The organism is Streptomyces tardus (genome assembly GCF_018101125.2).
GTDB lineage: Bacteria > Actinomycetota > Actinomycetes > Streptomycetales > Streptomycetaceae > Streptomyces > Streptomyces tardus.
The window spans coordinates 1,818,785-1,900,825 of sequence record NZ_JAELVF020000001.1 but is presented as its reverse complement, the minus strand read 5'-3'; the positions used below and the strand labels follow the sequence as shown (position 1 = coordinate 1,900,825).

The window sequence follows — 82,041 nt, the reverse complement described above, 5'->3', positions numbered from 1 at the left end:
GGACCGCGGGGGTTGCGCGGCCCACAGGGCGCCGGTTGGCGGGGACGGGCGGTGGTGGCGGTTCTCGCGAGTGTCACCGCCATGGGGCTGCTGGTGGCGTCCGGACCGCGAGCCGCGCTGGTGGAGACCGCCGAGGCGACCGCGGCACGGGCGCGTCCCGCCCACGGCGGCGGCACGGTGGCGACGGTCGGCAAACTCGTCACCGAGCTGGGGGACGGGCAGTACGGCGCCTGCTCCGGCGCGATAGTGGACTCGCCCAGCGGCAGTGTGGTGGCGACGGCGGCCCACTGCGTCACCGCACCGGACAGCCCGCGGGAACCGGTACGGGCCTGGTTCGCGCCCGAGTACGACCGGGTCGGACCCCAGCAGGCGCTCGACGAGGGGTGGCGGGTGCTGGCCTTCCACACCCCGTCGGGTTGGGACGCCGAGCGGACGCTCGCCGAGATACTCCCGTACGACTACGCGTTCGTGACGGTCGAGAAGCGCGACGGCCGCAGCATCAGGGACACCTACGGGGCGAACACGCTGGACTTCGAGCCGATCGGCCGGGAGGGCGAGGTCGTGCCGCTGGGCTACCCGGTCAACCCGTCGAACGGCCGTCCTCCGCTGGCCAGTTGTGCCGGCGAGGTGGAGGTGCTGACCGAGGCGACCGCGCACACCGCCAACGTCGGCGGCCTGCTGCTCACCGGTTGCGACGAGCTGACGCAGGGCGCGAGCGGCGGCCCCTGGCTGCGCGATCTGGACTCCGAGCGGGGAACGGGGAGGCTGGTCGGGGTGATGTCCGTCGGCAGCGGCGACGGAGAGGTGCTGGCCCGGCCGTTCCCCGAGCGGCAGGGCCGGAAGCTGCTGGACCGTGCGGACGCCGCCGCTCGCTGAGCCCGCAGGGGCGCGCTCACCTCGCACGCCTCCGCCGCCTTCACCGAGTCGGCGGCCATCGGGCTTCTGCGGCCATCGGGCCCGAGTCCATCGGACCCGAGTCCATCGGACCCGCGGAGACCGAGCCGGCGGCCACCTAGCCGGGGTCGACGGAGCCGTGCTCCACGGGCCGGTGCCTCGGAGTCGTGTCCACGGAGTCGTGTCCACCGGGACGGCTTGCGCAAGCGCTGAAAGATATCCACCGGCTGTGGACGGCGAACCGGCCGCCTCGCAGCGCGAGTTCGCCCCGCCCGGCCCGCGGGCCAGGCCAGTCCGGGCAAGCCCAGTCCGTGCCCGGTCAGCCCGATCCCGGCCCGTGCCCCGGCCCGTGGGTTAGGCGGAGTTCATCCCGTCGGCGGCAGGAAGGTCACCTGCGGTGCGCCCGTCCGCGGATGTACGCCGATCTCGCTGTCGCCCTCGTCCACCTCTCCCGGCAGCGCGGAGAGTTCGAGGTCGCCCTCGGCCGCGCGCACCAGCTGTTCGATCGCGGTGCCGCTGCCCAGCTCCGGCCGGGCTCCGCCGCTGCGGTCGTCGTCTTCGTGTCTTCCTGCGTCATCCGGGTTTCTCCTCCGTCGGGTCGGCGACCGGACGCGGGAGTGCCGCCCGTCGCCGACTGCGGTGCGGTCAGCGGGAGTTGCTCGACCGACCGGTCGTTCCTCGGTGCGGTGAAGGGACGACGGGCGCCTCACCCGCGGCGCCCGTCGTGGCTGCGGGCACTACGCGACGCGCGCGGGGAGGTTCTCCTCCAACTGCTCTATGTGGGCGGCGAAGTCGGCGTCCGGCAGTGGGAGGTCGAACTCCTCCTCGAAGGTGACCGCGTCCGGGACGTAGTCGAGCAGGGCGTTGACCAGTGCGGTGGTGGTGGGGTGGTCGCGGCACAGGGCGCTGAGCACGCGCAGGGTGCCGTCGCAGTCGTTGACCGCTTCCCGGAGCAGATCGGTCGAGGCGGTCTGGCGGGCCCAGAAGCGTGCCTCGACCGTCTCACCCATCGACAGGTGGTGGAGGCGGAGGCAGTACGTGGCGATCCAGTCGCCCGCGCCGGCTGCGAACTGCCACCAGAACTGGGCGCTGTCGCGGCCCGCGAGGTGCAGTACGCAGCCGAGCACCCGTGCGCCGTCCGGTTCCAGGAGGCGCTGGGCGAGGAAGCACTGCAACTCGTGCGGTGCGCCGTCGCGACCGACGACGACCCGGCACAGGGCGCGCAGGCCCTCGGCGGCCTGGGCGCCCCCGCCTCCGGCCAACGCGGCGGAGATGTCCCGGAGTTGGGCGTCCGCCGAGCGCTCGTCCGGCGGTTGCGGGGTGCCGTCCCGACCGCGGTCGGGGGCCATCAGCTCCTCGAAGTCCAGGGTGCCGTTCAGGATCCGGTCGGCGACCCGGGCGGCCACGCGCAGCTCCGCGGTGTCCGTCTCCGTCGCCGAGTAGGGCTGTCGGCGCAGCCGGGCGTCGGCGAGGGCGCGCTCCACGCAGTCAGTCCGCGAGACCATCGGTCACACCTTCCTGCTGCAGGGCGCGGGCCAGGTTCTTCTTGGCGTAGCGGGCCGTCGAGCGGACTCCCGCCTCGCTGATGCCGAGGATGTCGGCGGTCTCGGAGACGGAGTGGCCCAGGCAGTAACGGTGCACGATGACGTCGTGCTGGCGCTCGGGGAGCGAGCGGATGGCCGCGTAGGTGGCGAGGCTGTCCTCCAGCTGCCCCAGAGGATCGGTCGCTCGGTGCAGTGCCACGGTCTCGAAGGCGGCCGTGTCGATGAGCCCTCGGCGGCGTCGGCCGGCCCGGCCGGCGTCGATGGTGCGGTGCTTGACGACCGTCCAGGCGTAGGCGGCGGGCTTCTCGTGGCGGAGCACGAGGGGCCAGTTCTCGGCGAGTTCGACGAAGGCCTGGTCGACCGCCTCCTCGGCGTCCGACCGGTTGCCCAGCTTGTACTCGGCCCAGCGCACGTAGGCGGGCCGTTGCATCTGGTGGAACGCCCGGAAGTCCAGGGGCAGCAGGGCGGGCAGTGTCGCCCGCGCGGTCCGCCCGCCGCTCGGCGGGATCTCCTCGGTCACAGCTCCGCCTCCCGTGTCGTTCGCGTGTGCCACAGGTGCACCGGCTCCCGCCGGCCGTCGCCGATGCACACACGCGCGGCGATCACGATCAGCAGTGCGTCGTGAGCGTGGTCGATGTTCACTGGACCGGTGGGCCCCTTCGCTGTCGGCGGGGGCGCCCGTGACCGCCCCGGAGGGCTTCGTTGCCCTCGTGCTGAGTACAGCGTGCGCCGGGGCGCGAACGTGCATTCGTGGGCGGGAATATCGTACGAAGCTACAACTACCGTACACCCGCGGCCAGTTGGCGGCACATTCTGACCGGTCGGCGAGGGGCGTACGCCGTGGTGCGGGTTGCCCGCGGCGCTGTTCGGCGGCAATGGCCGGGCGGATATACCCGGTACTGACCGGAGTTCGCGAGCCCTGCGCGAAGTATTGACACTGATTTTGCCTGCTTCTAGGTTCAGACCAAGTTCACTTCTGAGAGCGCTCTCAGAACCCCACGAACCCCCCGTCCAACGGACGTTCCCTCTCCCCACAGCCACGAGGTGCGACACGTGAGACCACAACCGCCCGGCACGCCCAGCAGCGACGGTCCGGCACGCCAGAGCTCCCGACGGGCCCGTCCCGCGCGACGCGTCGCGCTGATGGTGACCGCCGCCGCGACGGCCGTCGCAGGCGTCAGCCTCCTTCCGGGCTCGGCGAACGCAGCCGCCGAGGTACCGGTCGGACAGGGCAGCTACTCCGACACCCGGCCCGAGGGCACCAAGGGGCCCGAGGACAGCGCGGGCAACCCGCTCAAGCCGCAGCTCACCGAGCGCGTCGCCGACCAGCCCGTGCCCACCAACGACTGGTGGTCCTCGCTGGTGTTCAAGCGCGACCCCGAGGTGCCGCACTCGCAGCCGATGTACGCGCACCCGGCCACCTACCAGGCGGTCTCCGGCGGTCTGGAGGTCGGCCACCCGACCGAGGCCGCGATCGTCGGCGAGGGCCGCCAGTACGAGTACGCGCACAAGGCCGACCTGACTCTCGGAGTCGCCGGCCTGAACTCGCCCGACACCAAGGCCGACGGCTGGTCGGACTGGACCGTCACCCCGTACTGGGCGGACGACAGCCGCACCTTCCGCGCCACCATCGGCCACGGCAGCCCGTACGTGTACGCGCAGGCCGAGGGCGGGGCGGCGGAGATCGAGACCGCCTCCACCCCCGAGGTGTTCACCGAGGACGGCAACGTGCTCGGCGTGACCATCGGCGGCAACAGCTACGGCCTCTTCGCGCCGAGCGGTGTGAACTGGAACGTCTCCGGCAGCACCATCAGCGCCGATCTGGGCGACAAGGACTACTACTCCGTAGCCCTCCTCCCGAACGCCGACGCGCTGGAGGACTTCCGCAAGTACGCCTTCAGCTTCGTCACCGGCTCCGAGGTGGACTGGGACTACGACGCTCCCGGCGGCAAGATGAAGGCCACCTACAAGGTGGAGACCGAAGCCCGAGAGGGCGAGGAGACCGGCACCATCCAGGCGCTCTACCGCCACCAGTGGATGCACACGGACGACACGCTCACCGACTACGAGTACGTCTCCCCGCGCGGCACGATGAAGGTGCACGAGGGCGGGTCCTTCAGCACCACGCAGGACGTCACCGGCGTACTGCCGACGATGCCGAAGAGCGACGGCGTGGACAACGCCAAGCTCGTCGAGCACATCAAGGAGGTCGCCGACTCCGACGACCCCTTCAACGGCGCCGAGGACACCTACTGGACCGGCAAGGCCCTCGGAAAGCTGGGCCAGTTGGTCGGCATCGCCGACCAGGCCGGCGAGACCGAGTCGCGCGACAAGATGCTCGCCGCGATGAAGGAGCGGCTGGAGGAGTGGTTCACCGCAGGTGGCGCCGCCGAGTTCTCCTACGACTCGGACTGGAAGACCCTCACCGGCTACCCCGCCTCCTACGGCAGTGACGCCGAGCTGAACGACCACCACTTCCACTACTCGTACTACGTGATGGCTGCGGCCGTCGTCGCCCAGTACGACTCCTCGTGGGCCGAGGACTCGGCGTGGGGCGGGATGGTCAAGGAGCTGATCGGCGACGCCGCCAGCCCCGAGCGCGACGACTCCAAGTACCCGTTCCTGCGCGGCTTCGACGTGTACGCGGGCCACAGCTGGGCCGCCGGCCACCAGGGCTTCGCGGCGGGCAACAACCAGGAGTCCTCCTCCGAGTCGATCAACATGAGCGCGGGCCTGATCCTCTTCGGTTCCGCCACCGGCGACACCGAGCTGCGCGACCTCGGCGTGTACCTGCTGACCACCGAGGCCGAGTCGATCCGTCAGTACTGGTTCGACGGCGACCAGGAGGTCTTCCCGGAGAACTACGAGCACGAGACTCTCGGCATGGTCTGGGGCAGCGGCGGCGCGTACAGCACCTGGTGGACCGCCAACCCGGAGGAGATCCACGGCATCAACGTCCTCCCGGTGACCGGCGGTTCGCTGCACCTGGCTGCCAACCCCGACGCGATCAAGCGCAACATCGCCGAGATGGAGCGCGAGAACGGCGGCCCGGCCGAGGAGTGGCGCGACATCCTCTGGAGCTTCCAGGCACTCGGCGACCCCGCCGCGGCCAAGGAGCTGTACGACGCCGACGGCGGTGCGTACGAGCCCGAGGAGGGCATGTCGCGGGCCCAGACGTACCACTGGATCTACACCCTCGCGTCGACCGGCGCCCCGGACACCTCCGTCACGGCGGACAGCCCGACGGCGGCGGCGTTCAACAACGGTGGCACCAAGACGTACACCGCGCACAACTACGGTGACTCCGAGTCGACCGTCACCTTCTCGGACGGCAAGAAGCTCACCGTTCCGGCCAACTCCTCGGCCACCGAGGGGGGTTGAGAACCACCGCCGCACGGCGGGACGCCCCGTACGCACAGCGGGGAGCCCCTCGCCGCACGGCGGGCAAGCCCCCCGCACCCACTCCTGACGGTGGGTGCGGGGGGCTTCTCCGTGCGCGGGGCCGCGCCGTACGTGCCGTGGGCCCGTACGGCGGGGCTGTCAGCCGTGCAGCAGGACCGGGAGGGCGGCCAGGTCGTTCTGGGTGAGGACCGGCATGTTGCGGATCTCCTCCGTCGGCACCGCGAGCCGCAGCGCCGGGAAGCGCTCGTACAGGGCCGGGAGGGCGATCGCCGCCTCCAGCCGGGAGAGCGCGGCGCCCGGGCAGATGTGGGGGCCGTGACCGAAGGAGATGTGCCGGATCGGCGTCGGGCGACGGACGTTGAAGGTGTCGGCGTCCTCGCCGAAGTGGTTCCGGTCGCGGCCCACCGCGCTGTAGGACATCACCACGCCCTCGCCCCTGGCGATGGTTCCGGCCGGCTCGCCGTCGCGGCCGGGGACCTCGATGTCCTCGACGGCGAAGCGCATCAGCAGATGGGTGGAGGGTGGCTGCCAGCGCAGCGTCTCCTCGATGACGGTGTCCCAGGAGACCTGGCCTGCCAGTACGGCGTCCCGCTGCTCCGGGTGGTCGGAGAGCGCCCGTACGGCGTGCAGGATCAGCGAGATCGTGGTCTCGTGCCCGGCCGCGACCATCGCCTTGAGGTTGCCGACGACCTCCTCCTCGGTCAGCGGCTCCCCGCCCTCGTCGGCGAGGATCAGCGCACTGGTGAGGTCGTCGGACGGGTCCGCGGTCTTCTCGCGCACCATCCCGGTGAAGATGTCGTCCAACTCCGCGATTACCGCCAGCCGTTCGGCCTGAGGGGTGACGGTGGAGAAGAACGCCCTGTAGAGCACGTGCAGGCGCGGGTGCAGCGCCGGATCGACGCCCATCAGATGGCTGACCACCGACATCGGCAGCGGCAGCGCGAAGTGCGTCTTGAGGTCGACAGGGCCGCCGTCCGCGCCCTGTTCGGCGACGTCGTCCAGCAGCCGGTGGGTGATCTCCTCGATGACGGGGCGCAGCAGCTCCAGCCGGCGGGGAGTGATCGCCTGCGCGGTCTTGGTGCGCAGCCTGCGGTGCTCGGCGCCGTCCACGGTGAACATGGAGCGGTCGACGTCGACCATGCCGATCAGCGGCCACTGGTCGCCGACGACGCCCTCGCGGTACAGCGTCCACTCGTTGATGTCCTTGACCAGCCGGGTGTCGGTGAGCAGCCGCCGGGCCTGGGCGTGGTCGGTGATGGTCCAGGCCGGGACGCCGAGCAGCTCGATCCGGGCCAGCGGTCCCGCCTCGCGCAGCAACACGGTCTCCTCGTGCAGCCGCTCGACCATCGGGTCGATCGCCAGGGGGCACCCCGCGCTGCCCACCGGGTCGGCGGAGGGCGCGCCGGTCACCGGGCAGGCGCCCTCACGGGTCTGGGCTACGGGCTGGCTGCGCATCATCTGCCTCCGACTGCTGGGGTGGGCGAGAACTGGACGGGTAGTACGTTCAGACCCCGCAGGAACGGGGACGGCCGCCTGGTCAGCGTCTGCGGGGCGACGGCCAGATCGATGTCGGGGAGCCGGTCGAGCAGCACCTCGATGCCGGTCCTGGCGATGAGCTCGGCCATCTCCCGCGCGGGGAACGGGCACTGGAACTCCCCGTGGCTGAACGCGAAGTGGGCGAAGTTGCCGCTGCGCAGCCCGTCGTGGCTGGTGGCGGTCACCGCGTGGGTCTCCGGGTCCGAGTTGGCGCCCTGGAGCCCGAGCAGCAGCATGTCGCCGGCGCCGATGTGCTGTCCGGCGAGCCAGGCGTCGCGGGCGGCCCAGCGGCCGGCGAGGATCTGGGTGGGGGTGTCCTCCCACAGAACCTCGTTCATCGCCTCGTGCACGCTGTTCCGGCCGCCGGTGAGGGAAGCGGCGAAACGGTCGTCGGTGAGCATCAGGCGTACGGAGTTGCCGACCCAGTCCGCGGTGGTGAGGTAGCCCGCGGCGGTGATCGCCATCAGGTCGAGGCGGTACTCCTCGTCGGTGAAGTGCGCGGGGTGGTCGATCATGTACGAGGCGACGTCGGCGCCGGGGAACTCCCGCTTGGACGCCACGAGTTTGTTGATCAGACCGCCGAAGTGCTGGTGGGCGACGATCGCGTCGTCACCGCCGTCGGCGAGCGCGCCCATGTCCTTGATCAGCGCGGGCCCGTCGGTGTCGGGGAAGCCGAGGACGCGGGCGAGCACGAGGATCGGCAGGGGCTTGGCGAAGGCGGAGATGATCTCCGCCTGCCCGGTCGAGCAGAAGCGGTCGATCAGGCCGTCGGCCAGCTGCTCCGAGTGCCTGCGGACCTCCATCAGGCTGATGCGCTCCATCGCCGCCTGCACCATGTCCAGGTGGCGCTGGTGCTCCTCGCCGACGGTGTAGTAGATCGACGGCTGGCGGTTGCCGATCATCGGCAGCAGCGGCCAGTCCTCGGGCAGGTTCGGCCACTGGTTCCAGAGCCCGGGGTCGCGCGGGAAGAGCGCGGGATCGCCGGTGACCTGGTACATCTCGCGGTAGCCGATGACCAGCCAGGCGGGCACCTCGCCGGGCAGCAACACCGGTACCACCGGCCCGTGTTCACGCCGGATGTCCCGGTACATCGCGCCGGGGTCGGTGTGGAAGCGGGGGCCGAGGAGCGGCACCGCAGGCACCGCCGCCCGGACGCGGCGGCGGTCCGCCCGCAGCCGGCTCGCACCGCGGCGCTCCCGCGCCGGGTCGCGCCCGCTCCCCGCGCGGCAACCCGTACGGGCCGTACGGGCGGTAACGGCTGTACGGCCCGTACGGGTTGCCGCGCGGGGAGCGGGCGCGACCCGGCGCGGGAGCGCCGCGGTGCGAGCCGGCTGCGGGCGGACCGCCGCCGCGTCCGGGCGGCGCCGGGAGGCGGTGCGGCGCAGGGGGTGGGTGCGCGGTCATTCCTCGTGCCTCGCGGGTGTTCCATCGCCGGGCTCGCCAGGATGGTCACTGGATGTGGACGGTTGTTGTCGGTGAGTGGGCAAATTCGTGCACAGCCTAGGACGTTGGCGATGAGGAAGTTGCACTTTGTGGGCAGATTCGCACAACAAAAGGCCGGGCAGAGCGGGTTGATACGGCATCAAACGGTCGCCCTGTGCAGGTCCTGGCGATCTTCGGGCGGGTGCCGTGTGCGTCATGGCGGCGGGCTCGCGTTGGTGATAGGAACACGGGAATTCCGCACCCCGGGCCGCGGCGCGGTACCGAGCCGGCAGCGCGCGTCCGCTGCCGGAGTCCGGCGGGAGGTGAGGAGAGCGCGCATGTCCGCACCCGACGAGGCCTCCGCCCAACCGACCGCCGCCGCGGATGCCGCCGAGCCGGTGGTGCGCGGGCTGACGCCGTACGCCGAGAACCTCTACCGGGAGCTGCTGCACGCCCCCCACCCCGCGCACACCGACCGCGTCGCGCCCCCGAACGTCCCCTCGGTGCACGGAGAGGGCCGCTCGGCGGGTCAACGGCGGGACGCGGTGGCCGAGTTGGCCGAGCTCGGACTGGTACGGCTCGACGAGCACGGCACGCCCCGGCCGCTGCCGCCCCGTCTCGCGCTCGAAAGCTGGGCCGCACAAAGGGAGTTGGAGGCGGTGCGCGCCAGGGAGAGCGCCGATCTGCTCGCCCAGCTCTACAGCGCGCACACCGGTGCGGGCGCCCGTTACGCGGAGGTGCTGGAGGACGTCGACGAGGTCGTCCGGGTCTTCGCCCACATGCAGGACCAGGCTCGCGGGCTGATCCGCGGCTTCGACCGCGGCTCGGTGCTGGCGCCCGAGGAAATAGGCCCCAACCCTTGGCAGTTGGCCTGTATGCAGCGCGGGGTCCGCTACCACGTCGTCTACGAGTCCGACTTCCTCCAGACCGACGTGGGGCTGCGTTCGCTCCAGGTGGCGGTGAAGGCGGGGGAGGTGGCGCGGGTCTTTCCCGGAGTGCCGATGAAGCTGGCGATCGCCGACGACGACCGGGCGCTGATCTCCGTACCGCGCCCGGAGAGCGGCGACATCATGGCGCTCCTGGTGCACTCCTCGATGCTGCTGGACGCGCTCATCGACCTCTTCGAGGCGTTCTGGCGGCTCGCGGTGCCGATCAGCGCCTCGGTGGGCCGCAGCGGAGGGACGGTCGGCACCGAGCCGACGCCCACCACCCAGCGGTTGCTGGCGCTGCTGAGCGCCGGATCGACCGACGAGGCGATCGCCAGGGAGCTGGAGATCAGCGAACGCACCGTGCACCGGCGGGTGCGGCGGCTCCAGGAACTGCTGGGCGCCCGTACGCGTTTCCAGCTCGGAGTGCAGGCCGCCCGCCGCGGCTGGCTGTAGCGCGGCCTGCCCCGCTCCCGGGCTGCCCGCCCGTCCGGGCGCTGGTCCGGGCCGTCCGTCGTCCGTCCGGGTCGTGCTTCCGCGGCGTCGCCCGCCTCGGCAGGGCCCGGTGCCCCGTGCGGCTGCCCGTAGTGTGGCGGGGCCGTCTCGCCCCGGGGCGGCGCCCCGGGCCACGCGGGCCCGGGTGTGCCGGACGCGGCGGATGCACAGGACATGCACCCAGAGCCACAGTCGGACCCGGCGGTACGCACCCAAGGTGACGTCGGAGTGTCAGATACCAGTCATGGCGAGATTCTGACAACGGCCGGGTCTTCACCCCGGGTGCCCCCGCCGGTCAAGGTGACGCAACGCCTTCGAAAGCGTGTCGCGGCGCTTCGAGGGTGGAGCAACCTGCGTCACACGGCCCGACCCAGCCCCGCCTCCCCGCGGATTTTCATCAGGCTGGCCGGGTCCGGCCACGGCTCCCCCACCGGGCTCACGCCCGAGCCGTGGACAGACCGGGCCTGGCCGACGACGTCGGCCTCCGGGACCGCACGCGGTCCTGGGGGCCGACGTTGTCGCATCGGGCCCCCGTCCGTGCGCAGTGGAGGCTCGGCGCTCAGCTGTAGGGGTACAGCAGGCCACGCTCGTACGCCTTGACCAGTCGGCGTGGTACGAGAGGTGCGCGCAGGCGTCGAGGGCGACCCGTACGAGGTCGGCTGTGGCCGCCTTCCACTGCGCACGGCTCCGCCGTCGCCCGCCCCACCGCCGCGGGACCGCCCCACCGTCGCGGGACCGCCGCACCGCCGCGGGACCGCCGCACCGCTCGGGACGCCCGGTCTTCCCCGGCCGCGAGAGACGGGTTAGGTTTGCCTTGCTTTCTCGGCGGGTGGCCTTCCCGCCGTTGGCCAGCGGTCGGTCGAAGGAGTGTCGGGTGGCACGGGTTCCCAGGTTCTTCGCCAGTCTGAGCGAGCGGCGCGGCTTCTCCGCCACGGTGACCGCGGTGGAGCACCCCTCGCCGGGGCTGCTCCGAATCGCCTTCGAGGGGCCGGAGTTGAGGACGCGGCCGTTCGCGCCGTGCGATGTCACCGCGTTCCGCATCAGCTCCAACGACTTCCGGCACTACACCCCCGAGCGGGTCGACGCCGGGGCCGGCCGGGCGACGATCCTCTTCCATCGCCATCCGCTGTCCGCCGCGCCCGGACTGGTCTTCGTCGAGGGGCTGGAGGTCGGCAGCGAGGTGGTCCTGTGCGGCATGGCCTCCGCGCGCAACTTCCGCTGGACCTCGCCGGATTCGGCGCTTGCCATGGGCGACTCCACGACGCTCGGGCTGATGGTCGGGCTCACCGACCGGGCGCGTGCCGAGGGTCGTGCGCTGCGGGTCGCCGTCGAGGTCGAGGCGGGGGACCTCGCGTATGTGCGCGGCCTGCTGCCGGACGCGGTGGTGGTCGAGGAGACCGCCGAGCCGGGCGAGGCGCTCGACAAGTGGCTGGCCCGGAGCGCGCCGGAGATACGGAAGTCGGGGCCGAGCGCGGTCTACCTCGCCGGGCACGGCGGATCGGTGCAGCGGCAGCGCGCGGTGCTGCGGGAATCGGTCGGCCTGGACCGGCGGACCATCCACACCCAGCCCTACTGGGCCACGGGGAAGGTCGGACTCTGACCGGCGTGCCGTGCCGAGGGCGCTCGGCGGTGGTACGCCGTGAACCCCGACGGGCTGCGCGAGATCGACGCGTGGCTCGACCGGTTCCGCGGCCTGTGGGAGACGGCGCTCTCCTCGCTGGAGGCTGAGATCGAGCCGGGACGTCACTCCCACGACGAGCACAGGAGGCCACCGCGATGACCCTTGCCCAAGAGATCGACTCCGTGATCCGTACGGTGTCGTCGAGCGGCGCCGGACACTCGGTGCAAGCTCTCGAAGACCTTCCGCGCCCACCCGGCCGACCTCTGGGAGGCGCTCCACGCGCGCGTCCCCCGCGCCACCGCCGCGCCACCACCGGAAACTCGTCGCGAGCCCGGACCGCGCCCCGTGTTCGCAGGCCGAGCACCCGGCGCGCATCCGGCCCGGTCGGGCGCCGTACGGCGAGGTGTTGCGGACGCTGTACAGCCGGCGTGCGGCTCTCCGCCGGCGGCTCCGCGGAGGGCGGCGGAGCCCTTGCGCGCACGGTGCCGGGCCCGCTCTGCCAGTACCATCGGGAGGGTACCTGCGCGGGCGGATGTCGCCGCGCCGAGCGGGCTCGGGTCGCCGGATTGCGGCGGACCCCCTTCCACTGCGGTTTCCCGTGAGGATCTGACGCGTGAACTCTCTAGCCCTCGGGCCCGAATGGCTCGATCCGGAGTATCTGATCCAGACCTTCGGTCTGATCGGGATCCTTCTGATCGTGTTCGCGGAATCGGGCCTGCTGGTCGGCTTCTTCCTGCCCGGTGACTCGCTGCTGTTCACCACGGGCCTGCTGGTCACCACCGGCCAGTATCTGACCCAACCGCTGTGGCTGGTCTGCCTGTTGATCGTCGTCTTCGCCATCGCGGGCGACCAGGTCGGCTACATGTTCGGCCGCAAGGTCGGGCCGCCGCTGTTCCGACGGCCGGACTCCCGCTTCTTCAAGCAGGAGAACCTCGCCAAGGCCCACGAGTTCTTCGAGAAGCACGGCCCCAAGTCGATCGTGCTGGCCCGCTTCGTGCCGATCGTGCGCACCTTCACGCCGATCATCGCCGGCGTGAGCCAGATGACCTACCGCACCTTCGTCCTCTTCAACGTGCTCGGCGGCATACTGTGGGGCGCCGGCGTGACCCTGCTGGGGGCCTGGCTCGGCCAGTTCGACCTGGTGCGCGACCACATCGAGAAGGTCCTCATCGGCATCGTGCTGCTCTCGGTGATGCCGATCGTGATCGAGGTCCTGCGCAGCCGACGGAAGAAGCCCGCTCCGGAGCCGGAGCTCTCCCCGGAGCCCTGAGCACGCGCAGCCGGTCGGACGACCGCCACCGTGCCAAGAAGTGACGGCCGCCTCTCCTTCGAGAGGCGGCCGTCTTTTCGTCCGTGCCGCGGGCGCCGTGCCGGGGCGTTCGTGCTGCGGTCCGTGCTGGGCCAGTGCTGCCGTCCGTGCCGCGGGTGGGAGGCGCGCGTTCGCTCCGCCGTCGAGCGCCGTGCGCCGGGTGCGCCGCGGTGTACGGCCGTCCCGCGCCCTACTTGACCCGTACGGTCAGCTCCCGCACGCCGTTGGCGATGAAGGACTCCACCTTCTCCAGGTCGTCGGAGCCGTCGGGCACCGCCAGCTCCATGTCCGGGAACCGCTCGAAGAGCGCGGGCAGGGCGAGCCGCGCCTCCATCCGCGCCAGCGGAGCGCCCAGGCAGTGGTGGACGCCGTAGCCGAAGGACAGGTGCTCGGGAGTCGGGCGGGTGATGTCGAAGCGGTCCGCCTGCTCACCGTGCTGGGCCGGGTCGTGGGCCGCGGCGCCGTACGTCGTCAGTATCGCCTCGCCGGCGCGGATGGTCGGGCCGTCGGGAACCTCTATGTCCTCGACCGCGAACCGCAGCGGGAGGTTGGTGATGCTGGGCGCGTAGCGCAGCGTCTCCTCGATGACGTCGTCCCAGCCGCGCTTGCCGGAGCGGACCAGTTCGAGCTGGTCGGGGTGGAGGAGAAGGTTGTGCACCGCGTTGCCGATGAGGTTGACCGTGGTCTCGTGGCCCGCGGCGATGATCAGCAGCAGGGTGTCGATCAGCTCCCGCTCGGTGAGCTGCGAACCCTCCTCGTCCCGGCCGCTGACGAGCAGGCTCGTCAGGTCGTCAGCCGGCTCCCGCCGCTTGAGCTCCGCCAGACCGCCGAAGACGACGGCGACCTCCTGGTGCATCTCTGCGGCTTCCTCGGGGGTGACCGTGGTGCTCATTATCCGCCCGACGAGGTGCGCGAACCGAGGCCTGTCCTCCAGCGGTATGCCGAACAGCTCGCATATGACGCCCATCGGCAGCGGGTGGGCGTACATCGCCCGAAGGTCGACGACGGCCTCTTCGGGGTCCGTCCGGCTCGCCCGCTCGTCGATCGCGTCCAGCAACTCCTGGGTGATCCGCTCCACCCGCGGCTGCATGCCCGCTGTGCGGCGGGCGGTGAACGCCGGGGATATCAGCTTGCGCAGCCGGCGGTGGTCGGTCCCGTACGCGGTGAACATGTTCTGCACGCCGACCCAGTTGACCAGCCAGCTGTCGTGGTACTGGCCCTCGCGCCAGGCGGGCCAGTGCTGCGAGGGGTCCTTGGAGACCCGGTCGTCGGTGAGCAGCGACTTCAGCAGCTCGTGCCGGGTTATGTACCAGACGGGTATCCCGCCGGGGAGCTCGACCCGAACCGCGGGGCCCTGTTCTCGCAGCCGCGCGGCCTCGCCGAGGACGTCGGACCCTGCCGGGTCCATCGCCACCGGACCGGATGCCGAACCGCCGGCTACGCCGGTCCCGCTGTGGCTGGGCTGGTCGCGTGTCTCCGGGTGCGTGATGAGCTGGTCCATGGAGTGACTCCTGCCTGGTCGGGTGTGAGAGGTGTGAAGCTCGCCGGAAGATGCGCGAGCGCACGGTGGAACGGACCTGCGCGCCATTCCAACTCGGCACGCGGGACGGTCAGTTGGATGTCACACAGCTGATTGGCCAACCGTTCGATCGCGGTGACGGCGATCAGCAGGGCGGGTTGTTTGACCGGGCAGGCGTGCGGACCGGCCGACCACGCCAGATGGGAGCCGCCGTCGCTCGGCGCCGCTCCGGTGCGCATACCGGCCGGCTCGTGCGGACCGCCGAGCGCCGCGGCGCCGGGCAGTCCGGTGCCGGTCTGCGGCTCGGTGTTGGCGGCGGCGTACGACACCAGGACGAGTTGGTTGGCATGGATCCAGGTGCCGTGGAAGCGGACGTTGTGGCGGGGGTAGTGCGCGGAGTAGTTCGCCATCGGCGGCTCGTTGCGGAGCACGTCGTTGACGGCGTCCCTCGGAGTGAGCGCCCCGCCGGACAGGGTGCTGTAGTAGTCCGGGTTGGAGAGCATGCGCGAGAGCGCGTTGGAGGTGAGGTTGGTCGTCGGCTCGTGGCCCGCGGCCATGGTGAGCACGATCTGGTGTATGACCTCCTCCAGGCTCAGCCCGGCCGGGTGGTCCATGAACCAGCTCGTCAGGTCCGGCCCGCGCTTCTCGCTCTTGAGGGTCACCAGTTCGAGCACGTACTGCTCGAACTCCGCTCCCGCGGCGATGGCTTCGTCGGGTTCGGTGGCCTCCATCATCCCGGCGATCGTCCTTATCAGCTGCGGGCTGTGGTGGTCGGGCATCCCGAAGAGCGCGTTGAAGAGCACCAGCGGCAGCGGGCGGGCGTACTCGGTGACCAGGTCGACCGTGCCGCGCTCGGCGAAGTTCCGCAGCAGCATGTCGGACGCCTCGATGGTGCGCCGGCGCAGATCGTGCGGCTCGATGAGCGAAAAGCTGTCGGTGATCACCGAGCGCAGCCGGGCGTGCTCCGCGCCGTCGTTGAACAGCACGTTCGGCCGGTACTGGAGCATCGGCAGGATCGGAGAGTCCTTCGGGACGGTCTCCTGCCAGACGCTCGGGTTCTTCGACCAGGTGTCGGTGTCCCGCAGCAGGTCCAGCGCCGCCTGGTAGCTCAGCACGAGGAAGGCCGGCAGCCCCGGCGCGATTTCCACCTTCGCGACCGGGCCGCCCTGGCGGAGCTTGGCGTAGACGGCGTGCGGGTCGGCGGCGAAGTCCGGCCCGTAGAGCGGTACGGGTTCGAGGGCGTGGTAGCTCATATGGCGCTGTCCATGGCGGAGTTGGTGAGCAGATGGGAGACGAGCGCGATCAACGCGTCGATGCCGGAACGCGGGTCCCGGGCGTCGCAGGCGATCAACGGGGTGTCGGGCGCCAGGTCGAGGTGGTCGCGCAGGACGAGCGGCTCGTAGTTGGGCGCGTCGTCGAAGGTGTTGACGGCTATGGCGTACGGCAGGCCGGCTTCCTCGATCATGTCGATGACCTCGAAGGAGTCGCCGAGACGCCGGGTGTCGACCAGCACGAGCGCACCGAGCGCGCCACGGGAGATGTCCTCCCACAGCGGCTTGAAGCGCCGCTGCCCGGGGGTGCCGAAGAGGTAGAGCACCAGGTCGTGCGGGAGCGTACGGCGGCCGAAGTCGATGGCGACCGTGGTGGTGTCCTTGTCGCGCACGCCCTCGAGGTCGTCCACAGCCGCACCGGCCTGCGTCATCGTCTCCTCGGTGTGCAGCGGGGTGGTCTCCGACAGCGCACCGATGAGCGTGGTCTTGCCCACCCCGAACGGCCCCGCGACCAGGACCTTCACCAAGGTCTGCGCGGCGCTGTCCAGGTACGTGGCGTTAACGGATGGCGCGGAGTCCATCGAGCACCCTTTCTAGGAACTTCTGGTCGTGCTGTTCGGCCAGCGGAATCGGGGCGCGCGCGTTGAGGAACCCGGTGTCCACGAGGTCGGCGACCAGCACCCGCACGACACTCACCGGCAGCTTGAGGTACGCCGCTGCTTCGGCGAGCGACAGCGCTCCTCCCCTGACCAGCACGGCCAGTTGGCGTTCGGCCGGCGGAAGTCGGTCCGGCAGCCGGGAGGAGGCCGCGCTCAGGAGCGTCAGCCGGTCCAGGGTGTTGCGACTGGGCTGGGCCCGGCCGCCGGTGGCCATGTAGGCCGGGACCAGCCTGCGGCCCTCCCGGCCGCTCATGCGTCGGAGCCGATGTCCCGGGGCTCGGAATGCATGACCTTCCTGCCCAATGTGGCTACCTGGATCTGCATGTGATGTGCGACGACTCCCATGTCGACCTTCCGATCGGCGAAGACCGCGAGCACGCTGTTCTGGCCCGCGGGCACGGCGAATACGAATCCCGAGTCGGTGTCCACGACGACCTGTTGGAGCTTGACCGCGTCGTTGCCGGAGAACGCGGCGGCGACCGCGCGCCCCGCGCCCTGGAGCGCCGACATCATGGCCGACGCGCCCTCACCGGCTTCCCGCGTCAGGTCGGGCGAGGCGCCCTGAACCATGCCGTCCGAGGACAGCACCACCGCGTGCACGACCCCGGGCAGTACCAGGAGGGGCTCCAGCACCCAGGACATGTCCTTGGTCATCGGAGTCCTCACGGAGACAGGGCGCTTGTGGGCTGTCATTCGTCAGCTCCCTTCCTGCGGTTCGTCGGAGTGCGCGGCGGCGCGGCCTGACTCGGTGCCGGCCTGGAACGCACTCCAGACCGACTGGGTGTCCTCGGGCGAGGTGTGCGGCTCGGGGTCGGCGAGGGGCTCGGGGGAGCGCCACGCCTCACCCGGCTGCGGTTCGGCCTGCGGCCGACGCCTGCGTCTGCGCGGCAGGCCCTCGACGCCGCCGGTCGGCGGGGCGTCCGAGACGGGCGCGTCCTCCGGCGACGTCATGGGGTGGGGCACCTGGGACCGGGGTGTCGCGAGCGGGAGCTCCGCGGCGGGCGGCCCGTCGGGCGCCGACCCCGGTATCGAGCCGGGCCGGGGGCCGTCGGCGGTCGGAGCCGCCGGGGTGGCCGGTGACCGGTCGGAGATGTCCTGCCACACGTCCCGCTCCGGAAGGGGGTAGGACTCCCGCTCGGGCGCGGAGTACGACTCCGGCTCGGGCAGGGGGTACGACTCCGGCTCGGGGGCGGTGCGGTGCGGTGCGGTGCGGTGCGGTGCCGTCCGCGGCGGAGGGCTCCGGCGCGGAGACGGGCGGTTCGGGGTTGGAATCGGGCTCCCGCTCCCAGAGGTCGGCGGCGGGCAACCGGTCGGGGAACGCGGTCGGTTCGGGCGTGCCCGCGGGCGGCGTGTGGGCCTGGGGGACGGCCGCCTCGCTCGCGTACGGGTGCGGCTCGTGGGTGACCGCGGGTGCCTGCGGAGCCATGGCGGACATCGGCCGCTCGGTCTCGTTCAGCAGGGTCAGCAGGTGACCGGGGATCAGGACCACGGCTCGTACGCCGCCGTACGGCGCGGGCTTGTCCACCGAGACGGTGAAGCCGTACTGGCGGACCAGCCGGCCGATGGTGGCGAAGCCGGAGCGCGGCGGGTCGCCGAGCTCGGAGAGGCGCAGTTCGTCCCGGCCGGCCAGCATCCGCGCGGCGAACTCCAGCTCGTCGGCGTGCATTCCGACACCGGCGTCGTCGACGACGATGACCGCGCCGGATTCGGCCTGGTGCAGGCTGACGTCCACGGCGAGAGTGCCGTGCGAGTGGTGCACCGCGTTGGCCAGCAGCTCGGAGACGGTGATCGCGACCGGCTCCACCGCACGTGCCACCACCGCGACGGGGGCGTCGAGCTGGCTGGTCACCTGGACGCGGTGGTAGCCGCGCACCCGCGACTGGGCGCCGACGACCACGTCACCGAGGTGCGAGTCGACCCGGGTGAGGCCGGGCGAGGCGCCGCAGAGCACACCGGTGGCCTGGATGCGGCGCAGGTTCTGCTCGTTGAGCAGATCGAGCTCCAGCAGGTCCTGGGCCAGATCGGGCGTGTCGTACCGGTGCTGCATCGACTCGATCTTGGACTGCAGCTGGTAGCTCTGCGCCTGCACCACGGTCGTGGCACCGCGCATGACGGACTGCGCAGCCTCGTCCACCCGCTCGCGCTCGGACGCGACGGCCTTCTTCAGCTGCTCCAGGGCGGAGGCGTGGAGACTCTCGACCTCGGTGCCCGCGAACGGCTGGTTCTTCAGGCCCGGCACCGAGACGTGCTGGTGCGCGAGATGAGTGAGGAGCGCGGGCATCCGCTCGGAGATCAGATGCTGCGTCTCCTCCAGCAGCGCCGTGCGCCCGGAGTTTATGTGGTGTGCTTCAGTCCTGGCCGCGTCCCGCTCGTGGAGCGCCGTGTCTCGCTCGCTCAGCAGAGCTTGGTGGGCGGCGCGGGCGTTGTCGCGGTCAGTTCTCAGCGCGGCGTTCTTCCGCCGCGATCCAATCAGCAGCAGGACGACGCACAGGGCGATGAGCGCCATGCCCGCTGCTGCGAACTCCGGTATCGCATCCGGTAGTTCAGGCATCTAACGAATCCTCGGGATGGGGGAGGGGCGGGCGGCAGACCGCAACCCTAGCTACGTACGTCGGACCTCGATACGTGTGATGACGTAGTCGTCCTGTGATCTGTGCCGCTCTCAGCACGCACTGTGACTACGCGTCAAACGGTCACGGTGCCACAACAACTGGCCCACTCGCTACTGTAGTTACCAACGAGCTGGAGCGAGTTCGTACCCACGCGCGCCCCCCTTGGGCACCCTCACTACCGTCGGGGCGCTGTGTTCCGGCCAATGTTGGCTGTCAGGCCGCTTGACGCCGGATGAACAGACTCGTTCCGGTATCTGGTTGTCCCGCCCGGCCGCGCTCCGTACCGTCGAGGGTGCCAGCAGATCAACCCTGGAGAGTGGTGTCCTCGTGGGTGGAAGGCGAACCGTGACACGGCGCCGCGCGGCTTTCGGTGCGGCGATGGCCGCGCTGGTGCTCACCATGGGTGGCTGCGGCAGCACCGATGGTGAGGGCGGCGACGGGGGCGGGGGCGCGGGCGGCGCCGCCGGAGGCTCGCTGCCCACGGGCCCGCTGGAGCGCGACGAGGCGGCGGAGAACGGACCGCTGGAGCGCGACGAGGCGGCGGAGAACGGACCGCTGGAGGTGCGCACCGAGGAGCTGAGTGCCGAGGACGTCGACGGCTTCGGCGGCGGGACGCTCTACTACCCGGCGCGCGGGGGCAGTTACGCCGTCGTGGCGGCGGCGCCCGGTCTGGGCGCCGACGAGTCGATGGTCGCCTGGTACGGCGAGGTGCTCGCCTCCCACGGATTCGTCACGCTCACCATGAACACCGACACCGTCAACGACAGCCCGGACCAGCGCGGCGCCCAGATCCTGGACGCGCTCGACCACATCGTCGAGGACAGCGTGGCCGCGGACCGGGTCGACGGCCGGCGTCTGGGAGTGCTCGGACACTCGATGGGCGGCGGCGGCGCGCTCGCCGCGGCGCACGAACGGACCGCGATCCGGGCGGCGGTCGCACTCACCCCCTACTACGAGGGCGAGATCGACGACTGGTCCCGGGTCGGCGCCGCCGGTCTGGTGATTGGCGGCGAGGGCGACGAGATCGCCCCGGTCTCCGACCACGCCGAACCGCTCCACGACGGACTCGACGGCGCCCGCGAGCGCGCCTATCTCGTTCTGCGCGGCGATCACTTCGTCACCAACACGCCCAGTCGGATCGTCACCGAACAGGTCGTCGGCTGGATGCAGCGCTTCCTCTCGCAGCCGCCGGCCGGCGGTGGGGAGGGCGACCACCGCGGTGCGCTCTGCCCGGCGCCCGAGCACGACGACGAGGAAGTGGTCGAGTCGCGCGACAGCTGCCCGCACAGCGGAGCCGGCGACGACTGACCGCTGTTCAGTAAACGGACAGTCAAGTGCCCAGCGTTCGACGTTGGTTCGCGCGCCGGGGCGTGTGCTGCGCTACGCGCGTTACACACCATGAAAGTTACGCGTGTTGACCGCGGAACGTCGCAGGTCAGCGAAGTCGCCACTGGACTGGATCATAGGTCCCGCCGAGCGCTCTTCACATCGTCCCTACCGGCCGGTTTAGTGATGGCGTGTCTATGTCAAAGATAGGCACGAACGGCACCGCCGCGCTCCATGCCACGCATCGCGGCAATGCACCCCCACCACGCGCCGCCGCACCACGTCCCCACCGTCATACAGCGCCAGGAGGTAGCCCATGTCCACTTCGAGCCCGCGCAGACGTCTCACCCCCCGCGCAGCCCGCACCCTCGCCGCCACGGGTGCGCTCGGTGCCTCCATGGCACTGCTGCTCGGCACCGCGAGCGCCGCACAGGCGAACCCCGCCGACACGATCAAGCCCGGCGAGGCGTACATGGGCGCCGGTACCGCCCAGGAGAACGAGGGCCTCAAGAGCCGTACGATCGGCCCCGCCGACACCAGCGGTGTCCAGGGCATCGACGTCTCGCACTACCAGGGCGCCATCAACTGGGGCCAGGTCAAGGGCGCCGGCATCGACTTCGTCTGGATGAAGGCCACCGAGGGCACGACCTTCAAGGACTCGCGCTTCAACACCAACTACCCGGCGGCGCACTCGGCCGGACTGATCCGCGGCGCGTACCACTTCGCCCGGCCCAACTCCTCCTCGGGCGCGGCCCAGGCGAACTTCTTCGTCGACAACGGCGGCGCCTGGTCGCGCGACAACCAGACCCTGCCCGGCGTCCTGGACATCGAGAACAACCCCAGCGGCGCCATGTGCTACGGCCTGTCCACCTCGCAGATGCGCACCTGGATCAACGACTTCTACAACCGCTACAAGGAGCGCACCACCCGTGACGTCGTGATCTACACGACCGCCAACTGGTGGAACACCTGCACCGGCAGCTGGACCGGTATGGCGAGCAAGGCCCCGCTGTGGGTCGCCCACTGGACCACCGGAAGCCCGACCATCCCGGCCGGCTTCCCGACCTGGACCGCCTGGCAGTACACCGACTCCGGTCGGGTCGCGGGCGTGAGCGGCAACGTCGACCGCAACAAGTTCAACGGCTCCCGCGACCGTCTGGTGGCGCTGGCCAACAACACCTGATCCCGAACCGGGACTTCGCCCCGGGGGCGGGGCAACACGCGGCACACCACCGCGCGTTGTCCCGCCCCCGGGGACGTTCCCCGGCCGGGAAGCCGCGGCTGCACTGTTGTGCCCCGCCGCTGCCCGCCGCTGCCCGCCGCTGCCCGCCACGCACTCCGGCGCCGACGCGGCCGTACGGGCGTCCGCGCGCTGGTTCAGAAGTCCTGCGCGCTGTCGGCGGTGCCCGGCCGTCCGCCGCGCAGCCGTTGCAGATGGAGCTGGCGGGAGAGCCGCAGCAGCGGTCGGATCAGCAGCTCGACACTGCCGGCCAGAAAGCACCAGGTGCCCGCGGTGACGGTGTCCGAGCCGAAGAACAGCAGGCTGCCGATGATGAACCAGACGGCGATCAGCACGTCGTTGGCGATGCTGGCCACCGCGTAGCGCTGCGCGATCACCAGTTCCTCGCGGCCGATGTGCACCACCAGGGGCCCGCTCGTGTGCCCCGTGCGCCGTGCGGCGTTCGGGTCCGCGTTCCCGCCCGCGCCCCCGCCCGCCGGGTGTGCGTCGTCGGAGCCGTTGGTCATCGGGTGCCTCCTGACCGCTGTCGGCCTCCGCGCGGCGGCGTGCCGCGCCGGTTGCTGCCCGTCGGGCGCGCGGCTGCCGCCGGGCGTGGGTCAGCGGTGTTCGGGGTTGTCGCGGTCGGGTGCGCGGCCCGCGTCCCAGGTGTCGCGACGGTTTCCGTAGGTCGGTACGCCGCCGGCGTCGCGCAGCAGTGCGGCGAGGTGCAGCAGGTTGTACGTCATGAAGCTGGTGTTGCGCCGGGTGAAGTCGTTCTCGGGTCCGCCCGAGCCCGGGTCCAGGTACGACGGGCCGGGTCCGGCCTCGCCGATCCAGCCGGCGTCCGCCTGCGGCGGGACGGTGTAGCCCAGGTGCTGGAGGCTGTAGAGCACGTTCATCGCGCAGTGCTTGATGCCGTCCTCGTTGCCGGTGATCAGACAGCCGCCGACCCGTCCGTAGAAGATCGACTGGCCGTGCTCGTTCAGCTCGCCGGAGCAGCCGTACAGCCGCTCGATGAAGCGCTTCATCACCGAGCTGTTGTCGCCCAGCCAGATCGGGCCGCACAGCACCAGCACGTTCGCGTCGAGCACTCGAGGGAAGAGCGAGGGCCACTCGTCGCTGCGCGCGCCGTGCTCGGTCATGTCCGGCCACACCCCGGTGGCGATGTCGTGGTCGACCGCCCGTACCACCTCCACCGACACCCCGTGCCGGCGCATGATGTCCGCGCTCAGATCGATCAGACCGCCGGTGTTGCTGACCTCGGGGGAGCGCTTCAGGGTCGCGTTCACGAACATCGCCCGCAGCCCGTCGAACCGCACCGCCGCCCCGGTCTCCTCGTTCTCCGCCACGATCCCGGCCTCCACGACTCGGATTCCACTCTCCTCACCCACCCTGCGACCCGCCCCCGCTCGACCCTCCCCGTCCCCGTTCGTCGACCGCCACATCGGGCAGATGCTGTTCGACGGGTTGACCGGTGAGGCTGGGGTTCGACGAGGGAGAGGTGCCGTGCCGTGAGCGGACAGGACTGGGTCAGCAGCTCGACGCTGTACGTGGGGCCGGGCGGTGGTGACGTCTGGGCCGCCGAGGCGGGTTCGCGGGGCGGTCGCGGCACTCAGCACATCGTCCGTGCCGGGGAGGTGACGGCGCCGGATGCGGTGGCGTCGATGCTGGCAGTCGAGCCCGGTGCGTCGGTCGTGGTTCGGCGGAGGTTGATGTACCTCGACGAGGTGCCCTGCGAACTGACCGACAGCCACTACCCCTTGGCGATCGCCGCGGGCACTCCGCTGTCGGAGCCGGCAAAGATCCGCGGTGGCGCCAACGCGCTGTTGGCGAAGCTCGGACATGTCGGGGCCCGGGTCCGCGAGGACGTGTGCGCGTCCGCGGCCGATGCCGCCGAGCGCGAGGCGCTGGCGCTGCCGGGCGACGCGGTGGTGCTCCGGCTGGCGCGCACGACGTACGACGGCGACGGCCGCGCCGTCCAGGCGGACCTCATCACGATGCCGGCCGAAGGACGACGGCTCCGCCACGAGTTGGAGACCCGGTGACCGGGACGGGCCGAGGGGCGGACGGGGTCGACGGGCGAGCGCTCCACTCGCGCATCGCGGCGGATCTGCGGTCCGAGATCCTGTCCGGCCAACTCCCCGCCGGAGGCCGAGTCCCTTCGACCGTCCGACTCAGGGAGCGATTCGACGCCTCGAACGCGACGGTGCAGAAGGCGCTCCAACTGCTGGAGAACGAGGGCCTGTTGGTTGGACGGGCCGGTTCTTCGGTCACGGTTCGCGAGCACCGGCAGCGTGCCGTGCGGCCGGCCGACTGCATGGCTCCCGCTTCTCCCGGAGAGCCGTACCGCTGGACGAGCGAGGCCGCGAAGAGCGGAGTCAGGGGTGCCAGCCGGCTGCTGGCCGTGGGGGAAGTGTCGCCGCCTGCCGACGTTGCCGCCGTGCTGGGCCTGCCCGAGGGTGAACTCGTCGTGGAAAGGGTGCAGTTGCTGACGCTCGATGACGAGCCGGCCGAGCTGGTGCGTTCGTACTGTCCGCTTGCCGTCGCGTCCGGCACCGCGCTGACCGCACGGCGGAGGATCGAGGGCGGAACTCCGACGCTGCTCGCCGAACTCGGCCACCCACCGCTTCTCTGCGTCGACCGGGTGTCAGCGCGCACTCCCACGCAGGAGCAGTACGGTCTGCTCCAACTCACGGGCGAGACACCGGTGTTGCACACGCTGCGAGTCGTGCTGACACACGGAGACCGACCGGTCGAGGCCACGACGATGGTGAAGTCGGGCCACCTGTACGAGCTGCGGTACGAATTCGGCCAGGACTGACCCCGCCTCCGCCCCGACCGAGCACCGCAGTCGGGCAACCGATACGGGCCGACGGCCCTCCCCGGGGACCGCCTCCGACCCGGCCGACCCGGCCGGCGGTGGGGTGCGCGCGCGTACGGCGGGCGTGGGCGGATGGCGGTCAGGTGCGGTGGGGGCCGGGGGCGTCGTCGTCCCCGCCGTCGCCGGGGCCGGTGTCCTCCTCGCCCGGTGGGCGGCGGTAGCGGAGCAGCCGGTGCACGCCGAAGACGAGCAGGCCGGAGAAGGCGAGCATCACGACACCGAGCGCGCAGATCAGCAGCAGCCGCGAGCCGACCGACAGATCGCCGCCGCCGGCGAACTGGAAGCTGCCGAGGGCGAAGGTGACGGCGGTGATGATCAGCGTGACCATGCCGAGCAGCCCGAACGTCGCGGAGTCCAGTCTCGCCTCCACCGCCCGGTACTTGCGGTCCAGCCGCTCCAGCCGGGCGAGCTGCCGTGCGTCCTCGGCCGCTCGGGTGCGCGCCTCCAGGATGCGTTCGCGCAGACCGAGGTACTGCTCCTGCAACTGCTGGTGGCTGCCGCGCGAACCCGTGGCGGGCAGCAGCGCCAGTGCGAGGTCGGCCGCCTGGAGCGCCTCGTCGAACTCCCCGCACAGCCGCAGTCCGTGGGCGAGACGGTAGACGAAGATGTGGTGCTCGGGGTGGTCCGTCGCGGCCTCCTGGGCGCGGTCGCGCAACAGCGGGCCCTGGCCTTCGAAGGGCGCCGCGGCGGCGAGGGCGCCCAGACACAGGTCGACCGTGTGCGTGGTGCGGTGCGGCGAGTACCAGGCGTGGTCCAGCAGGTCCGCCGCGTGCTCGGCGGTCACCCGCCGGCTGCCGTACGCCGCGAACGCCCGCAGCGCGGTGAAGAGCGGGCCGGTGCGGCGGCTGCCGGCCGCCTGCGCGAGCAGTGAGGACTCCAGGAACTCGCGCAGTTCCTCGAAGCGGAAGTTCGCCCGCAGCTTGCCCGCCTGGTACAGCGTCGCGAAGCAGCTGATGTCGCGCGAACCCAGAAGCTCGGCGGTCGCCTCGGAGATCTCGGTCGGCGACTCGACCGAGTCGCGGGTGATGAAGGCGTAGCCCAGCGCCCACTTCTCCTCGATCTCCACCCGGAAGGGGAGGCCGGAGGCGTCGCTCTCCTCGGCGTGCTCGTACAGCCAGCGCGCGCACTCCGCGGCGGTGCGCACCGACGGCAGCTCCAGGAACCGCAGCCGCCAGTAGCGGTCCGCGCAGATCAGGAACGGGTCGGTGGCGAAGTCCGCCGAGGTCAGCCGGAACGGCGGCGGAGTCCCGGCAGCCTTCAGCGAGTGCGCCACCTCCTCGCACACCCGGTCGAGCTCGCGGGAGTCCTGCGAGTCGATCCGGCTGAGCCGCGCGGTGAGTGAATTCCCCTCCATACGTTCGTACTTACCATGCATCGGCCGAGGTCGGAGGGGTTTTCGCGAAGGTTCCGGCGAAGCGTGCGGGACTCGTGCGGGACTCGTACGGCTCTTCGCGGCGACCGCTAGTGTCGTGACCCATGCGGGTCGACGTGCTCACGGCGGTGGAGGACTCCCGCGCGGAGCATCTGCCCGCCGCGTGGGCGTCGCTGCGCGCCCAGACCCACCGCGACTGGCACTGGCTCGTCCAGGTCGACGGCCCCGGCCACCGGGAGGTGCAGGCCGCGCTGGCCGACTGCGGTGCCGCCCGCGACCGCCGGGTCCGCATCGCCGCCCATCGCACCCGTGTCGGCCCCGCCACCACCCGCAACCTCGCACTGGGACGCTCCAGCGCCTCCGTCATCCAGAACCTCGACGGCGACGACGAGTTGGAGCCCACCGCGCTCTCGCTGCTCTCCCGGGCACTCACCTCGCACCCGGACTCCGGTTACGCGGCCGGCCACGCGCGGGACCTGCTGCCCGGCGGTGAACTGCGCGTCCACGAACTGCCGTTGCGCAGCGGCCGGCTGGCCCGCGGCGTCCTGCTGGACAACTGGTCGACGGCGCCGGGCAGTTACCGGCTCCCGCTGCATCCGGCGGGGGTGATGTGGCGGCGTGCACTGCTGATGGAGCTGGGCGGCTGGTCCGCGATGGAGGGCATGGAGGACACCGGAACCCTGATGGCCGCCTCCGCCGTGGCCACCGGCGTACTGGTCGACGCCCCGACGCTCCGATACCGCAGACATCCCGGCCAGTCCTCCCGGGGGAAGACGAATTTCGCTGGGGGGGGGGGTACAGATTTCGCTGATCAGACAGCGTGCGTCGCATCTGCTCACCCAGCCGGGCTGGAACGCGCCCCCGCCGCCCCGGAGTTGAGCGCTCATCGCGGCGTACCGCTGTGGCGGGGCTGTCGCGGAGTCGGCGCGGGACCCCGCGGAGGCGTCACGGGGCCGGCGCGGGGCCGGCGCGGAGCCGGCACGGATGAGGGTGAATGCCGGACGGCCCCGGTGCCGACCTCTTGGGTTCAAGGGGTCGGTGCCGGGGCCGCCGGGTGGTGCGGGCCTGTCGGCCCCACCGATCAGTCAGTCGACTCGGTTGGCTCAGTCGAAGGGCTGAAGGGTGATGTACGCCTTCTGCGGGTCGCCGTCGTGGACGAGCGACTCGTGGTTGGCGACATCGTCGAACGCGAAGGCGTAGGCCTTGCCGTCCTCCATCGCCTCGTGGACGAGCTTGGCGTACTCGTTGGTGACCTCGTCCTTGTAGAACTCGTCGGGGCTCGAGTCCGGCTGGTCGGAGTTGGTCAGCAGGGTGGTGCGGTGGAAGCCGGCGCACAGGGTGCGGGAGAGCGGACCACGCACCTCGTCGTTCGGGGCGTCCAGCTGCTTGTGGCAGCCGAAGATGCTGTCCGAGTCGGGCTTCTCGAAGCTGGTCACGACCTCGCCGGAGCCGTCGGTGAAGTCCATCTTGTCACCGTTGACCTTGCCGAAGTACTTGGTGTCCGGCTCGTGCCCGAACGGGGTGACCGTGAGGGTGTCGCTCTTGTACTTCTCCCAGACGCGGTCGACGTAGTCGGACATCGTGTCTTCGGGGATGTCGCCGATGCCGATGCCGTGGCCGGGGGAGAGGGCGCGCAGCGGAGTGCCGTCCTCACGCTTCTTGACCAGGCCGCCCCAACCCTCGACGGACTCCAGCTTGTTGAAGAACTCCTTGTACGCACCGGCCTTGAGCACGCCGGTGGTCTGGCTCGAACCGTCCGAGCCGTCGACGCCGACCGAGTAGGGCGCGGAGAACATGTCGACCTGGGTGCTGTTGATCCACAGGCCGGAGTCGTTGAGCGTGTACTCGGTCCAGTTGAACAGGGTGTTCGCGTTCGGGTCGTCCGGGTTCTGCACGGCGGGCTGGACGAGGCCGCCCTCGGCGAGCTTGAAGGTGAGCTTCTCGCCGTAGGAGTAGTACACCCGGCCGGAGAACTTCGGCAGCTGGAAGTCCATGGACTCGCCGGCGGCCGGGCCCTCGAAGGAGGCGTCGGGTGCCTCGGTGGGCGGGTTGCCGCCGCCGGGCCATGCGGTGAAGTTGCCATCGGCGTCGGCGTAGCCCTGCTCGCCGGTCGCCAGGTTGGTACCGATTGTGTAGATGTAGATCTGCTCGTCGGTGCCCGAGTCGTTCTTGAACGTCAGCGGGATGGTGTCGGCCGCAGCGGCCTCCGCAGTGGTGCTCGTGTCGAACGCGGTGAATCCGGCGCCGACTACGGCCGCAGCGGCCAGTGTCGCGAGCAGCTTCTTCTTGGCACGCACGCAGTTCCTCCTCGTGGGGCGGGTCTGTATGTGGGGGGCACGCGAGGGTGTCGAGCGCCGTGTGTGCACAACAGGCCTCAGGGCCGCCGGAGTTGGGGATCCGGAGGGGGCCCGGAGAGCACTCCCTTGTGAGAGCGCTCTCAGAATCACGCCCACCCCCAGCCCCGTCAACCCATGGGACGCCGATTACTCACAACTCTTGAAAGGTGGACGGTGGTTGGCCGTCCCGACCCCGTTCTCACCAGGGACGACGACAGAAGGGGTGCATTGGCCGTGATGTGCCGAATTTCCGCCTCTCCGGAGAGTGTCATCCGTCCACCGGCTCCGCGTCCCCCACTGTTCGACGCTGCGCCTGTGCGCGTTCGTTGCGCGCTCTTCCCTTCAAGCGGCGAACCAATCGGCGGCGATCTCGTTCACTCGGTGAACGCAGGGTGAGCACACTGCACGCTCCGTTCAACCGATGAACGCGCCCGTTCGCCGCTCTCGTCCCCACGGCCCCCTCGCGCAGCCCCGCCCCCGTACGGCCGTACCGGCGGACGGCGTCGACCCCCGCCGGTACGGGGAGCGTTGCCCGGCCCGCTCGGGGTGCGCACCCGTGCCCGTACGGCGGTGGGCGCGCCCCGCGCGGGGCGCGCGGGGAACTCGCCGCGCGCACCGGCCCGCGGAGTAGCGTCGGAGCATGTACGCGATCACGATTACCGAACCCGGCGGCCCCGAGGCGCTCGTCTGGTCCGAGGTGCCCGATCCCGAACTCCGCGAGGGCGAGGTGCTGGTCGACGTGGCCGCCAGCGCCGTCAACCGCGCCGACCTGCTGCAACGCCAGGGTTTCTACGACCCGCAGCCCGGCACTTCCCCCTATCCGGGACTGGAGTGCTCCGGGACAGTGGCCGAAGTGGGGCCCGGCGTCACCGGCTGGGCCGTCGGCGACGAGGTGTGCGCGCTGCTGAGCGGCGGTGGCTACGCCGAGCGGGTCGCCGTGCCCGCCGGCCAACTGCTCCCCGTACCGGCCGGAGTTGACCTGGTGACCGCCGCGGGGCTGCCCGAGGTGGTGGCCACCGTCTGGTCCAACGTCTTCATGGTCGCCCACCTCCGGCCGGGCGAGACACTGCTCGTGCACGGCGGGTCGAGCGGTATCGGCACCATGGCGATCCAGCTGGCGAAGGCGGTCGGCGCCACCGTCGCGGTGACCGCGGGGAGCGCCGCGAAGCTTGCCCGCTGCGCGGAGTTGGGCGCGGACATCACCATCAACCACCGTGAGCAGGACTTCGTCGAGGAGCTGCGCGGCGCGACCGACGGCAGGGGCGCGGACGTCATCCTCGACATCATCGGCGCCAAGTACCTGGAACGGAACATCGAAGCCCTCGCAGTCAACGGCCGGCTGGCGATCATCGGCCTCATGGGCGGTGCGAAGGGCGAGCTGAACCTCGGTGCGCTGCTGCGCAAGCGCGGCGCGATCACCGCCACCACGCTCCGCGCCCGGCCGCTCGCCGAGAAGGCCGCGATCATCGCCGCCGTGCGCGAGCACGTGTGGCCGCTGGTGGACAGTGGACGCGTCGTGCCGGTGGTCGACCGGCTGCTGCCGATGGCGGAGGCGGCGGAGGCGCACCGGGCCCTGGAGACCGGCGACCACATCGGCAAGGTGCTGCTCAGCCGCTGACCCGGCACGGGCGCACGGTGCGGCGGTTTCCCCGTACCGGGCCGGGGCCGGTACGGCTCGCGGGCCTCGCGGCGCCTGCGGGTCCCGTGGCCGACCGCGGGTCCCGCAGGCACTCGCCGCTAACTCCCGCCGCCCGGACGCCCGTTACGGCGTCCGGGCGCGCTCGTTCACTGAAGTGTCGGGCTCGGTGTCCGAGATGCCGGAAGTCGCCGGTCGTGTGACGCTCGTAACAGAGCCGACGCTCCGCGCAGCGTCCAGCGAGGTTGCGAGCTGTTCCGCGTGCCGCGTGCGACGCGGCGAGGCGGGCGGGAGGAATGGTTGCGGTGAAGGCGTACGCGGTCGGACTGGTTGCCGGAGCGATGGTGCTGGTGGCGGGCTCCGCCGCGCAGGCCGCGTCGCCCGGCCCGCCGCCAAGCGCCCCCTCTTCCTCCCGGGCCCCGGACGCCGGTGACGGCGCGTTCTTCCCCGTCCCGGACTTCCCGTTCGCGGTACCGCCCGGCCTGACCCCGCCGCCCGTCGACCCGGTGCCGGACGGCGAGACGTACGAGCAGGGCGAGCCGCTCCCCGGCACCGGCGGCACCGGCACCCCGACGCCGCCGCCCTCCTCCGGCGACGAGCCGCAGACGACCGGCGCGACCCCGGAGCCGTCCGAGCTCCGCCCCCGCTCCGGGCAGCCGGAGGACGCGGGCAACGGACCGCCGCAGGGCGCACTGAACGTGCCCGAGGCGCCGAGCACGGCAGGAGCACCGTCCGTCGCCGAGGGCCCGGACGACGGCGCGGAGGACACCCGCGCGGAAGAGAGCCTGGCGATGCGCGGCGGCGAACCGCTGCTGCCCGTGCTGCCCCTGGGCGCCGGTCTCGCCTCGCTGGGGCTCGGCCTGGCCGCGCTCGGCTACCGCCTGCGCCGCAACGCCTGACCGCCACCCGGTACGCCACGTCCTGCCCCCGGTACGCCTGCGCAGCCACGTACGAGGCCTGTCCGGCACCCGGTGACGCCCGTCCGCCACCCGGTGCGTCTGCCCGGCATCCGCGACGTGCGACCGATGCCTGACGGGCCCCGGCGCGCGCGTGCCCATGGGTCCGGGCGGCGCCGCCTTCGGCGCCGGCCCCTGCTGCGGGACCATCCGGGAACAGCCGTGGACGCCAAGGTGCAGAATGGGGGTATGACACAGCCGATGCATGAACGGTCGCAGGAGAACCCCCAGGTCCTGGTGGTCGGCCCGGACGGAATGGCTCTCGGCAGCGCCTCCGCCGGGAGCGAGGGCTCCGAGGAGGACGAGCCCCGTGAGGTGCCCGTGACGGAGATGGTCGAGCAGCCCGCGAAGGTCATGCGAATCGGCAGCATGATCAAGCAGTTGCTGGACGAGGTGAAGGCCGCGCCGCTGGACGAGGCGAGCCGGGCGAGGCTGAAGGAGATCCACGCCAGCTCGGTCAAGGAGCTCGAGGACGGACTCGCGCCGGAGCTGATCGGCGAGCTGGAGCGCATCTCGCTGCCGTTCACCGACGAGGTCGTGCCCAGCGAGTCCGAACTGCGCATCGCGCAGGCGCAGTTGGTGGGCTGGCTGGAGGGGCTTTTCCACGGCATCCAGACGACGCTGTTCGCTCAGCAGATGGCGGCCCGCACCCAGCTGGAGCAGATGCGCCGCGCACTGCCGCCGGGCGCGGCCGAGGGCCACGAGGGCGTCGACGGCGTCGAGGGCCCGGTGCGTTCCGGCCCGTACCTCTGACCCGACCCGGCCCGGGTCGACGCGCAGCTCGGTCGGCATCGCGGGGCCGGCCCCGGCCCGACGCATGAGCGGACCCGCGCCACCGGGGGAGCGCGCCGGCCTTCGACAACGCCGACCCACGGCGACCCACGCCGACAATGCAGACCCACAGACTCACGCCGACAACGCCGTACGGGCGGCCCGCAGCAGGATCGCTGCGGGCCGCCCGTACGGCGTCTGTCGTGCGTCGCCACCGGACGCGGATGCGGGTCAGGTCCAGGTGATGAGCCGCTTCGGGTGCTCCAGAACCGCCGCGACGTCCGCGAGCACCCGGGAGCCCAACTCCCCGTCCACCAGCCGGTGGTCGAAGGAGAGCGCCAGGGTGGTGACCTTGCGGGGCTTGACCTCTCCCTTGTGCACCCAGGGCTGGTCCTTGATCGCGCCGAAGGCGAGGATCGCGGACTCCCCGGGGTTGAGGATCGGTGTGCCGGTGTCGACGCCGAAGACGCCGACGTTGGTGATGGTCACCGTCCCGGCCTGCATGTCCGCCGGGGAGGTCTTGCCCTCGCGGGCGGTGGAGACCAGGTCGCTCAGGGCGGTGGACAGCTCCGGCAGCGTCTTGGTGTGCGCGTCCTTGATGTTCGGCACGATCAGACCGCGCGGGGTGGCCGCTGCGATGCCCAGGTTGACGTAGTCCTTGTAGACGATCTCCTGGTTGGCCTCGTCCCAGGACGCGTTGACGTCGGGGTTGCGGCGGATGGCGACCAGCAGGGCCTTGGCGACCAGCAGCAGCGGGTTCACCCGCAGCCCGGCCATCTCCGGATCCTCCTTGAGTCGCTTGACCAGCTTCATCGTCCGCGTCACGTCGATCGTGACGAACTCCGTCACGTGCGGCGCGGTGAAGGCGCTGCCGACCATCGCGGCGGCGGTCGCCTTCCGTACGCCCTTGACCGGCACCCGGCGCTCCCGGATCGCGGTGAGCGACTGCGGCTCGACCGCCGGCGCCTGCGAGGCCGCCGTCCGGGACGAACCCTGCTCGGCTGGCTGCGGTGCGGCCGGCGGCTGCGCGGTCGGCTGCCCCGCGGAGGCGGCGGCGTGCACGTCGTCGCGGGTGACGACGCCGTCGGGGCCGGTCGGCACGATCAGCGCCAGATCCACGCCCAGGTCCTTCGCGAGCTTGCGCACCGGCGGCTTGGCCAACGGCCTGCCCCCGTCGCGCTGTTCGCCGCCCTGTGCGGGCACCGAGGGCTGCGCGGCGGGCGGGTGGCCGGTGCCGTTGAGCTCGCCCTGCACGGCCTGCTGGGCGGCTCGCGCCGAGGCTTCGGCCGGCTCGGCGGGTGCTGGGGGTGCGGCTGCTGCCGCGCTCGCGGGCTGCTTGCGCGGACGGCGCTTGGTGGACGACGCCGCGACGCCGTAGCCGACCAGCACCGGTTCGCGCTTGGCGGGCTGTGCCTCCTCGTCGCCGTCATCGGCGGGCTCTGCCGCCGGTGCGTCCGCCGGCGCCTGGGGGGCAGCGGCGGGACCGGCGCCGGGGTCGGTGTCGACGGTGATGATCGCCGTACCGACGTCGACGGTGGTGCCCTCGCCGAAGTGCAGATCGCTGACCGTGCCGTTGAACGGGATGGGCAGCTCCACGGCGGCCTTGGCCGTCTCGACCTCGCAGACGACCTGGCCGTCGGTCACCGTGTCGCCGGGCTTGACCAGCCAGGACAGGATCTCCGCCTCGGTCAGGCCCTCGCCCACGTCCGGCATCTTGAACTCGCGGAAGCGCTGGGCGTTTCCGGTCGGTGTACTCGTCACGCTCACGACTCTCCTCAGCCCTCTCAGTACGCCAGCGCGCGGTCGACGGAGTCGAGTACGCGGTCGAGGCCGGGCAGATACTCTTCCTCGAGCCTGGCGGGCGGATACGGGGCGTGGAAGCCGCCGACGCGCAGCACCGGTGCCTCCAGGTGGTAGAAGCAGCGCTCGGTGATCCGGGCGGCGATCTCGGCTCCGCTGCCGAAGAAGACCGGCGCCTCGTGGACCACGACCAGCCGCCGGGTCTTCTCCACCGACTGCTGGATGGTGTCGAAGTCGATCGGCGACATCGAGCGCAGGTCGACGACCTCCAGCGACTTGCCCTCCTCCTCGGCCGCCTGCGCGGCCTCCAGGCAGGTCTTCACCATCGGACCGTAGGCGGCCAGCGTGAGGTCGGTGCCGGTGCGGGCGATCTTGGCCCGGTGCAGCGGCGACGGGATGGCGGAGGTGTCGACCTCGGCCTTGTCCCAGTAGCGGCGCTTGGGCTCGAAGTAGATCACCGGGTCGTTGGACTCGATGGCCTGCTGCATCATCCAGTAGGCGTCGGAGGAGTTCGAGGGCGAGACGACCTTCAACCCCGCGACGTGGGTGAACAGCGCCTCCGGGGACTCGCTGTGGTGCTCCACCGCGCCGATGCCGCCGCCGTAGGGGATGCGGATGACGACGGGCAGCTTCACCTTGCCGAGCGCACGGGCGTGCATCTTGGCGAGCTGGGTGACGATCTGGTCGTACGCGGGGAAGACGAAGCCGTCGAACTGGATCTCCACGACCGGCCGGTAGCCGCGCAGCGCGAGCCCGATCGCCGTACCGACGATGCCGGACTCGGCGAGCGGGGTGTCGATGACCCGGTCCTCGCCGAAGTCTTTCTGGAGCCCGTCGGTGACGCGGAAGACGCCGCCGAGCTTGCCGACGTCCTCGCCCATGACCAGGACCTTGGAATCGGTCTCCATGGCCTTGCGCAGGGACTCGTTGATCGCCTTGGCGAGCGGGAGTTTGGTGATGGTGTCGGCAGCCATGGTCAGTTGACCTCCTGGTGTGCGGAGTCCTCGAAGGAAGCCATGTACGCGGCGAACTGGGCGCGCTCCTCGTCCACGAGGGCGTGACCGTCGGCGTAGATGTTCTCGAAGATGGCCATGGTGTCGGGGTCGGGCATGGTGCGGATCTTCTCCCGCACGGAGAGGCCGAGCTGCTCGCTCTCCTCCTCCAGCGCGGCGAAGAACGCCTCGTCGGCCAGACCCTCGCTCTCCAGGTAGCGACGGACCCGCAGGATCGGGTCCTTGCTCTCCCAGGAGGCGCGCTCGTCGTCGGCGCGGTAGCGGGTCGGGTCGTCGGAGGTGGTGTGCGCGCCCATCCGGTAGGTGAACGCCTCGACGAGCATCGGGCCCTGGCCGGAGCGCGCGTGCGCGAGCGCCGCGCGGGTGACCGCGAGGCAGGCCAGCACGTCGTTGCCGTCGACCCGTACGCCGGGGAATCCGAAGCCCTGGGCGCGCTGGTAGATCGGCACCCGGGACTGCTTCTCGGTGGGCTCGGAGATCGCCCACTGGTTGTTCTGGCAGAAGAAGACGACGGGGGCGTTGTAGACCGCGGAGAAGGTGAACGCCTCCGCCACGTCGCCCTGGCTGGAGGCCCCGTCGCCGAAGTAGGCGATGACGGCCGCGTCGGCGCCGTCCTTGGCCACGCCCATCGCGTAGCCGGTGGCGTGCAGCGCCTGGGAGCCGATGACGATCGTGTACAGCTGGAAGTTGTTGGTGTTCGGGTCCCAGCCGCCGTTGTTCACGCCGCGGAACATGCCGAGCAGGTTGGCCGGGTCGACGCCGCGGCACCAGGCGACGCCGTGCTCGCGGTAGGTGGGGAAGACGTAGTCGTCCTCGCGCAGCGCGCGGCCGGAGCCGATCTGGGCGGCCTCCTGGCCCAGCAGCGAGGCCCACAGGCCCAGTTCGCCCTGGCGCTGGAGGCTGGTGGCCTCCGCGTCGAAGCGCCTGGTCAGGACCATGTCCCGGTACAGGCCGCGCAGTTCCTCGGCGCTGAGGTCGATCTCGTACTCGGGGTGGGTCAGGCGCTCGCCCTCGGGCGTCAGCAGCTGTACGAGCTGCGGCTCGTCCTGCCGGTGGGGCGCCGTCGCCGCGGCGTTGCGGGCCGCCGTCTTCCTGGCGGGTGCCTTCGCGCTCTTGGTGGCGCTCTTCGACACGGGCTTGGCTGGCGTCTTGCCTGCCGTCTTGCCTGCGGTCTTGGCCGCGCTCCTGGCGGGCGACTTCTTCGCCGGCGACTTGCTCGCGGCTGCCGTCGTCGCGGTCTTGGCTGACGTGCGCTTACCGCTGCTGCGACGCGCTTCGTCGCGCGCGGCAGTGCTTTCCACGGTCACGAGTGCTCCTCCGTCGGTCCGGCCCCCGGGGTCTCCGGTTGAGCCAGTGCGGCTCGCCCGGTACCGCCACGGCGCACGGGGTGGGTGCGGCGCGAAGCGTGCCGAGCGTGACAGGTGTCCATTCACCACGGCCCGCCCCAGGCACGTTACCCAGTTTCTCCCGCGGCTGTTTACGCCTTTGACCTGCGACTTTTCTTGGAAATCCAACTAGTTTTCCGCCCTTGTCGCAGCGGCCGGGAATACCACTGGTCACAGCCTTGCAAGCCCTGTGGACTAACGCACGTTAACCTGCGCCCCCGGACGACGGGAAGAGCAGAACACGGGTCAGTATGTGAGACGGAAACCGGACCAATCGCCGCAAATGACCTGAGAGCGCGATCATTTGTCGCCCTTCGCGATCAACTGAGCACCCGCAGTTGCCAAGAAATGAGCGCGCCGCGCTCACCCGGAGGAGCGACCCGCAGCAGCAGAGCCCGGCCCCCGACAGCACGCACTGTCGGGGGCCGGGCTCTGCCGGGCAGGTCGAGCGGGTGGGGCCGGAGCTACGGCCCGGAGGCGCCCACGTCGGCGCCCTGATCGGCGCCCTGGTCCGTACCCTGGTCGGTCCCCTGGTCCGTGCCCTGGTCGGTGCCTTCGTCGGTGCCGCCGTCCGCGTCGCCGTTCTGACCCTCGGTGGGGCTGCCGTCGGTGCCCTCGATGGTGCCGCCGCCGACCGGCTCGGTGGGGGAGTCGCTGGGCGTCGGGTCCCCGGTCGTCTCGGGGTCGCTGGGGGAGAAGCTGGGCGACTCGGGCGGCTTGGGCTGCCAGGTGTCCGGGTCCTCCGGAGTCTCCTCCTCGGTGGGCTCCGGGTCCTCGGGCGGCTCCTCCGAAGTCTGCGACGGCGTCGGCGACTTGCTGGGCTCGCCGCCGCCTCCGCTACCGCCGTCGCCCGTGTTGTTCATGGCGAAGAAGACGCCGGCCGCGATGGCGAGCACCGCGAAGAAGGCGATCAGCGCGTACTTGGTGCCACCGCCGCGACCGCCGCCGGCGCGCGTGGAGCCCTCGTACCCGCCGTCGTCGCGGTCGGGGCGGCCGATCAGCATCGGGGGCTGCGCGGTGGTCGGCGCGTCTCCGGGTGCCACGGCCGGGCTGCCCATCGCGGGGGTGCCGCCGGCGTGCACCGGGCCGGTGTTCCACAGGCCGCCGGTGTGGCCGCCCTGCTCCTGGAGCTGGCGCAGCGCGTACTGGGTGAGCCCGCGCATCTCCTCGGCCGACTGGAACCGGTCGTCCGGCTCCTTGGCCAGTGAACGCATCACCAGCCCGTCCAGCTCCGGCGGCACGTCCTCCATCAGCTGCGAGGGCGGGACCGGGTCGTCCTGCACGTGCTGGTACACCACCGACAGCGGGGTCTCGCCGACGAACGGCGGGCGCTGGGTGAGCAGTTCGTAGAGCAGGCAGCCGGTGGCGTAGAGGTCGGAGCGCGCGTCCACCGTCTTGCCGAGCGCCTGCTCGGGCGAGAGGTACTGCGGAGTGCCCATGACCATGCCGGTCTGGGTCATCGTCTGGGACGCGCCGTGCAGCGCACGGGCGATGCCGAAGTCCATCACCTTGACCGCGCCGGTCTCGGTGATGATGACGTTCGCCGGCTTGATGTCCCGGTGCACGATGCCGTGCTGGTGGCTGTAGGCCAGTGCTTCCAGCACGCCGGAGACGATGATCAACGCCTGGTCGGCGGGCGGGGATTCGGCGGTGAGCAGCAGGTCCCTGATGGTCCCGCCCTCGACCAGCTCCATCACGATGTACGGCACGGTCTGGCCGGCCGCCGTGTCCTCGCCGGAGTCGTAGACCGCCACCACAGCGTGGTGGTTGAGCCCGGCGACCGACTGTGCCTCGCGGGTGAAGCGGGCCTTGGAGACCGGGTCCTCGGCGAGTTCGGAGCGCAGCAGCTTCACCGCGACCGTACGGCCGAGACGCACGTCCTCGGCGGCGAAGACCTCGGCCATGCCACCGCGGCCGAGGCGTCTGGTCAGGCGGTAACGGCCGTCCCCCACAACCCCGTTGTTGCCCCAGCTTCCAGTGTGTCCCGTGGCACCGCCGTCCGGCTCGTCGGGCCCGTCGGGCCCCGAAGCGGAGTGTGTCTGTGCCATCAGTCCTCGCCGAGGTTGGAACCCGCGGGACGCGGGCGAGCGTGTGGGGGGGAGTAACGGGTCATCCAACCCGCTTCCGGTGAGGACTGGCAAGTTCGGTCCACGGCTTGGCAGGACCGAGGCTGCCGGCTCTGTCGGCCCCGCGACGTACCATGCGCGTGCGGCAGGTCACGGAACCGGTGCGCGGCTTGACTCGTCAGACCCCTCGGGCAGACTGGGGGCCTTGGGTATACCGATCAACAGCAACCGTACATGCGCAGAGCACGGTCCGTAGGGGGCTGCGGCGCCGAGGGGGAAGCAGTCAAGATGAGCGACGTCGGCGGTCAGCCAGCCAACTTCGAGGGGCGCAGTGTCGGCGGCGGCCGCTATCAGCTGGGAAGGCTGCTGGGGGCCGGAGGCATGGCCTCCGTCCACCTCGGGCACGACAACGTGCTGGATCGCCAGGTCGCGGTCAAGACCCTGCACAGCGAGCTGGGCCGGGAGGCGGCGTTCCGCGAGCGGTTCCGTCGCGAGGCGCAGTCCGTCGCCAAGCTCACCCACACCAACATCGCGGCCGTCTTCGACTCCGGCGAGGACGAGATCGACGGCGCGATGGTGCCGTTCATCGTCATGGAGTACGTCGACGGCCCGCCGCTGCGCAGCCGGCTCGACGAGGATGTCGCCCAGTTCGGCGCGATGCCGACCGACAGCGCGCTGAAGGTCACCTCGGACGTGCTGGCGGCGCTGGACACCAGCCACGAGATGGGCCTGGTCCACCGGGACATCAAGCCGGGCAACGTGATGCTGAACCGCCGCAACGTGGTGAAGGTCATGGACTTCGGCATCGCCCGTGCCATGCAGTCCGGCGTGACCTCGATGACGCAGACCGGCATGGTCGTCGGCACCCCGCAGTACCTCTCGCCCGAGCAGGCGCTCGGCCGCGGCGTGGACGCCCGCTCCGACCTCTACACGGTCGGCATCATGCTCTTCGAACTCCTCACCGGGCGGCTGCCGTTCGACGCGGACTCGCCGCTGGCGATCGCGTACGCGCACGTCCAGGAGGAGCCGGTCGCGCCCTCGACCATCAACGCCTCGATCCCGCCCGCCGTGGACGCCCTGGTCGGCCGCGCCCTGCGCAAGAACCCCAACGAGCGCTTCCCGAGCGCCGAGGCGATGCAGCAGGAAGTCGACCGCATCCGGCACTCCGGCGCCGCCTCCGGCCTCACGCCGACGATCATCGGCACCGGCCCGGCCCAGAGCGGTGCGGGCATCGCCCAGTCGGTCTTCCCGCCCGTCGGCTCGGCCACGACCCCGCCGAGCAGCACCCCGCCGCCCGGCGGTTACGCGACCCCCTCGCCCTACGGCCAGCAGGGTTACGGCACGCCGCCGCCCGGCACCGCGCCGATGGGCCAGGTCGCCTCCTACTCCGGCAGCCAGCCCGCCTACAACCAGAACAACGGCGGCACCAAGAACCTGGGCATGATCGTCGCCGCCGCGGTGACGGCGATCGTCGTGGTGGCCGCGGTCGGCATCATCATCGCGCTCAACCGCGGCGGCGACGGCGACAGCGCGGGCACCGGCGGCGGCGACAACGGCGGCTCCAGCGCGTCGGCCGGTGTCGACCCGGGCACGGACCCCGACACCGACACCGGCGCCGACCCCGACACCGGTGCCAACGGCGACGACGAGGACGACGACCCCACCGGGAAGTTCAAGGAGGGCGACAAGACTCGGACCATCGAGTCGGAGAAGTGCACCGACGCCCGCCCCTACTTCTCGGACCGCGACAAGGAAGACCCGCGGCCGACCATGCCGGACTTCGAGATCAAGCACATCGACTCGGTGAAGGCGTGCATCGAGGCGGCGGGCTGGAAGCTTGACACCGACTACTCCGAGATGGACGAGAACACCTACGGCAAGGGCACCGTGATGTCCCAGTCGCCGCGGAAGAACGGTCCGTACGACCCGAAGACCGAGATCAAGATCACCATCTCCACGGGCAAGCCCAGCAGCTGACCCGCGAACGCCGCGACACTGCGCGCCCGGAGGCCACCCGGCCTCCGGGCGCGCAGTCGTTGCGGGGTCGTTGCGCAGCCGCTGCGGGGCGGGTTGGTCGATGGGGCACCCGGGGCGGCGGTGGGTGCGGGACACCGGCTGCGGGACTGTGCGCGGGTGTGCGGGCGCGCGGGTGTGGTCCGGGCCGGGTGGGCTCGGCCGGGCCGCTCGTCGCGGGCGCGGCGCCGCCGCGCGGGCCCTGATGGCCTGCCGTCCGGATGCTGGAAGCGGCGGTGGGTGTATGGGTCTTGTATCTAAGGTGTGTGCATGCCTTCCGCCGTCTCCGACACCTCTGCCGTGCCCGCGTCCGTGAGCCCTCCCGCACCCTCCTCCGGTCGCGGCACCGACTCCCGAGGTCGCGGCGCCGGGGGCGCCTCCGAGGCGTCCGGCGCCGCCCGTGCCGACGGCGCCGCCCGTCCGGCGCGCCCCCAGCCCGCCGCGGAGCGGGTCTACGCACACGTCAAGCAGGCGGTGCTGGAACGCCGTTACGCGGGTGGGGAGTTGCTGACCGAGGGCGAGCTCGCCGAGGCCGTCGGAGTCTCCCGCACCCCGGTCCGGGAGGCGCTGCTGCGGCTCGAGGCAGAGGGCCTGCTGAGGCTCTACCCGAAGAAGGGCGCGCTCGTACTGCCGGTCTCCGCCCGGGAGATCGCCGACGTGTTGGAGACCCGGATGCTGGTCGAGGTGCACGCGGCCCGCACGGCCGTACCGCTGGCGCCGAGCGTGCTGGCGGAGCTGGAGGAGCTGCTGGAGCGGCAGCGGCGGCTCGCCGAGGAGGGCGACCTGGCCGAAGTGGCGGTCACCGACCGGTGCTTCCACGCGACCCTGGTGCGCGCCACCGGCAACGAGATCCTGGCCCGTCTCTACGACCAGCTGCGCGACCGGCAGTTGCGGATGGGGGTGGCCGTGATGCACGCCCACCCCGAACGCATCGCCAAGAACATCGCCGAGCACACCGAGATCCTGCGGGCGCTCAGGGACAGCGACACCGAGGCCGCGGTCGCGGCCGTGCAGGGCCATGTCGGCTCCGTGGAGCGGCTGCTGCGGGACGAGGACGTGCGATGAGCCGCAAGGACCCGGTGCGCCAGGAGCTGCGGCTGCCCGGCGACCCGCCCGGCGGCGCACGGGCGGTCCGGGTCTGGGGTCTGGGCGTCGCGGTCTACTTCGTCGCGATCACCTACCGCACCAGCCTGGGCGTGGCCGGTATCGAGGCCGCCGAGCGGTTCGAGATCAACGCCTCGGCGCTCTCCACCTTCTCCATCCTCCAACTGCTCGTCTACGCGGGCATGCAGATACCCGTCGGCCTGCTCGTCGACCGGTGGGGGACGAAGAAGACGCTGGCGGTCGGCGTGGTGCTGTTCACCGTCGGCCAGTTCGGCTTCGCGCTCGCCGACTCCTACGCGGTGGCGCTCGCCTCGCGCGCGCTGCTCGGCTGCGGCGACGCGATGACGTTCATCAGCGTGCTGCGGCTCGGCTCCCGCTGGTTCCCGGCCAGGCGGGGCCCGTTGGTGGCGCAGATCGCCGCGCTCTTCGGCATGGCCGGCAACCTCGTGACCACGCTCGTGCTCGCCAGAACGCTGAGCGCGGTCGGCTGGACCCCGACCTTCGCGGGCAGCGCGCTCGCCGGGGTCCTGATGCTGGTGCTGGTGCTGCTCTTCCTCAAGGACCACCCGCCGGGCTGCGCACCGCCGCCGGTGACGTACGGCGGCGGCTACGTGCGTCGGCAGATCAGCTCCGCCTGGCGGGAGCCGGGCACCCGGCTGGGCATGTGGGTGCACTTCACCACGCAGTTCCCGGGGATGGTCTTCCTGCTGCTGTGGGGGCTGCCGTTCCTGGTCGAGGCGCAGGGCCGGACCATGGCCGAGGCCGGCACCCTGCTGACGCTGATCGTGCTCTCCAACATGGGCATCGGCCTGGTCTTCGGCCAGGCCATCGCCCGCCGCCAGGAGGCCCGTACGCCCATCGTGCTCGGTGTGATCGGCAGTACGGCGCTGCTGTGGGCCGCGGTGCTGGCCTGGCCGGGGCAGGCGCCGACCTGGCTGCTGGTGACGCTCTGCCTGGTGCTGGGGGCCTGCGGGCCCGCGTCCCTGGTCGGCTTCGACTACTCCAGGCCCGCGAACCCGGCCGACCGCCAGGGCACCGCCTCCGGCATCGTCAACATGGGCGGCTTCATCGCCTCCATGACGACGCTGCTCGCCGTCGGCGCGCTGCTCGACCTGACCGGGGACAACTTCCGGATCGCCTTCGCCTCGGTCTTCGTGCTCCAGGCGCTGGGGCTGAGCCAGATACTGCGGCTGCGGCGCAGCGCGCGGCTGCGCGAGCGCGAACGGCTGGTCGCCAGCCGGGTGACGGCCGTGCACGTACCGGCGTGAGCGGCGCCGGTACGGGGCGTCGGCCGCGGCGAACGACGGCCGCGGGCCGCTCCGGGCGCGGGCGGTGCGACGGCCGGCGCGTGAGCGGCCCGGGGGAGCCGGCCGGCACGGGGCCTCTGGCCGCGGCCCGACGGGCTGGGCAGCGACAGCCGGCGGGCGTTCGGGGTTACGGGGTGACGGCGAAGTTGGCGAGGATCGCCCTCGCCAGTTCCTCGTCGCCCTCGATCTTGACCCGGTCCCGTACCGCTTCCGGCTTCACCCGGCCGCAGGCGAGCCGCAGATAGGTCTCCCAGTCCAGCGTGAAGGTGACCGCGGGGCCGAGCGAGGGACTGCTGTTCACCGAGGCGTTCCCCTCGGCGTCGACCCGGACGGTGCGCATGAACTCCAGCGGACCGTGCACGTCGAAGACGACCGCGCAGTTGTTGGGCGCACCCGCCCGCTTGGCGACGACCTTGGGCAGCCCGTGGACCAGGATGTCGCGGGCGATGTACGCGGCGGCCGAGTCCATGTTGCCCGGGTTGCGCAGCGCGCGGCGCATGTCCTGCTCGTGCACCCACACGTCGAAGGCGCGCAGCCGCAGCAGCGTCTCCAGGGTGATCTCGCCGCCGCCGGGCAGCACCGACCGCACCTTGGCGTCGGGCGTGCGCTTCTCGTTGCGCAGCTGGCGGTTGCGGCGGATGACGGTGTACTCCAGCTCGCTGGTCATCTCGGCGGCGGTGTGGTGCCGCCGCACGTCGACCTGGACCTCCATGTGGCGGGTCGACTCGTCCGTCACGTGGTAGATGTCGCGCGGCAGGGTGTGGATCGGGCGCGGGTCGCCCAGCAGCTCGGTCTCGACGCCGATGATGTGCGACAGCACGTCGCGCACGGACCAACCCGGGCATTCGGTACGGCGGTTCCATTCGCTGTGCGCGAGCGGTTGGACGAGCTCGGCTATCGCGTCGATGGAGTGAGTCCAGGCGTCAACGTACGGTTGAAGACTCGGATGCTCGGTCACGGGGCCCCTCATGACTGCGGTACGGATCATTCGTTCGCGGTGTGGGTGCTCTCAAGTTAGTCTGCGGTCGGGCACCCGGAAGTGCTTTTGCGTGACGATCGTAGGACGTATTCCTACGAGGCGTTCGCCCCCCTTCGACCATGGACGGTGGTACCGTGCGCGCCTCCCTCCTCCAGATCGCCGTGAAGCCGGATGAATCGGTCAATTCGCGGCGGTTGCGGGCTGTTTCGCTGGTGGAAGAACAGTCCGAATCCGACCTTGTCGTCCTTCCGGAGCTCTGGCCGGTGGGTGCCTTCGCCTTCGATCGCTTCGACGAGGCGGCCGAATCGGCGGTCGACGGGCCGACCGCCGAACTGTTGGGGGCGGCTGCCGAGCGGGCCGGGGTCTGGCTGCACGCGGGCTCCGTGGTGGAGCGGGACGCGGACGGCACGCTCTACAACACCTCTCTCGTTTTCAGCCCCGCCGGTGAGTCGGTCGGCCGCTACCGCAAGATTCACCGGTTCGGGTTCGACCGCGGCGAGGCCGCGCTGATGGGCGCCGGTGCCGAGCCGGTCACCGTCGACACCGGTCGGGCGGTGCTGGGCCTCGCGACCTGTTACGACCTGCGCTTCCCCGAGCTGTTCCGGTCCCTGACCGACGCGGGCGCCCAGATCCTGGTCGTGCCCGCCGGCTGGCCCGCCAAGCGCGCGGCCCACTGGGACCTGCTGCTGCGCGCCCGCGCGGTGGAGAATCAGGCGTACGTCCTGGGCTGCGGCACGGCCGGCAGCAACGGCGGCGCCCCGCAGGCCGGTCGCAGCGCGATCATCGACCCCTGGGGCGAAACCCTCGCTGCCGCCGAGGAGTTGGACGGCGACGGCGACGGCGCGGCTGACAGTGGTGGCCGGACCGGCGCGGACGGCCGGACCGGCGTGGACGGTCGGACCGGCGGCGGTGTCGGTGGAGGGGCGCGCGAGCAGGTCGTGACGGCCGAGCTGGATCTCGCCGCGCTGGCCCGTACCCGCGAGGAGTTCCCCGCGCTCAAGGACCGCGTACTGCGCTGACGCGCCCCCGCGCGCGTCCGACGGAGAACGCCCCCCGACTGTCGCGCACCTCTTCCGTATTTCTCCCGTCCGCGCCTTCTCCTGGCCTCGCGCAATTCCTTGAAATCCGTATCGACTACCCCGTCCGGCGCCGTGTATTGGCGTGAAACAGTCTCTTTCCCGTTCTGCCCGAACGTTTCGTTGGTGTCGGGTATTGTGAGTCTCGGATACGGGATAATTCATCGACCCGGTCAGGTTCCGATCGATTCGTGTTGCTCCGGTGGCGCATGGTGCGGCAAGGGGTGATCGACGTCGAACGATGCGTTCCCGCAAAGGTGTTGTCGGCGCCCGGAACCGGGGTCGTCGGCCGGTGTCGGTGGCGGAAAGAGTTCGCCCTCCTTTTCGGTCGTCGGTTCGAATTGTCGGTGCGGATTCTGCGTCAATGCGCCCGCGGTCGGCGATTCCTCGAACGGATGACCGCTCTTTTTTCGTGAGTCCGAGGCGTGGTTGTATGCGATTCCGGCCGGAATTCTTCGACCGGATCCACCTTTTATGAGGGAGGAAACATGGAGAAGGCGACGAACGAGCAGAACATCGTCGACGAGCTCGACAGCCTCGACAGCCTCGAGGTGCTGGAGGCGGACGACCTGGACGAGGGCGTCGCATTCCACGCGTTCCGCTTCAAGAACATCGTCTGAGCCGGACGGTTCGCGAATCCGTCGGCCCGGCACCCCGTCCCGCGCGGATGCCGGGAGCCGGGCCGACGGCCTGCCTCTTCCGTCGGGCCGCCCGGCCCGGCCCTGCCCGTCCGACCGCCGACCCGTCGGCTGCCCGCCCGACCGCCGGTCGACCCGCTCCGGTCGTACGGCGCGTACCGCCCGGCACACGCCGTACGTGCGGTGCGGTGCGATGCAGGCCGGGCGAGCGGACGCTCCGCGCGAACAGCGCGCCCCGCACGACCCGTTCCGCCCGTCCCGTCCCGGACTTCGCCAACCACCCGCCACGCGTACCGTGTTGACCGCGGTCGCCGCGAGAAAGGTCTCCTCCTTCCGTGAGGATCTATCTGCGACTGCTCGGTCGTCGGCGCTTCGGCGCGCTCTGTCTCGGTCAGGCCGTCTCCCTCGTCGGGGACGCACTGTTCCCCATCCTTGTGGTGGTCGCGGCAGCGGAGTCGGGCACTCCCGCCGAGACCATCGGGGCGGTCTTCGCCGCCCGTTTCCTCGCCCTCGGTGGCGTGGTGCTCTTCAGCGGCGCGCTGCTGGACCGGCTGAACCCCGTCACGGCGGCGGTGGTGGCCGACTCCTCGCGGGTGGTGGCGCTGCTCGTGCTCGCCCTGTTCTGGAGCGGCCGGCTGGACGCGCTGGTGCTGGCGGTCGCCGTGCTCGTGGGCCTGTGCGAGGCGGTGAGCGAACCGGCGCTGCTGCTGATCGCGCCGCGTACGGTCGGGCGGCCCGTCGCCGGGGAGAACGCGGACCCAGCCGCGAAGGAAGCCGAAGTCACCGCGGTCTACGGCCTGTTGGAAGGTATGCGCAACATCGCGGGCATCGCCGGCCCGTCGATCGCGGCCGGACTGGTGGCAGCGCTCAGCCCGTCCGCGGGCGCGGTCGCGGCGGCGATCGCCTTCGGCGTCTCGGCGGTCGCGACGCGCTGGGCCGGCGCCCGTTGGACACAGAGCCGTCGTGCGGAGGCAACGGCCCCGGACGCGGACGGACCCGACGGACAGGGACCCGACGGGCAGGCACCCGACGGGCAGGCACCCGACGGGCAGGGGACCGACGACCGGACCGGGCGGAGTGACGGGGACGAGCCGCTGTGGCGTACGGCGGTGGGCGGCCTGGCCGCGCTGTGGCGGGTGCGCTGGTTGCGGCACATGCAGATCCTCGCCGTGGTGCACGTACTGCTGGCGGTCGGCCCGTGGATGGTGGCGCTGCCGGTGCTGGTGATCGAACGCGGGCACAGCGCCTCCGTGTACGCCGTGGTGCTGGGCGCGTTCGCCGCCGGGACGGTGGCGGGCGCTCTGCTCGGCGGCCGGATCACCGGCCCGCGCCGGGGGTTGTACTCCCTGGCGCTGTTGGCGCTCTTCGGGCTCACCGCGATGTCCCTGGTCCTGACCGACTTCCTCCCCCTGGTGATCGCCGCGTTCGTGGTCGGCGGCGTCGGCCAACAGGCGTTCGACGTGGTGAAGATGGCCGGGCTGCGTCGCGACATTCCCGAATCCCTGCACGGCCGGGCGTTCTCCGCCGACTTCTTCTTCTCCTTCGCCTCGCTGCCGCTGGGCCAGGCCATCGGCGCGCTCCTGCTGAGGTTCGTCAGCGCCGAGAACATCATGCTCTGGGCCGGAGTCCTGGTGGTGGTGACGAGCTGCGCGGCGATGGCCGGCGCGGACGCCCGCCGGTTCGCCTCCGCCACGTCCGCGCCGGAAGCGGACCGCGCCGCCGCACCGAGGCCCGCCGCACCGAGGCCCGCCGCACCGAGGCCCGGCGCATCGAAATCCGCCGCACCGGAGACTCCCGCGTCCGAGCCTTCCGCGCGCGGTGCGGGGGACTCCGGGAGTGCGGACGCAGCCGTCGGCGCCGAACTGCGGGAGGAGCGCGAGGATGCCGCCAGGGGTTGACCTCTTCGAGGAGCACGGCGAAGTCGCGGCGCTGTGGCCGCAACGGATCTACCACGGCCGTACGGTCGTCTGCTTCGACCGCCATCTCGATCTGAAGCCGCTCGCTCCCGGTGGCGCCGAGGCGCTGCGGGCGGCGGCCTCGGCAGGGGAGGACCCGGCCGCGCTGGTGCGCCGGCTGCCGGTCCGCGGAGTGCCCGGAGCGTTCGGCCTGGACGACTTCTGGACCGCGGCGGCGATCGCCGGCGACCTGAAGTCCCTGGTCTGGGTGCCGAGTTGGCGCTCACACCCGGGCTGGTGGTCGACGGCGACCGATGCCGTCTCACTGATCGCCGTACGCCCGACAGCTCCGTACGACGCGACCCCGCGCGACGCGTACGACGCGACCCCGCGCGACGCGTACGTCCCGCACGACTCGTACGACGACGCCGTGGACCCCGCGCCGCGTGCGCGTGCCTGCTGTCTCTCGGTCACCCTGTGCGGGGTGCGGCTGGCCGTCGTCCCGCCCGATCTCCTCGCCGAGCACCGCCGCCGGCATCTGCGCGGCGACGTCGTGGTGGACATCGATCTGGACTGGCTGGTCGACGAGCACGGGCGGCTCGACCACGAGGTGGACGACCTCGCCGAGCTGGTCTCGCTGTGCGGCGGCGAGCTCTCCGCGATGACCTGGTCGACCCGTTCGGGCTTCCTGCCCGCCGAGTTCCGCCGGGTCGGCAGGGACGTCGCCCGACGGCTGGGGCTGCGCACCCGGGAGTCCTCCTATCTGCCCGCCACGCCCTGGCCGGAGGACGTGCTGCTGAACGTGCACCGCGGCGTCGTGCCACCGGAGTTCACCACCGATTCGCAGGAGCCGGTCGCCGAGGGCGTGGCGATCGCGCTGCGCGGGCTGGCCGCCGCCGCGCACGATCCGGGCGCGGCCCACGAGGCGTACGAGCGGGCCGCGGCGCACGGCTACCGCTCCAGCTGGCTCGCCTACCGAACCGGCATCGCGCACTACCTGGCCGGCGACCACGGCTCCGCCCGCACCCGCCTGCGCCGCGCGGTGGAGATCGACCCGGCGGACACCTTGGCGATGCACGCGCGCATCCTCGCCGCGCGAGCCACCGCCCGGATCGACGGCCCGCGGCCGGCGCTGGCCGAACTGTCGTCGCTGGCACGGGAGTTGCCACTGCGCGCGGGGGTCTGGCGCACGGTGCGGGTGCTGGCGGAGGCCGTCGGCGAGCCTGAGCTGACGCAGGAGGCCGAGGGAGCGCTGCGGCGCATCCGGCGGCTCGGTGTGCCGGAGGAACCGGCGGAGAGGGCGGACCGATGACGGATGTGCTGCTGGTGATGCCGCCGGTGAGTGAGGCGGTGCAGTTCCCCTACCTGGCGCTGCCGCAGCTCACGGCGGCCTGGCGTGCCCAGGGGTACACGGTGCGGTGTGTCGATCTGAACCTGGAGTACCGCGATGCGGTGCTCCGCAGGGACGCCGACCCTGACCGGCCCGACGCGGGTCCCGTCGACCCCGGCGCAGGCCCTGCCGGGTCCGCGGACCTCCCCCGTGCCGCCGAGCCCGCCGCTCCCGAGCCCGCCGCCGAGGCCGCCGCTCCCGTGCCCGCCGCTGCCGTGCCCACTGCTCCCGTGCCCGCTGCCGGTAGCGGCGGTACGGGTCCGGGCGCGGGGGACGTCTACCGGCAGGTCAGTGAGCGCTACCGGTCCCACCACGGCGAGCGGCTGCTCGACCGTTCCCGGGACCGTTCGGCACCCGAGGTGCAGGCCATGGCGATCCGCGCGACCGGCCGGTACGTGGCCCTGCGCGCCGCCGCCGACGGCTGGCTGGTCAAGGATCCGCTGCCGCTGGGGGAGTTGGAGGAGCGGGTGCGTACGAGCCTGCACCACTGGTCCGCCCGGTGGTGCGGGCGACGGCTGCGGGAGCTGATCGACGAGCACCGGCCCAAGGTGCTGGCGTTCACGGTGCCGTTCTTCAGCCAGGTGGTGCCGGTGCTCTCGCTCGCCGTCCGGCTCAAGGAGCAGGGGGTCGCGGTGCCGGTGATGGTCGGAGGGCCCACGGTGCAGATGTGGGCGAAGCTGTTGCGCTCGCGGCTTCCGGCCGCCGCGGCGGTCGACCACTGGTGCACCGGGCACGGCGAGGCGTACCTGGCCAGGGTGATGCCGCCGGACGCCGACCGGCCGGTGGACGAGGTTCCCACCGCTCCGGGCGGCCTCGCGGACGGCTTCCGCATCAATGACCAACAGGCTCCGGAATTCCGTCAGTTCGACCTGCTGCGGTACGCCAACGAGGCGTGGCAGTTCCCCTACCGGCTCACTCTGGGCTGCTACTGGGGCAAGTGCAGTTTCTGCTCGTACGGCAACCGCTACCACGACGACCGTGCCTTCCAGCAGCTGGCACCGGGTCGAGCAGCCGATCAACTCGTCGCGCTGGCGGGCGAGTTGGGGATTACGGATGTCGCCATCGCGGACGAGAACACCGGGCTGCGGCATCTGGTTCGGGTGATGGAGGAGGTGAGCCTGCGCGGTGTCGACCTCACCTTCCGCGTACGCGCACGGCTGGAGCCGGCGCTCGCCGACCCGCTCTTCGCCCGGACGCTGCGCGAGTTGGGCTGTGTGCAGATCTCCACCGGATTCGAGTCCTCGCACCAGGAGTTGCTCGACTTCGTCCGCAAGGGCCAGGACCCGGTCGCGGCCGAGCAGGCGGTCGCCAACCTCACCGCCGCGGGAATCACGACCAACCTCTCCTTCATGGACGGCTACGACCACCCCGCCGCGGCCGAGGGCTTCCTCGCCACCTCGGGGACCATCCGGCGCAACGCCGCGACCATGGGCCTGGACACCATGCAGTTGCTGGTCGCCGAACCGGGCAGCCATCTGTGGGCCTCGCGCTGGGTCGCGCCGGACGACGAATTCCTGGTGACCAACGAGGGGTTGGCCTTCGCGGCCGGCCGTATCGGTGCCGCGCTCGGCAGCCCCGCCGAGGCGGAGGAGGCCAGGGAGCGGCTGCTGCGGATGACCGTCGAGGCGGTGCCGGACGCGGAGCGTCGCGCCAGACCCGATCTCGCGCCCGCCTCAGCCTTCCCGGCCTCCGCGTCGTCATCGCCCGCCGGCGGGCCGGACCGACCCGTGCCCACGGACTCCGACGAGCCGCTGCGGGCCTGGCCGCGTGCGGGGGTGGCGCTGGAGACGGTGCGAAGACGGCGCGTACTGGCCGATATCGCCTGGCCGCGGATGGCAGCCGTGCCGCAGGCCGTGGTGTGCACCGACGACGGCGCCCTGGAGGCGGTCGGCCCGCGGGAACGCAACTGGCTGAACCGGATGCTCCACAAACGCCTGCTGGTGACGGATCGCAAGGAAGCGGAGGTCTTCTGATGGAGAGACTGGGGCTCGGACTGGGGCTCGACCTCGTCTGGGGCGAACGCATCGGCTTCGAGCGCGAGGGCGGCGGCCGACCGACCGACCGGGTCCGCGCCCATCTGGAGCGGTACGCGTCGGAGTACGACTACATGTTCGTCGCCTTCCAGCCGATCGACTACGGGCCGCTCGACGCCGCCCGCTACCACCGGGCGTACGACAGCGTCTTCGAGCTCTTCGGCGAGGGGCGTCCGCGCGCGTTCCACCAGACGATGCTGAACACCGGCACCCCCGAGGGCTACGAGAAGAAGGTCGTCGCCGACTTCACCAACGCGCTGACCGAGCGCTACGGGTTCCGGTGGATCATCGAGGATCTGGGCATCTGGTCGCTGGCCGGGCGGAGCCTGCCCTACCCGATGCCGCCGGTGCTGACCGAGGAGGGGCTGCGGCGCGCGGTGGCCACGGTGGGCGAGTGGGTCGAGCTGCTGGACGCACCGCTGTCGGTGGAGTTCCCCGGGTTCACCGAGGGCGGCAGCTTCCTGGTGGGCACCCTGGACGCCTTCGACTTCTACGCCACCGTCGTACGTGAGAGCGGCGCGCTCGCCACCATCGACGTCGGACACGTCCTCGCCTACCAGTGGCTGAAGGGCCGCACTGGCGAACGGATGTTCGACGGATTGGAGGCGCTGCCGCTGGAGCGCTGCCACGAGGTGCACCTGTCGGGCTGTCAGATCGTGGACGGCCGCTTCCGCGACCTGCACCACGGTGTGCTGCTCGACGAGCAACTCGCCCTGCTGGAACACCTGTTGCCCAGAATGCCCCGGCTGGCCGGGGTGACCTACGAGGATCCCAAGTTCGACGCCGACGGCGAGCTGGTGGCCAAGTCCCGTCCCAACGCGGAGCGGCTCGCCCAGATCGTCCGGCAGTGGAAGGAGCCCACCCGTGACCACAGTTGACGATCCGCCCACCGGCAACCCCGCGGAGGAGCCGGGCCCGGCAGACGGCGCGGACGGTGCGAACGGCGCGGACGGTGCGACGGCCAAGGAGGTCGTGGCCGGCGCGGGCAGTGCGTCCCTGGCGGACGGTGCGGAGGCCGAGGTCGTCGCGGGGCTGCACGAGCGGACCCTGCGCGTGCTCGACCGGCTGCTGTACGACGCCCGCTTCCGGGAGACCTTCGTGAGCGGCGGCCCGCGCAGCATCGAACTCGGCCTGGAAGCGGACCTGTTGGACGCCTTCGACCTCGTCGACACCCGTGAGCTGGTCCAGGTCGGCCGCAACATCCGCAGCGACGTCACCTCCGGCGGCACCGGTACGGGGCTGGGCCTGGCCCGTACCTTTCCGCGCACGCTGCGGGCGGTGCGCGAGCGGGGCGGGGGCGGACTGAAGGAGGTGGCGGAGGAGTTCATCGCCTCGCCGTCGTTCCAGGAGTTCCGCGATGTGCCGTTCTCCCCGCGCGGACGCGGCCGTACGCTCCCGGAGTGCTTCCACCGCTGGGTGGCCGACCACCCCCGGCACACCAGGCAGGGCTCGCTGGAGCCGCTGGCGTACCACGAGGCCGCCGAGGCGGTCGTACGGACGGTCTCCACCGGAGCAGACGCCACCTTCGACGTGGGGATGCCCGGCGCCGCCCGGCACGGCGACACGCTCTGCATCTTCCGCGACTACGCGTCCGCGCCGCCGGTGTGGAAGCTGCGGCCGACGATATACCTGGCCGGGAACAGCCGCTGCGTGGTGGGCGGCGTGAGCCCAGCGGTCTACGGCGGCCTGGTCGCGGTCCTGGGCGGAAGGGCCGAGTCCCTGCCGGTACGGGTGCGGGAGGCGCTGGAGCGGCGGCTGCGGAACTGGGGGCTGCGATGAGCGACAACACCCGGGCGTTCGCGGCCACTTGGTCCGCACCGGTGCCGGAGAGCGAGCGGCTGGACATCGCCGCCTTCTACGAACACGTCTGGCGCAGGCGTCCGATGGTCTGGCGCGGCTGCGGCGCCGACTTCCTCTCGCCGCCCCTGGACTGGGAACGCGTCGCCGAGGTGGAACGGCTGCCGGTGCGCGAGCTCGGGGCAGCCGAGGCGCGGCTGAGCCCCGACCGGACCGTCCTGTTCGTGAACCAGGCCCAGCACGCGGTGCCCGAACTGGACGCCGCCTGCCTGGCGTTGGCAGAGGAGTTCGGCTGGGAGGAGTGCACCGCCGACCTCTCGGTCACCAGGGAACAGGGCGCCGGCATCGGCTGCCACTTCGACCACAGCGACAACTTCGTGGTCCAGCAGCAGGGCAGCAAGAGCTGGCGGGTCGGGCTGCCGTCCGACACCGCACCGCGCCGGCAACGTGCCCGGATGCTGGAGGCCAAGGGGTTCGTGCCCTCCGGCACGCTGCCGCCCGAGGTGCCGCAGGTGCGGCTGGAGCCCGGTGACGTGCTGTATCTGCCGCTCTTCGCCCCGCACGAGGGCGTGGAGAGCGCGTCGGAGGAGGGCTCGATCAGCGTCTCCTTCTCCTGCAACGCCCGCAGCGCGCTGGGCAGTTGGATGGGCCCACTGATGCGGCGGCTCTCCCTGGAGCCGGAGTGGTGGGGGCCCGTTCCGCTGGACGGACCCGACCCGGGCCGACTGTCCGCAGCACTGCACCGCGCCTTCGAGGACGTTCTCGGGCAGGCGGGGAGCCGGGACGGCGGCGACCGCGCGCCGGTGCCCACCGCCCGACCGGACACCTCGCCACCACCGCCCGCGCCCACCGCCGACTGACCGATGGACGAGGCCACTTCGCAGGCAGTTCCGGAGCTGGGCGCGGTGCTTGCCGAGGCCCGGGCGCGCCTCGGCGAGGGCGCACGGATCGTCTCCCGACTGCGGGACGGGCTGTACGAGGTCCATCTCTCGCTCGGCGAACCGGACCACGGCCGGGTCCCGCAGTGGGGCGTGGCCGCCCACGATCCGCGCCATGTGCTCGACCAAGTCCCGCTGGCAGCCGCGCGGTTGCTCACCGATCGGGAACTGCTGGCGGTGCGGCGTCCGCTGGAGGGCCCGCTGCACGGCCCGGCGCTGCTCACGCCCGCGGCGGCGGGAGTGCTGGTGCACGAGTGCTTCGGCCACACCAGCGAGGCCGACAACTATCTGACCCGGCCGCGTTCCGCCGGCCGACTCGGTGACCGGCTCACGCCCGCGCCGCTGACCGTCCGGGACCGTCCCGGCCTGCTCCGGTTCGCCGGAAGCTACCGCCGCGACGACGAGGGCACCCGCGCCCGCACCGTCACGCTGCTCGACCGCGGGCGCTGGGCCGGGCTGCTGACCGGCCGCTCCACGGCCTGGCTGAGCGGCGGCGCGAGCACCGGCCACGCCCGCGGCCCCAGCGGGGCGACGGCGCCCCGATGCAGTGTGCTGGAGGCCGTACCGGGCCCGTACGCACCCGCCGGGCTGCGGCGCTGGATGGGTGACGGCTGGCTGTGGGGCACTCCGATCGGCGGTTTCTCGGTGGAGGGCCGGCTGATCGTGGAGCTGCTGTGGGTGCGCCGGGTGAGGTCGGGGGCCGTGACCGGGGAGGTGCGCGGTCCTGTGGTGGTGTGCGCGGGCAAACGGGCGCTCGCCGCCGGGCTGGTGGCCGTGGGCAACGACCCGACGGTGCACAGCTCGCCGTATCGCTGCGTCAAGGCGGGCCACGAGGTGGGCTCCACGCTGATCACCCCCTCGATGCTGCTGCGCCGCGCGGTGCTGCGCCCGCTGGCGGATCTGGCCGAAGTGGTCGGGCGCTCGGGGCTGTGACCGGACGCTCCGTCAAGCACAGTTCTGTCATGGCGAGTTGAGTCGGTCGCGGTGCTCCGCGTCGAGTGCCCCGTTGTGCCGTGCCAAGTCCGACATCGGCCATGAGGTCTGGAACTCCCGTGATGTTAAAGGGAGTTGAAAATCTGATTGCGTCGGAGCATCCGGTGACGCCGTGGGAATGAGCTCTCGCGTGCGCATTCCCGTTCTCACCGTGCAGGTTTCCGAGAGTACGTATTCCCTGCGCACAGCATCTTTCCGGTATTGGTCTAGACTTTTAATTTACGGGCTCTTATGTTCAGTTCCATCGGCCGAGGCCAGGTCATAGGGTCGTGTCCCTGGCGTGCTCCCGTCACGCTGAATCCTCAGGAGATCCCCCGATGGGACAACCGCTCAGCTCCTCCCCGCGGACCACCGAAGCCCCCGACGAGTCGCGCGACCGCATCGCGAGTGTGCTCGACCCGTTCCAGCCGCACGTGCTCTCCGCCTTCCGGGTCGTCGTCGGTCTGCTCTTCGCCTGTCACGGTGCCGCCACCCTCTTCGACGTGCTCGGCGGCCCGGCCTCGGGGCAGGGGCCCGCGGTCGCGGAGTGGCCGGGCTGGTGGGCTGCGGCAATCCAACTCGGCGGCGGAATTCTGGTGTTGGCCGGTGTCTTCACCCGCCCGGCCGCGCTGCTCTGCTCCGGCTCGATGGCCTACGCGTACTTCGTCGAGCACCAGTCGGAGGGGCTGTTCCCGATCGAGAACGGTGGCAACCTCTCCGCGCTCTACTGCTGGGCCTTCTTCCTGATAGCCGTCTTCGGCCCGGGCCGCTGGACGGTCACCTCCGTGTTGCAGCGCGCACGTTCCGCCCGCTGACCCCGGCCGTTACTGCGCCGCAAGGCACGTGTTCCCACACTGCAAGGCCCGTGTGTCACGCCGATCCGCGTGGCACACGGGCCTTCGCCGTGCGGTGGGCACGCGTTGGTTCGGGGCGCGGAGACGCCGTGCGGCGCTCAGCCGGCCCCGAGCAACTGCCTGGACATGATCAGCTCCTGGATCGTCCCGTCCTCCAACTGACGCGTGCGCACACCGGAGTTGGCGAAGCCGGCCCTCCGATACAGGCGCAGTGCGGCCGAGTTGGTCGGAAGAACCGCCAACCTGAGTGTGTGCGCGCCCTGTTGTCGCGACCAGCTGCCGATCTCCTCGATCAGCAGCTCACCGGTACCGGTGCCCCGGGCCCTCGGCCCCACCCACAGCGACATCAGCTCCACCGTGCCCGGCGAATCGGTCGGCATCCCGGCGGCCATGCCGACCCGGACACCGTCCTCGGCGACCGCCGCGACGTGGTGCGAGCCCGGCGTCGCCAGACGGGCGCGCCAGCGGTCGGGCCGATCGCCCTCGCCCTGCCACTGGGCGAGCGTCGTACCGAAGGCGTACGGCGCCTCCGCGAGAGCGGCGAGCCGCAGCTCGCGCCAGACCGGCCAGTCCTCGACGGTGAGCGTGCGCACTGTGGTGACCATGCACGCCATTCTTGCAGGTCGCCGGTCGCCGGTCGCCGGTCGCCGGTCGTTGTGAGCCGGAGCGGGAGCCGGAGCCGGAGCCGGCGTGAACGTCTTCGACGCGGCTACAGCGGCTGCGGGGCTGCGCGGGTACGTCGGCCGGCGCGAGCCCGGGGCTCGGGCGCCTTGCCCCGGGCGGCGGGCCTGCCGCGCCGGCGGTGGCTGCCGGACGAGGTCGTAGCTCCGCTGAGCTGCGGCGACGGTGCTCCGAGGGCGACTGTCAGAGGCCAGGTCTAGCGTGTTCTCATGACGGATTTCGTACTTGTCGCAGGGGCGTGGCTCGGGGCGTCGGCGTGGGACGAGGTGGTGCCGCGGCTGCGTGCGGAGGACCACGGGGTGCATCCGCTCTCGCTCTCCGGGCTGGGCGAGAAGCGGGCCGACGGGGCGCGGATCAGCGCACCCATGTCCGGGACGTCACGGAGGAGGTCGACCGGCTCGGCCTGCGCGAGGTGGTGCTCGTCGGTCACAGCTACTCGGGCATCCCGGTCGGCCAGGCCGCCGTGCGGATCGGTGACCGGCTCAAGCGTCTCGTCCTCGTCGACTCCAACATTCCCGAGGACGGCGAGTCCTTCGTCTCGGCATGGCCGGACGGCCGGGCGATGGTGGAGGCGGCGATCGCCGACCACGGCGGGTGCTGGCCGCCGCCCGCCGCCCCGGACTTCGCGCCGGACGGCATGGTCGGCGACCAGGGCCTGTCCGTCGAGCAGCTGGAGCGGCTGATGGCGGACGCGGTGCCGCACCCCGGCGCCACCCTCACCGGGCCCGCGGTGCTGGAGCGACCGCTCGAGGAGCTGCCGGCCACCTATGTGAAGTGCCTGCTCGACGGCCCCGATCCGATGCCGGCCGTCGCCAACCTCCTCGCGGAGGCCGCCGATTGGAGACTGGCCGAGCTCAACACCGGCCACTGGCCGATGTATTCACAGCCCGCAGAGCTGGCGGAGGTGCTGCTCGAAGCAGCCAGGAGCTGAGCCCGGGAGGAGCGCGCCGTTACGAGCCGCCCGGCTCGTGAACCGGAGAGCGGATGCGGCGGTCGGCAGCCGCCGAACCCACGGACCGCGTTAAGCAGCCCGTGAGCCGAACCGGGCGTACGGCTTTTCACTTGGTCAGTGTGAGTGCTCGGCGAAGACGACCATCTGTTTGGGTAGCGGGCCCGCCGAAGCCCAGTGGTCGCCCTCCACGAAGTGGCGTTGCGACTTCGTGCGTTGTGGCCAGCGGTAGCCCAGGACTACCGTGGTCACCTTCGCCGGCTGAAGCCTTCGGTGCAGCTGACCTGAGTGAACATTCCGCAGGATCGGGCCCCGGGCGTTCGCGGGCCACTGCATTCGGTCACGGTAGAGGGTCGGGCCACGTCCCGGAAGGGAGAGTCAGGGCCACCGCCGTGTCCTGAACATGTCCTGCTGCGTGGCTGCTGTCGGGTTCGATGTGCCCCGGTCATCTGACGGGTCCACGTGTCGGGGCCTGCGCGGCCGTGGCCCGCACGATGAGCGTTCCAATGTGCCCTTCGTGTGGTGCATCGAGTACGTCGGCTGACGCGGAGGCGAACCCAGCGCTGGTCAGCATCCGCTCCCATACCAGGGGTCGGAAGCTGTAGCGATAAGTGAACATGGCCTTCCCGCCGAACCCGCCTTTGTACATGCCCTGTGGTCCGTACGCGCCAGGGATGGCGGGAGGCTGGGAGAACGCGAAGACACCGCCAGGGTTGAGCCGGGCACGTACGAGAGGGAAGAGACGCCCTGGGTCCGCGAACCACGCGGCACCGAACATCGAGTAGATCGCGTCATAGGTGTTCGTGTGCTCCGCGAGGTACTCCAGGACGTCCCCGTGAGCGAATGTCGTGCCAGATTCGCTCCAGCGCTCCCGGACCTTCTTGACCATGACAGGTGACAGGTCGACCCCGTGGGTCTTCACTCCTCGGCTGTCGAGATACGCCAAGGCCCGACCGGTGCCGCAACCGATCTCCAACACAGTTGTCGGGTTGCCCAGTAGCTCCTGCCCGGGGCCGTGCCCTACGTACTGCGTCCAGTTGAACGTGGGTTCGGCCTTGTCCTTGAACGCGGACTCCGCATAGCTGTCCCAGAGTTCGGTCTCTGCGGCAAGGTCGTGTGGTACGGGCATTGCGTCCTCTGCTGGTGGTCGTACGGCCGGATGCCCCTGCCCCCGGACCGGGAGCAGGGGCACTGGAGCGGGTCAGTGACTGTCTGGCGCCTTGTTGTCACAGGGCGAGCAGTTCGCCCCGTCGATGGCCCACAGTTCCTCGTCCACGTGCCAGCCGTCGGATCGAAGGAAATCAGCTGTGCGGATGCACAGGCCATCCCCTCGGCGCTCGATGAACGGCGCATGATGTGCCGGTACGCTCCGCCGTTGTACAGGTCGCAGAGGGCGAAGTAGACAGGGGTGTCCAGGAGGAGCTGGTGAACGCCGATGTCCACCAGCTGCCCCACGCCCAGGTGTCCGGGAAGAGAGCGGGGGCGTTTTGCGTCTGCGCCTCACCGCATCACCCCAGATACGGCGCCCCCCGCTCCTCCCGGAAGTGCCGCACGCGCAGCCGTTGTGTGTGATGCATCGCCAGTTCCCCGATGTCCTCCGGCGCTACGAACCTCAACTCCGTGGACTCCTGCGAGATGCGCAGCGCGCCCCCGACCACCCGCGCGGTGAAGCAGACGTTGAACTGGCGCCGTACTTCCCCGTCGCTGTACGCGATCACGTGCCTAGGATCGGTGTACGTCCCCACGAGTCCCGTGATCTCCACCTCAAGCCCCGTCTCCTCCCGTACCTCCCGTACGGCCGCCCCGGGCAGGGAATCCCCCACCTCCATACCGCCCCCGGGCAGCGCCCACAGGCCACTGTCGGCACGCCGCTGCAACAGGATGCGCCCTCGCTCGTCGGTGACCACGGCGGAAGCGGCGACCACGAGGCTGTTCGGCTCAGGGGCTGACGGGTCGTCGAAGTATTCAGTGCGCGCCACGTTCATGCCTCCCGCGCCGGCGTTGCGGTCGCCCATACCGATTCGAAGCTGCTCGCGTACCCGTCGAACATCCCGCCCCCGCCGCTCCGCCGCAGGTGCCAGACGGGCGCCGCATAGGCGTTCACTCCCCACACGTGCGCGTTCACCAGCATCTGGTCATCGGCGCGATAGATCGAGTTGTACAACGTCGTCCCGTGCGTGCGCAGTTCGATCCCCGGCACACCGAGAAGGGGGCGGTAGTGGAGCAGTGCCAGTCGGCACCGCGACTCAATGCCATGGCCGAACTGCTCCTCGCGGCCCCGCTGTTGGACGTTCTCACTGTCTGCGTCCCCTATGGCGATGCGCACCGCGCACCCCTCTGCGGCACGTTCCCGGAGAAGATCGTTGAGACGTGGGAAAGCCTCGTGTATGAACACCGCTGCATACACGAGTACGTCGATCCGCTCCTGCGCCTGTGCGAAGAGATCGGTGAACGCAGACACCGCAAGGTCCGCGCGCTGGTCATACAGCGCTACCAGTTCCGGACTCACCGCCCGCGCGGCGCGTGCTTGCCGTAGGGCCGGCCAGAGTGCATGCACGTCTTCTCCTAGAGCTTCAGATGCCTTGAGAGCGGTCTGCCTACGGGGCGTTCGGCCCAGGTTGACCCAACGCTCAACGCTCTTAGGATCGACGCCGGTCGCGTTGGCCAAGTCGGAATGTGTCCATCCTCCGGCCGCCATGGTTGCCCGCAGGCGTTCGTTCTGCATGTCAGTTTCCCCCCGATTGATGGACGTTGGTAGGGACGTTATACCCGTTGCGGGACGTCCCGAAATGGGGAACGTACGCGGTTCCGACGTCCTACGGTCTGCGGGGAATCTCGATGGATGAAGAGCACGAACTTGACGCCCCGACAGATCCCCGATGCTGACGCGCCACTACAGACGATCGACGAAATCAGTGAACGCATCCGGATGGACTGCGCCCGCGATGTGCTGGCGAATGCGCGGGCCCTCGTTGCGGAGTCGGAGAATCCGCGTGAACTCAAGTGGACCGTGCACCGCTTGATCGAATCGCTCACCGACGCGATCCGGGTAGCCGACGCACGTGGCGAACGCCTGCCGGGGAGCCGGCGGTGAACCGAACGCTCCGAGCCGTTGGCCGTCACGCCGGTCTACTGACCGCGATGCTGCTGTGGGGCAGCCCACTCTCCGTAGTGATGCTGGTCGTTACCGGGGTGCTCCGATGAGAACCTGCCCTTCATGCGCCGGCAGGGGGCGCGTCGTCCGTGCCCGCGCCTACGTGAGTGGTCCCGACCCGCTCGCGGGTGCCGTCAGAACGCTCTATGTGCTCCATGACTGCCGACGCTGCCACACCACTGGCCGCGTGGCCGGGGCTTCCCCGAGTCAGCGGCGACGGTAGCCGCAGCGCCCCCGTTTCTCTGCGGATCGGGGGCGCTGTCATGCCCTGGTCCCGTGTGCTGGCGTACGCCGATAGTCGGGTTGGAGCGGTACGCGTGGCACGCTGGACATATGACTCGACGACCGCGCGTGCGCGCCCCTGAGCTGCAAGGACGAGCCTGGATCAACACCGGCGGCAAGGAGCTGTCGCTCGCCGAGCTGCGCGGTCGCGTCGTTCTGCTCGACTTCTGGACCTTCTGCTGCGTGAACTGTCTCCATGTCCTCGACGAGCTGCGGGAGTTGGAGGAGGCGCACCGCGACTCGCTGGTGATCGTCGGGGTGCACTCGCCCAAGTTCGTCCACGAGGCCGAGCCCCGCGCGGTGCTCGACGCGGTCGAGCGGTACGGGGTGCACCACCCGGTCCTGGACGATCCCGAGCTGGCCACCTGGAAGCAGTACGCGGTCCGCGCCTGGCCGACGCTGGTGGTGATCGACCCCGAGGGGTACGTGGTCGCCCAGCACGCGGGCGAGGGCCATGCGCACGCGATCGCCGCCCTGGTCGAGGAGCTGGTCGCCGAGCACGGCGCCAGGGGGACGCTGCGGCGCGGCGAGGGCCCGTACGTACCGCCGGAGCCGGAGGCGACCGATCTGCGTTTTCCCGGCAAGGCGCTGCGGCTGCCCAGCGGCACCTTCCTGGTCAGCGACACCACCCGGCACGAGCTGGTGGAGCTGGCGGCGGACGGTGAGCGCGTACTGCGGCGCATCGGCGGGGGCGAGCGCGGGCTGGTCGACGGTGTGCCGAGCGCGGCGCGGTTCAGCGAGCCGCAGGGCATGGCGCTGCTGCCGGACGGCCGGGTCGCGGTCGCGGATACCGTCAACCACGCGCTGCGCGCCTTCGATCCGGTGACCGGCGAGACCACCACGCTCGCCGGTACGGGCGCGCAGTGGTGGCAGGGCGATGCGACGCAGGGGCCGGGGCACGAGGTGCCGCTCTCCTCGCCGTGGGACGTGGCCTGGTTCGACGGCCTGCTGTGGATCGCGATGGCCGGTGTCCACCAGCTGTGGACGTACGACCCGGCCTCCGACCGGGTGGCGGTCGCGGCCGGCACCACCAACGAGGGACTGGTCGACGGGCCCGCCGACCAGGCGTGGTTCGCCCAGCCCTCCGGGCTCGCGGCCTCGGCCGAGCGGCTGTGGGTCGCGGACTCCGAGACCTCGGCGCTGCGGTGGGTGGAGCGGGAGGGCGAGGCGTACCGGGTGCGCACGGCCGTCGGCACGGGCCTCTTCGACTTCGGCCACCGCGACGGCCCGGCCGAACAGGCCCTGTTTCAGCACCCGTTGGGCGTGACCGTGCTGCCCGACGGTTCGGTGGCCGTCGCCGACACGTACAACCACGCGCTGCGTCGCTACGATCCGGCCTCCGGCGAAGTGACCACGCTGGCAACGGACCTGAGGGAACTCTCGGACGCGGTGATCGCCACTGCGCACGGCGACGAGCCGGGTGGTGACGAGATCCTGGTCGTCGAGTCCGCCCGTCACCGGTTGACCCGGCTGCGGCTGCCGGAGGAGGCCGTACGGGTCGAGGAGATCGCGCATCGCACCCAGCGGGAGGCGACCGAAGTCGCCCCGGGCGAAGTGGAGTTGGACGTCGTCTTCCAGCCGCCCGCCGGGCAGAAGCTGGACGACCGCTACGGCCCGTCGACCCGCCTGCTGGTCTCCGCCACCCCGCCCGAACTGCTCGCCGACGGCGAGGGGCAGGGCACCGAGCTGCGCCGTACGGTGCGGCTCGCGGCCGGTGCCGGGGAGGGCGTCACCGAGGGCGTGCTCCACGTCTCGGCGATGGCCGCCTCCTGCGACGACGACCCGGAGAACGAGTACCCCGCCTGCCACATGCACCAGCAGGACTGGGGCGTACCGGTACGGGTGACCGCCGCCGGCACCGCCCGCCTCGCCCTGGTCCTCGCCGGCCTGGACGAGACCGCCGACGGCCCCGCGTAGCGGCGGCGGCGCCGAGGTGCCCGTGCGCCCGCCGTACGGGCACCCCGCCGTACGGGCGTGCCCGCGGGCGGGCCGGGTCAGTTGCGCGGTAAGGCGTTGGTGAGCGCGTGGCGCAGGCTCCGCAGGCGGGGGCCCGGGTTCATGCACAGCAGCCCCGCGCCGAAGGCGATGACGGTGGCCGCCGCCGCGTGGGGGCGGTTGGCGGGCTCCAGCAGGATCGCCCAGAAGTACGGTGAGTGTGCGGCCTTCAGCCCTGCGGTGACGGTGATGAAGAGCCATACGGCCGCCGCCGCTGTGGCGACCAGGCCGCCGAAGAACATCCGGGCGACCAGGGCGACGCCGATCAGGAAGAGCACGTTGCGGGCGGCGGCGTTCGACGACTGCATGCCGAACGTCGCCGCGAGCAGCAGACCCACGGCCAGCACGGCGGCACCGGTCGCCAGCACCAGCCCGCGATCGAGCAGGGCCACCGGGCGGACTGCCGTGGCCTCGGCCTGCCCGAGTCGCCGCTCCAGGCTGAACAGCAGGGCCGCACAGGGGATCAGCGGCAGGAAGTTCATCAACTTGATGCCCGCGCCGCCCAGCAGGGTGATCGAGGGCACGTTGACGACCTGGTCCTTCACCAGCAGAAGCAGCAGCACGAACCCGACCAGCGCGCAGACCACCAGCCAGGGGCGGCGCACCTTCCACCACAGGCTCATCGTGCGGCCTCGGTCAGCACCTCGGGGTCGCAGCTGCTCAGCAGCTCCATCTGGCCGCGTACCCAACGCAGTTGGTCCTCGCGAGAGGTCGTGCGCACCTCCGCGGCCGTCTGCCGAGCTTGAGCGCTGCCGGACCTGGCCGCCCGCTCCTCACTCACACCGGCGGCCCGCAACAGCCAGATCCGCAACGGTCCCGAGCTGGGCACACCGAAGCCGTCGGGGAGGTCCGTGCATTCGGGCGCTCGCGGAATCAGGGCGGTGGCGATCGCGTTGATCGCCCGTTGCCGGGTGACCGGCGGGTCCAGGTGGATGCGCCACGCCCGCTCGCCCAACTCGGCGTCGACCGAGGCGTTTTCGATCGAGGTCGGTGTCTCGATGCCGGCCTGGGCCAGTGCGGGAAGTGTCTGCTCGGCGGCAGCCCGGAGCGTGGGCAGCGACCCGGAGAGTTCTCCCGGCACACAGATCCGCGGAGCTTCGCCCGAGCAGGTCTGCGCCGAGGTTCGCGGCACCGTGGGGGCTTCGTAACCGGCGTCCGCCACCAGGGCCTGGGCCGGCACCGCGGCGCCCACCAGCACTGTTGCGGCGATCCCCACGCGCAGCAGCCGACTGCGCCCCGCCACGGCCAGGGCGACGACGGCCAGGGCGGCGCCCGCTGCGAGGAGAGGAGGCGCGAGGAGCACTGCCGGATCCCAGGTGTCGGTCAGAGTGGGCGCATCGGTCGGTACTCCGGTGAGGTAACGGACCCAGGGAGTCTCCAGGGTGGGTGGTAGGACCAGCCACAGTGTCACGGCGATGAGTACCAACGGTGCGGCGAGCGCACGCGGCACGACGCAGCCGACACCGAACCCCACAACGAGGAACGCGATCTGCACCACGCCGAGAGCCAGGATCATCGGCAGGTCGGCGAAATGCGGCACCGCACCCGCGTGCACGGCTGCGAGGGACAGCGCCGTGACGTCCACTACCGCCGTGAGCAGCAACACCGGCCGCAGCGCGCCGAACGCGACGGTGATGCGCCCCCGTGCCGACGTGCGACGCCACACCTGCCCGGCCCGCAGTCGTCCCGCCTCCCATGCGGAAAGGGCGGCGAGCGTACCGGTGGTGATGGCCAGCGCCCGGGTCGCGCCATACACGGCGTAGCCGCCGTACCCGACCTCGAGGGAACGCATGCCGGTCGTGAGGTAGAAGAGGGCGACCGCGAGCACCGGCAGGGCGAGCCACCGTACCGGCGAGGTCTTCAGCGAACGCGAAAGGTTCACCGTTCGATCCCCGAAGTCAGCGAGTGGTACGCGGAGTTGGCGCGCCGACCTGGCGCGGCCCCGGGCTCCGCGTGGGTCAGGAACTCGCGCACCGTGCCGCCGAAGACCAGGCAACCGGCTTGCAGGACAAGGACGTTGTCGTACACCTCGTCGAGATCCGCTGTGTCGTGGGTGGAGAGGACCACGTGGACGTCGGCGGGCAGCGCGCCCAACACCTCGTGGAAGACCTGGCGTTGGCGAGGGTCCATGCCGACGGTCGGCTCGTCCAGGAGCAGCACCTCGGCCCCGTGGACCAGGGCCTCGGCCACGCCGACCCGACGTTGCTGACCGCCGGACAACTCGGTGACCCTGCGGTCCGCCGACTCGTCCATCTCGACCCGCCGCAGCGCGTCCAGCGCCCCGTCCCATGCCTCGGCCCGGGACATCCCCTTCAGCCAGCCCGCGTAGGCCACCTGGTCACGTGCGGTGAGACCGGGGACGGTGGTCAGGTGCTGCGGCATCCAGGCGACGCGCCTGCGGTACTCGCGCAGCGTCCGGCGGTCGTCGGTCCGCATCCTCCGGTACCCCACCCGGCCCGAGACGGGCAGCAGCGCGGAGGCGCCCAGCCCCAACACCGTGCTCTTTCCTGCCCCGTTGGGGCCCAGGAAGACGGTACGGCCGGTGGGGAGGTCGCAGTCGAGATCGCGCAGCACCGGGTGCTTGCGCCGGTACCCGAAGGTGCAGGACGAGAACCTCAGCGGCATGTGTGCTCCTCGCGCCAAAGTGGTGGCGGAGATTTCGTCTCCGCCACCACCGAGGACATCAGTGTGCGATCTTGACCGTCTTCACGTTGAGGAAGACCTGGCCCGTGGACTTGTTCACCGCGTCGATCTCGAAGTACACCTTGTCACCCGACGACATGGCGGGCCAGTTGCCTTTCGACGTTCCGCTCTTGCAGGCGGTGAACGTCTTCTTGCCCTTGTTGCTGTCCGGCAGGAACGAAACGTCTTCCCACATGATCACGTCGGTACTGCTGAAATTCACTGAAGCCGTGCAGTCCGTGAAGTGGATCTTAGTGGCTCCCGTGCCCCCGTCGTCTGTCCAGCGCGAGGACTCGAAGCCTGGGAGGACCTGCGAGAGGTAGGTGGTCCTCTGGCCTGCCTGAGCCGGCGATGCCATCGCTACGGCGAGTACAGCCGCAGCCCCGCCTACACCGATCCGACGTGCCAAGATTGATCTCTTCGAGCTGTCCATTGAAGTACCCCCTGGTGTCTGGACGTCGGCTTGTCGTGCAACTCGTGAGTAGCGCGCTCGAGTTGGACTCGCCATGAAGGCGTTGATCATACCGGTGATGGAGTAGGGGTGTAGCTGGAGTGTGTAGCTCGTGTGCACATATGAAGTTGTGTCGTCCTTGTGGTCTTCTGGGTGGCGTCCGTGATCGCAGCCCTGGATGAGCGTGAAGTGTCGGTTACGGGGGAGTGATGCGCGGAGGTAACGGCCCGGATGCACGTGGGTGGGGCGTTCGAGGATGGCGTTCCGACGGGTTGCGGTGGGCCGGTGTCGTGCTGGTCGTCGCCGCTGTCGGGTACGTCCTGTGCGAGGCGCTGGCGGCGTCGCAGTTTCCCGGGTACAGCTATGCGCACCACTACATCAGCGATCTGGGCGTTCCGTACGAGAGCGAGGAGGGCCGGGGCTTCCGCTCGCGGGCGGCTCTCCTGATGAACCTGGCGTTCGTCGGGCAGGGCGTATTGCTGCTGCTCGGGGTGGTGTTGGTGCTCCGGGGAGCGCGGAACACGCCGCGTGCGCCGCTCCTCGGGCCGGGGGCGCTGTACGCGGTGGGGATGCTGCTCGTCGGTACGGTCCACGCCGGGCCGCGCGAGGCCGCGGACGGGACGAGCCTGCCGCACGCCGTCGGAGCGGGCGCGGCGATCGTGTGCGGCAACGTGCTGGCGCTCGTGGCCGCGCGGATGTCCGAACGGTTCGGCGGCGGACGGCGGTACCGGTGCGCGAGTGCCGCGCTCGGCGTGCTCGGGCTGCTGAGCCTGGTCATGTTCGTTGCGGACAGCGGCAGTTCGGCGTTCCATCTCCTGCCCGACGGGGTCTGGGAGCGGCTTGCCGTCTACCCGATCACCGCCTGGGAGCTGCTGACCGGCTGCACGCTGCTGCTCACCGTCCGCCGGCGCCGTGCCGGTGTGCGGGGCGGTGTGCGGGGCGGTGCGTACGCCGATCCGGCCGGCGGGCGCGACGGCCCGGTGTGATGGCACGGCGTGACGGCCAGGCCGACGGCAGGGCGTGACGGCAAGGCGTGACGTCGCCTCTGCGCGTACTGCGCCGCCGCGACTCCCCCGAGGTCGCGGCGGCGCAGAGTGTGCGGAGCCTGAGCGGGTCGTGCCGGGGCGCCCCTCACCGGGCCCCGGTCGCCCGCTCAGTAGGTGCGGCAGCTGCTCACCGGGTTGTTCGGGTCGTCCTTGATCGCCCGCCACTTGGTCTTGGCGTAGGTCTTCGGGCCGAAGACGCCGTCGGCGGTGACGCCCATCTGCTTCTGGGCTCTCTTCAGAGCGGCGGTGGTCCTGGGGCCCCAGATGCCGTCCACGTCGATGTTCTGCGAGTAGCAGAACTTCAACGCGTTCTGGAGCGCGGTCACATGCTTGCCGCTCGCGCCCTGGCTCATGGTGCAGCCCCGGTTGCCGTTGCTGTCGACCGGCAGCGTGTAGACGTAGCCGCTCTTGCGGAAGGTCTTGCTGGTGGTGCAGTAGCCGGCGGCCTTGGCCCCGACCTCGGCGGTCACGGTGCGCACCTGGCCGATGCGGTCGCCCTGCTCCGGTGCGGCCGTGGCGGTGGCGTGGGTGACGCCGACGAAGCTGGTGAGGGCCAGCGCGCTGGTGCCGGCGGCGGCGAGGATTCTGGTGGTCGTCTTCTGCATGTGGCTCTCCTCGGAGTGAGTGTTCCCCCTGTGCCGAATGGCGGTCCGTCCGTCCGGGTGCGCAGTTGCTGATGCACCTCGGCGGAAGCTGCCCTTCCGGCAACACCTGTTCGCTTTCCGGTGGTTGAACCGGCGGCGGTCGGTGCGCAACTCACGATGGCCGCGCCGTCGGTTGTCTGGCCAGCTGGGCAGGGCCGCTGAGACAATGTTGGGGCGTCCCAGGGCCTGACCTGCGGTTTTGTCAGGAGGGAAGGGGCGTTCGCGGGATGTGTCAGGGCCCTTCGTCGGTCCTGCGCGCTTCGCGGAACACGGAAGCGGGGGGAACTGCTTCCGGACAACGGAACACTAGGGGTGGGGACATGACCCGTTGGAAGGCGCTGCCGAGCGCGCTCGATCCGCGCACCAGGCAGCTCGTCGTACGTCTGCGCGAACTCAAGGACCACAGTGGGCTCAGCGGTTCGGCGCTGGCCTCCAGAACCGGATACAGCCGGTCCTCCTGGGACCGCTACCTCAACGGCAGGACGCTGCCGCCCGTCGGGGCGATCGAGGCACTGGCAGGAGTGTGCGGAGAGGACCCGGCCAGGCTGCTCGCGCTGCGGGACGTCGCGCAGGGTGCGCGCAGCGCGGCGGAGGCCGAGGAGGGGAGCGCGTCGGACGGGACCGGCGCCGCTCCGGGCACGACCGAGCCCGCGCAGTCGCCCGGCGGCGACACCGTCGTCCTCAACTCCCGTGCCGGGGCGGCCGGTTCGCCGGACGCGCCCGGCACGGAGGACGGCGGGGCCGAACCCGCGGCCGACTCGGGCGAGACCGGACCGTACACAGAACCGAGCGCGCACCCCGGTGCGGGGACGGCCGCGCAGGCGCGCACCGGCCCCGCACCGGGCCCCGGCGGGGACCGGGCGGAGAGCCCGGCGAGCCCGGCGCCGGCCGGGAAGCGCGGCAACGGACGTGCCGCGCAGCCGATCCCGTGGCTCGCCATCGCCCTCACCAGCGTCACCACCTCGGCGGTGATGCTCGTCGGGCTGGCGCTCATCGCGCCCTGGGACAAGGGGAGTTCGCACGACGACGCCCGGCCCGGCCCCTCCGCGCCGGAGAACAAGCCGTACACCGGGCCGGTCCACCCGGAGCTGGGCGAGTTCGTCTACGAGCCGGGCAAGGAGTACGAGTGCGCGGTGAGCAAGGACGAGGACGACGGCCTGATGTACTCCGGTTACAGCCGCACCCGGCAGGAGCTGATCGAGAAGGACGCCTCCCGCTGGTCGGTGGTGGAGGCGCAGTGCCTGGTGACGTACCACGGCATGGCGCCCGGCCCGGCCGACGGCGCGTTCGGCAACAACACCGAGCGGTCGGTCAAACGTCTCCAGGAGCGGGCGAAGATCGCGGTGGACGGCAAGGTCGGGCCCGACACCTGGAAGGTGCTGCGCAGTGAGCGCTGACCGCCCCGTGGAGTACGCGCGGCTCGCGGCGCTGCTGCGGGAGCTGCGGGAGCGAACCGGACTGAGCCTGGCCGCGCTCGGCGAACGCACGCCGTACAGCAAATCCTCCTGGGGCCGCTATCTCTCCGGCAGTGCGCTGCCGCCGAGAGAGGCGGTCCAGGCGCTGTGCGCGCTGGCCTCGGTACGGCCGGGCAAGGCGCTCGCGTACTGGGAGCTGGCCGAGACCGCCTGGCGCAGCCGGGCGGGCGCGGACCGCCCGCCCTCCTCCGACCGACTGTCCACGCCCGACCGACTGTCCACGCCCGACCGCCCGGCCGTCTCCGACCGACTGCCCGCGTCCGGCGAACCGTCCCCGGGGCGGGGGCGTCCGCCGGTCGGGGAGCAGGGGCCGGCATCGTCGTACGAGGGGGCCCGCGTACGGAAGCCGGCGGCCGTATCGCCGACGGCGGAGTTCGACGAGGTGACCCATCAGGACCGGGTGGCCCAACAGCCCGTCGCACACCGCCGGTTCGGGCTCGCGGGTGCGGCGGTGGCCGCGGTGGCGGCGCTGACCGCGGCCGGCCTGCTGCTGACCGGCGCCCTGGACGGTCTCGGGGAGAGCGCCGAGGGGGCCAGGGTCTCCACGGACGGCGCTGCCGGTGGCGGCGGAACGGCGGCCTCTCCGGGCCAGGGCGCCACGGGCAGCGGGCTCGGCACCGAGGCCGAATTCCGCACCGGTTGCGCCGAGGACACCTGCACCGGCAAGGACCCGGAGGTGACGCGCTGCTCGCACGCCCGGATCCCGCCGGGCGATCTCGGGGAGCGCGGGTTCGGAGGGGAGACGGTGGTCAAGATCCGCCAGTCCATCGCCTGCGACACGGTGTGGGCGCGCGTCGACCGCGGCCTCGAAGGGGACAGGGTGTGGATCAGCGCACCCGGCCAGAAGGACCAACTGGCCGAAGTGGCCGACCGGTTCGACACGACAGCCTCGGTCTCGACGCCGATGGTCGCGGTCACGGAGTCGAACCTCGACGAGGTGCGCGTCTGCCTGATCCGCCGGGATCAGCGCGAGTGCTTCCGCCCGACCGTGTAGCCGCACGGAGCGCATCCGCATCCGCATCCGCGCAGCCGCCCGTGAGGGCATCCGCGCAGCCGTCCGCGCACGGGGATGCGGTGGTCGGCACGGGGTACAACTCCCCGTGCCGACCACCGCGTTCACCGCGGCTTGCGTGCGACGAGCAGCGTCCGGGTGGAGTGGGCGACGAACGGGCCGTCGGGGCGCAGGAGTCGGTGGAGTTCGCGCAGCCTCTCCCGGCGCTCCTCGACGGTGAAGCCCGGCACGATCCAGATCACCTTGCGCTGGAACCGGACCACCGCGCCGAGGTCGTGGAACTCCGTGCGCAGCCGCGCGGTCCGTACGTCCACCGGTTCCGGACCGGCCTGCCGTGCCGCCGCGCACTCGCCGTCCGGGTGCCTTTCCCGGCGGGCCTCCTCCGGCAGCGGGCCGAGCAGGAACTCGGCCAGTTCGATGACGCTCCCGGGCCCGACGTGCTGCGCCAGATACGTGCCGCCGGGCGCGAGCACGCGGGCGATCTCGCTCCACCGGACGGTGGCGGGGTGCCGCCTCCTCGACCAGCGCATCGAAGTCGTCCACCGAGGGACGTCCGAGGTGAGAGGCGTGACCACCGCCGCGGCCGTGCGCGTCGTGCGCGCTTCCCGGTCCGTCCGTGCTGCCCGAGGTCTCTGCGTCGGCTGACCCGTACGAGGTGTCCGAAGTGTCCATGGGGGCGTCCTGCGTCCTGCGCCCGGTGCACGGCCCCGGCGCAAACGAAGTAGCAGGCAGTCGCCCGCTCCCCGCCGTGTTCAACGTACAGCGGACAGGGGGCCTTGCGGCAAGACCCCCCTCGCGAAGCAGAATCTCCCTGCACACGAAGAAGACACAGAAATAGGGGAATTGACGTATGCGCGTGCTTCTGTCCACCTATGGATCGCGTGGGGACATCGAACCCCTGGTCGGGCTCGCCGTCCGGCTCCGCGAGCACGGAGCGTCGGTACGGGTGTGCGCTCCACCCGACGAGGACTTCGCGCGGCGGCTCGAAGGGGTCGGCGTGCCGCTGGTCCCGGTCGGTCCGTCGGCGCACGCGCTGACGGTCGCGACCCCGGCACCCTCCAAAATCCCGCAGCGCGCCGCGGAGTTGATCGCCGGACAGCTGGAGTCGGTGACCGGTGTCGCGCGGGACTGCGACGTACTGGTGGCCACCGGCATGCTGCCCGCCGCGGCCGGCGCGCTGACGGTGGCGGAGCTGCTGGGCATCCCCTCGGTCGCCGTCACCTTCCAGCAGCTCACCCTCCCCTCGCTGCTGCGACCGCCGCTGGAGTACGCGGGCAGGCCGCACCCACCGGAAGTGACCGGCATCCGCGAGCTGTGGGAGCTGGACGCCCGCGTCTGCGACGAACTCTTCGGCGACGCGCTCAACAGCAACCGGGCAACCGTCGGCCTGCCCCCGGTGGCCGGGGTGGCCGAGTACGTCGTCGGCGGCCGCCCGTGGCTCGCCACCGACCCGGTACTCGACCCCTGGCAGGGCGCTCCGCACCTGGACGTCGTACAGATCGGCGCGTGGCTGACGGCGGACGAACGCGCGCTGCCCGACGAGCTGTTGGCGTTCCTGGACGCGGGTGAGCCGCCGGTGTACGTCGGCTTCGGCAGCATGCCGCTGCACGAAGCGAAGGACGCGGGTCGAGCGGTCGCGGAGGCGGTGCGCGCACAGGGCCGCCGCCTCGTCCTCTCCCGCGGATGGGCCGATCTGTCGGCGCTGGAGACGGGGGATGACTGCCTGGTCATCGGCGAGGTCAACCACCAGCGGCTCTTCCCCCGGGTCGCCGCGGTGGTGCACCACGGTGGTGCCGGCACCACCACTGCCGCCGCGCGGGCAGGTGCACCCCAGGTCGTCGTGGCCCAGGCCGCCGACCAGCCCTACTGGGCGAAGCGGGTCACCGACCTCGGTGCGGGCGTCGCGCACGACGGTCCGGTGCCCTCCGCCGCCTCGCTCTCGGCCGCGCTCGACCACGCGCTCAGCGCGGAAACCCGCCTGCGCGCGCGGGAGTTGGCGCCTCGTATCCGCACCGACGGCGCCGAGCGCGCAGCCGCCGCGCTGCTGGCGACGGCCGGCTGATCTGCCGCACCCCCGGGCCGGCCCGTCGCCGCGGCTCCCGGCTCGCGGGCGTACGGCCCCTGGCTCGCTCGTTCGGTGCCTGTCCCGCCTGTCGGGAGCCTGCCCGGGCCGGTGCGTATGGCCGTCCGCTGCCCGGCTGCTCGGTCGGTCGGCCAACCGCCCCGTCCGCTGCCCGGCTGCTCGGTCGGTCGGCCAACCGCCCTGCACCCGGGCCTGCTCACGGGCCGTCCTGCGCCCGGACTGCCCTCCCCGCCCGGACCGTTACGTCTGCGTCCGGCGGGCGGGCGGCGGTGGCGGCGGTTCTGGCGGGTGTCGGCCTACGGGCGGCCGTGGCGGTAGCCGTGGCTGAAGGCCGAACCGAGGCTGGTCGCGAGGGCCACCGCGGCCGTGACCACGATCACCGCGGCTGCGCGCCGGGCGAACCGCCGCTTTCTGCTCCGCGTGCTTTCCGCATCGCTCATGACGTCCCCCCTTGCTCCACGAGTCTCCTCGCGGTCCGTATCGACTGTTCCGACCCGATCGCTGGTGTAGACGCCCGTGCACCCGGGAAGAGTTGACTGTTTCTCTGTTCTCTCCCCCCGGAGGTCTCCACACTCGCCGCGGGTGCCGGAGCGGCCGTGGCGCGGATCTCGCGTGGGTGCCGCGCGGGTGCCGTCCGGGGGCCCGGCGAGCGCTGCGAGGCGTCCCGTCCGGGCGCCCGCCGCGAGGGGCGCGGACGCAATGAAAGAGGGGCTCGCCGTTTCCGGCGAACCCCTCTTCCCCCGTTGCGACCACTGTGGTCGGCGATCTTCACAGAACTGTCATGGCCGGATGCCGAGCTGTCGACAGCGAGTGGAGCCACGTACTCCGGACGTCCTCAACGGAGGCCCACCCGCCCGGAGTTCGCCGCCGGCCACGTCGACAGCCGAGCCGAGCCGAGCCGCCGCCACGCCAACAGCCCCGCGCACAGCGGCAGTTCACCCCGTACGCCGCCGACTCGCCCGCCGCGCACCGCGGTTGGACTCAGACGTCGCGCAGGAACGCGGCGAGCGCACCGGCCAGCAGATGCGGGTCGTCCGAGCCGGCCAGCTCGCGCGAGGAGTGCATCGAGAGGATCGCCACGCCGATGTCCACGGTCGTGATGCCGTGCCGCGCCGCCGTGATCGGACCGATGGTCGTTCCGCACGGCATGGCGTTGTTGGAGACGAAGTTCTGCCACGGCACCCCGGCCGCCTCGCAGGCGCGGGCGAAGACGGCCCGGCCGCCGCCGTCGGTGGCGTACCGCTGGTTGACGTTGACCTTGAGGATCGGGCCGCCGTTGGGCATCGGGTGGTGCGTGGGGTCGTGCCGCTCGGCGTAGTTGGGGTGGACGGCGTGGCCGGTGTCGGAGGAGAGGCAGACCGTCGCGGCGTACGCGCGGGCCCGGTCCTCGTAGCTCCCGCCGCGCGCGAAGACCGAACGTTCCAGCACGTTGCCGAGCAGCGGGCCGTCGGCACCGGTGTCGGACTGGCTGCCGGTCTCCTCGTGGTCGAAGGCGGCGAGGACGGGGATCGCGCTCAGCTCCGCGCCGGACTGCACGGCGTCGGCGAGCGCGGCCGTACCGGCGTGCACCGACAGCAGGTTGTCCAACCGGGGGCCGGCGAACAGCTCCTGGTCGCGACCGAGGTAGGCGGGCGGCTCCACGGGGTGCGGCATCAGGTCCCAGCCGGTGATCTCGGCCGCGTCCAGGCCGAGTTCGTCGGCGAGGAAGGCCATCAGATCGCCCTCGGCAGCGTCCCCCAGGCCCCAGATCGGGGTCATGTGGCGCTGCCGGTCCAGCTTCAGCCCGTCGTTCACCTGCCGGTCGAGGTGGATCGCGAGCTGCGGCACGCGCAGCAGCGGCCGGTCGACGTTCACCAGCCGGGTGGAGCCGTCCCGCAGCGTCAACCGGCCGGCGAGGCCGAGATCGCGGTCGAGCCAGGTGTTGAGGAGCGCCCCGCCGTACAGCTCGGTCGCCAACTGCCGCCAGCCGAAGGATCCGGTGTCCGGCTGCGGCTTGACCCGCAGGTTGGGGGAGTCGGTGTGCGCGCCGACGATACGGAACGGGGTCGTCGGCGACGCCCCCTCGGGCACGTACCAGGCGATCAGCGCGCCGCCGCGCAGCACGTACCTGCCGCCGGCCGCCGCGTCCCACTCGTCCGTCTCGGCGACCTGGCTGAACCCCGCCTTCTCCAGCCGCTCGGCGGCGTTCGCCACCGCGTGGTACGGCGTCGGAGAAGCCGCGAGGTAACCCATGAGGTCATCGGTGAGGCCACGGTCGAAGCGTGGGGCTGAAGGCTGCATGAGGACCAGCATACGAACGTCCGCTCGTGCCGTACGGCACGAGCGGACGTTCGTATGCTGGTCCTCATGCAGCCTTCAGCCCCACGCTTCGACCGTGGCCTCACCGATGACCTCATGGGTTACCTCGCGGCTTCTCCGACGCCGTACCACGCGGTGGCGAACGCCGCCGAGCGGCTGGAGAAGGCGGGGTTCAGCCAGGTCGCCGAGACGGACGAGTGGGACGCGGCGGCCGGCGGCAGGTACGTGCTGCGCGGCGGCGCGCTGATCGCCTGGTACGTGCCCGAGGGGGCGTCGCCGACGACCCCGTTCCGTATCGTCGGCGCGCACACCGACTCCCCCAACCTGCGGGTCAAGCCGCAGCCCGAGTCCGGGCGGACCGAGCAGCGAGGTGTATTTGCCGACGCTCATCGCCCCGCCCATCGACAGCACGCAGACCCCTTCGTCGGCCGGGTCCCGTCCGCGTCGGGAGGCCAGCGCCTCCACGAGAACCCGGCCGTAGTGGATCTTGCGTCCCTTCTTCGTGCCGAGGAACCGTCGCAGCTGCTGCCCCGCCGACCGGGCCGCGCGTCGTCCGGCTCAGAGAGCGGCCAGCAGTGCGTCCAGCGGGTCGGGCACTTCGTCCGGGGACAGCGCCTCCACGAGAACCCGGCCGTAGTGGATCTTGCGTCCCTTCTTCGTGCCGAGGAACCGTCGCAGCTGCTGCCCCGCCGACCGCCCGCGCTGGGCCGGCTGGCGGACGAAGGTGTCCAGCGCCCGCAGATCGCCCTGCTCCTCGACCAGTTCGCGTACGCGCTCGACGCCCAGCGCCCGGATCAACTCGTCCTCCAGGTCGGCGGCGCAGACGAAGAACTCCTGGCCGACCACGCCGGCCCGCTCCCAGCCGCGGGCGTAGAAGTCGCGCTCCCGCTCGTCGCACAGACCGGTGAGCCGCAGCCCGAGTCCGGGCGGACCGAGCAGCGAGGTGTATTTGCCGACGCTCATCGCCCCGCCCATCGACAGCACGCAGACCCCTTCGTCGGCCGGGTCCCGTCCGCGTCGGGAGGCCAGCGCCTCCACCGCGGCGACGTCGCTGGGGCCCTCCAGCAGCACCGCGCCGTCAACCGGCAGCCGCGCGGCCAGTTCACCGGCCTCTTCTCCCGGGCCACCGGCCGCCCACACCGCGACAGCCCGCCGGAACGCACCCATGTCAGCCATGCACCGAGTCTGTGCCAAGCCGCCCGCGACAGACAGCGATTAACGCGCGCCCCGCCCGCGCGCCCCGCCCACGCACTCGCCCCGCCGTCCCGAGCCGGCCGAAGCCCGTACCGGAACGCGTCAGGGGCCCGCCTCCCCCGACCGGGAAGCGGGCCCCTGACCCTTGCGTGTACCGCTCGGCCGTCGCGCCCGCGCCTCAGCGCCCGCGCGAACCGGCCGGTGTCGGACCGATCAGAACGCGGCCTCGTCCAGCTCCATGACCGACAGGTCGATGCCCTCGGCCAGCTCACGCTGGACGGCGACGTTCGGCAGGACGTTGGTCACGAAGAACTTCGCAGCCGCGATCTTGCCCTGGTAGAACGCCTTGTCCTTGGCGGAGGCGCCGGCCAGCTTCTCGGCCGCCACGGCGGCACCGCGCAGCAGCAGGTAGGCGATGACGACGTCGCCGGAGGCGAGCAGGAAGCGGGTCGTGTTCAGACCGACCTTGTAGATGGACTTGACGTCCTTCTCGGTGGCCGCGAGGTCGGTCAGCATGGTGCCGACGATCGCCTCCAGGTCCACCGCCGACTTCGCCAACTGCTCGCGCGCCGGGGCCAGTTCCTCGCCGCCCCTGGCCTCGGCGAGGAACTTCTTGATCTCCTCGGACAGCGCGGTCAGCGCCTGGCCCTGGTCGCGGACGACCTTGCGGAAGAAGAAGTCCTGGCCCTGGATCGCCGTTGTGCCCTCGTAGAGGGTGTCGATCTTGGCGTCCCGGATGTACTGCTCGATCGGGTACTCCTGGAGGTACCCGGAGCCGCCGAAGGTCTGGAGGGACTGGGCCAGCTGCTCGTAGGAGCGCTCCGAGCCGTAGCCCTTGACGATCGGCAGCAGCAGGTCGTTCAGCCGCTCCTCGGCGGAGGCGTCCTCGCCCGCGTGCTCCTTGACCAGGATGGTGTCCTGGACGGAGGCGGTGTAGAGGACGAGGGCGCGCATGCCCTCGGCGTACGCCTTCTGCGTCATCAGCGAGCGGCGCACGTCCGGGTGGTGCGTGATGCTGACGCGCGGCGCGGTCTTGTCGGTGAACTTGGCCAGGTCGGCGCCCTGGACGCGCTCCTTGGCGTACTCCAGCGCGTTGAGGTAGCCGGTGGAGAGGGTGGCGATGGCCTTTGTGCCGACCATCATCCGGGCGAACTCGATGATCTTGAACATCTGGCGGATGCCGTCGTGCTTCTCGCCGAGCAGCCAGCCCTTGGCCGGGTGGCGGTCGCCGAAGGTCATCTCGCAGGTGTTGGAGGCCTTCAGGCCCATCTTGTGCTCGACGTTGGTGGCGTAGACGCCGTTGCGCTCGCCCAGCTCACCGGTCTCGAAGTCGAACTCGTACTTCGGGACGATGAACAGCGACAGGCCCTTGGTGCCCGGGCCGTGGCCCTCGGGGCGGGCGAGCACGTAGTGGACGATGTTCTCGGACATGTCGTGCTCGCCCGAGGTGATGAAGCGCTTGACGCCCTCGATGTGCCAGGAGCCGTCGGCCTGCTGAACGGCCTTGGTGCGGCCGGCGCCGACGTCGGAACCGGCGTCCGGCTCGGTCAGCACCATGGTGGAGCCCCACTGCTTGTCCACCATGAGCTTGGCCCACTTCTGCTGCTCCTCGGTGCCCTCGTCGAAGACGATGCCGGCGAAGGCCGGGCCGGAGGAGTACATCCAGATCGCGGGGTTGGCGCCCAGGATGGTCTCGGCGAAGCCCCAGAGCAGGGAGCGCGGCGAGGCGGTGCCGCCGATCTCCTCCGGGATGCCCAGGCGCCACCACTCGGCGTCCATGAACGCCTGGTAGCTCTTCCTGAACGAGGCGGGTACCGGGGCGGTGTTGGTCTCGGGGTCGAAGACCGGCGGGTTGCGGTCGGCGTCCTCGAAGGAGGCGGCCAGCTCGTTCTCGGAGAGGCGGGCGATCTCGGAGAGCACGCTCTTGGCGGTCTCGACGTCCATCTCCGCGAACGGCCCTGTGCCGTACACCGACTCGCGACCGAGGACCTCGAACAGGTTGAACTCGATGTCCCGAAGATTCGACTTGTAGTGGCCCATGGCGACAGGCTCCGTAATGACGGGGAGGGAGTGCTCCTCCGATGCGTACCAGGTAGTAGCGCCCATAGTGCTACCCGTCGGTAATAAGAAGCAACCCCAAACGCCGTCAGTGTGACGGAGCTGGCTCGTTTTCGGTTTGTTACCTCTGGTAACGCGGTCGATCGCCCTCCTCCCGCCCCTCGGGCACCCCGCGCCGCGTAACCTGGGGCGCATGTACGGCTACGACCAGACCGCGAGCGCGGGCCACCACTCCGGGGGCCACGGGCAGCACGCGCCACACGGGTCGCACGCGCAACAAGCGCAACAAGCGCAGCACGCGCAGCACGGTCAGTACGTGCCGCACCAGCCGCACGGACAGCACGGGCAGCACGGGCAGCACGGCCAGCACCAGGCCCCGCCCGACCCGTCCGGCTACGGTCAGCAGCAGCCGCTCTACCCCGAGCCGTCGCCGCCCTCTCTCGGTGAGGGCGTGCGCGCCTTCGCCACCGGCACCATGTCGCCGGAGGACTTCCAGGGCATCTTCCACAACTCCCGCGTCTACTGTCCGCGGGGCGACACCCCGGGCTTCCTGGCGCTGCACAGCACCCAGCAGCCGGTGATCCCGATGTTCAGCACGCTCAAGGAGCTGCGGGCGTACGCGGGCAAGGAGTCGCGGTACTTCGTCATCACCGGCGCCGAGGTGCTCGACCTGCTGCCCTCGGGCTACGGCTTCGTCCTCGACATAGAGGGCGACCACCGCGTCGTCTTCGACGCCAAGGCCGTGACGGAGATGGTCGACTTCGCCATGCACCGGATGTACGGCTGACGATCCGGCGGGTTGCGCGCGCAGTGCGCTAGCGGAGCAGGCTCACCACCCCTGCCACGGTCGCGCCGATGCCGCCTATCGCCAACTGGGTCCGGTTCGCCAGGATCGCGGCGTCCGAGGGCTCGTTGGCCTCCCGGTTCCGGTACTGCCAGGTGAGCGTCTGTGCGATCTTCTCCGCCGGGCGTGCTGCCAGGCTGAACAAGAGCACGGCCAGGCCGAAGAATACGATCGCCAGCATTTTTCCCCCTTGTTGAAGTCCGGTTCGTGGTCGTGCGGCGCTGGGGTGCAGCGCGGGGCGTCCCGGATGTTCGTCCCGCGGTGTGAGTGGACGCTGGTTGCTGGGTGATGGTTCCGTCGCGCACTGTCAACTGTGGCTGTTTCGGGCTCAGTTGAAGAGGGAGTAGATCCCCAGTCCGACGCAGATCAGGCCGGCCAGCAGGCAGAGGTTCTTCTGGCTGCGGAAGGCGGCCGGCGAGGGGCGGTGTGCCTCGGGGTCCCGGTACTGCCAGGAGCGCAGGGCCCACAGCCTGTCGTGCGGCAGTGCCGCCGTGGCCAGCATCAGCCCGGCCATCACGAAGAAGATGACCGCGAGCATGTGTCTCCCCTGTCGGTTCGGTGGATCTGTGGCGGGTGTGTACGGGTCACACCTGGGCAAGGGCGAAAAACAGGGCGACGGCGCCGATGAGGCAGCCGATGCGGTGAAACACGATGGCGGCGTCGGACGGCTCGTTGGCGTCCTTGTCGCTGAACTGCCAGGTCTTCATCGCCACGATCGCACCCCGCGGCAGTATCGCCATGACGAGGGCGATGATGCCGATGAGAGTGAGCAGTCCCTCCATGTGTCCCCCTGATCTCGTTCCGGTGCGCAGATGTGCGGGCGCTCGGCCCCCGGGGAGCGCCGACTGCTCCGGCTGCGCCTGAACTGCCCGCTCTCCGCGCTGCGTTCGGAGCAGACGGTAGTCGACCGGTGGACGGCGCGCCTCTCCGGGCTCCTCGCTCGAACCCGCGGCACCGGGCTCTCTCCCGGTGCGCGCGGCTCGGGGGCGCGGCTCGCGGCGCGGGCGGTCGGGGAATGGATGTACGGCTTGCAGTTGTTCAGTTTTCAACTAAGCTGGAATCCGCAGCCAAGGAGGCGAAGACATGCCCGCCATCACCGCACCCAACCCGCTCGCCCTGCCCCGCGTCGCAGCACCCGTGGGAGACGTGACCGATCGGCCCGTGCTCACGGTGACGACCGCGCCGGGAGGCTTCGAGGGCGAGGGTTTCCCGGTTCGCCGTGCGTTCGCCGGGATCAAGAACCGCTATCTGGACCCGTTCATCATGATGGACCAGATGGGCGAGGTGGAGTACGCGCCGGGTGAGCCCAAGGGCACGCCCTGGCACCCGCACCGCGGCTTCGAGACCGTCACCTACCTCATCGACGGCACCTTCGTGCACCAGGACTCCGAGGGCGGCGGCGGGACGATCAACGGCGGTGACACCCAGTGGATGACCGCCGGTTCCGGGCTGCTGCACATCGAGGCGCCGCCCGAGGAACTGGTCGTCTCCGGCGGCCTGTTCCACGGCCTCCAGCTCTGGGTCAACCTCCCGGCCGCCGACAAGATGACGAGCCCCCGCTACCAGGACATCGGCGGCGGCGAGGTCAAGCTGCTCAGCACCCCGGACGGAGGCGCGCTCCTGCGCGTGATCGCCGGCGAGCTGGACGGGCACCAGGGGCCGGGAATCACCCACACCCCGATCAGCATGGTCCACGCGACCGTGAGCCCGGGCGCCGAGGTCACGCTGCCCTGGCGTTCCGACTTCAACGGGCTCGCCTACGTGCTCGCCGGCACCGGCGGCGTCGGCCGTGACCGGCGTCCGATCGAGTCGGGCCGGACGGCGGTGTTCGGCGACGGCGACAGCCTCACCTTCCACGCCGACGCGACCCAGGACTCCCGTACGGAGGCCCTGGAGATCGTCCTGCTCGGCGGCAGGCCGATCCGTGAACCGGTCGCCCACTACGGCCCGTTCGTCATGAACAGCCGTGCCGAACTCCAGCAGGCCTTCGAGGACTTCCAGGCCGGCCGACTCGGCCGCATCCCGCCGACCCGCGCCTGACAGCGGCGCGTACCCGTCGGCGGCGCGCACGCCCGGCGGCGCCGCGCGAGGCACTCCGGGCTCCCGGGTGCCGGTCATTCCCAGACCGGTGTCCGGGAGTCCTCCCGCATCTCGAACCAGATGACCTTCCCCTCGCCGCGCGGATCGACGCCCCAGGAGCCGGCGAGCAGGTCCATCAACACCAACCCCCGCCCGGAGGACGCCAGTTCGCCCGGATCGCGGCGGTGCGGCAGCTCGTCGCTCTGGTCGGAGACCTCCACCCGCAGCACCCGGGTACCCGGCTCCCCGGTGACCTCGGCGACCATCAGCGCGTCGCCGTCGGTGTGCACGAGGACGTTGGTGAGCATCTCCGAGAGCATCAGCACCGCCCCGTCCACGGCGTTCGCCGCGGCGGCGCCCACCGAATCCGCGGCGCCCTCCACCCCGGGCATCAACTCGCTCTCGCCGGGGGAGTCGTGGGCTCCGGCGGCCCAGTCATAGAGCATCTCCTGGAGCTGGTGCCGGGCCGCGGCGACCCGCGCCGCGTCCGCCTGGGAGACGGTGAGGACCGTACGGCGCGCGCTGAGCGGGGTGGCCCGGCCGTCGTCCCGGCGCACCAGCAGCAGGGCGATGTCGTCCTCCCTGCGGTCGGCGAGCGGGCCCCGGTTGTGGTGCGAGGTCGGGCCGTGCACGGCCTGTACGAGGGCGTCGGCCAAGCCCTCCAGATCGGGCGGGCCGACGTCGTGCCCGGACCCCTCGGCGGCCTGCGCGCGGAACACCTCGCGGATGCGGGACCAGCCGGTCTCCACATCGTGCCCGCCGGTCTCCACCAGACCGTCGGTGCACAGCATCAGCGTCTCGCCCGGTTCGAGCACCAGCCGGGTCGTGGGGTAGTCGCCGTTGCCCGGCGAGTGGCGGTCACCGCCCGACGCGATGCCGAGCGGCAGCCCGCCAGCGGTCGGCCGCACCAGCAGCGTGCCGTCGGGCAGCCGTACAGCCGGGTCGAGATGGCCCGCGCGAGCGATGTCCAGGGTGCCGAGCAGCGGGTCGGCCTCGATGTAGAGGCAGGTCGCGAACCGCTCGTCGGCGGGTTCGTCCTCCGGCCCCTGCTCGACCGGGGAGGCCATCCCGGCCAGGAAGCGGGAGGCCCGGGCCAGCACCGCCTCCGGCCGGTGCCCCTCGGCGGCGTACGCCCGCAGCGCGATCCGCAGCTGGGACATCACCCCGGCCGCCCGTACGTCGTGGCCCTGCACGTCGCCGATGACCAGTGCGGTCCGGCCCGAGGGGAGCGGGATGACGTCGTACCAGTCGCCGCCCACTTGCAGGCCGCCGCCGGTCGGCACGTACCGGCCGGCGACCGTCATGTTCTTGACGTCGGGGTGCCGGGTCGGTCGCATGGTGCGTTGCAGACCGTCGGTGAACTCCCGTTCGCTCTCGTGCAGATAGGCCCGGGACAGCGCCTGCGCGAGCATCCGCGCCACCGTGGTGAGCACCGCACGCTCGTCCGGCGAGAAGGGGGTCGGATGCTCGAACGACGCCATCCACGCCCCGGTGGTGTGCCCCGCCACCACCAGCGGCAGGAACGCCCAGGCCCGGCGCCCGAACGCCTTGGCCAACGGCCAGGTCAGCGGGTAGCGGCGCTGGTAGTCCTCCGGGCTGCTCAGATAGACCGCCCGCCCGTTGCGCACCACATCGGCGGCCGGATAGGCGGTGTCGAGCGGGATCTCGGTGATCGGCAGATCGGGCCCGTGGCCGTGGCCGTGCAGTCCGACGAGGGTCAGCCGGTCGCCGTCGACCCCGAACACCGCCAGTCCCGAGGGGGTGAAGCCGGGCATCGAGAGCCCGGCCGCCACCCGGAGGACCTCGTTGGTGGACCGCGCCTCGGCCAGCGCCCGGCCCGCGTCCAGCAGGAATGCCTCCCGGGAGCGCCGCCAGTCGCCGGTGATCTGCGTCTGGCCCTGCGAGGGGTCTGGCACCTGGGAGAGGGTGCCGATCAGGCCGGAGGGCGCCGGAGCCGACGGCGAGGAGGCCGTCTCCTCGCCGTACGGGCGGATGCGGGCGCGCACCGTGCGCCGCACCGCGCCGCTGGAGTCCACCACCCGCAGCATCGCCTCGGCGATCTGCCCCTCGGCCAGCGCGAGCGTGACGATCCCGCTGAGCTCGACGAAGTCGACGACGTGGAAGCAGGAGCGAAGCGTGGACTCGAC

At 71.4% G+C, this 82,041-nt stretch carries 73 protein-coding genes and 6 pseudogenes; 37 read left to right on the top strand and 42 right to left on the bottom strand.

Translation table 11 applies throughout. The features are described from left to right. Nucleotides 1-876 (top strand): trypsin-like serine peptidase (locus JGS22_RS08190; protein ID WP_216814891.1); only part of this gene is annotated, 876 nt, incomplete at its 5' end. A gap of 383 nt (nt 877-1,259) precedes the next feature. On the opposite strand, the gene JGS22_RS26800 is transcribed toward JGS22_RS08190, so the two are convergent. The 4 genes from JGS22_RS26800 to JGS22_RS26795 all read right to left on the bottom strand — a co-directional run bounded on the left by JGS22_RS26800 (nt 1,260) and on the right by JGS22_RS26795 (nt 3,080). After that, a complete protein-coding gene (locus JGS22_RS26800; RefSeq protein ID WP_268980891.1) occupies nt 1,260-1,388 on the bottom strand; it encodes a hypothetical protein in 129 nt (42 codons plus the stop codon). Nucleotides 1,389-1,631: 243 nt separating this feature from the next. Further along, a complete protein-coding gene (locus tag JGS22_RS08185) occupies nt 1,632-2,399 on the bottom strand; it encodes a hypothetical protein (RefSeq protein ID WP_211043033.1) in 768 nt (255 codons plus the stop codon). Continuing rightward, a complete protein-coding gene (locus JGS22_RS08180) occupies nt 2,383-2,958 on the bottom strand; it encodes an RNA polymerase sigma factor (RefSeq protein ID WP_308405570.1) in 576 nt (191 codons plus the stop codon). The genes JGS22_RS08185 and JGS22_RS08180 overlap by 17 nt, the downstream gene beginning before the upstream one ends. After that, nucleotides 2,955-3,080 (bottom strand): hypothetical protein, encoded by a 126-nt coding sequence (locus JGS22_RS26795; RefSeq protein WP_268980890.1) that lies wholly within the window; start codon nt 3,078-3,080, stop codon nt 2,955-2,957. Before JGS22_RS26795 ends, JGS22_RS08180 begins: the two co-directional genes overlap by 4 nt. A gap of 501 nt (nt 3,081-3,581) precedes the next feature. Between JGS22_RS26795 and JGS22_RS08175 the strand changes: the two genes are divergently transcribed. Further along, a complete protein-coding gene (locus JGS22_RS08175; protein WP_211043040.1) occupies nt 3,582-5,819 on the top strand; it encodes a glycosyl hydrolase in 2,238 nt (745 codons plus the stop codon). Between the two features lie 159 nt (nt 5,820-5,978). Here the strand turns inward: JGS22_RS08175 and JGS22_RS08170 are convergent, their stop codons facing one another. After that, on the bottom strand, nt 5,979-7,295 hold the full coding sequence (locus JGS22_RS08170) for a cytochrome P450 family protein (protein ID WP_211043035.1): 1,317 nt from the start codon (nt 7,293-7,295) through the stop codon (nt 5,979-5,981). Beyond that, nucleotides 7,295-8,467 carry a cytochrome P450 gene (locus JGS22_RS08165; protein ID WP_211043042.1) on the bottom strand — a complete coding sequence of 391 codons (1,173 nt, stop codon included), beginning with the start codon at nt 8,465-8,467 and terminating at the stop codon, nt 7,295-7,297. Before JGS22_RS08165 ends, JGS22_RS08170 begins: the two co-directional genes overlap by 1 nt. Nucleotides 8,468-9,136: 669 nt before the next feature. Here JGS22_RS08165 and JGS22_RS08160 point away from each other — a divergent pair. From JGS22_RS08160 to JGS22_RS08145, 4 genes are all read left to right on the top strand, one after another. After that, nucleotides 9,137-10,180: a helix-turn-helix transcriptional regulator gene (locus JGS22_RS08160; RefSeq protein WP_216814889.1), complete on the top strand. Its 1,044-nt coding sequence runs from the start codon at nt 9,137-9,139 to the stop codon at nt 10,178-10,180. A gap of 913 nt (nt 10,181-11,093) precedes the next feature. Then, nucleotides 11,094-11,819 (top strand): SIP domain-containing protein, encoded by a 726-nt coding sequence (locus JGS22_RS27045; RefSeq protein WP_211041823.1) that lies wholly within the window; start codon nt 11,094-11,096, stop codon nt 11,817-11,819. Nucleotides 11,820-11,858: 39 nt separating this feature from the next. Continuing rightward, nucleotides 11,859-11,999 carry a hypothetical protein gene (locus JGS22_RS08150; RefSeq protein WP_211041822.1) on the top strand — a complete coding sequence of 47 codons (141 nt, stop codon included), beginning with the start codon at nt 11,859-11,861 and terminating at the stop codon, nt 11,997-11,999. 454 nt (nt 12,000-12,453) lie between these two features. Continuing rightward, complete coding sequence (locus JGS22_RS08145) at nt 12,454-13,110, top strand: DedA family protein (protein WP_211041821.1); 657 nt, start codon at nt 12,454-12,456, stop codon at nt 13,108-13,110. 229 nt (nt 13,111-13,339) lie between these two features. On the opposite strand, the gene JGS22_RS08140 is transcribed toward JGS22_RS08145, so the two are convergent. From JGS22_RS08140 to JGS22_RS08115, 6 genes are all read right to left on the bottom strand, one after another. Then, nucleotides 13,340-14,650, bottom strand: a complete 1,311-nt coding sequence (locus tag JGS22_RS08140; protein ID WP_308405569.1) for a cytochrome P450 family protein — start codon at nt 14,648-14,650, stop codon at nt 13,340-13,342. Further along, nucleotides 14,587-15,921 carry a cytochrome P450 family protein gene (locus tag JGS22_RS08135; protein WP_211041820.1) on the bottom strand — a complete coding sequence of 445 codons (1,335 nt, stop codon included), beginning with the start codon at nt 15,919-15,921 and terminating at the stop codon, nt 14,587-14,589. The genes JGS22_RS08140 and JGS22_RS08135 overlap by 64 nt, the downstream gene beginning before the upstream one ends. Then, nucleotides 15,918-16,520: a GTP-binding protein gene (locus tag JGS22_RS08130; RefSeq protein WP_211041819.1), complete on the bottom strand. Its 603-nt coding sequence runs from the start codon at nt 16,518-16,520 to the stop codon at nt 15,918-15,920. The genes JGS22_RS08135 and JGS22_RS08130 overlap by 4 nt, the downstream gene beginning before the upstream one ends. Beyond that, entirely contained in the window at nt 16,498-16,851 is a 354-nt protein-coding gene (locus tag JGS22_RS08125) for a DUF742 domain-containing protein (protein ID WP_211041818.1), read from the bottom strand. Before JGS22_RS08125 ends, JGS22_RS08130 begins: the two co-directional genes overlap by 23 nt. Continuing rightward, nucleotides 16,848-17,291, bottom strand: a complete 444-nt coding sequence (locus tag JGS22_RS08120) for a roadblock/LC7 domain-containing protein (protein ID WP_236073080.1) — start codon at nt 17,289-17,291, stop codon at nt 16,848-16,850. Before JGS22_RS08120 ends, JGS22_RS08125 begins: the two co-directional genes overlap by 4 nt. Before the next feature lie 148 nt (nt 17,292-17,439). Next, nucleotides 17,440-19,149, bottom strand: coding sequence for an ATP-binding protein (locus tag JGS22_RS08115; RefSeq protein ID WP_216814888.1), 1,710 nt, complete (start codon nt 19,147-19,149; stop codon nt 17,440-17,442). A 406-nt stretch (nt 19,150-19,555) separates the two neighbouring features. Here JGS22_RS08115 and JGS22_RS08110 point away from each other — a divergent pair, with 406 nt between their 5' ends. Continuing rightward, nucleotides 19,556-20,518 (top strand): poly(ethylene terephthalate) hydrolase family protein, encoded by a 963-nt coding sequence (locus JGS22_RS08110; RefSeq protein WP_211041816.1) that lies wholly within the window; start codon nt 19,556-19,558, stop codon nt 20,516-20,518. A 334-nt stretch (nt 20,519-20,852) separates the two neighbouring features. After that, nucleotides 20,853-21,719 (top strand): lysozyme, encoded by an 867-nt coding sequence (locus JGS22_RS08105; RefSeq protein ID WP_211041815.1) that lies wholly within the window; start codon nt 20,853-20,855, stop codon nt 21,717-21,719. Between the two features lie 194 nt (nt 21,720-21,913). On the opposite strand, the gene JGS22_RS08100 is transcribed toward JGS22_RS08105, so the two are convergent. After that, complete coding sequence (locus tag JGS22_RS08100; RefSeq protein WP_211041814.1) at nt 21,914-22,282, bottom strand: YrhK family protein; 369 nt, start codon at nt 22,280-22,282, stop codon at nt 21,914-21,916. 90 nt (nt 22,283-22,372) lie between these two features. Beyond that, on the bottom strand, nt 22,373-23,050 hold the full coding sequence (locus JGS22_RS08095) for a flavodoxin family protein (protein WP_211041825.1): 678 nt from the start codon (nt 23,048-23,050) through the stop codon (nt 22,373-22,375). A 216-nt stretch (nt 23,051-23,266) separates the two neighbouring features. Here JGS22_RS08095 and JGS22_RS08090 point away from each other — a divergent pair, with 216 nt between their 5' ends. Both JGS22_RS08090 and JGS22_RS08085 read left to right on the top strand, forming a co-directional pair. Further along, entirely contained in the window at nt 23,267-23,800 is a 534-nt protein-coding gene (locus tag JGS22_RS08090; RefSeq protein ID WP_211042861.1) for a GntR family transcriptional regulator, read from the top strand. Then, nucleotides 23,797-24,576, top strand: coding sequence for a GntR family transcriptional regulator (locus JGS22_RS08085; protein WP_211042863.1), 780 nt, complete (start codon nt 23,797-23,799; stop codon nt 24,574-24,576). Before JGS22_RS08090 ends, JGS22_RS08085 begins: the two co-directional genes overlap by 4 nt. Before the next feature lie 139 nt (nt 24,577-24,715). On the opposite strand, the gene JGS22_RS08080 is transcribed toward JGS22_RS08085, so the two are convergent. Further along, entirely contained in the window at nt 24,716-25,990 is a 1,275-nt protein-coding gene (locus JGS22_RS08080) for a hypothetical protein (protein WP_211042865.1), read from the bottom strand. 122 nt (nt 25,991-26,112) lie between these two features. Here JGS22_RS08080 and JGS22_RS27340 point away from each other — a divergent pair. After that, nucleotides 26,113-26,505 (top strand): annotated as a pseudogene (locus JGS22_RS27340) (glycosyltransferase family A protein); the annotation flags it as partial. A gap of 606 nt (nt 26,506-27,111) precedes the next feature. Here the strand turns inward: JGS22_RS27340 and JGS22_RS08070 are convergent. Then, nucleotides 27,112-28,305 carry a glycoside hydrolase family 64 protein gene (locus JGS22_RS08070; protein ID WP_211042867.1) on the bottom strand — a complete coding sequence of 398 codons (1,194 nt, stop codon included), beginning with the start codon at nt 28,303-28,305 and terminating at the stop codon, nt 27,112-27,114. 679 nt (nt 28,306-28,984) lie between these two features. Between JGS22_RS08070 and JGS22_RS08065 the strand changes: the two genes are divergently transcribed. The 3 genes from JGS22_RS08065 to JGS22_RS08055 all read left to right on the top strand — a co-directional run bounded on the left by JGS22_RS08065 (nt 28,985) and on the right by JGS22_RS08055 (nt 31,689). Continuing rightward, nucleotides 28,985-29,962, top strand: coding sequence for an NAD(P)H-quinone oxidoreductase (locus JGS22_RS08065; protein WP_211039348.1), 978 nt, complete (start codon nt 28,985-28,987; stop codon nt 29,960-29,962). A 314-nt stretch (nt 29,963-30,276) separates the two neighbouring features. Beyond that, nucleotides 30,277-30,879 carry a hypothetical protein gene (locus JGS22_RS08060; RefSeq protein ID WP_216814887.1) on the top strand — a complete coding sequence of 201 codons (603 nt, stop codon included), beginning with the start codon at nt 30,277-30,279 and terminating at the stop codon, nt 30,877-30,879. 246 nt (nt 30,880-31,125) lie between these two features. Further along, nucleotides 31,126-31,689, top strand: coding sequence for a bacterial proteasome activator family protein (locus tag JGS22_RS08055; RefSeq protein WP_211039350.1), 564 nt, complete (start codon nt 31,126-31,128; stop codon nt 31,687-31,689). A 249-nt stretch (nt 31,690-31,938) separates the two neighbouring features. Here JGS22_RS08055 and JGS22_RS08050 read toward each other — a convergent pair whose 3' ends face one another. The 4 genes from JGS22_RS08050 to JGS22_RS08035 form a co-directional block, all read right to left on the bottom strand. Next, nucleotides 31,939-33,420: a dihydrolipoamide acetyltransferase family protein gene (locus JGS22_RS08050; RefSeq protein WP_211039382.1), complete on the bottom strand. Its 1,482-nt coding sequence runs from the start codon at nt 33,418-33,420 to the stop codon at nt 31,939-31,941. 71 nt (nt 33,421-33,491) lie between these two features. Then, on the bottom strand, nt 33,492-34,481 hold the full coding sequence (locus JGS22_RS08045; protein WP_211039351.1) for an alpha-ketoacid dehydrogenase subunit beta: 990 nt from the start codon (nt 34,479-34,481) through the stop codon (nt 33,492-33,494). 2 nt (nt 34,482-34,483) lie between these two features. Continuing rightward, complete coding sequence (gene pdhA, locus JGS22_RS08040; RefSeq protein ID WP_211039352.1) at nt 34,484-35,827, bottom strand: pyruvate dehydrogenase (acetyl-transferring) E1 component subunit alpha; 1,344 nt, start codon at nt 35,825-35,827, stop codon at nt 34,484-34,486. A gap of 542 nt (nt 35,828-36,369) precedes the next feature. Continuing rightward, nucleotides 36,370-37,953, bottom strand: a complete 1,584-nt coding sequence (locus JGS22_RS08035; RefSeq protein WP_211039353.1) for a protein kinase domain-containing protein — start codon at nt 37,951-37,953, stop codon at nt 36,370-36,372. Nucleotides 37,954-38,259: 306 nt separating this feature from the next. On the opposite strand from JGS22_RS08035, the gene JGS22_RS08030 reads away from it, so the two are divergent. The 3 genes from JGS22_RS08030 to JGS22_RS08020 all read left to right on the top strand — a co-directional run bounded on the left by JGS22_RS08030 (nt 38,260) and on the right by JGS22_RS08020 (nt 42,356). Next, the gene (locus JGS22_RS08030) at nt 38,260-39,948 is read left to right on the top strand and encodes a protein kinase domain-containing protein (protein ID WP_211039354.1); all 1,689 of its coding nucleotides are present in this window, start codon (nt 38,260-38,262) and stop codon (nt 39,946-39,948) included. A 306-nt stretch (nt 39,949-40,254) separates the two neighbouring features. Beyond that, entirely contained in the window at nt 40,255-41,049 is a 795-nt protein-coding gene (locus JGS22_RS08025; RefSeq protein WP_211039355.1) for a GntR family transcriptional regulator, read from the top strand. Continuing rightward, the gene (locus JGS22_RS08020; RefSeq protein ID WP_211039356.1) at nt 41,046-42,356 is read left to right on the top strand and encodes an MFS transporter; all 1,311 of its coding nucleotides are present in this window, start codon (nt 41,046-41,048) and stop codon (nt 42,354-42,356) included. The genes JGS22_RS08025 and JGS22_RS08020 overlap by 4 nt, the downstream gene beginning before the upstream one ends. A 166-nt stretch (nt 42,357-42,522) precedes the next feature. Here JGS22_RS08020 and JGS22_RS08015 read toward each other — a convergent pair whose 3' ends face one another. Continuing rightward, complete coding sequence (locus JGS22_RS08015; RefSeq protein ID WP_211039357.1) at nt 42,523-43,353, bottom strand: maleylpyruvate isomerase family mycothiol-dependent enzyme; 831 nt, start codon at nt 43,351-43,353, stop codon at nt 42,523-42,525. Nucleotides 43,354-43,508: 155 nt separating this feature from the next. On the opposite strand from JGS22_RS08015, the gene JGS22_RS08010 reads away from it, so the two are divergent. The 10 genes from JGS22_RS08010 (at nt 43,509) to JGS22_RS07970 (ending at nt 54,928) form a co-directional block, all read left to right on the top strand. Continuing rightward, nucleotides 43,509-44,393: a carbon-nitrogen family hydrolase gene (locus JGS22_RS08010; protein ID WP_211039383.1), complete on the top strand. Its 885-nt coding sequence runs from the start codon at nt 43,509-43,511 to the stop codon at nt 44,391-44,393. Between the two features lie 545 nt (nt 44,394-44,938). Further along, complete coding sequence (locus tag JGS22_RS26790; RefSeq protein WP_268980889.1) at nt 44,939-45,070, top strand: hypothetical protein; 132 nt, start codon at nt 44,939-44,941, stop codon at nt 45,068-45,070. Nucleotides 45,071-45,423: 353 nt separating this feature from the next. Beyond that, on the top strand, nt 45,424-46,986 hold the full coding sequence (locus tag JGS22_RS08005) for an MFS transporter (RefSeq protein ID WP_211039358.1): 1,563 nt from the start codon (nt 45,424-45,426) through the stop codon (nt 46,984-46,986). Continuing rightward, nucleotides 46,970-48,295: a tetratricopeptide repeat protein gene (locus JGS22_RS08000; RefSeq protein ID WP_216814886.1), complete on the top strand. Its 1,326-nt coding sequence runs from the start codon at nt 46,970-46,972 to the stop codon at nt 48,293-48,295. Before JGS22_RS08005 ends, JGS22_RS08000 begins: the two co-directional genes overlap by 17 nt. Then, complete coding sequence (locus JGS22_RS07995; protein ID WP_211039360.1) at nt 48,292-50,346, top strand: B12-binding domain-containing radical SAM protein; 2,055 nt, start codon at nt 48,292-48,294, stop codon at nt 50,344-50,346. The genes JGS22_RS08000 and JGS22_RS07995 overlap by 4 nt, the downstream gene beginning before the upstream one ends. After that, nucleotides 50,346-51,284 carry a multinuclear nonheme iron-dependent oxidase gene (locus JGS22_RS07990; RefSeq protein WP_211039361.1) on the top strand — a complete coding sequence of 313 codons (939 nt, stop codon included), beginning with the start codon at nt 50,346-50,348 and terminating at the stop codon, nt 51,282-51,284. The genes JGS22_RS07995 and JGS22_RS07990 overlap by 1 nt, the downstream gene beginning before the upstream one ends. Then, entirely contained in the window at nt 51,271-52,185 is a 915-nt protein-coding gene (locus JGS22_RS07985; RefSeq protein ID WP_211039362.1) for a hypothetical protein, read from the top strand. Before JGS22_RS07990 ends, JGS22_RS07985 begins: the two co-directional genes overlap by 14 nt. Then, the gene (locus JGS22_RS07980; protein ID WP_211039363.1) at nt 52,182-53,063 is read left to right on the top strand and encodes a JmjC domain-containing protein; all 882 of its coding nucleotides are present in this window, start codon (nt 52,182-52,184) and stop codon (nt 53,061-53,063) included. Before JGS22_RS07985 ends, JGS22_RS07980 begins: the two co-directional genes overlap by 4 nt. A gap of 3 nt (nt 53,064-53,066) precedes the next feature. After that, nucleotides 53,067-54,074, top strand: coding sequence for a metallopeptidase TldD-related protein (locus JGS22_RS07975; protein WP_211039364.1), 1,008 nt, complete (start codon nt 53,067-53,069; stop codon nt 54,072-54,074). A gap of 377 nt (nt 54,075-54,451) precedes the next feature. Then, nucleotides 54,452-54,928, top strand: a complete 477-nt coding sequence (locus tag JGS22_RS07970) for a DoxX family protein (RefSeq protein WP_211039365.1) — start codon at nt 54,452-54,454, stop codon at nt 54,926-54,928. Nucleotides 54,929-55,065: 137 nt separating this feature from the next. On the opposite strand, the gene JGS22_RS07965 is transcribed toward JGS22_RS07970, so the two are convergent. Next, nucleotides 55,066-55,572 (bottom strand): GNAT family N-acetyltransferase, encoded by a 507-nt coding sequence (locus tag JGS22_RS07965; RefSeq protein WP_211039366.1) that lies wholly within the window; start codon nt 55,570-55,572, stop codon nt 55,066-55,068. A gap of 285 nt (nt 55,573-55,857) precedes the next feature. On the opposite strand from JGS22_RS07965, the pseudogene JGS22_RS07960 reads away from it, so the two are divergent. After that, nucleotides 55,858-56,579 (top strand): annotated as a pseudogene (locus JGS22_RS07960) (alpha/beta fold hydrolase). Between the two features lie 135 nt (nt 56,580-56,714). Here JGS22_RS07960 and JGS22_RS26785 read toward each other — a convergent pair. The 5 genes and pseudogenes from JGS22_RS26785 to JGS22_RS07945 form a co-directional block, all read right to left on the bottom strand. Then, on the bottom strand, nt 56,715-56,849 hold the full coding sequence (locus tag JGS22_RS26785) for a hypothetical protein (protein ID WP_268980888.1): 135 nt from the start codon (nt 56,847-56,849) through the stop codon (nt 56,715-56,717). Between the two features lie 193 nt (nt 56,850-57,042). Further along, complete coding sequence (locus JGS22_RS07955) at nt 57,043-57,726, bottom strand: class I SAM-dependent methyltransferase (RefSeq protein ID WP_211039367.1); 684 nt, start codon at nt 57,724-57,726, stop codon at nt 57,043-57,045. A gap of 72 nt (nt 57,727-57,798) precedes the next feature. Beyond that, nucleotides 57,799-58,061 (bottom strand): annotated as a pseudogene (locus JGS22_RS26140) (hypothetical protein); the annotation flags it as partial. Nucleotides 58,062-58,105: 44 nt separating this feature from the next. Continuing rightward, nucleotides 58,106-58,576 (bottom strand): NUDIX domain-containing protein, encoded by a 471-nt coding sequence (locus tag JGS22_RS07950; RefSeq protein WP_505011418.1) that lies wholly within the window; start codon nt 58,574-58,576, stop codon nt 58,106-58,108. Between the two features lie 2 nt (nt 58,577-58,578). Beyond that, on the bottom strand, nt 58,579-59,322 hold the full coding sequence (locus tag JGS22_RS07945; protein ID WP_211039369.1) for a helix-turn-helix domain-containing protein: 744 nt from the start codon (nt 59,320-59,322) through the stop codon (nt 58,579-58,581). 117 nt (nt 59,323-59,439) lie between these two features. Here JGS22_RS07945 and JGS22_RS07940 point away from each other — a divergent pair, with 117 nt between their 5' ends. Together JGS22_RS07940 and JGS22_RS07935 are read left to right on the top strand one after the other, a co-directional pair. Further along, nucleotides 59,440-59,691 (top strand): hypothetical protein, encoded by a 252-nt coding sequence (locus JGS22_RS07940; protein ID WP_211039370.1) that lies wholly within the window; start codon nt 59,440-59,442, stop codon nt 59,689-59,691. A gap of 393 nt (nt 59,692-60,084) precedes the next feature. Continuing rightward, a complete protein-coding gene (locus JGS22_RS07935; protein WP_211039371.1) occupies nt 60,085-61,950 on the top strand; it encodes an NHL domain-containing thioredoxin family protein in 1,866 nt (621 codons plus the stop codon). A 77-nt stretch (nt 61,951-62,027) separates the two neighbouring features. Here JGS22_RS07935 and JGS22_RS07930 read toward each other — a convergent pair whose 3' ends face one another. Genes JGS22_RS07930 through JGS22_RS07915 form a run of 4 tightly spaced genes read right to left on the bottom strand, consistent with a single transcriptional unit; the run spans nt 62,028 to nt 64,906 of the window. Next, nucleotides 62,028-62,651 (bottom strand): hypothetical protein, encoded by a 624-nt coding sequence (locus JGS22_RS07930; RefSeq protein ID WP_211039372.1) that lies wholly within the window; start codon nt 62,649-62,651, stop codon nt 62,028-62,030. Continuing rightward, on the bottom strand, nt 62,648-63,910 hold the full coding sequence (locus JGS22_RS07925; RefSeq protein WP_211039373.1) for a DUF7224 domain-containing protein: 1,263 nt from the start codon (nt 63,908-63,910) through the stop codon (nt 62,648-62,650). The genes JGS22_RS07930 and JGS22_RS07925 overlap by 4 nt, the downstream gene beginning before the upstream one ends. Beyond that, nucleotides 63,907-64,653 (bottom strand): ATP-binding cassette domain-containing protein, encoded by a 747-nt coding sequence (locus JGS22_RS07920; RefSeq protein WP_211039374.1) that lies wholly within the window; start codon nt 64,651-64,653, stop codon nt 63,907-63,909. The genes JGS22_RS07925 and JGS22_RS07920 overlap by 4 nt, the downstream gene beginning before the upstream one ends. A gap of 58 nt (nt 64,654-64,711) precedes the next feature. Further along, complete coding sequence (locus JGS22_RS07915; RefSeq protein WP_211039375.1) at nt 64,712-64,906, bottom strand: hypothetical protein; 195 nt, start codon at nt 64,904-64,906, stop codon at nt 64,712-64,714. A 527-nt stretch (nt 64,907-65,433) separates the two neighbouring features. Between JGS22_RS07915 and JGS22_RS07910 the strand changes: the two genes are divergently transcribed. Next, nucleotides 65,434-66,147 carry a DUF998 domain-containing protein gene (locus JGS22_RS07910; protein ID WP_211039376.1) on the top strand — a complete coding sequence of 238 codons (714 nt, stop codon included), beginning with the start codon at nt 65,434-65,436 and terminating at the stop codon, nt 66,145-66,147. A gap of 167 nt (nt 66,148-66,314) precedes the next feature. Here JGS22_RS07910 and JGS22_RS07905 read toward each other — a convergent pair whose 3' ends face one another. Then, nucleotides 66,315-66,812 (bottom strand): peptidoglycan-binding domain-containing protein, encoded by a 498-nt coding sequence (locus tag JGS22_RS07905; RefSeq protein ID WP_211039377.1) that lies wholly within the window; start codon nt 66,810-66,812, stop codon nt 66,315-66,317. Between the two features lie 359 nt (nt 66,813-67,171). On the opposite strand from JGS22_RS07905, the gene JGS22_RS07900 reads away from it, so the two are divergent. Together JGS22_RS07900 and JGS22_RS07895 are read left to right on the top strand one after the other, a co-directional pair. After that, the gene (locus JGS22_RS07900; RefSeq protein WP_211039378.1) at nt 67,172-68,248 is read left to right on the top strand and encodes a helix-turn-helix domain-containing protein; all 1,077 of its coding nucleotides are present in this window, start codon (nt 67,172-67,174) and stop codon (nt 68,246-68,248) included. Beyond that, nucleotides 68,238-69,320 carry a helix-turn-helix domain-containing protein gene (locus JGS22_RS07895; protein WP_211039379.1) on the top strand — a complete coding sequence of 361 codons (1,083 nt, stop codon included), beginning with the start codon at nt 68,238-68,240 and terminating at the stop codon, nt 69,318-69,320. The genes JGS22_RS07900 and JGS22_RS07895 overlap by 11 nt, the downstream gene beginning before the upstream one ends. A 122-nt stretch (nt 69,321-69,442) precedes the next feature. Here the strand turns inward: JGS22_RS07895 and JGS22_RS07890 are convergent. Next, nucleotides 69,443-69,853 (bottom strand): annotated as a pseudogene (locus tag JGS22_RS07890) (SAM-dependent methyltransferase); the annotation flags it as partial. 335 nt (nt 69,854-70,188) lie between these two features. On the opposite strand from JGS22_RS07890, the gene JGS22_RS07885 reads away from it, so the two are divergent. Next, the gene (locus JGS22_RS07885; RefSeq protein WP_211039380.1) at nt 70,189-71,400 is read left to right on the top strand and encodes a glycosyltransferase; all 1,212 of its coding nucleotides are present in this window, start codon (nt 70,189-70,191) and stop codon (nt 71,398-71,400) included. Nucleotides 71,401-71,717: 317 nt separating this feature from the next. On the opposite strand, the gene JGS22_RS07880 is transcribed toward JGS22_RS07885, so the two are convergent. Next, entirely contained in the window at nt 71,718-71,861 is a 144-nt protein-coding gene (locus JGS22_RS07880; RefSeq protein ID WP_211039381.1) for a hypothetical protein, read from the bottom strand. A gap of 541 nt (nt 71,862-72,402) precedes the next feature. Next, a complete protein-coding gene (locus JGS22_RS07875; protein WP_216814885.1) occupies nt 72,403-73,701 on the bottom strand; it encodes a M18 family aminopeptidase in 1,299 nt (432 codons plus the stop codon). A 66-nt stretch (nt 73,702-73,767) separates the two neighbouring features. Here JGS22_RS07875 and JGS22_RS07870 point away from each other — a divergent pair. After that, nucleotides 73,768-74,073, top strand: a pseudogene (locus tag JGS22_RS07870) (M18 family aminopeptidase); the annotation flags it as partial. Here JGS22_RS07870 and JGS22_RS26135 read toward each other — a convergent pair. The 3 genes and pseudogenes from JGS22_RS26135 to JGS22_RS07860 form a co-directional block, all read right to left on the bottom strand. Then, a pseudogene (locus JGS22_RS26135) lies at nt 74,053-74,184 on the bottom strand (ATP-dependent endonuclease); the annotation flags it as partial. The pseudogenes JGS22_RS07870 and JGS22_RS26135 sit on opposite strands and share 21 nt — an antisense overlap. Nucleotides 74,185-74,277: 93 nt before the next feature. Then, the gene (locus JGS22_RS07865) at nt 74,278-74,895 is read right to left on the bottom strand and encodes a TOPRIM nucleotidyl transferase/hydrolase domain-containing protein (protein ID WP_211043873.1); all 618 of its coding nucleotides are present in this window, start codon (nt 74,893-74,895) and stop codon (nt 74,278-74,280) included. Nucleotides 74,896-75,126: 231 nt separating this feature from the next. Beyond that, nucleotides 75,127-76,953, bottom strand: coding sequence for an acyl-CoA dehydrogenase (locus JGS22_RS07860; protein WP_211042880.1), 1,827 nt, complete (start codon nt 76,951-76,953; stop codon nt 75,127-75,129). A 211-nt stretch (nt 76,954-77,164) separates the two neighbouring features. Between JGS22_RS07860 and JGS22_RS07855 the strand changes: the two genes are divergently transcribed. Beyond that, nucleotides 77,165-77,758 carry an SseB family protein gene (locus JGS22_RS07855; RefSeq protein ID WP_236073078.1) on the top strand — a complete coding sequence of 198 codons (594 nt, stop codon included), beginning with the start codon at nt 77,165-77,167 and terminating at the stop codon, nt 77,756-77,758. 28 nt (nt 77,759-77,786) lie between these two features. Here the strand turns inward: JGS22_RS07855 and JGS22_RS07850 are convergent, their stop codons facing one another. From JGS22_RS07850 to JGS22_RS07840, 3 genes are all read right to left on the bottom strand, one after another. Then, on the bottom strand, nt 77,787-77,996 hold the full coding sequence (locus JGS22_RS07850; protein WP_211042870.1) for a DUF6199 family natural product biosynthesis protein: 210 nt from the start codon (nt 77,994-77,996) through the stop codon (nt 77,787-77,789). 147 nt (nt 77,997-78,143) lie between these two features. After that, nucleotides 78,144-78,353, bottom strand: a complete 210-nt coding sequence (locus tag JGS22_RS07845; RefSeq protein WP_211042872.1) for a hypothetical protein — start codon at nt 78,351-78,353, stop codon at nt 78,144-78,146. A gap of 46 nt (nt 78,354-78,399) precedes the next feature. Further along, on the bottom strand, nt 78,400-78,597 hold the full coding sequence (locus JGS22_RS07840) for a DUF6199 family natural product biosynthesis protein (RefSeq protein ID WP_211042874.1): 198 nt from the start codon (nt 78,595-78,597) through the stop codon (nt 78,400-78,402). Nucleotides 78,598-78,898: 301 nt separating this feature from the next. On the opposite strand from JGS22_RS07840, the gene JGS22_RS07835 reads away from it, so the two are divergent. Then, complete coding sequence (locus tag JGS22_RS07835; protein WP_211042876.1) at nt 78,899-79,855, top strand: pirin family protein; 957 nt, start codon at nt 78,899-78,901, stop codon at nt 79,853-79,855. A 74-nt stretch (nt 79,856-79,929) separates the two neighbouring features. Here the strand turns inward: JGS22_RS07835 and JGS22_RS07830 are convergent. Further along, on the bottom strand, nt 79,930-82,041 hold a 2,112-nt coding region (locus tag JGS22_RS07830; protein ID WP_216814884.1), incomplete at its 5' end, for a SpoIIE family protein phosphatase.

Bases quoted from the DNA above. Each gene is read 5' to 3' on its own strand.
- JGS22_RS08185 (WP_211043033.1), bottom strand. From the start codon at position 2,399: ATGGTCTCGCGGACTGACTGCGTGGAGCGCGCCCTCGCCGACGCCCGG.
- JGS22_RS08175 (WP_211043040.1), top strand. From the start codon at position 3,582: ATGGTGACCGCCGCCGCGACGGCCGTCGCAGGCGTCAGCCTCCTTCCG.
- JGS22_RS08170 (WP_211043035.1), bottom strand. From the start codon at position 7,295: ATGCGCAGCCAGCCCGTAGCCCAGACCCGTGAGGGCGCCTGCCCGGTG.
- JGS22_RS08165 (WP_211043042.1), bottom strand. From the start codon at position 8,467: ATGTACCGGGACATCCGGCGTGAACACGGGCCGGTGGTACCGGTGTTG.
- JGS22_RS08160 (WP_216814889.1), top strand. From the start codon at position 9,137: ATGTCCGCACCCGACGAGGCCTCCGCCCAACCGACCGCCGCCGCGGAT.
- JGS22_RS08140 (WP_308405569.1), bottom strand. From the start codon at position 14,650: ATGGACCAGCTCATCACGCACCCGGAGACACGCGACCAGCCCAGCCAC.
- JGS22_RS08135 (WP_211041820.1), bottom strand. From the start codon at position 15,921: ATGAGCTACCACGCCCTCGAACCCGTACCGCTCTACGGGCCGGACTTC.
- JGS22_RS08130 (WP_211041819.1), bottom strand. From the start codon at position 16,520: ATGGACTCCGCGCCATCCGTTAACGCCACGTACCTGGACAGCGCCGCG.
- JGS22_RS08125 (WP_211041818.1), bottom strand. From the start codon at position 16,851: ATGAGCGGCCGGGAGGGCCGCAGGCTGGTCCCGGCCTACATGGCCACC.
- JGS22_RS08120 (WP_236073080.1), bottom strand. From the start codon at position 17,291: ATGACAGCCCACAAGCGCCCTGTCTCCGTGAGGACTCCGATGACCAAG.
- JGS22_RS08115 (WP_216814888.1), bottom strand. From the start codon at position 19,149: ATGCCTGAACTACCGGATGCGATACCGGAGTTCGCAGCAGCGGGCATG.
- JGS22_RS08105 (WP_211041815.1), top strand. From the start codon at position 20,853: ATGTCCACTTCGAGCCCGCGCAGACGTCTCACCCCCCGCGCAGCCCGC.
- JGS22_RS08100 (WP_211041814.1), bottom strand. From the start codon at position 22,282: ATGACCAACGGCTCCGACGACGCACACCCGGCGGGCGGGGGCGCGGGC.
- JGS22_RS08095 (WP_211041825.1), bottom strand. From the start codon at position 23,050: ATGTTCGTGAACGCGACCCTGAAGCGCTCCCCCGAGGTCAGCAACACC.
- JGS22_RS08080 (WP_211042865.1), bottom strand. From the start codon at position 25,990: ATGGAGGGGAATTCACTCACCGCGCGGCTCAGCCGGATCGACTCGCAG.
- JGS22_RS08065 (WP_211039348.1), top strand. From the start codon at position 28,985: ATGTACGCGATCACGATTACCGAACCCGGCGGCCCCGAGGCGCTCGTC.
- JGS22_RS08060 (WP_216814887.1), top strand. From the start codon at position 30,277: ATGGTTGCGGTGAAGGCGTACGCGGTCGGACTGGTTGCCGGAGCGATG.
- JGS22_RS08055 (WP_211039350.1), top strand. From the start codon at position 31,126: ATGACACAGCCGATGCATGAACGGTCGCAGGAGAACCCCCAGGTCCTG.
- JGS22_RS08050 (WP_211039382.1), bottom strand. From the start codon at position 33,420: ATGCCGGACGTGGGCGAGGGCCTGACCGAGGCGGAGATCCTGTCCTGG.
- JGS22_RS08045 (WP_211039351.1), bottom strand. From the start codon at position 34,481: ATGGCTGCCGACACCATCACCAAACTCCCGCTCGCCAAGGCGATCAAC.
- JGS22_RS08035 (WP_211039353.1), bottom strand. From the start codon at position 37,953: ATGGCACAGACACACTCCGCTTCGGGGCCCGACGGGCCCGACGAGCCG.
- JGS22_RS08030 (WP_211039354.1), top strand. From the start codon at position 38,260: ATGAGCGACGTCGGCGGTCAGCCAGCCAACTTCGAGGGGCGCAGTGTC.
- JGS22_RS08025 (WP_211039355.1), top strand. From the start codon at position 40,255: ATGCCTTCCGCCGTCTCCGACACCTCTGCCGTGCCCGCGTCCGTGAGC.
- JGS22_RS08020 (WP_211039356.1), top strand. From the start codon at position 41,046: ATGAGCCGCAAGGACCCGGTGCGCCAGGAGCTGCGGCTGCCCGGCGAC.
- JGS22_RS26790 (WP_268980889.1), top strand. From the start codon at position 44,939: ATGGAGAAGGCGACGAACGAGCAGAACATCGTCGACGAGCTCGACAGC.
- JGS22_RS08000 (WP_216814886.1), top strand. From the start codon at position 46,970: ATGCCGCCAGGGGTTGACCTCTTCGAGGAGCACGGCGAAGTCGCGGCG.
- JGS22_RS07995 (WP_211039360.1), top strand. From the start codon at position 48,292: ATGACGGATGTGCTGCTGGTGATGCCGCCGGTGAGTGAGGCGGTGCAG.
- JGS22_RS07990 (WP_211039361.1), top strand. From the start codon at position 50,346: ATGGAGAGACTGGGGCTCGGACTGGGGCTCGACCTCGTCTGGGGCGAA.
- JGS22_RS07980 (WP_211039363.1), top strand. From the start codon at position 52,182: ATGAGCGACAACACCCGGGCGTTCGCGGCCACTTGGTCCGCACCGGTG.
- JGS22_RS07975 (WP_211039364.1), top strand. From the start codon at position 53,067: ATGGACGAGGCCACTTCGCAGGCAGTTCCGGAGCTGGGCGCGGTGCTT.
- JGS22_RS07970 (WP_211039365.1), top strand. From the start codon at position 54,452: ATGGGACAACCGCTCAGCTCCTCCCCGCGGACCACCGAAGCCCCCGAC.
- JGS22_RS07965 (WP_211039366.1), bottom strand. From the start codon at position 55,572: ATGGTCACCACAGTGCGCACGCTCACCGTCGAGGACTGGCCGGTCTGG.
- JGS22_RS07955 (WP_211039367.1), bottom strand. From the start codon at position 57,726: ATGCCCGTACCACACGACCTTGCCGCAGAGACCGAACTCTGGGACAGC.
- JGS22_RS07945 (WP_211039369.1), bottom strand. From the start codon at position 59,322: ATGCAGAACGAACGCCTGCGGGCAACCATGGCGGCCGGAGGATGGACA.
- JGS22_RS07940 (WP_211039370.1), top strand. From the start codon at position 59,440: ATGAAGAGCACGAACTTGACGCCCCGACAGATCCCCGATGCTGACGCG.
- JGS22_RS07935 (WP_211039371.1), top strand. From the start codon at position 60,085: ATGACTCGACGACCGCGCGTGCGCGCCCCTGAGCTGCAAGGACGAGCC.
- JGS22_RS07930 (WP_211039372.1), bottom strand. From the start codon at position 62,651: ATGAGCCTGTGGTGGAAGGTGCGCCGCCCCTGGCTGGTGGTCTGCGCG.
- JGS22_RS07920 (WP_211039374.1), bottom strand. From the start codon at position 64,653: ATGCCGCTGAGGTTCTCGTCCTGCACCTTCGGGTACCGGCGCAAGCAC.
- JGS22_RS07915 (WP_211039375.1), bottom strand. From the start codon at position 64,906: ATGTGGGAAGACGTTTCGTTCCTGCCGGACAGCAACAAGGGCAAGAAG.
- JGS22_RS07905 (WP_211039377.1), bottom strand. From the start codon at position 66,812: ATGCAGAAGACGACCACCAGAATCCTCGCCGCCGCCGGCACCAGCGCG.
- JGS22_RS07900 (WP_211039378.1), top strand. From the start codon at position 67,172: ATGACCCGTTGGAAGGCGCTGCCGAGCGCGCTCGATCCGCGCACCAGG.
- JGS22_RS07885 (WP_211039380.1), top strand. From the start codon at position 70,189: ATGCGCGTGCTTCTGTCCACCTATGGATCGCGTGGGGACATCGAACCC.
- JGS22_RS07880 (WP_211039381.1), bottom strand. From the start codon at position 71,861: ATGAGCGATGCGGAAAGCACGCGGAGCAGAAAGCGGCGGTTCGCCCGG.
- JGS22_RS07875 (WP_216814885.1), bottom strand. From the start codon at position 73,701: ATGCAGCCTTCAGCCCCACGCTTCGACCGTGGCCTCACCGATGACCTC.
- JGS22_RS07865 (WP_211043873.1), bottom strand. From the start codon at position 74,895: ATGGCTGACATGGGTGCGTTCCGGCGGGCTGTCGCGGTGTGGGCGGCC.
- JGS22_RS07860 (WP_211042880.1), bottom strand. From the start codon at position 76,953: ATGGGCCACTACAAGTCGAATCTTCGGGACATCGAGTTCAACCTGTTC.
- JGS22_RS07855 (WP_236073078.1), top strand. From the start codon at position 77,165: ATGTACGGCTACGACCAGACCGCGAGCGCGGGCCACCACTCCGGGGGC.
- JGS22_RS07850 (WP_211042870.1), bottom strand. From the start codon at position 77,996: ATGCTGGCGATCGTATTCTTCGGCCTGGCCGTGCTCTTGTTCAGCCTG.
- JGS22_RS07845 (WP_211042872.1), bottom strand. From the start codon at position 78,353: ATGCTCGCGGTCATCTTCTTCGTGATGGCCGGGCTGATGCTGGCCACG.
- JGS22_RS07840 (WP_211042874.1), bottom strand. From the start codon at position 78,597: ATGGAGGGACTGCTCACTCTCATCGGCATCATCGCCCTCGTCATGGCG.
- JGS22_RS07835 (WP_211042876.1), top strand. From the start codon at position 78,899: ATGCCCGCCATCACCGCACCCAACCCGCTCGCCCTGCCCCGCGTCGCA.